Below are 115,343 nucleotides of genomic sequence, written 5' to 3'. Positions count from 1 at the left end.
GTACGCCGTGAGCGGCGAGGTGCGGGTCCGGCCCGCCGATCTCACCATCAACAGCGGGTACCGCATGCCGGGTGTCGTGCTCGTCGGCGACGCCTTCTGCACCACCTGCCCCGTCACCGGCACCGGTTCCGACAAGGTGTTCACCGATGTCGAGCGCCTCTGCAACGTCCACATTCCGCGCTGGCTGGCGACTGACGGCATGGGCGAGGCCAAGATCGCGGCCTTCTATGCGGACCCGGTCAAGACGGCCTGCGATGCGTGGTCGCTCGAGAAGGCATGGAATTTCCGATCGGTCTCGATCGGGGCCAGCCCCTATTGGCAGGCGCAACGCTGGGCGCGCTTTGCCGTCTCGCTCGGCCGCGGGGTTCGGCAGCGGCTGACGAAGACCAATGCGCCGCTCAACGTCTATTCCTCGTCATCATCCTCCTCGTCGTCGTCCTCCTCGTCATCGCTGTCGTCGTCGGCCTGATCCTGCCGGCTCGGCTGATGGCCCTGGTCATCCCAGAGCTTGCGATAGGTCCCATTCTTCGCCAAGAGCTCGGCGTGGCTGCCGCGCTCGATCGCCCGGCCGCCGGAGATGACGATGATCTCGTCCATCTCGACCACCGAGGTCAGGCGGTGGGTCGACCAGATCATGGTGCGGCCCTTGGCGACCTTGAGCAGGGTGCGGTTGATCGCGGCTTCCGTGGTCTGGTCCAGCGCCGAAGTGGCCTCGTCGAGCAGCAGCACGGACGGGTTGCGGATGATGGCGCGGGCGATCGCGATGCGCTGGCGCTGTCCACCGGACAGCGTGTCGCCGCGCTCGCCGACGATGGTGTCGTATTTCTGCGGCAGGCTCATGATGTAGCGGTGGATCTCGGCCTTCTTGGCCGCCTCCTCCACCTCCGCGTCGGTGGCGCCCTCCTTGCCGAGCCGGATGTTCTCCCGCAGCGACATGTTGAACAGCATGTTGTCCTGGAACACCACGGCCATGCTGCCGCGAAGCGAATCGCGCGTCACCTTGCGGATGTCGACGCCGTCGATGGTGACGCGGCCTTCATCGGGTACGTAGAGCCGCAGGATCAGGTTGAGCAGCGTGCTCTTGCCCGAGCCCGACGGACCGACGATCGCGATCCGCTTGCCGACGTCGAGCTTGAGGCTCAGATTGTCGAGCACCGGCGTCTCGCTGCCCTCGTACTGGAAGGTCACGCGCTCGAAGGTGATGTCGTGGCTGATGCGGGGCAGATCCGGCGCGCCCGGCCGGTCGGCGCCGCGGGTCGGCTCGTCCAACAGCTCCTGCATGTGCCGGATCGCGGCCGCCGAGGAGATCGACACCGGCACGAAATGCATGACATGGGCGATGTTGTAGGACACCTCCCAGAATGCGCTCTCGAAGGTGACGAAGGTGCCGATCGTGATCTGGCCCTTGGTGGCGAGATAGGCGCCGAGAGCGAGCACGACGAGATGCAGCAGCAGCACGGAGATCGTGACGGTGCGCTCGACCATGGTCGACAGGAACATCGCATCGGCCATCTTGCGCCGCGCCGCGTCGTTGCGGAAGCTGAACCAGCCGAATACCTTGCGGTGGAGGCTGAAGGCCTTGATGACGGCTTGCGCCGCGATGTTCTCCTGGATCACGCCGAGCAGCGACGCTTCGTTCAGTTTCTGCTCGTAATTGGCCTGAACCGCCTTCGGCGTCAGGATACGCGGGCCGATCAGGGTGATCGGAAACACCAGCAGCGCGATCGCAGCGAGCTGCCAGTTCAGGAACAGCATCAGAATGATGCCCGCAATCAGCTCGAGGAACGGCAGCACAGCGCTGTTGGCGAAACTCTTCACGACGTTCTCGAACGCCGACATGTCGACCGAGAAGCGCGACAGGATCTCGCCGCGCTTGGTACGCTGGAAATAGGCGGCCGGCAGGTTCTGCACGTGATCGAACAGACGGGTGCGAACGTCCGAGATGACGCAGGCCGCGAGCCGCGCATCCCAGCGCTCGTAGAGCACGGCAATGATCGAGGTGAAGATGCCCGCAGCGGCGAGCACGCCGAGGATGCGATAGAGCGCCTCGAAATCCTCTTCGCCGAGCGCATCGTCGATCAGGAACTTGAGGCTGAGCGGCATGATGACGTTGAACAGCGTCTCGATCAGGACGCCGATCGACACGAAAGCCAGCATCTTCTTGTATCTGGCGAGCAGCGGCGAGACGAAGCCGTAGATGGTTGCAAGCGCACCTGCGGCCTCGCGGGCCGTGTAGACGACGAGATCCTCGTCGTCGTCATCATCGTCGAGGTCGAGGCCGGCCTCTTCACCGTCCTCCTCGTCATCGTCCTCATCGTCGCCGACGACGTCAGCCGTCTCTGTCGCCGACGTCTTCGCTGTTCCGGGTTTTGGAACGGCAGGCACGGCCGCCGCCGGCCCCCGCTTGTCCAAATCATCGGCAGGATCAGCTGCCGTTGCGGACGTCTGATTTCGCGGCGGTGAAGATTTGGGCGCCATTCAACGAACCGATCCTGCACGGCCAGTATGACCGTAACGGATTAAAGCGGCTCGGCTTTACCACCTGTGTCCGCCTGCCGCCAGCATTCTCGCCATACGGTGCCGCACCCGCCGCGACCAAGACGCGGCCCTGTCACGCAACCAGCACGGTCACAAGCGCCGCGGACGCAAGACAGCATCGAGATGCCGGTCAACGCCCGCGGCCCTGCCTCGAAATGCCGGCGGCTGTGCCGCGAGCCTAGTCTTCGTCCTCGACCTTGTCGAAGAACGAATAGCGCAGGCTGTCGGCGTCGGCGTACCACTGGCCGGGCCCCTTGTTGGCCGCGAGTGTCGCTGCCCACACCTCGTCGGTGCAATCGCGGCGGTGCATGGCCAGATCGAACCCGTTGCCGAAGAACAGCTCCGACCACTCCCACCAGGTGCCGAGCTTCTTGACCCCACGCAGCAGGTCGTAGCGGTCGACCAGCGCCGGAGCCATGTCCGAGGTGATCGAGCCGAACACGAGGCCGGTCTTGACGACGCGGTTGAGCTCGCGGATCGCGCGCGCAACCTGCTTGTCACCGAGATGGCAGAGGCTGGTCTCGAACACGAAATCGAACTCACCGGTCTTGAATGGCATATCGGTGATCGAGCCGAGCTTGTTGTATTTCCTCAGCGCCTTCGGCGTCTTGCCATGGATGTAGCGGTTGTTCTCGATGCCCCAGGCATCGATGCCGCGCTCGCGGAGCGCTCCCACCAGTTCACCGCTCGCGGAGCCGGCGACCAAGAGCTTGTAGCCTTTGCCCTTGCCGGCCCGGTTCCAAACGATCTTGATCAGGCTGGTCAGATAGTCCGGATCGGTGAACTGCGACCACGCTTCGCTGTACGGCCCCTGCCCGCGATAATTGTCGAAATAGTCACGGTCGATCTTGTCGGACAGCGGCGTTTCGGCCTGCGAGCGGGCGCGGCGCAGCCGCATCATTTCGGTCAGGATGATGTCGGTGGCGGCGTCCGACGAATCGAGCAGCCCGTTCAGGGTCGAGTCGAACAGATAGTCACCGACCACGACGATGCCGGGGTGCTCCTTCGGCTCAGGCCGGTGATTGGTCATGACGTCGCGTACCGGCAGACCGCCGGGCAGCGCGTTGACGGACGACAGCCAGCGGTGGATCTTGCCTTCCATGAAGTGTGCGCGCGCGTCGCCGAGCGCAGCAGGGAGCGACTTCAGCGCGGCATCGATCAGCTCCTGGTCCGAGAGGTTGGCGAAGGCGAGCGCATCCGAGCCCGCGATCAGCCAGTTGAGCACGCCGTGCTTGCCGACATCGTGGCGCGAGCCCTCGTTGTAGATGCAGCAGCCGCCGAACGCCTCCGACATGAACCAGGAGCCCGGAATCTTCTCGCCCCAGAACGGCTCGTCGAACAGGATCGAGACGCGCAGATAATGCGCGGGACGATCGAAATAGGCGATGTGCTTGACCATGGACTGGCGCAGCTTCTCGCCCTCCCAGCCGACCGTCGACAGCCAGGAATGCGGCAGGCACACCAGGACGAGATCGAACTCGCGCGTCTCCGGCCCCTTGCCGTTCATCATGTTGAGCCGGTAGCGACCCGCCTCGGTCTTGCCGATGCGGAGCACGCGATGATTGAGCTGGATGTCGGCATCGACCTCGGAGCGCAGGCACTCGATCAGTTGCTCGTTGCCGTTCTGAATCGAGTACAGGCCGATATAGTCGTCGATATCCATCACGAAGTTCTTGAGCGCATTGAGGCCGTTGGTGTTGTGGGCCTCGGTCGCGAGGTCGGAGCGCGACATCACCTTGAAGAAGCGCTTGGCCGTGGGATCCTCGACCTCCTCGTCGAGCAGCTCTTCGCAGGTCTTGTAGGCCCAGGGGTGCTCGTTATCGTGGGCGCCGACGCCCTCGTAATATTCGACCGGCGACATCACGTCGGTACAACGCTTGCGGAACGCCTCGACCGCAGCGGCCGTCTTCGGGCCGTATTTGCGGCGCAGCCCCGGCACGTCGTCGAGCAGCTCGCCGTCGAGTTGGACCTGCAGCGCATCCATCGGAATCGTCTGCAGCCCGAAATGCTGGATCAGCTCGCGCAGCGGATCAGGGCCGGTCATCGAGTAGTCGTAGATTTCCGCGACACCAGCCTCATACATCGCCGGTGCGGTATCGAACTTGCGCGTCACGATCTTGCCGCCGAGCCGGTCGGATGCCTCGTAGATCGTCACCTTGCAGAGATCGCCGAGTTTGCGCCTCAGATACCAGGCGCTCATCAGGCCACCCGGACCGCCACCAACAATCGCAAGGTCAAGCATCGAAGTTCCGCCATCTCCGGCTGTCAGCGACGTTGCCGGTCGTCCATACAGGGGTCCTGCCACCCTCGGGGCTCGATCGGCCATAGCGTAACCGGCCCGCAAAAGATTTGCGCCGGAGCAAATCGGCGCATCGCCACGGGAATCGACGGAAATCAGCTCAGCGGATCTGATGCTTCCAAAAGCGCCTCTGTCCCTGAAGGGAAGATGAACAACGGGGCAGCAGCGCGGCAACAGGAGAAGAAAATGTCAAAAAAAGGCCGGCAAACGCCGGCCTTTTCTACACGCGATGAACGCACGGCAGACCCCGACACCGTCGGGGTCATGCCGCAACCGTCCGTTTACTCCGCCGGCGGCAGCGCGAGCGGCTGAGGCTCGGGCTGCGCCGGCACGATCGCCGCCTGCTTCTCGCGCTCGTCGAGAATCAGCTTGTCGCGCTTCAAAGCGACTTCGCGGATGCGGGCCATCGAGGCGCCGGTGCCGGCCGGGATCAGGCGTCCTACGATGACGTTCTCCTTGAGACCCTCGAGTGGATCGATCTTGCCGTTGACCGCCGCCTCGGTGAGAACGCGGGTGGTCTCCTGGAACGAGGCCGCCGAGAAGAACGACCGGGTCTGCAGGCTCGCCTTGGTGATGCCGAGCAGAACCGGAGTGCCCGTGGCCGGCTTCTTCGCCTCCTCCACGGCCTTCGCGTTCAGCAGGTCGAACTCGATCTTGTCGACCTGTTCGCCCGAGATCATGTCGGTATCGCCCTGGTCGGTGATCTCAACCTTCTGCAGCATCTGGCGGACAATCACCTCGATGTGCTTGTCGTTGATGAGCACGCCCTGCAGCCGGTAGACCTCCTGGATCTCGTTGACCAGATAGGCCGCGAGCTCCTCGATGCCCTTGATCGCCAGGATGTCGTGCGGCGCCGGGTTGCCTTCGACGATGAAGTCGCCCTTCTCGACGATGTCGCCATCCTGCAGATGGATGTGCTTGCCCTTCGGGATCAGGTACTCGCGCGGCTCCTCGGTCTTGTCGACCGGCTCGATCGAGATGCGACGCTTGTTCTTGTAGTCGCGACCGAACCGGATGGTGCCGGCGATCTCGGCGATGATCGCGGCATCCTTCGGCTTACGCGCTTCGAACAGCTCGGCCACCCGCGGCAGACCGCCGGTGATGTCGCGCGTCTTGGCGCTTTCCGTCGAGATACGCGCGAGGATGTCGCCCGGCTTCACCGTCGAGCCGACGTCGACCGACAGAATCGCGTCGACCGACAGCATGTAGCGGGCATCGCCGCCGCGGGCGAGCTTGAGCACCTTGCCGTCCTTGCCCTTGATCACGATGGCCGGACGCAGATCCGCGCCACCGCGCGTTCCACGCCAGTCGATGACCACGCGCTTGGCGATACCGGTGGACTCGTCGAGCGTTTCCGAGATCGACAGACCCTCGGTCAGATCCTCGAACCCGATCGTACCCTCGGCTTCCGTGAGGATCGGACGGGTGTAAGGGTCCCACTCGGCGATGCGCTGGCCGCGCTTGATCATGTCGCCGTCGTCGACATGCATGCGCGCGCCGTACTGGATGCGGTGCGTCGCACGCTCGGTGCCGTCGGGGTCGACGATCGTCACGACCATGTTGCGGACCATCGCGATCAGATGACCCTCGCTGTTGCGGGCGATCGCCTTGTTCTTGATGACCACCTTGCCTTCGAAGTTCGATTCCACGAAGGACTGCTCGTTCAGCTGCGCCGCACCACCGATGTGGAAGGTGCGCATCGTCAGCTGGGTGCCGGGCTCGCCGATCGACTGCGCGGCGATGACGCCGACGGCCTCACCGTGGTTGACCGGCGTGCCACGCGCCAGATCGCGGCCGTAGCACATCTTGCAGATGCCGTTGACCAGCTCGCAGGTCAGCGCCGAGCGGATCTTCACCTCCTGCACGCCAGCCTGCTGGATGGCGTCGATGTGGCTCTCCTCCATCAAGGTGCCGGCCTTGACCAGCACTGCGTTGGTCGCGGGATCGCGCACGTCGTCGCAGGGCACGCGGCCCAGGATGCGCGAGCCGAGCGAGGCCACGACCGTGCCGGCATCGACGATGGCGCGCATCTTGATGCCGAGATGGGTGCCGCAATCGTCCTGCGTGATGATGCAGTCCTGCGCGACGTCGACCAGACGACGGGTCAGGTAGCCCGAGTTCGCGGTCTTCAGCGCGGTGTCCGCGAGACCCTTGCGGGCGCCGTGGGTCGAGTTGAAGTACTCGAGAACCGAGAGACCTTCCTTGAAGTTCGAGATGATCGGCGTCTCGATGATCTCACCCGACGGCTTGGCCATCAGGCCGCGCATGCCGGCGAGCTGACGCATCTGGGCCGGCGAACCGCGGGCACCGGAATGCGACATCATGTAGATCGAGTTGATGTCGGCATCTGCCCCCGTCGCCGTCTTCTTGGTGACGGAGATCTCCTTCATCATCTCCTTGGCGATCTCTTCGCTGGCCTTCGACCAGGCGTCGACGACCTTGTTGTACTTCTCGCCGTGAGTGATCAGACCGTCATTGTACTGCTGCTCGAAATCCTTCGCCAGCGTACGGGTGGTGTCGACGATCTTCCACTTGCCCGCCGGCACGACCATGTCGTCCTTGCCGAACGAGATGCCCGCCTTGAAGGCATTGTAGAAGCCGAGCGCCATGATGCGGTCGCAGAAGATCACCGTCTCCTTCTGGCCGCAGTGACGATAGACCTGATCGATCACGCCCGAGATCTCGCGCTTGGTCATCAGCTTGTTGATGACCTCGAACGTGACGCGCGGATGCTTCGGCAGGAGATTGCCGAGCATGACGCGACCCGCGGTGGTTTCGATCCAGCGCTTGGCGATCTTGCCGGTCTCGTCCATGCCCTCCCAGCGATACTTGATCTTGCTGTGGAGATGGATGGCCTTGGCGTGCAGCGCATGCTCGAGCTCGGCCATGTTGCCGAACGCCATGCCCTGGCCGGGCATGCCCTCGCGCATGATCGAGACGTAGTAGAGGCCGAGCACGATGTCCTGCGACGGCACGATGATCGGCTGACCGTTGGCCGGATGCAGGATGTTGTTGGTCGACATCATCAGGACGCGCGCTTCCAGCTGCGCTTCGAGCGACAGCGGAACGTGCACGGCCATCTGGTCGCCGTCGAAGTCGGCGTTGAAGGCCGAGCAGACCAGCGGATGCAGCTGGATCGCCTTGCCCTCGATCAGCACCGGCTCGAACGCCTGAATGCCGAGGCGATGCAGCGTCGGCGCGCGGTTCAGGAGCACCGGATGCTCGCGGATGACCTCGTCCAGGATGTCCCAGACCTCCGGACGCTCCTTCTCGACCAGCTTCTTGGCCTGCTTGACCGTCGTCGACAGGCCCTTGGCGTCGAGCCGCGAATAGATGAACGGCTTGAACAGCTCGAGCGCCATCTTCTTCGGCAGGCCGCACTGGTGCAGGCGCAGCTCGGGACCGACCACGATGACCGAACGGCCGGAGTAGTCGACGCGCTTGCCGAGCAGGTTCTGACGGAAGCGACCCTGCTTGCCCTTGAGCATGTCGGCGAGCGACTTCAGCGGACGCTTGTTGGCGCCGGTGATGACGCGGCCGCGGCGGCCGTTGTCGAACAGCGCATCCACCGCCTCCTGAAGCATGCGCTTCTCGTTGCGGATGATGATGTCGGGCGCGCGCAGCTCCATCAGCCGCTTCAGGCGGTTGTTGCGGTTGATGACGCGGCGATAGAGGTCGTTGAGGTCGGAGGTCGCGAAACGGCCGCCGTCGAGCGGCACCAGCGGGCGGAGGTCCGGCGGGATCACCGGAACCACGGTCATGATCATCCATTCCGGCTTGTTGCCGGAGTGGCGGAACGCCTCGACGATCTTCAGGCGCTTCGCGAGCTTCTTGTGCTTGATGTCGGAGTCGGTCTCCTGCATCTCGGCACGCAGCGTCTGCTCGAGCTTCTCCAGCTCGAGGCCGCGCAAGAGCTCACGGATGGCCTCGGCGCCGATCATGGCGGTGAAGCTGTCCTGGCCGTATTCGTCCTGCGCCTTGAGGTACTCGTCCTCGGACAGCAGCTGACGGTCCTTGAGCGCGGTCAGACCCGGCTCGAGAACGACGTAGTATTCGAAGTACAGGATCCGCTCGAGATCCTTCAGCGTCATGTCGAGCAGCAGGCCGATGCGCGACGGCAGCGACTTCAGGAACCAGATGTGCGCGACGGGAGCGGCGAGCTCGATATGGCCCATGCGCTCGCGCCGGACGCGCGACAGGGTCACCTCGACCGAGCACTTCTCGCAGATGATGCCCTTGTACTTCATCCGCTTGTACTTGCCGCACAGGCACTCGTAGTCCTTGATCGGCCCGAAGATGCGGGCGCAGAACAGGCCGTCGCGCTCGGGCTTGAAGGTACGGTAGTTGATCGTTTCCGGCTTCTTGATCTCGCCGTAGGACCAGGACAGAATCTTCTCCGGAGACGCAATCGAGATCCGGATCTGGTCGAAGACCTGAGCCGGCGTCGTCGGATTGAAGAGATTCATAATTTCTTGGTTCATCGTATTCTCCTCGCGGGCCGATCGGGGGTCGGCCGCAAATTCGAAAATCTCTCAACGGGCGCCTTGTCCTGACCCGCGGGGGAAGGCGCCGGCACCCGGCCGTCCGAGACGGCCGGGCATGACCTCTTGAACTACTCGGCGGCTTCCGACGTCGGCGCCGGTCCGAGCTTGGAGTTGTGCAGGTCGACGTTGAGGCCGAGCGAGCGCATTTCCTTGACCAGCACGTTGAACGATTCCGGAATACCGGCCTCGAACGTGTCGTCGCCGCGCACGATCGCCTCGTAGACCTTGGTGCGGCCGGCGACGTCGTCCGACTTCACCGTCAGCATCTCCTGCAGCGTGTAGGCCGCGCCGTAGGCTTCGAGCGCCCACACCTCCATTTCGCCGAAACGCTGGCCGCCGAACTGGGCCTTGCCGCCCAGCGGCTGCTGGGTGACCAACGAGTACGGGCCGATCGAACGCGCATGGATCTTGTCGTCGACCAGATGGTGCAGCTTCAGCATGTAGATGTAGCCGACCGTCACCTTGCGATCGAACGCATCGCCGGTGCGGCCGTCATAGACCGTCGACTGACCGGATGCGTCGAGGCCGGCGAGCTTCAACATCTCCTCGATGTCGGCCTCCTTGGCGCCGTCGAACACCGGCGTGGCGATCGGCACGCCGCGGCTCAGATTGTGACCAAGCTCGATCAACTCGTTGTCGTTGAGCGACTTGATGGTCTCGTCATCGCCGTAGATCCGCTTCAAGGTCTCCTTCAGCGGCTTGACGTCCTGCTTCGACAGGTAGGCATCGACCGTCTGGGCGATGCGCTTGCCGAGGCCGGCGCAGGCCCAGCCGAGATGGGTCTCGAGGATCTGCCCGACGTTCATGCGCGAGGGCACGCCGAGCGGGTTCAGCACGATGTCCGCATGGGTGCCGTCCTCGAGGAACGGCATGTCCTCGATCGGCACGATCTTGGACACGACGCCCTTGTTGCCGTGACGGCCCGCCATCTTGTCGCCCGGCTGGATCTTGCGCTTCACGGCGACGAAGACCTTGACCATCTTCATCACGCCGGGCGGCAGCTCGTCGCCACGCTGCAGCTTCTCGACCTTGTCGAGGAAGCGCTGTTCCAGCCCCTTCTTCGACTCGTCGTACTGCTTCCGCATGGCCTCGATCTCGGCCATCAGCTTGTCGTTCGGCGAGGCGAACAGCCACCACTGCGACTTCGGATACTCGTCGAGCACCGCACGCGTGATCTTGGTATCCTTCTTGAAGCCCTTCGGCCCCGAGATGCCCTGGCGGCCGTCCAGCATGTCGGCGAGACGGCTGTAGACGTTGCGGTCCAGGATCGCCTGCTCGTCGTCACGGTCCTTGGCCAGACGCTCGATCTCTTCCCGCTCGATCGCCAGCGCACGCTCGTCCTTGTCGACGCCGTGACGGTTGAAGACGCGGACCTCGACGATCGTGCCCTGCACGCCCGGCGGCACCCGCAGCGAGGTGTCGCGAACGTCGGAGGCCTTCTCGCCGAAGATGGCGCGCAAGAGCTTTTCTTCCGGCGTCATCGGGCTCTCGCCCTTCGGCGTGATCTTGCCGACCAGGATGTCGCCGGCGCGCACCTCCGCGCCGATATAGACGATGCCGGCTTCGTCGAGGTTCTTCAGCGCCTCTTCCGACACGTTCGGAATGTCGCGCGTGATTTCCTCCGGACCCAGCTTGGTGTCGCGGGCCATCACCTCGAATTCCTCGATGTGGATCGAGGTGAAGACGTCCTCCTTCACGATCCGCTCGGAGAGCAGGATGGAGTCCTCGAAGTTGTAGCCGTTCCACGGCATGAACGCGACCAGCACGTTGCGGCCGAGCGCGAGCTCGCCGAGATCGGTCGACGGACCGTCAGCGATGATGTCGCCCTTCTTGACGATGTCGCCGACCTTCACCAGCGGACGCTGGTTGATACAGGTCGACTGGTTCGAGCGCTGGTACTTCATCAGGCGGTAGATATCGACGCCCGACTTGGTCGGATCGAGATCTTCCGTGGCGCGGATGACGACGCGGGTGGCGTCGATCTGGTCGATCACGCCCGAGCGGCGCGCCGCGATCGCGGCGCCCGAGTCACGGGCAACCACGCCTTCCATGCCGGTGCCGACGAACGGCGCCTCGGCGCGAACCAGCGGCACCGCCTGGCGCTGCATGTTCGAGCCCATCAGCGCGCGGTTGGCGTCGTCGTTCTCGAGGAACGGGATCAAGGCCGCGGCAACCGAAACCAGCTGCTTCGGCGACACGTCCATGTAGTCGACCTTGTCGGGCGTCATCGGCACGACTTCGCCGGCATGACGGCAGACCACGAGGTCCTCGGTGAAGCGGCCCTTGGCATCGAGCGGCACGTTGGCCTGCGCGACGCGGTAGCGCCCCTCCTCCATGGCGGACAGATACACTACCTCGTCGGTGACGCGGCCGTCCTTGACCTTGCGGTACGGCGTCTCGACGAAGCCATACTTGTTGACGCGGGCGAACGTCGCCAGCGAATTGATCAGGCCGATGTTCGGACCTTCCGGCGTCTCGATCGGGCAGATGCGGCCGTAATGCGTCGGATGCACGTCGCGCACCTCGAAGCCGGCGCGCTCGCGCGTCAGACCGCCCGGTCCGAGCGCCGACAGGCGGCGCTTGTGGGTGATCTCCGACAGCGGGTTGGTCTGGTCCATGAACTGCGACAGCTGCGACGAGCCGAAGAACTCGCGCACCGCGGCGGCGGCCGGCTTGGCGTTGATCAGGTCCTGCGGCATCACGGTGTCGATGTCGACGCTCGACATGCGCTCCTTGATGGCGCGCTCCATGCGCAAGAGACCGATGCGGTACTGGTTCTCCATCAGCTCGCCCACCGAGCGGACGCGGCGATTGCCGAGATGGTCGATGTCGTCGATCTCGCCCTTGCCGTCGCGCAGGTCGACCAGGGTCTTGATGACCGCCAGGATGTCTTCCTTGCGCAGAGTGCGCTGGGTGTCCGGCGCATCGAGCTCGAGGCGCATGTTCATCTTGACGCGGCCGACCGCGGAGAGGTCGTAGCGCTCGGCATCGAAGAACAGCGACTGGAACATCGCCTGCGCCGAATCGAGCGTCGGCGGCTCGCCCGGACGCATCACGCGGTAGATGTCGAACAGCGCGTCCTCACGCGTCATGTTCTTGTCGGCCGACAGCGTGTTGCGGATGTAGGGGCCGACATTGACGTGGTCGATGTCGAGCAGCGGCAGGTCCTTGTAGCCCTGCTCGTTCAGCACCTTGAACAGCTTGTCGGTGATCTCCTCGCCGGCCTCGGCATAGATCTCGCCGGTCTTCGGATTGACGAGATCCTCGGCGATGTAGTTGCCGAGCAGCTCCTCGTCCGACATGCGCAGCGCCTTCAGCCCCTTCTCCTGGAGCTGGCGGGCGGCGCGAACGGTGAGCTTCTTGCCGGCCTCGAGCACGACCTTGCCGGTGTCGGCGTCGATCAGGTCGTTGACGGTCGAATAGCCGCGGAAGCGGTTGGCGTCGAACGGAACGCGCCAGCCTTCCTTGATGCGCTTGTAGATCAGCTTCTTGTAGAAGGTCGACAGAATCTGCTCGCCATCGAGACCGAGCGCGAACATCAGCGACGTCACCGGCAGCTTGCGGCGACGGTCGATGCGCGCGAACACGATGTCCTTGGCGTCGAACTCGATGTCGAGCCAGGAGCCGCGATACGGGATGACGCGGGCGGCGAACAGCAGCTTGCCCGACGAGTGGGTCTTGCCCTTGTCGTGGTCGAAGAACACGCCCGGCGAACGGTGCATCTGCGAGACGATGACGCGCTCGGTGCCGTTGACGATGAAGGTGCCGTTCATGGTCATGAGCGGAATGTCGCCCATGTACACGTCCTGCTCCTTGATGTCCTTGACCGACTTCGCGCCGGTCTCCTCGTCGATATCGAACACGATGAGGCGCAAGGTCACCTTGAGCGGCGCAGCGAAGGTCATGCCGCGCTGACGGCACTCGTCGACGTCATATTTCGGCGGCTCGAACTCGTAGCGGACGAACTCCAGCATCGAGGTGCCGGAGAAGTCGGAGATCGGGAATACCGAGCGGAACACCGCCTGCAGGCCCTCATCCGGCCGGCCACCCGTGGGCTCGTCCACCATCAGGAACTGGTCGTAGGACGCCTTCTGAACCTCGATGAGGTTCGGCATCTCCGCGACTTCCTTGATGTGTCCAAAGAACTTGCGAACGCGTTTGCGACCGGTGAATGTCTGCTGCGCCATCGTGGCCTCTCATTTCGTCGCCCGGAGGGGCGAACCTTCCGAAACAGCGGTTGCCACCGCCCCTTCGGGTTGAATTTCGATCCATTTCGAGGATCTGAGGCCCAGAGCCGGAACGGAAATGTCCCAGATCTGTTCTTCAGACCAGCAAAACGCAAAACGACGCGCGAGGCGCGAGGACGCACCCGCTCGTCACAACCATCTCGTCACGGACTGCAAAAGCCCGAAATTGCCTATCTCCCAACGGCTTACGGACGGAGACGCCACTCCACCGATCAACCGGCTTTTCGTGCTGCCGACCCAATATGGGTTGACAATAATCGAGATTCGAGAGCGAAGCCCCTAAATCTCCACACTTTTCCGTGTTCGGCCCACAACGGACGGTTCCGTTGCACGCCTTTTGCAGTGATTCCGAGCCGCGCCCAATACCCCTGCAAAACTCCTTGTCCACATGATGACCGGGCGATGTTACCACCCGGTCATCATAATCTGTCGAAAGCCCCGGACCCGCCCATGGCAGCCCGGGGACTTCGTTCGCGCAATCGAAGCGATTACTTGAGCTCGATCTTGGCGCCGGCCTTCTCGAGCTGAGCCTTGATCTTCTCGGCCTCGTCCTTGTTGACGCCTTCCTTGACCGGCTTCGGAGCGCCCTCGACCAGGTCCTTGGCTTCCTTCAGGCCCAGGCCGGTGATGGCGCGGACTTCCTTGATGACCTCGATCTTCTTGTCGCCGGCCGAAGCCAGGACAACGGTGAACTCGGTCTTCTCTTCCGCCGGAGCGGCAGCGGCGCCACCAGCGCCCGGAGCGGCGACGGCCACGGCGGCCGCGGCGGACACGCCCCACTTCTCTTCCAGGAGCTTCGCGAGCTCAGCAGCCTCGAGAACGGTGAGGGCCGAGAGGTCGTCGACGATCTTCTGCAGGTCAGCCATTGATGTAGTCCTTTAGTGTGGTTCGGTTCGAAACCAGGTTGTGAGTGTTTGCGAAGGGCGTCAGGCCGCTTCGCCCTTTGAGGCATGAGCCTGAATGACGCGCGCGACCTTGGCCGCGGGAGCGTTGGCGAGCTGGGCCAGCTTGGTCGCCGGAGCCTGGATCAGGCCGACGAGCTTGCCGCGCAGTTCGTCCAGCGACGGCAGCGAGGCCAGAGCCTTCACGCTGTCGACATTCAGGACGGTTGAGCCCATCGAGCCGCCGAGAATGACGAACTTTTCGTTCGCCTTGGCGAATTCGATGGCAACCTTGGGCGCCGCGACAGGATCGTTCGAAGTTGCGATCACGGTCGGCCCCTTCAACAGGGGACCGATGCCGACGACGTCCGTGCCTTCAAGAGCAATTTTGGCGAGACGGTTCTTCGAGACCTTCACCGACGCACCAGCCTGCTTCATCTGCTTGCGCAGGTTCTGCATCTGAGCCACGGTGAGGCCGGAATAGTGAGCGACGACGGCAACGCCCGTGGTCTTGAAGACCTCGTGCAGCTGCTCGACCGCCTCTTTTTTTGCCGCTCGTTCCACAGCAAGCTCTCTCCGGTTGGCGGCCTTCGCCCGAAAGCGGGACCGCCGGGTTGCACCCGCCATCCCACCAAACCTGACCTCCGGACGGAAGAACCCGAGGACACGAAAGGCAAAACGGCGATGAATAGCCTGCCCTTCCGAAAGCCCTGAGAGCCCGCGGAGTGTCGAGGTTCGAACCAAACCTGCATGCCACCACGACAAAGGCAGTGGACATGCCGAAATCCGGTCTTCACCCGTCTATGCAGGCTGGATGATTAAGCCATTGAGGAAACTGGATTTCCGCGCCGGCGCCTGCAGTCTCGGACAGGATTCGGAGTGATCGGCGAACCGACCTCCCCTGCGGCATTCGAGAGCAGAAAGATCCTTCTTCCTTCCGAGAAATCCAAACGGATATCCTCAAAAGGAATGCTGGCTCCTCTCAACTTTCGGAATGCGCGCACAGGCGCGCCAGCAACAGCCGGCCCGCCTGGAAGCCGGTTCTTTAACGGGTCCATTGCGACTTGCCAAGACCCCAAGAGCAAAAATCGCACCAGTTGGGCCATGCCGTGGAGCCGGGTGGGAGCCCCGTCGCCCGGATGAGCGGCAGCCGGCGCGCGGGACGCGCGTCGGCGATAGCGACATGCGGGGTCTCACGTGCTCTGCCGGAAAACCCGGATGTCGCTGCGCTCATCAGGGCCGAGGGGCATTGCACGCGCAGGGGCGCAATCCCGCCTCAGCCCTTCGGACAGGCCGCTCCGGCGTCGGCCCAGGCCTTGATCAGCTCGCCGAACTGCTTCTGGGTTCCCGGGGCCGGGGTCCGCCCAGCTCCCGGATTCCAGCCCCAGCCGACCAGCTCATCCTCAGCCATATGGTGAATCAGCTGCGCCATGGTCTTGCCGCCGTTGCGATTTGGATCCTTGATCTGTGCGCAGATCTGGCCGAGCGACTTGCCCTGCCAAGCCATCTCGATCGGGGCCAGCTGCCACTTGGGATTACCGGGCACGCGCGCCGCGTCGAAATTGGCCTCGTGGTGGCAGGTCGTGCAGGCGAGCCCGCCGGGGGCACCCATGCCGGCCTCGCCGCGGACCACCAGCGGCTGATGCGGAATCATCCTGTCGGTCTGGGTCGGCCGGTCGCCGGCTGGGTGGCAGTTCATGCATCGCGGTGACTGCAGCACCTTGCCGGCCTCTTCGAACAGCGCCACGGCGCGCTCGTCCTTGCTCTTGATCCTGGCGAAGTCCGCCACCGGCTTGAGCCCGCCGGCGACGTGCGTGGCCTCGGGCGCCGCATCGGCGCGCCGCAGTGCCGGCAGGGCTACGATCGCAACCGCAGCCAGGCTGCCAGCGAGCAGCGCCATCGTCGCCGTTCTGAACAGGCTCATGCGGTGTCTCCCGGCCGGATCGGCAGTTGGGTCGGGCGCGGCAGACCCAGCCTGGCCATGGCGTTGGCGACGGCAGGTCCCAGCGGCGGCACGCCAGGCTCGCCGACTCCCGAGGGTTTCTCGGTCGACGGCACGATCGCAACCTCGATCTGCGGCATCTCGTGGATGCGCAGCGAGCGGTAGGTGTCGAAATTGCCCGACACCGGTCGTCCCTCGTCGAGCGGCTGCTGCGCATAGAGGATGTGGCCGAGCGCAAAGCCGATGCCGCCCTCCATCTGGGCGCGGATGATGTCGGGATTGACTGCGACGCCGCAGTCGACCGCGCACCACACCTTGTGCACGACCGGTCCGTCGGCCCCCATCGACAGCTCGACCACCTGGGCGACGTAGGTGTTGAAGCTCTCGACCACGGCAACGCCGCGGGCGCGGCCCGCCTCGAGCTTGGCGCCCTTCCAGTCCGCGAGCTCGGCGACCGCCTTGAGCACACCGGCGTGACGCGGCTTGTCGGCCATCATCGCCAGTCGTCCCTCCACAGGATCCTGGCCGGCGGCTTCGAGCAACTGATCGACGAACGCCTCGACGGCGTAGCCAGTATGGGTGTGGCCGACCGAGCGCCACCACAGCACGGGCACGCCGACATCGACCTGATGCAGGTCGCAGCGGAAATTCGGCACCTGGTAAGGGATCTCGTTGGAGCCCTCATAGGCCGTCGAATCGAGGCCGTTCTTCATGGTCATCGCCTCAAACGGCGAGCCCTTCATGATCGACTGCCCGACGATCGTATCCGACCACGCCACGATCTTGCCGTCGCGGACCACACCGCGCATTCGGTGCAGGCTGAACGGTCGGTAGTAACCGCCGCGCATGTCATCCTCGCGGGTCCACACCAGCTTGACCGGACGTCCCGGCCCGATCGCCTTGGCGACCTGCGCCAGCTCCATGGCGACGTGGGTCGACTGCTGCGCCCGCCGGCCGAAGCTGCCGCCGGCGAGAATCGTCTTGAGATCGACCTTGGCGATGTCGAGCCCAAGCACCTGCGCGATCACGGCGTGATCAGGCGTCGGAAACTGGCTGCCATAGCGCGCCGAGGCGGTATCGCCCTTCCAGTGAATGAAGGCGTTGATTGGCTCCATCGGCGCATGGGCCAGATAGGGAAAGACGAACTCGGTCTCGATCAGCTTGCCGCCCTTGGCGATCTCGGCGTCAACGTCGCCCTCCTGCTTCACCAGGGCGCCCTGCTTCTTCGCACGGGCGCGAAACTCCTCCAGCAGTTGCGCCGTGCCGCGCGTCTCCGCCTTGCTGTCGTCCCAGGTGATCTTGAGAAGGTCACGTGCCGTCTTCGCCGGCCAGAACCCCTCGGCATAGACGGCTACACCGTTCGGCACCTCCTTGACGTCGACCACTCCCGACACGGCCTTGGCCGCCGACGCGTCGAACGACGCCACCGTGCCGCCGAACCGCGGCGAGCGCGCCACCAGAACGGTCAACGTCCCCGGATCCTTGATGTCGAGCGTGTACTCGGCCGAGCCGTTCGACTTCGCCACGCTGTCGAGCCGGGTCACCGCGCCTTCCTTGCCGATCAGCTTGAAGGCGGAGGGATCCTTGAGCTGCGGGTTCGCCGGCACCGGCTGCTGCATCGCCTTGGCGGCCAGCGCGCCGAAGCCGCTCTGCTTGCCGGACGGATGCTTGATGAGGCCCTTCTCGACCGTGATCTCCTCGGCCGGGACCTTCCATTCGTCGGCGGCCGCGGCCACCAGCATCGCGCGCGCGGCGGCGCCGACCTTGCGCATCTGCTCGTAGGAATTGGCGATTGCGCTGGAGCCGCCGGTACCCTGCACCCCGAACAGCAGGTTTTTGTAGAGCACCGGATTCGAGGGCGCATGATCGGCGCGCATCTGCGACCAATCGGCATCGAGCTCCTCGGCCACCAGCGTGGCCATGCCGGTGAACGGGCCCTGCCCGAACTCGATGTGCTTGCAGAGAACGGTGACAGTGTCGTCCTGGCCGATCACAAGGAACGTGTTCGGCGCGATGTTGACGGACTTCGCCGCGTCTTGCGCGTAAGCGACACCATTGCGGGCGACATAGGTGGCGAGCGCCAGCCCCGCTCCCGCCTTCAGCAGCGAGCGGCGGGACAATGTCGGAGCGGACGTGGCGGGCTTCATATGCACATTCATGATCAGCCCTCCAACGTCTTGGCTGCGGTATGGATGGCAGCGCGGATGCGCACATAGGTGGCGCAGCGGCAGATGTTGCCGTTCATCGCGAGATCGATGTCCTCATCGGTCGGCTTGGGATTAAGGCCGAGCAGCGCGACCGCGCTCATGATCTGGCCGGACTGGCAGTAGCCGCATTGGGGCACGTCGAGTGCCGCCCAGGCCTTCTGCACGGCCGCACCTTCCTTGCCGCTCAGCCCTTCGATGGTGGTGATCTCGCTCTTGCCCACCGCCGACACCGGCAGCGAGCAGGAGCGAACGCTCTGGCCGTCGAGATGCACGGTGCAGGCACCGCACTGCGCCACGCCGCATCCGTATTTGGTGCCGGTCAGCCCGGCATTGTCCCGGATCGCCCATAACAAGGGCGTATTCGGGTCGACGTCGATCTGATGCTCGCGCCCGTTGATCTTGAGGGTGAACGCCGCCATGCCGCTCTCCTGAATTGCAGGAGAGGAACTTAGAAGCGTTTGAAAATCACTCGCAATTCACAGAGGCGTGCAGTGCGTCAGAATATTTCTGCACCACGCGTGGAACTTATCTGCGGTCTGCGCGTTTGGCGTTGCGGTGCTGGGGGAGCGCCATCTGCGCTTGCCTATCCGACCCGAAACGGCAGTGGCTCCCCTGCAAAGAACGCCGTGAGATTGGCCACCACGCATTCCTGCATCGCCACGTGAGACTCGCGGGTGTTGCCGCCGATATGCGGCGTGACCACCACGTTCTGCAACGACGTCAGCCCATCCGGGGCGTACGGCTCGGTTTCGAATACGTCGAGCCCGGCGCCAGCGATGATGCCGTCCTTCAGCGCTACCAGCAGCGCCCCTTCGTCGATCACGGAGCCACGCGAGATGTTGACGACATGGCCATCGGGCCCGATCTTCTTCAGGAGATCGGCATCGACGACGTGCGTGGTCTCCGCGCCGGCGCGGACCGCGATCATCAGCACGGTGCACCATTCGGCCAAGGCATCAAGGCTTGAAAAATACTGATACGGCAGATCGTCGTGGCACGTGCGGCTGAAATAGCCGACCTCGGTCTCGAAAGCGGCGACGCGCGCGGCGATCTTGCGGCCGATTTCGCCCATCCCGTAGACGCCGACCTTGCAGCCGGACAGACCAGGCGGCGGCTTCAACAGCGGCGACGGCCGGGCCTCCACCCAGCCACCGGTGCGCACATAGGAATCCGCCGCCGTCAACCGCCGCACGCTCGCCAGCATCAGCATGAGCGCGACATCGGCGACCGCTGCAGCGTTCGCGCCGGGACTGTGGCCGACCACGATATTGCGCGCCGCGGCCGCCTTCAGGTCGACGCCATCATAACCCGTGCCGTAACAGACGATGGCCCCGAGCGCCGGCAGCCGGTCCATGTCGTCGTCCCCCAGAGGCGTGCCGCCGGCTGTGATCAAAGCCCGGATCTGCGCAACCTCCTCCGCCGGAAACACCTCGTGCGCCGGCGTGCCGCCGCTGTCGAGCAGCTCGAAGCGATCGGCGAAGCGCTGGGTCAGCGACTTCGGCAGGCGGGAATAGATCAGGACCTTCTCGGGCATCGGGATTACCTATTCGGGCGGTCGCACGTCGCCACTCAGTGTCGCGTCAGCAGGCTCAGCAGAATGATGATGATGATGAATTGAAGCGCGCAGAGCATCCTCCAGAACAACAGCGGGTTGCGGTCGTGAAGCGAGCGACGCTTGGCGATCGCCGGACCCGCCCATGACGCACCGTTCTCCAACTCGTGGGCGAATTCGATGGCATCACCGTAACGCTGTGCAGGATCGACGTTCAACGCCTTTCCGATCACGGCGTCGAGCCAGGCCGGCAGTTCCGGTCGGTAGCGTGAAATCGGCACCGGTTTGCCGAAGCGCGGGCGCGAGAACGGCTCGATCTCGCCGAACGGATAAGAGCGCGTGAACATGCGGTAGACGGTGACGCCGAGGGCGAACAGGTCGGACGCTTCGTCACCCGGCTTACCGGCGAACAGCTCCGGCGCCATGTAGCTCGGGGTCCCCGGAATATCCTCGGCCGGAAAGTCCTCGAACCGCGGCACGCGCGCGACCCCGAGATCGATCAGGCGCAAGCCGCCGTTCTCGAGCAGGATCACGTTGTCCGGCTTGATGTCGCGATGGATGATGCCGGCCCGGTGCAACGCCACCACCGCGCGCACGAGCTTGGTCGCGATCGCGGTGCCCTCCGCAAGCGACAATCGGGGCGGCCGGTTCAGACGCTGCTCGAGCGTCTCCCCCGCGTAGAATGGCATTGCCGAATAGAGCCGGGTCTGGCGCTCGACGGGAAGCTCGATGATCTCGCCGATCCAGATGCTGCGCACACGCGCGGCGACCCAGGCTTCGCGAATGAACGCCAGGCGGAACGAACCTTCGCTCGCGACGCGCGGATGCGGAAATTTCAGGACGACCTCCCTGTCACCCTGCCCCGCGTCGATCGCCTTGAACAGCCGGGAGTAGCGGCCATCGGACAGGAGTTCGCCAAGCCGGAATCCGTCGATCACGTCACCGGGCGAAGGCAGCTCGCCGATCGGCAGGGACGAGATCGAACCGGTGAGCTCGTCGCGGTCAGCGGGCGGAAGATCGACGACGTCGAGCACCAGCGCCGTCGAATTGTCATTGCTGCCGGCCGCGAGCGCGGCGGCGACGATCCCGCGCGCGGAATCGTCCGGGGGCGTGCGCTCGGCGAGGATCTCCTGAAGGCGCGAATCCGGCAGGATGCCGTGGATGCCGTCGCTGCAGATCAGAAACCGGTCGTGCTGACGCATGCCGAGCGTCGTGTAGTCGAAGCGGGCGAACTGCTCGAAACCGATGCCCCGGTTGAGGACGTGGGCAAGGTCAGCGCGGCCCGCGACATGGTCGGTCGTCAGACGCTCGAGGCGCCCTTCGCTCAGGCGGTAGACGCGCGTGTCCCCGACGTGGACGACGTGGCAGGTTCGCCGCGACAGCACCACCGCGGAGAAGGCGCAGCTCATTCCATGCAACTCGGGGTCGACGCGGCCCTGCGCATGGATCCAGCTATTGATGGCTTCCAGCGCACGCGCGGCTCGGCTTCGCACGCCCGCCGTCTCGGGCAGAGAATGATAGGCATCGATGAAGCCGCGGACGGCGAGCTCCGCCGCCTCGCGCCCACCCTTGTGGCCGCCGACGCCGTCGGCGACGGCGGCGACGATATCGCGATCCGTCGCCCCCTGCAGGCCAAGGCGGGCGCCGACGTAATCCTCATTGTTCGGTCGCTTGCCGGTCTCGCTAGCGAAGCCGACGCGAACCTGAAGATTGCGATGCGCGCCGGCCACGCCTGAACACCTTGCCTATGGAGCGACGGCGCGTCGGGTCAGACGCGCGCGCCGGAAACGGCGCCCCACGTGGTGCGCCAACGGACCTTGACCATGGCAAGTCCGACGAAGCCGAGCAATGCCAGCAAACCAAAGAACAGGAAGCCGGCGCCGAATCCGCCGGTCATTCCCTTGGCCGTGCCGAGCGCCTGGGCGAGGAAGAATCCGCCGATGCCGCCTGCGCAGCCGACGAGACCGGTCATCAGGCCGATCTCGTGGCGGAAGCGCAGCGGAATGAGCTGGAACACCGCGCCGTTGCCCATCCCGAGCGCGAGCACGCCGACCGAGAACAACAGCACCGAAATCCACGCAATGCGTGGCATGTTCATGAGCTCCCAGCCCGCCTGGGTCGGCGCAGCCGGCCCTTCCGGCATGAAGGCGATCACGACATAGGCGGCGACCACAATGCCAAACAGGATCGAGAGCGACCGGATGCCACCGATCCGGTCCGCAATGAGACCGCCCACCGGACGGAAGCCGGAGCCGAAAGCGACGATCAGCGCCACCAGCAATCCGGCCGCCACTCCGGAGACATGATACTGCACCGAGAAGTACAGCGGCAGGGCGTTGGCGAGGCCGACGAAGCCGCCGAAGGTGATGAAGTAGAAGAACATGAACCAGCGGCTGTCGGGATCGCGCAGCAGGCCGCCATAGGCCTTGAGCGAGACCGGCTTGCGTTCACCGGGCGCATCCTTCGCGGCGACGATGTAGTAGATCAGGACCATGACCATCGGGATGAGCAGCACCCCGAAAACGGCCTGCCAGCCCCAATGTTCGGCGATGGTCGGCGCGAGCAGCGTGTCGAGCACGACGCCCATGTTTCCGGCCCCTGCGATCCCCATCACGATGCCCTGATACTGCGGCGGATACCAGCGGCTGGCCTGAGGCAGCGCGACGGCGAACGAGGCGCCGCCGATGCCGAGCACGACGCCGAACAGCTCGACGGCCAGCTTGCTGGGGAGTCCGAAATAGGCAACGCAGGCGGTCGCCGTCATGACCACCAGCTGCGCGATCACGCCCGTGCGCTTGGCGCCGATGATGTCGGCCAGAATGCCCATGGGAACACGCAGCAGCGCGCCTGCCAGCACGGGGATCGCGACCAGCGTGAACTTTTCGTTGACCGCAAGATTCATGTCGCGGGCGACATAGACGATCAGCGGTCCGAGTGCGACCCAGGCCATGAAGCTGATGTCGAAATAGAGGAAAGCAGCCAGCAGTGTCGGCCAATGACCGGCCTTCTTGAAGTCGTCGAGCTTCATGGTCTCAAACCTCGTGACGCAGGCGCGCGCGAGCAGGCTCGGCAGGAGCTGCGTAAAGGGGACAAATTGTCGGGTGAGTTGAGCGGCGGTCTCGTCGTTGAGATACGCCCGGTCCTGCCCGCCTTTCAGCAAGTTTCGCACCAACTTTGGTGATTCACGTTTTTCTCAACCCGTACCGGCGCTTGGGACTTCGAAGCCGCAGTTCTACGGATCGCTGATGCTCAACATGAACGCAGAGCCCGCCTGCACCGCGCGCACACTGATGGCTTTTTGAGCGCCCGCCGAAGCCGACGCGATCGGTACTCGAACGGAAGGGCCTCCATCGAGGATGCACATAATCTGATCTGCCGCGGCTACTATTTGAGCGCAGGTGTCGCCAGCGGCGCGCGCAAGCGGCGGCTCAACCCTTGAATTACCGCGATTTCCGGCGACGACCCGAATGGCACGAGATTTGAATTAGTTGGCTCGCGACCGTCATTGGCGACGATCAGCTCTGCCCGCAGTTGGGCCTCCCCCAAAATTCAAACATGACCACAGCGACCGATGGGCCGATGCCCGTTCGCGTCGCCGCTGGATGTCGCTGGCATTCGAAAGGCAGACCATGCTCGACAAGACGATCAAGCAGAAACTGGTGGTGATCGGCAACGGCATGGCCGGCATTCGCACGGTGGAGGCACTGCTGGAACGGGCGCCTGATCTCTACGACATCAGCGTCTTCGGCGCCGAGCCCTACGGCAACTACAACCGCATCCTGCTGTCGCCGGTGCTCGCGGGCGAGAAGACCGTCGACGACATCATGCTGAACACGGAGCAGTGGTACGAGGACAACCAGATCACCCTGCGCAAGGGCGAGACGGTCACGATGATCGACCGCCGGAGCTGCGAGGTGGTCACCGAAACTGGCGAACGCTATCCTTATGATCGGTTGCTGATCGCGACCGGCTCGAGCCCGATCGTTCTTCCGGTCCCCGGCGCCGCCCTGCCCGGCGTCATCGGCTTCCGCGACATCAAGGACGTCGAGCACATGGTCGAAGCCTCGACGCGACATCGCCACGCGGTCGTGATCGGCGGCGGCCTGCTCGGCCTCGAAGCCGCCAATGGTCTGATGAAGCGCGGCATGAAGGTCACGGTCGTGCATCTTCTCGACACGTTGATGGAGCGCCAGCTCGACCCGGTCGCCGGCGGCATGCTGCGCAAATCGCTGGAGGAGCGCGGGCTGGAGTTCAAGATGCCGGCGCAGACGCAGGCCATCCTCGGCGAAACGCACGTCACCGGCGTCCGCTTCACCGACGGCACCGAGGTCGCGGCCGATCTCGTGGTGATGGCCGTGGGCATCCGTCCCAATATCGAACTGGCAAAGAAGGCCGGGCTGTACTGCGAGCGAGGCATCGTGGTCTCCGATACGATGCAGACCTATGACGGTCGCATCTACGCCGTCGGCGAATGCGTGCAGCACCGCCGTCAGACCTATGGTCTGGTGGCGCCGCTGTTCGACCAGGCGAAGGTCTGCGCCAATCATCTGGCGATGAAGGGATTCGCCACCTACGACGGGTCAGTGGTCTCGACCAAGCTGAAAGTCACGGGCATCGACCTGTTCTCTGCCGGCGACTTCGCGCCGGGACCCGACAAGGAGGAGATCGTCCTGCAGGATGCCAATCGCGGCGTCTACAAGCGGATCATCCTGCGCGACAAGAAGATCGTGGGCACCGTGCTGTACGGCGACACCATCGACGGGCCCTGGTATTTCCAGCACATGCGCGACGGCACCGATGTCTCCCACATGCGCGAACGTCTGGTGTTCGGCTCGGCGCATCTCGGCGACGGTGGCCACGGCGGACAGAACTCGGTTGCCGCCATGAGCGACGAGGCCGAAATCTGCGGCTGCAACGGAGTCTGCAAGGGCGCGATCGTCAAGGCGATCAGCGAAAAGAAGCTGTTCACGCTCGACGACGTGCGCGCCCATACCAAGGCGTCGTCCTCATGCGGCTCGTGCACCGGCCTGGTCGAGCAGGTGCTGGCGTTCACGCTCGGCGGCGACTACTCGGCGGCGCCCAAGGTGAAGCCGGTCTGCACCTGCACCGACCACAGCCATGACGACGTCCGGCGCGTCATCATCGAACAGCAACTGAAGTCGATCCCCGCTGTCATGCGATTCATGGACTGGAAGACGCCGAACGGCTGCCATTCCTGCCGACCCGCCTTGAACTACTATCTGCTCGCGACCTGGCCCGGCGAGTATCGCGACGACCAGCAATCCCGCTTCATCAACGAGCGCGTTCACGCCAACATCCAGAAGGACGGCACCTACTCCGTGGTGCCGCGGATGTGGGGCGGCGTGACCACGCCCGGCGAATTGCGCGCGATCGCCGACGTCGCCGACAAGTTCAACATCCCGACCGTCAAGGTGACCGGCGGACAGCGTATCGATCTGCTCGGCGTCAAGAAGGAAGATTTGCCGGCGGTATGGGCCGATCTCAACGATGCGGGTATGGTCTCCGGCCACGCCTACGCCAAGGGTCTGCGCACCGTGAAGACCTGCGTCGGGTCGGAATGGTGCCGCTTCGGCACCCAGGACTCCACCGGCCTCGGCATCAAGATCGAGAAGTTCATGTGGGGATCATGGACGCCCGCGAAGGTGAAGCTCGCCGTCTCCGGTTGCCCGCGCAACTGCGCGGAATCGACCTGCAAAGATGTCGGAGTGATCTGCGTCGATTCAGGCTACGAGATCCATTTTGCGGGCGCCGCCGGCCTGCACATCAAGGGCACGGAATTCCTGACCAAGACGGCGACCGAGGACGAGGCGCTCGAGATCATCGTCGCGCTGACCCAGCTCTATCGTGAACAGGGCTGGTACCTGGAACGGATGTACAAATGGTGCGACCGCGTCGGCTTCGACAACATCCACAAGCAGGTGGTCGAGGACGTCAAGAACCGCAAGGCGCTGTTTGAACGCTTCGCCTATTCGCAGCAATTCTCGCAGAGCGATCCATGGGCGGCGCGCGCCCGTCGCGGCGTCGATCGCAACGAGTTTACGCCGATGGCTGAATTGGAGCTCGCATGACCACCTGGTTTCAAGTCGGCCCGCTCGACGACATTCCCCCGCTCGGCTCGCGCGTCGTGCGCACGCCGCGCGGCAACATCGCGGTCTTCCGCACCGATGGTGACGAGGTGTTCGCGCTGGACGATCGCTGCCCGCACAAGGCAGGCCCGTTGTCGCAGGGCATCGTCCACAACCGCCGCGTGACATGCCCGCTGCACAATTTCGTCATCGAGCTCGCGACCGGACAGGCCGTGGCACCCGACCAGGGCTGTACGCCGTCCTATCCCGCGAAGGTCGAGGATGGCGTGGTGTGGCTGTCCCTGCAGCAGACGGCCGCGGCCTGAACGGTATCGCATGAGCGTCAGGACGACATGCCCCTATTGCGGCGTCGGTTGCGGCGTCGTCGCCGATCGGGACGATTCAGGGACCATCAGCGTCCGCGGCGATCCGCAGCATCCCGCCAATCTCGGCCGGCTGTGCGGCAAGGGATCGGCGCTGGCGGAGACGATCGATCTCGGGGGACGTCTGCTCGAGCCGATCGTGAACGGGCGGGCAGCCGGCTGGGATGAGGCGCTCGACCTCGTCGCGAGCCGTTTCACCGAAATCATCCGCGACCATGGACCGGATGCCGTCGCATTCTATGTTTCGGGGCAGTTGCTGACCGAGGACTATTACGTCGTCAACAAGCTCGCCAAGGGCTTCGTCGGGACCGCGAACATCGACACCAATTCGCGCCTGTGCATGGCGTCGAGCGTCGCGGGCCACAAGCGCGCGTTCGGCAGCGACACCGTTCCGGGCTGCTACGAGGACCTTGAGCAGGCCGGCCTGCTGGTCCTGGTCGGCTCCAACGCCGCGTGGTGCCATCCGGTGCTGCACCAGCGCATGCTGGCGGCCAAGGAGCACAATCCCGGCTGCCGTATCGTCGTTGTCGATCCGCGGAGGACCGCGACCTGCGAAGGCGCCGACCTGCATTTGCCGCTGCGTTCCGGAAGTGACGCGGTGTTGTTCAACGGCCTGCTCGCCTATCTCGCACGCGGCGGCTATGCGGACGACGGCTTTGTCAGTGAGGTCACCAGCGGCGCGGAAGCGGCGCTGCAGGCCGCCGGCCGGCAGACAGTCGCCGAGACGGCGGCGGCCTGCGGGCTGAGCGAGGGCGCGGTCGAGCTGTTCTTTTCATGGTTCGCGAAGACGGAGCGCGTTGTCACGCTCTATTCCCAGGGCGTCAATCAGTCGAGCAGCGGGGTCGACAAGGTCAATGCGATCATCAACTGCCATCTCCTGACTGGCCGTATCGGCCGTCCCGGCATGGGACCGTTCTCGCTGACCGGCCAGCCCAACGCGATGGGAGGCCGCGAGGTGGGCGGCCTCGCCAACCAGCTCGCCGCGCATCTCGAGATCGAGAATGCCGAGCACCGCGAGCTGGTGAAGCGATTCTGGCGGTCACCGGTGGTCGCGCCAAAAGCGGGGCTGAAGGCGGTCGAAATGTTCGATGCGATTGCCGATGGCCGCATCAAGGCAGTCTGGATCATGTCGACCAACCCCGTGGTCAGCCTTCCCGACGCCGATCGGGTTCGTGCCGCGCTGGATCGCTGCGCGTTCGTGGTGGCGTCCGATTGCATGCGCGACACCGACACCAACCGGCATGCCGATGTCCTGCTGCCCGCGCTCGCCTGGGGCGAGAAGGACGGCACGGTGACCAATTCGGAGCGCCGGATCTCGCGGCAGCGGGCGTTCCTGCCCGCACCCGGCGCGGCGCGCGCGGATTGGCGCATCATTTGCGACGTCGCCCAGCGGATGGGGTTCGCCGGTTTCGAGTATGGCAGCGCGGCCGAGATCTTTCGCGAGCACGCCGCGCTGTCCGGCTTCGAGAACAATAACACGCGCGACTTCGACATCTCGGCCCTGAGCACGCTCGACGGCCGCGCCTATGAGGCGCTGGCGCCGATCCAGTGGCCCGTGACGCGGGACTTTCCGACCGGCACGGCGCGGATGTTCGAGAACCGGCAATTCTTCACCGGGGATCGCAGAGCCCGTTTCGTGGCCGTCACGCCGCGACCGGCGCGGAACGCCACCAGCCGGGACTATCCGCTGGTCCTGAACACCGGGCGCATTCGCGATCAGTGGCACACCATGACGCGGACGGGAAAATCCGCGCGGCTGCTCGCGCACATCTTCGAGCCTTGCGCCGAATTCCACCCGGAGGATGCGCGCCTGGCCGGTCTGGAGAACGAGGCGCTGGTGCGGCTTACGAGCCCCTGGGGCAAGATGGTGGCGCGCGTCGCGATCTCGACCGAGCAGCGGCGGGGCTGCGTGTTCGTTCCGATGCATTGGAACGAGGAGTTCGCCGGCGCTGGCCGTGTCAACGCGCTGGTCAATCCCGCGACTGATCCGCTGTCGGGTCAGCCCGAGTCCAAGCATACGCCGGTGAAGGCGGAGCCCTATGCGCCGAACTGGCACGTCTTCATCCTGAGCCGGCGGGAGATCCGCCGTCCGCCATGCGAGTACTGGGTGCAGGGCAAGGTCGGAGCGTGTTTCCGGCTCGAGCTTGCCTTCGATCAGCGGCCTGCGAGTTGGCGCGAGTGGGCCGCCGAACAGCTTGGGATCGCCGGAACGGAGATCGATTGGATTGCGTATCGCGACCCGGCCGCCGGCCGGTTCCGCTACGCAGGCGTATCGGATGGCCGGCTGCAGGGCTGCGTCTTCGTCGCGCCCGACCAGCGGCTGGGATCGCGGTCGTGGCTGATCGGCCTGTTTGCCGAGCAGCGGCTGCCACCGAACGCCCGCAACGCCCTGCTCGCGGGCCAGCCATTGGCGGCCGCCGACGACATCGGTGCGGTCATCTGCTCCTGTTTCGGCATTGGTCGTAACCAGATCTCGTCGGCGATCCAGAACGGCGCAGGGAGCGTCGAGGCCGTCGGCCAACGTCTGAAGGCCGGGACCAATTGCGGCGCCTGCAAGCCCGAGATCGGCAAGCTGCTGGCGGCTGCGAGGCCCAGCATGCGATCCGAGGCCCGGACATCCGAAGGCGCCCGGGGCTGAGCCTCGTTGTGTTTGCGCCAGCCCGGCTGCAATTTTGCAGCGGGCGTGCCGCTCACTTGGGGTGCGGAAATGCGAAGGGCGGGATCGATTGCCGATCCCGCCCCACTGAATGCTGACGATGTCCGAAGGTGTTACGCGAGCAAGGTGCCCGGCTCGACCTTGACGCCCGGGCCCATGGTCGACGACACCGCGACGCGCTGGACGTAGGTGCCCTTGGCGCCGGCCGGCTTGGCCTTCACCACCGCATCCGCCAGCGCCTTGATGTTCTCGACCAGCTTGTCCTCGGCGAACGAGGCCTTGCCGACGCCGGCCTGGATGATGCCGGCCTTCTCGACGCGGAACTCGACCGAGCCGCCCTTGGCGCCCTTGACGGCGCCAGTGACGTCCATGGTCACGGTGCCGATCTTCGGATTCGGCATCATGCCGCGCGGACCGAGCACCTTACCGAGACGGCCGACCAGCGGCATCATGTCGGGGGTGGCGATACAGCGGTCGAAGTCGATATTGCCGTTCTGCACCTTCTCGACCAGGTCCTCCGCGCCGACCACGTCGGCGCCGGCGGCCTTGGCTTCCTCGGCCTTCGCGCCGCGGGCGAACACGCCGACGCGGAGCGTACGGCCGGTGCCGTTCGGCAGCGTGACGACGCCACGGACCATCTGGTCGGCGTGGCGCGGATCGACGCCGAGGTTGATCGAGACCTCGATGGTCTCGTCGAACTTCGACACGGCCCGCTCCTTGATCATCTTGATCGCGTCAGCAAGCGGGTAGAGCTTGGTGCGATCGATGCCCTCGCGGGCCTTCTTCAAACGCTTTCCGAGTGCCATGGCGCCTTACCCCGCAACTTCCAGACCCATCGAGCGGGCGGAGCCCTCGACCATCTTCATGGCCGACTCGATCGAGTCGCAATTCAGGTCCTTCATCTTCTTCTCGGCGATCTCGCGCACCTGCGCCTTGGTCACCTTGCCGGCCTTGTCGCGACCCGGGGCCTTGGAGCCCGACTGGATCTTGGCGGCCTGCTTGAGGAAGTAGGACATCGGCGGGGTCTTCATCTCGAAGGTGAAGGACCGGTCCGCATAGATGGTGATGACCACCGGGATCGGGGTGTTCTTCTCTTCCTTCTGGGTCTGGGCGTTGAACGCCTTGCAGAACTCCATGATGTTGAGACCGCGCTGACCGAGCGCCGGACCGATCGGCGGCGACGGATTGGCCGCGCCGGCCGGAACCTGAAGCTTCAGGTAACCGGTTACTTTCTTTGCCATTATGACTCTCCAATGCGTTCGCGATTCTGCCTGATGCGAACGCAACGCCTTGGGCGACAAAACCCGTCAGGCGAGGTTTGGGACCGTGGTCCGGCGCGCTTGGCCCGGCTGGCAAAGCCGGTCACGCCTCCCACGAACGAAATCGCCCCCCGTTCGGGGAGCGAAGCGCGCCCGATACACGAGATCGGACGAAAAGGAAAGCCCGGGACGCCGAGAGAGCCGGCAGCCCGGCCCTTAACCGACGATCTTCTCGACCTGGTTGAATTCCAGTTCGACCGGCGTCGCACGGCCGAAGATCGACACCGCGACCTTGACGCGCGAGCGGGCCTCGTCGATTTCCTCGACCACGCCGGAGAACGAGGCGAACGGGCCGTCGGCGACGCGGACGTTCTCGCCGATCTCGAACGACACCGAGGATTTCGGCCGCTCCACGCCTTCCTGCATCTGGTTCAGGATGCGCATCGCCTCGCCTTCGGAGATCGGCATCGGCTTGTTCTCGGCGCCGAGGAAGCCGGTCACCTTGGGCGTGTTCTTGATCAGGTGGAACGCCTCGTCGGTCAGCTTCATCTTCACCAGCACGTAGCCGGGGAAGAACTTGCGCTCGGCGTCGATCTTGCGGCCGCGGCGCACCTCGGTGACCTTCTCGATCGGCACCAGCACCTGCTCGAACAGGTCCTCGAGATTGCGCTGCTTGGCCTGCTCGCGGATCGACTCCGCGACCTTCTTCTCGAAGTTCGAATAGGCGTGGACGATGTACCAGCGCTTGTCGGAGCTTTGCGTTGCGGTTGCCATCAGTGGATGCCCAGCACGAGGGTGATGAGATAACGGATGATCTGATCGGCGGCGAAGAAGAACACCGAGGCCAGCGCCACCATCACGAACACCATGATCGTGGTGATGGTGACCTCGCGACGGCTCGGCCACGAGACCTTGGCGGTCTCCGAGCGCACTTCCTGCAGGAATTTGAACGGGCTGGTAGCCATCGTCAGGGGTCCGCGTCCGTCATCGGACGATTGAAGAGTTGACTGGGAAAACCGAACAGCCGTCCTTGGCCCACCCTCTTGTCGGAGAGATGAGCCGAATCCACGGGCTCGCTTGTTCGGGGAGTGAAAAGCCGCGCCGGATATCCGCTTTTGTCGCGGGCCGGCTGCAGGTTGCCAAGATATCTACTGTCCGGCCGGCCAAAGGTCAAGATATGGGCATGCCGGGCGTCGGCGGTCATTCCCGTGGCAGGCCCCCGCCAGGCTCGCAACAACGCGGTTTTTCGTGTCGCGGCAGGCCATTTCCGCACCACGGCAGGTTGAGCAGTTGCCGCGACGAAATGCCCGCGGTGGAGCGGTTCCTGCTCTTGCCGGGCCTGCGGCGCCCGCTCATTCTCGTCCGCACGAGAACAATCCGGAGGAAACCCATGACCTTTGCCCCGCGCAAGGGACGGACGCGCCTTGCCGCCGTCAGCCTTGCTGCTCTCGGTCTTGCCGCTCTCGCCCTCACCGCCATCCCGGCCCGGGCACAAGCCCCGCTCAAGATCGGCGTGCTCAGCGACTTCTCGTCGGTCTATTCGGACATCGGCGGCCAGGGCAATCTCGAGGCGACCAAGCTCGCGGTCGAGGCGTTCGGCGGCAGCATGTTCGGCAAGCCGATCGAGGTGATCAGCGCCGATCCGCAGAACAAGGCCGACATCGCCGCCGCGATCGTGCGCAAATGGTACGAGAACGAGGCCGTCGACATGGTGATCGACATGCCGACCTCGGCCACCGCGCTGGCCGGCATGGAGATGTCGAAGCAGTTCGAGAAGCTGATGATCGTGACGGATGCCGCGAGCTCCGACATCACCGGCAAGTCCTGCTCGCCCTACACCGTGCACTGGACCTACGACACTTATGGAAACGCGCACACGGTCGGCAGCGCGATCGTCAAGAACGGTGGCAATACTTGGTTCTTCATCACCGCCGACTATCTGTTCGGCCATTCGATCGAACGCGACACCGGCGACGTCGTGCGCGCCGCCGGCGGCACGGTGGTCGGCAGCGCCCGGCATCCTCTCAACAACCAGGACTTCTCGTCCTTCCTGCTGCAGGCGCAGGCCAGTAAGGCCAAGATCATCGGCATGGCCAACGGCGGTGGCGACACCATCAACACCATCAAGCAGGCCGCCGAGTTCGGCATCGTCGCCGGCGGCCAGAACCTCGCCGGCATCGTGATGTTCATCTCCGACATCCACAGCCTCGGCCTGAAGCTGGCGCAGGGGCTGATCATCACCGAGGCCTATTACTGGGACCTCAACGACCGCACCCGCGCCTTCGGCAAGAAGTTCTTCGAGCGCATGAAGCGGATGCCGACCATGAACCAGGCCGCGACCTACAGCGCCACCCTGCACTATCTTAATGCCGTCAAGGCCGCCGGCACCCGCGACACCAAGCCGGTGCTCGCGAAGATGCGCGAGACCCCGGTGCGTGACGCCTTCACCGACAACGGCATCCTGCGCGAGGACGGCCGCATGGTGCACTCGATGTTCCTGTTCGAGGTGAAGAAGCCCGAGGAGTCGAAGGGCCCGTGGGACTATTACAAGGTGCTGGCGGAGGTGCCCGGCGACCAGGTGTTCCGGCCGCTGAAGGACGGAAACTGCCCATATGTGAAACAATAAGAGGTCGCCGAAATGCATTCGGGGCTCGCGCGCTGCGGGCCCCGACCTCACCTGTCTCGTCCATTTTTGGCTTAAGTGCTTGATCTCGCTGGCAGGAGTGGAGAGGCTCGAACTCCCAACCCCCGGTTTTGGAGACCGGTGCTCTACCAATTGAGCTACACTCCTAGCGAGCCGGGACAGTGTCGCCGGTTCGCGCGCTTTGAAGCATAGACCTCCCCCCGAATGCAAGGGTGCAATGGGGCAAATCGACTGGTCAGACCACAACTTCCGCGCCAGACTTGATGCAAACCGACAACAAGACTTCAGGGAGAGCCCATGACCCCGCCGACTGCCGCATCCAGCGCGCACCTTTCCGCGCTCCGCTCGCTGACGCCGCCGCTGCCGGATGACCGCCCCGAGGCGCTGGGCCTGTCCCAGGCTCGGCTGCAGCGAGCTTCGGATGCGTTCAAGCGCGAGGCCGACAAGGGAACCATCCCCGGAGCCACCCTGCTGGTCGGCCGCCGCGGCCGGATCGGCTGGTTCGACGCCATCGGCCGGCAAGCGCCCGACGCCGACACGCCGATGCGGCCGGATTCGATCTTCCGCATCTTCTCGATGACCAAGCCGATCGTCTCGCTCGGGATCATGATGCTGGTCGAGGACGGCGAGCTGTTGCTGTCCGACCCGGTCGCCAAGTTCATCCCGGAATTCGGCGAGCAGAAAGTGGGCGTCGTGACCGGCGGCAAGCTGGAGCTGGTCCCGGTCGCCCAGCCGATGACGGTCCAGGACCTGCTGCGCCACACCTCGGGCTTGGCGTATGAGCACACCGGCACCGGGCCGGTGCACCAGCTCTACCAGCAATCGCGGGTGCGCAGCCGCAAGATCACCAATGCCGAGCACGCGGCCATCGTCGCCGGCCTGCCGCTGATCTGCCAGCCCGGCGCCGAGTTCAACTACAGCCGCTCGACCGACATCCTCGGACGGATCATCGAGGTTGTCTCGGGCCGGACGCTCGGCCCCTTCCTTTCCGAGCGCATCCTCGAGCCGCTCGGCATGAAGGAGACCGGCTTCTCCACCGCCGAGGCGAATGCTGGCCGGCTGGCCGAGCCGTTCGCCAAGGACCCGTGGACCGGCGAGGCGGTCAACCTGTTCAAGATGACCGAGCAGCCGCTGATGGAATCCGGCGGCGGCGGGTTGGTGGCGACCACGATGGACTACGCCCGGTTCTGCGCGATGCTGCTCGGCAAGGGCAGCCTCGACGGCACCCGGCTGGTCGGCCGCAAGACGCTGGAGCTGATGGCGTCGGACCACCTCGGTCCCCATGTGAAGACGCAGGGCACGCTGCTGTCGCCCGGTCACGGCTTCGGCCTCGGCTTCGCCGTGCGTCGCGAGGCTGGCATCGCCCCCTTCCCCGGCTCGCCCGGCACCTTCTTCTGGAGCGGCATCGCCGGCACGTTCTTCTGGATCGATCCGAAGGAGGAGCTGTTCTGCGTGTTCATGGCGCAGGCCCCCGGACAACGCGACTATCTGCGCACGCTGGTGCGCGACGTGGTGTACGCGGCGGTGGAATGAGGGCGGCGCGCAGCAAATGCTGTCGTCCCGGCGGACGACAGTTGAGAGTGTGGCGGCATCATCGCGCACCACACCCGTATGTCCCCCTCAACTGATCGTCGCGCCGCCGTCGATCACCATGGTCTGGCCGGTCATGAAGTCGCCCGCGGCGGAGCCCAGGAAGACCGCGGCGCCGGCGATCTCGTCGGGGATGCCGATGCGGAGCAGCGGCGAGCGCGCGGTCGAGGCCTTGAGGTTCTCCGGATTGTCCCACAGCGCTTTGGCGAAATCGGTCTTGATCAGGCCGGGCGCGATGCAGTTCACGCGCACATTGTGCGGGCCGTATTCGCAGGCGAGGTTGCGCGCGAGCTGCATGTCGGCAGCCTTGGAGATCGCGTAGGCACCGAGGATGGTCGAGCCCTTCAGGCCGCCGATCGACGACACGATGATGATCGAGCCGTCCTTGCGCGCGATCATCTGCGGCACGACCATGCTGATCAGCCAGTTGTTGGCGACGATGTTGTTGTCGAGGATCTTGCGGAACTGATCGTCGGAGATGCCGGCAAGCGGCCCGTAGTAAGGATTCGACGCCGCGTTGCAGACCAGCACGTCGATCTTGCCGTAGATGCGGTTGGCCTCGTCGACGAGGTTCTGCAGGTTCTCCTTGCTGGAGATGTTGGCGGCGACTGCCGCCGCCGTGCCTGCACCGAAGCGGTCATTGATCTCGCGCGCCACCTGGTCGCAGACATCGGCCTTGCGCGAGGAGATCACCACCTTGGCGCCGTGCTCGGCCATGCGCTCGGCAATGGCGAGCCCGATGCCACGCGTGGATCCGGTGATGACGGCGACCTTGCCGGTCATGTCGAACAGGGTCATGGGGAGTTCCTCCTACTTATTTGGCTGTTGTCGGTTTCGAAATTGGCACGGCGACGTCCACGAGACTTTTCCGCGGTGCCAGTGACTGCGCCCTCTCCCACAAGGGAAGAGGGTGCACTGCCCGTTTGGCGGGCGAGATTTTTGAACGACGCGCATAGCAACTCACTATCTCGTTTCACGCCAGCTTGCTCGTCGTCACCTCCGGCCCGGCCGGCTGGTGCATCGCGCGGTGCGCGGCGTCCGCGATCCAGGGCTGCTGATTGACCATCGGCAGCCGCCATGTACTCGTCTCGCCGGCCACGATGTGGTCGAGCCGGGTCACCGAGCAATTGTCGATGTCGAAGGCGAGCCCCTTCTCGACCAGGCCGCCGAGCGCCAGGCCAAGAGCCGCCTTGATGGTGCCGCCATGGCCGACGGCGACGACGTCGCGGCCGGCTTCCGAAACCGTGATGCGCGCAATCGCCGCTGTCACGCGGGTGTACAGATCCATGTAGCTCTCGCCGCCCGGCGCCGGCTCATCGATGTCGGCGAACCAGTGGCTGCCCGCGGGACGGCTGGCCAGGAACGCGGCGCGGTTCATGCCCTGCCATTGCCCGAGATGCTGCTCGGCAAAAGCGGCCTCCCTGATCATAGCTGCGGGACGCGGGAATCCGGCGGCCCAGATCGCCTCCGCCGTCTGATGCGTACGCATCAGATTGCTCGCATACCACACCGCGCTGCGCGGCAGGATTTTCGCGACCGCCTCGAACACCTCGCGATCGGAGGTATCGCAGGCGATGTCCGACTGGCCGTAGATGTTGCCGCCGTCGCTGCGCACCGGCGCGTGACGCACCCACCACCAGCGCGTGGTGACGACAGAAGGTTTCGTTCCATCAGCCGACATCGCTCAGACCCTTCCCTCCGCTCGTCTCCCGCTGTACGTGAAGGCCCAGATCGTCTCAAGCCGCTTGGCGATCTCAGCACGTTTGAAACGGCGTTTGAATTCCGTTGCGCGGCACGCAACTGATCACAATTGAAGCAGGAGGAAACATGGGCCGCCTCGAAGGCAAATCCGTCATCATCACCGGCGCCGGCAGCGGCATCGGCCGCGCCGCATCCTTGATGTTCACGAAAGAAGGCGCGCGACTGATCGCGGTCGATCGCAGCGAGGCCGTCAAGGAGACGGTCGAGATGGTCAAGCAGCAGGGCGGCATTGCCGAAGCCGTGCTCGCCGACGCCGGCTCCGAGGCCGATGTCTCGGGCTTCATCGACCGCGCCGTGGCGACCTACGGCAAGCTCGACGTGATCTGGGCCAATGCCGGCATCTCCGGCGGCTTGATCCCGATCGCCGAGCAGACCGTCGAGCACTGGCAGGAGATCCTGCGCATCAACCTGATCGGCCCGTTCCTCGCGGTGAAATACGCGATGCCGCACATGGTGCGGCAGCAGCGCGGCGCCATCGTCTGCACGGCCTCCGTCGCGGGCCTGAAATCCGGCGCCTCGGGCCATCCCTACGCGGCGAGCAAGGCCGGCGTCATCAGCCTGGTGCAGACCACGGCGTACTCCCTCTCCGGCACTGGCGTGCGCATCAACGCGGTGTGTCCCGGCCTGATCGAGACCGGCATGACCAAGCCGATCTTCGACGGCGCCAAGGAGCGCGGCACCGAGGGCAAGATCGGCCAGCTCAATCCGCTGAAGCGCGCCGGCCAGCCGCATGAGATCGCCGCCATGGCCCTGTTCCTCGCCAGCGACGAGGCCTCCTACGTCAACGGCCAGGCTTTCCCGGTCGACGGCGGCCTCACGGCGTCGATGCCGTACGCGGGAAAACCGATCTAGCGCTGTCGCCCCTCGCACTGGTGTCGACATCGCCTCTCCTCTGTCATCCGTCATGGCCGGGCCTGTCCCGGCCATCCACGTCGGTCGGCACGCGAGGAGCGACGGGATGCCCGGGCCTTCGCCGCGCCGAAGCGGCTTCGGCCGCGCAGGCGGGACAAGCCCGGGCATGACGAGCTTGGGACTGCCGGCATCGCGCCCCACAAATCGCTCGCTGTCGAACTCATCGACATGCGTGAGCGATCTCGCGACGCCCCCGCGCCCGAGTGATCCTGAATTTCACCGCCCTTCCATCGAAGGGCGCAGGGAAGGCCAGGCGTCGGCTGACGCCTGCGGCCCGCCTGCGTAAAAAAATGCAGGCGGCAGGTACCACAGGTGCAGCCGGAAAACGCCCGGCCTTCCCTGCGCGATGGTCTTCACGCTTATACGCAGTCTGCCTGGTGCGCCGGGCTTTCTGGCCACCATTGCCCGCGCGGCGCGCAAGCGCCGTCGCGACGTAGCACCAGCATCGGGGTGCCAGCACGCTGCGACTTCACGTCCGCGCCATGCCGTTCGTCCGCGCATCCCTCCGGACACGCTGCGACATGATCGCGGCCACCGCTCCCCGCCCCGCGTGTCGTGACGATCGCGCGCAACGCCCCTTCGGTGGGACGGGATGAGCGCATCAGATCACAAATTCCGAAAAAGCGAAAGCAAAATCTTTTGGCCTTCCGGACTGGACGAGACGATCACATTGACCGCGCTCGCGAACTTTCTTCACCGGCGACGATGATTGCAGTCATAACCGCAGCCTGCGCGGGGCCGACAACGCCACGCTCGCACATGCCGATTTGCCCGACGGGCAAGCGTTGGCCGAACGGACCTGGATCACGATGCGCTTCCAAGGAAACGCATCATGATCTCATCTCTTTTTGTTTGAGCATGATCCTTTCGGAAAACCGGTTTCCACTTTTCCGGATCATGCTCTAGCCGCTCACAAGGCGGTCGAGGTCCTCGATGAGCGGCGCGAGCTTTTCGGCCGCCCCAAACTGCCGATACCAGCACCACAGCTCCAGCGAGAACAGCAGACGATAGATCGCGAGCGTCGGCTCGATCTTCGTTCGGCTCATCGGACCATAGCCGCCCAGAAACGCCTCGCGCTGCTCCGGCGAGAGATAGTAGATCGCCTTGGCGACATCCTTGAGCGGGTCGCCGGCCAGCGCGCCCTCGAAATCGACCACACCGGTGAGCTCGACCCGGCCCCCGGTGACGCGCGCAAGCACGTTCCCGGGATGAAGATCATTGTGACACAGCACCGGCGCGCCGCAGGCGGCGAACAGATCACTCGCGTCGGCCACCTGGCGCGCGATGCGCGCGGCGAGATCAGCCGGCCCGCCGCGGCTGCGGAATTCGCCCAGTTTGCGTTCGAACTGGGAGGTGAGATAGCTACGATTGTCGGCATGGCCCGACATGATGCCGTCGGCGCCGATGTAGCCAAACGCATCCATCGCAATGTCGTGAAAGGCACGCGACAATCGACCGACCTGCTCGAAAGCCTCACGCCGCTCCGGCGCGGACAGCGCTTGTTCGAGAGGACCGAGCGGATCGCCGTCGAGCCGGCTCATGACCACGTAGTCCAGGCCGATCAGCTCGCGCGAGGCGTCCGCCGCGCGCAGCCGCGGCGCCGGCACCGGCAGGCGGTCCCGGACCAGATCGAGCAGGCGCGCCTCCTTGCGCATCTTCCAGCTCATGCTGTCAGGATAGATCTTCAGCACCAGCGACGGCTGGCCGCCTTGCAGAGCCAGCGCATACACGGCACTGATCTCCCCACCATGCAACAGCGACACCGAAGCGACCCGCGCGTCGATCTCCGCGCGCGCAAGCATCGCATCGGCGGTTGCGGGATCGACCTCGAGATCCGGGCGAATCGAAACCGGCGACATGGCAGCAAAGCTCCGCTCGCGGGACCTTCTTGCGAGATGGCCTGCGACGACCGTTTCCTAACTGCGCGCGCCCGTCGTGGTCAAGCTCCCGGCAGTCAGGTCAATGCGCCGCGCGGACCAACCCGTGTCGATGGAGCGTGGCGGCAAGACCATCGCGTCGCCATGAGCCACGCTCGGGTTCAAGCATGCCCCCCTAATGACCGGCGATTTTTTACGCCCACGTCCTCGAACCCCCTTCTCCGAGCCGCCGTCGAACCTCGCAAGCGGACCATTCCGGCCTCGCCGAAACGAAGGATGGTTAACATGTCGAGACTATCGAAACTCGCGCTGCTCACCCTGATGGCCGCCACGGCGGCTGGCTCGCTGGTGACGAACGCAAGCGCCCGTGAATTCCCGTGGCCGGGCTGTGAGCTCGTCTCCTGGACAGCCTGCGGCACCGAGGTCCCGGTGCAGCAAGCCATGCGCCGTCAGAGCCGCGACACCTCGCCGATCTACATGAAGCAGACCGATCCGCGCTACAGCGGCGCGATGACCACGGCCGGTGGCGGCGGTGGAGGTGGTGGTGGTGGTGGTGGCGGCGGTGGCGGCGGTGGGCGGTGATTGGCCGAGTCGGCGCGCGGAATTCGTAGCCCGGATGGGCGGAAACGACATCCGGGTTCATCGCCGCAGCGCGTGGGACCCCGGATGTCGCTTCGCTCATCCGGGGCTACAGGAGACTACACCGCCCCCGCCTTCTGCGCATAGGACCAGGCCTGCTTGGTCATGGGCACCATGCGCTTGACCGACTCGATCGCCTTGTCGTTGGCGGCGGTGCCGTCGCGGATGCGGCCGATGATGCCCTGCAGGATGCCGGCGAGCCGGAACAGATTGTAGGCGAAGTACCAGTTGAGATCGGGCAGCTCGGTGCCGGTGACCCCACGATAGATCTCCGCCGCCTCTTCCATGGTCGGGATGTTCAGCGCTTTCAGGTCGACGCCGTCGAGGCCCGGCATGATCCACTGCATCAGCAAATAGGTGAAGTCCGCCATGGGATCACCGAGCGTCGACAGTTCCCAGTCGAGCACCGCGATGACGCGCGGCTCGGTCGCGTGGAAGATCATGTTGTCGAGCCGGTAGTCGCCATGCACGATCGAGACGCGCTGCTGCGCCGGCAAGGTCCGCGGCAGCCACTCGATCAGCTTCTCCATTTCCGGCAGATGCTCGGTCTCGGAGGCGCGATATTGCTTGGTCCAGCGGTCGACCTGGCGGGCAAAGTAGTTGCCGGGCTTGCCGAAGTCGGCGAGGCCGATCGCCGCCGGATCATAGCTGTGCAGCCTGGCCAAGGTCTCGATCTTGCTGGTGAAGATCGCGCGCCGCTCGGGCGCTGCGACATGCGGCAGGGTCGGATCCCAGAACACCCGGCCCTCCTCCATCGACATGATGTAGAAGGCAGCGCCGATGACGCTGTCGTCGTTGCACAGCGCATAGGCCTTGGCGACCGGAAAGCCCTGCTTGCCGAGCGCGGCGATGACGCGGAATTCGCGATCGACTGCGTGCGCCGACGGCAGCAGCTTGCCGAACGGCTTTCGCCTGAGCACGTAGGAACGCGCCGGCGTGTTCAGACGATAGGTCGGGTTCGACTGGCCGCCCTTGAACTGCAGCACGGTCAGCGGGCCCTGATAGCCTTCGACATGCTCGGCCATCCAGGCCGCGAGCTTGGCCTCGTCGAAACGATGCCGCTCCTCGACCGGCTTGGTGCCGGAGAATTCTTCGTCCTTCTTGACGCCGTCGGCCACGACGAGGCTCCCTTCTCACGTGTTCGTCATTCCGGGGCAGCCCGCAGGGCTGAACCCGGAATCTCTATCTTGGCGGACCCATCTCTGGATTCCGGGTTCGACGCTGCGCGTCGCCCCGGAATGACGCAAGTGGTGAGTCACCGCTCGGCATTAGAATTCGTAGGGTGGGCAAAGCGAAGCGTGCCCACCATGTTGGCTTGAACTCGAAAGTGGGTGGGCACGCATCCGCCCCCGCGCTCTGCGCGGCGACGGACGCTTTGCCCACCCTAGAAGTCGACGCTCAATGCCGCGGCTCGTTGGCGTATTTCTTCATCTCGAGCCGGGCAATGGCACGGTTGTGCACCTCGTCCGGGCCGTCGGCAAGACGGAGCGTGCGAATGTTGGCGTAGTCCTTGGCGAGACCCGCATCATCCGACACGCCGGCGCCGCCGAACGCCTGGATGGCGTCGTCGATGATCTTCAGCGCCATGTTGGGGGCAGCGACCTTGATCATCGCGATCTCGCCCTGTGCGGTCTTGTTGCCGACCTTGTCCATCATGTCGGCCGCCTTGAGGCACAATAGCCGGCACATCTCGATGTTGGTCCGGGCCTCGCCGATGCGCTGCTCCCACACCGAATGCTCGATGATCTTCTTGCCGAAGGCCTGGCGCGTCATCAGCCGGCGCACCATCTTCTCCAGCGACTCCTCGGCCTTGCCGATGGTGCGCATGCAGTGATGGATGCGGCCCGGACCGAGACGGCCCTGCGCGATCTCGAAGCCGCGGCCCTCGCCGAGCAGAATGTTTTCCGCAGGAACGCGGACGTTCTCGAGCAGCACCTGGGCGTGGCCGTGCGGCGCGTCGTCGAAGCCGAACACCGGCAGCATCTTCTCGACCTTGATGCCGGGGGTGTCGAGCGGCACCAGGATCTGCGACTGCTGCTGATGCTTGGCGGCCGACGGATCGGTCTTGCCCATCAGGATCGCAATCTTGCAGCGGGGATCGCCGACGCCCGACGACCACCATTTGCGGCCGTTGATGACGTAATGATCGCCGTCACGCACGATCCGCGTCTCGATGTTGGTGGCATCCGACGAGGCCACCGCCGGCTCCGTCATCAGGAAGGCCGAGCGGATCTCGCCGTCCATCAGCGGGCGCAGCCATTTGCGCTTCTGCTCCTTGGTGCCGTAGCGGATGAACACTTCCATGTTGCCGGTGTCGGGCGCCGAGCAGTTGAACACCTCGGACGCCCAGGAGATGCGGCCCATTTCCTCGGACAGCAGCGCATATTCGAGATTGGTGAGGCCGGCGCCGCGGAACTCGTCGTCCTCATGCGGCGACGGCGGCATGAACATGTTCCAGAGGCCTTCCGCCTTCGCCTTGGCCTTGAGGTCCTCCAGGATCGGGATCACCTTCCAGCGGTCGCCCTCGGCGTCCTGCTGCTTGTAGATCGGCACCGCCGGGCGGACATGCTTGGTCATGAAGCTGCGCACGCGCTCCAGCCATTCCTGCTGCTTCGCCGACATCGTGAAGTCCATGGGACTCTCCTTGGGTGTTTCCTCTGAAACTTTGGCCGCAGTGTCGGCCCGCCCACGGCGTCCGTGCAAGTGTGATCTTGCGCGACACGACCGCGCGAACCGTCGCTGCAGCGCCGAAATGTCGCCCCACGGAAGAACCGTGATTGACATTGCGGCCGTCTCAAACAATAGTTTCATACAATTGTTTGAAACGCAACTCCCACCCCGCTTCATCGTTCGGGAGAACGAGCATGGCGACCGACCAGACCCGGACTGCGATCCTGATCGCCGCCGAGCGGCTCTATGCCGAACGCGGCTTCTCCGACGTGACCTTGCGCGACATCGTGGCGGAGGCGAACGTCAATCTCGCCGCGGTGAACTATCATTTCGGCTCCAAGGACGAGCTGATCGCCGAACTGTTCGTGACCCGCTCGATCGCGCTCAACCGCGAGCGCCTGCGCGAATTGCGTGAAGCCGAGGATGCGGGCGGCGGTCGCGCCGACATCTCCGACATCCTGCGCGCCCTCGTGGGCCCGATCCTGCGCGGCTGCCTTGGCCCTGAGAACCAACGCTCGGCGGTGGCGCAGTTCATGATCCGCGCCTCGATCGAATCGGTGCCGCCAATTCGCCGCATCAAGACCAAGGAAATCGACCATTTGCGCAAATTCGCCGGCGCAATGCAGCGCGCCCTGCCCGACAGCTCCGAGGTCGATCTGTTCTGGGGCCTGCATTTTGCGCTCGCCATGGCGCATCACACCATCCGCGAGAGCGAGCGCCTCACCAAGCTCTCCGACGGCCGATGCGACCTCGACGATGTCGAGGATGTGATCGCGCGGGTGGTGCGCGGCGCCGTGCTCGGCTTGACCACGCGCGATCAGGCGGCAAAGTCGAAGGCCAGGATTGCAGCGCGCAGCCCGTAGCCCGGATGAGCGCAGCGACATCCGGGTTCATCGCGGCAGCTTGTGGAACCCCGGATATCGCTGCGCTCATCCGGGCGACGAGATCCCACCATCCACCACGGAGTCCACTCGTGACGCACCGACCGAACCTGCTGCTCGCCTTCGTCACGTCGGCGCTCGTGATGGTGACCGCCAGCGAGCCGGTGCTGGCCCGCGGCGCCGCCGCCAGCATCATGAATTCACCCGGCTATCAGCGCCGCCTGCAGGAATCGCGGCAGCAGCTTGGCGCGCCGACGGCGCAAGCGCCCACCCCCGTCAAGCCTCGTGTGAAGCACCGACGGCATCATCACGTCCATTGAGACCGTGAACTCGCCGCGAACGTAACGCCCGTAGCCCAATTGAGCGCAGCGGCATCCGGGTTCTTCACCGGCGGTCCTGGCGATCCCGGATGCCGCTGCGCTCGGCCGAGCTACGGCGCGTTGGCCCCGGTTACACCACGCCCCGTTGCTTGAGCGCCGCGATCTTCGCTTCATCATAGCCGAGCCCCGACAGCACGTCCTGCGTATGCTCGCCGAGCAGCGGCGGCGCGCGATACTCGGTGATCGGGGTACCGGAGAAGGTCAGCGCGTTGCGGATCAGGGACAGATGCGGCTCGAACGGGTGTTCGACCTTCACCTCCATGCCGCGCGAGCGGACATGCGGATCGGCGAACACGTGGGCGAAGTCGTTGACCGGCCCGCACGGCACGCCCGCCTTCTCCAGTTCCTCCAGCCAATGCGCGACCGAGTTCTTCAGGAACAGGCCGGCAAAGATCGCCATGATCTCCTTGCCGTTGACGACGCGGTCGTTGTTCCTGACGAATTTCGGGTCGGTCGCCAGTTCTGGCGCCCCTAACACCGCGCAGGTGCGCGCGAACTGCGCGTCGTTGCCGACCACCAGCATCAATTCGCCGTCGGTGCAGCGGAACACGCCGGCCGGCATGCCGCCATTGCCCCAGGTGCCGCGGCGCGGCGGCGACTTGCCGTTGATCAGGAAGATCTGGGCATAGTGCGACAGCGAGGCGATCACGGTGTCGAACAGGCAGACGTCGATGTGCTGGCCGCCGCCGCCATTGACGTCGCGGTGATACAGCGCGGAGAGGATGCCGATCGAGGTGTTCATGCCGGTCATGTAGTCGACGATTGAGGGACCGACCTTCATCGGCCCCGCCCCCGGTTCGCCGTCCATGTGGCCGGTCACGCTCATCAGCCCGCCCATGGCCTGGAAGACCGCATCGTAGCCCGCCCGCGGTGCATACGGCCCGGTCTGGCCGAAGCCGGTGACCGAGCAATAGATCACCTCGGGATTGACGGCGCGGATCGCCTCATAGTCCAGGCCATAGCGCTTGAGATCGCCGACCTTGTAGTTCTCCATGAACACGTCGCAGTCCTTGGCGAGCGCGCGGATGATCTCCTGCCCCTCCGGCGAGGCGATGTTGACCGTGACGGACTTCTTGTTGCGGTTGGCGCAGATGTAGAAGGAATTGTTGTTGTTGGCCTTGCCATCGGGGTCCCTGAGGTAGGGCGGACCGAACGCGCGCGCATCGTCGCCGGTGCCGGGCCGCTCGATCTTGATCACCTCGGCGCCGAGATCGGCCAGCATCTGCGCGGACAGCGGTCCGGCCAGCACGCGGGTCAGATCGAGAATCTTGATGCCAGAAAGCGGCAGGGCCGACATGGAGTTCCTCCGGGAGCTTTATTCCTTGTGGCGGACATCCCGAGCGAGAGCCCCGCCTGTCACCCGCGGATACACCATTTCCCGCGCCGGAGCATTGCGCTGGCGGCATGCCGCCTTGCCGCGGACCGTCGCCCGCATGAGCGCAGCGACATCCGGGGTCGCCACCGGCGCTCGTGCCGAACCCGGATGTCGCTGCGCTCATCCGGGCTACGCAGCCATGCTGACTTTCTTGCTTCGTTTTGTGTGCAGCCTGCGGCGGGACACATCCAGAAACACGGAACAAGGAGCTGTTAAGCGTTCCGGTCGCACCTGGGCGCAGGTTTGATGTCGCACCCCGGAGCACGCCATGACGTCGATCTCTGCATCCTCCATGAGCGGATATTCGCCGCTCGACCTGCTCAAGCAGGAACTCACCAAGGAAGTCTCGGCCGGCAAGGTCAGCTCCGCCGACCAGACTGCGCTGTCCTCGGCGCTCGACGACATCGATTCCGCGTTGCAGAGCGGCAGCTCGTCTTCATCGTCGAGCTCCAGCGCGCCGCCGTCGCCCAAGGAGATGCAGTCGAAGATCGACGATCTCATCCAGAGCGAGGTCGACAGCGGCAAGCTGACCTCGGACCAGGCGACCGAGCTGAAGAACGTATTTGCCAACGCCTTCTCCGGCGGTCCGGGCGGCGCGGGTGGCGCCGGCGGTCCGCCGCCGGCGCCACCGAGCGATGAGTCCAGCACCGACACCACGTCGAGCACCTCCTCCTCGTCGTCTTCATCGTCCTCGTCCCAGGTCGAGGAGCTGTTGAAGAAGCTGCTCGAGGCGCTGCAGAGCTCGAACAACAGCAAGACCTCATCCTACAGCGCCAGCGGCACCAGCTCGTCGAGCTCGACCAGCAAGTCGCTGGTGGTGGATTTCTCGGCCTGACCGGCGAGAGATGGAGCCGTTTGGCCCGGATGAGCGCAGCGACATCCGGGTTCTCCGAGACTCCGCGTGAGACCCGCATGTTGCTTCGCTCATGCGGGGCTGGAAGAGGCGACCACGCCGTCAATCCGGCGCGTTGAACGTTCTGGCGAAATACACCGGCGCCGCCGCCGCCTTCAGCCGATAGAGCTGCGCCGGACGGTTCGGCCCCTTGCGCATCTTGGCGATCGGCTCGATGAGGTCGGCCGAGAGCATGCGGGTGCGAAAGGCGCTCTTTTCCAGCGGACGATCGAGCACGATCTCGTAAGTCCGCTGCAGCTCGGGCAGTGTGAACTCCTCCGGCATCAGATAGGCCGGCAGCGAGGTGTACTCGACCTTGTTGCGCAGCCGCTGCACGGCGGCCTGCAGGATCTCGGCATGATCGAACGCGAGATTCGGCTTCACGCTCATGCCCACGAGCGGAAACCATTGCGCATCGGCCGCGAGCGCGGCCTCCGCCGCTGACGCCGGGATCAGCGCAAAATACGCGTGCGTCGCCGACCAGCCGCGCGGATCACGGTGCGCACTGCCCCAGCTGCCGAGCTGCTCCAGATAGGTGCTGATCACGCCGGTCTTCTCGGCAAGCTTGCGCCGCGCGCAGGCTTCGAGATCGCGATCCTTGTCGACATCGACGAAGCCGCCCGGGAGCGCAAACGCGTCCGGGAACGGCTCTCCCTCGCCGTGGCCGCGCCGCACCAGCAGCACGTGCAGCGCCTCCAGCCGGATCGCGAAGATGACGATGTCCACCGTGGTCAGCGGCCGCGGAAAATCCAGTCCGCCCGCCCTCGCAGCCGCTCCGCCGCCCTGCCCCTGCCGTGCTGCCATACCGTCCGCCCCCGAATTTGTCCCTTGACACTAGCATACTTAGTTGTACTGTCCAACTTAGTAAGTTGGTGTGACACACTTATCCATTGAACGTCAGGAGGCCGCCATGTTCGGCTTACGCTTCATCAAGGCCCAACCCACCACCTATCTCCTCAAGTACCGCGCCGGCAGCGTGGTCGAGGAGGGTGCCGGGCTCTCCACCTTCTATTACGGGCCCGCCACTTCCCTGGTCGCGATGCCCATCGGCAGCCGCGACGCCGCCTTCATCTTCCAGCAGATCGCCCGCGACTTTCAGACGCTGACGATCCAGGGCCAGGTGACCTACCGCATCGGCGAGCCGAGGAAGGCGGCGGCGATGCTCAACTTCACGCTCAAGCGCGACGGCAAGACCTACGAGTCTGATGACCCGGAGGAGCTGCCGCAGCGCGTGCTCGGCGCGGTCGAGGTGCTGGCTCAGCAGGCCGTCAAGGACATGACCCTGAAGGAAGCGCTGCGCGCCTCCGACCGCATCGCCGAGACGATTGCGGCCGGACTGAAGCGGCGCGCCGACATCGAGGCGCTGGGCCTGGAGATCCTCGGCGTCGCCGTGCGCGCGGTGAAGCCGACGCCGGAGACCGCCAAGGCGCTGGAGGCCGAGGCGCGCGAGGCGATCCTGAGGACCGCGGACGAAGCCATCTTCGCGCGGCGCAATTTCGCCGTCGAGCGCGAGCGGGCGATCCGCGAGAGCGAGCTCGACACGGAGATCGCGGTCGAGCAGAAGAAGCGCTCGATCCGCGAGACGCAGATGGATGCGGAGGCCAGCGTCGCCGCGAAGAAGAACGAGCTGCGCGAGGCCGGCATGGTCGCCGATATCGGGCTCGAGGCCAGGCGGAAGGATTTCGTGTCGCTGAATGCGGCGAACACCCGCACTTTGGCGGATGCCGAAGCCTATCGCGTCGGCGCGCTGATGAAGATCTTCGAGGGCGTCGACACCCGCGTGATCCAGGCGCTGGCCGCCACCGGCATGCAACCCGGCCAGTTGATCGCGCAGGCGTTTTCGGGCCTCGCCGAAAAGGCCGAGAAGATCGGGCAGCTGAACGTCTCGCCGGAGCTCCTGAACAGCCTGATGCAGAAGCCCGCGGAGGCCGCCCGTGTCCGGCAATGACCGCAAGGTGGTGCTGGTTGTCAGGAGAACGCGGCTCGAGGAGCTGATCACCAGATTCCTCACCGCGGACCAGGCCCGCTTCTATGTCGAGCATCTCGGCGCCGACTTCTCCGACTACGAACGCGAGCACGCGGCCTACCAGGCCGCGCGCTTGACCAGCGTCCAGACGCTGGAGCGCTGGGGCCGCTACCAGATCGTCGACCGCGGCTTCCTGCCGAACTTCATCTTCGGCCCCGCCGACATCGTCGCGGCGCTCGGCCCCGACGGGCTCGTCGCCAACACCATGAAATATCTCGACGGCCAGCCGCTGCTCGGCCTGAACCCGGACGCGGCCCGGCATGACGGTGTGCTGCTGCCGTTCGCGCCGGCCGATCTCGCGAGCTTGCTGCCGGAGGTTGCTGCCGACCGGCGCGCGGCCAAGGCGGTGACCATGGCGCGCGCGAGCCTCGCCGACGGCCAGGTGCTCCATGCGGTCAACGACCTCTTCATCGGCGCGCGCACGCATGTCTCGGCCCGCTACGAGATCGCGACCCGCGAGCATCAGGAGCGGCAGTCCTCCAGCGGCCTGATCGTCGCGACCGGACTCGGCTCGACTGCGTGGTTCAAGAGCATCGTCACCGGCGCGCTGGCGATCGCCGGCAACTTCGGCAGCCCCACGACGGGCGGCGACTACACCGCCCTGCCCTGGGACGCCCGGAGCTTGCGCTTTGCCGTGCGCGAGCCGTTCCCGAGCAAGACGTCACAGACATCCCTGGTCTGCGGAGGGCTGAATGGCGCCGAAACACTGCGCCTGCGCTCGCTGATGCCCGAGAACGGCGTCATTTTCTCCGACGGCATCGAGGCGGATCACCTCGATTTCAATGCGGGGACAGAAGCGGTGATCGGGATCGCGGAGCGACAGGGCCGGCTGATCGTGTAGTCCGATTCAGCAGGTAGATCTGCTCATGACACGCCCCGCTCTCACCACGTCATTGCGAGCGCAGCGATGCAATCCAGAGTCCCTCCGCAGAGAAAGTCTGGATTGCTTCGCCGCGCTCGCAATGACGGAGGAAAGACCAGCGTTCATCTTCCACAGGTCGTCGCTGCGGGCGCGCTGCCGTAGGGTGGGCAAAGCGGCCGCCGAAGGCGGCGGCGTGCCCACCTTCCATCCGCGAACGCATCAGCAAAGATGGTGGGCACGGCGCCATGACGATCTCGATCGTGGACAGAGTGCGGATGCGCCTTGGCCCACCCTACGGCCGTCACGCCCGCGCAAACACCAGTACGCCATTCGCGGGGATCGTCACCATCGCCGAGCACGGCTGGCCGTGCAGCGGCGGGCCGCCTGCGCTGACCGCGCCATTGTTGCCGACCACATCCGGATTGACCCAGTTGTCATAGACGTCGCTGTTGAATACCTCCTTCCACTGCCCCGCTGCCGGAAAGCCGATCGCGTAGTCGCGCCATGGCGTCTCGCTGAGGCTGACGATCACCATCACGTCGTCGCCCTGGCCGTCCCAGCGGTGGAAGGCGAGCACGCGGTTGCCGTCATGGACGTGGACGATGGCGCATCCCTCCGCGGTCAGCGCCGGATGGGTGCGGCGGATCGCGATCAGCTCGCGCGTGAAGCGCATCGCATCAGCGGTGATCTTGTCCTCGCCGTCGAGCAGCCCCCAACTGATCGTCGTGTCGGGGTTCGGCGTGTCGCTCCATGGTTTGTCCTCGAACAGTTCCTGGCCCATGAACAGCATCGGGATGCCCGGCGCGGTCAGCAACAGGCCCGTGGCGACGCGGCTGCGGCTGCGCGCATACCAGCAGCGGCTGTCGACGGGATCGGCGAGGCGCGGGATGCGCGGCTCGCGGCCGGCATAGACGATGTCGTGGTTCTCGATCGAGTTGACCGCGCGCCAGCGCTTGTCGAGGCTGAGATCGGCGATCGCCGCGGCGATCGGCTGCATCGGGACGACGGCGCCCGCGCCGCCGGCCGCGCTCGCGACGGCGCCGCGCACCGCGAGCCGCAATCCGTCGCTCCAGGTCGCATCGAAGCCGGCGCCGCCATGCGCGATGTCCCTCACCACCCACGGGTTCACCGGCCAGTATTCCGCGATCTGGATCGCATCCGGCTTCTCCGCGCGCAGCGCTTCGGTGAGCTGCTGGCAGGTCGCCCAGCCGCCGAAGCGGTCCATCACGCTGACCTCGTCGAAACGCAGGCCGTCGGCGTGATACTCGCGATAGAACATCACGGCGTTGTCGACGAGATACCGCCGCACGTCGGCGTTCCAGTAGGCGAACACCTGGCCGCCCGCCCAGCCCTGATCGGTGAAATACAGGCTGCGATTGGGATCGCCATAGGCCTGACGGTCGAAGAACCAGATGCTGCTCTCGTCAAAACCGCCGCCGGCGTGGTTGTAGACGACGTCGAACAGCACGGCGATGCCATGGACATGACAGACGTCGATCAGCGCGCGGAGCTGGTCGTCGCAGTGACGCACCACGCCGATATCGGCGTAAGGTGTCGCGCCGGCTGCGACGAGGATCTCGTTGGTGCGTTTGAAGTAGGCTGCGAGATGCGCGTCTTCTGCCTCCCCGTACTCGGTCTCCGGGCTGAACAGGTCGGTGCCGTTGTAACCCATGCTGAACATGGTCGGGAATTCCTGCACCGGCAGCAGCTCGATCGCGTTGACGCCGAGCTTCGCCAGATGCGGCACGCGCTCGATCACGTCGAAGAAGCAGCCGTCGGGATTGCCCGCCTTCATGTCGAAGGTGCCGACATGGAGCTGATAGATCACGAGCTCGTTGTTGGGCGGCGGCGTGTAGTCGGTGTCGTGCCAGGGAAAGGCGTGCGGATTGCGCAGCACCGAATGCGCCTGCGGAAACGGTGGATCGACCGTGAGCAGCCGTGCATGCGGGTCGCGCTTGTAGCCGGAGCTGCCTTCGCCCTCGACGAAGTACATATAGGCGTCGCCGTCCTTCAGAGACGGCACGAAGATTGCCCAATGGCCGTTGCCGATCGGCGCCAGCCGGCAGCTCGCATCCTGCGCCCAGTCGTTGAACGGGCCGGAGACGTAGACCGCCTTGGCATGCGGCGCGAACACGCGGAAGGTGGCGCCGCCGGTCACCAGGGTGCCGCCCATGGGAGCCTTGAGAAGATGCATCTGCCTGAGCGAAATCCTGAGGCCTTCGGGGAACGGCGGCAGCGTAACAGGTTCGAGCAGCATATCCATGACGGTCCGCTCTCCGCGCGTCAGAACAGCCGCGCGCCGTTCGGCACGCGCTTGTCGGGCTGGAACAGCACGACGTTGCCCTGTTCATCGGGAAAGCCGAGCGTCAGCACCTCGGACATGAACTTGCCGATCTGGCGCGGCGGGAAGTTGACGACGCCGGCCACCTGGCAGCCGACCAGGGTGGCCGGATCGTAGAGCGTGGCGATCTGGGCGCTGGAGCGCCTGGTGCCGATGCCGGGCCCGAAATCGATGGTCAGCTTCAGCGACGGTTTGCGCGCCTCCGGATAGGGCTCGGCCGCGACGATGGTGCCGATGCGGATGTCGACGGCCAGGAACTGGTCGAAGCTGATCCCTGCCGCCACCGGCGCTGTGGGATCATGGGCAAGATGCATGGCGGCCTCATCGAATGCGCGACCGCGCGGGAAGGCTAGCGGTGCCGACGCGGTCTGGGTCGGAATCTTTAATCGCCATAAGGGCTCCTGACAATGCACGCGCCCGGCGACGGCACGGCATATGGACGATTGGCTGTATTGGTGTGGCAGGCCGGTCGCAGCCTGCGGAGCCTTCAATCGCAGGCCAGGCAAGCGGGGGTGCAGCTGCCCCCCATCGCCGAGCGGGAGGTGCGTGAATCGCCATGGCATGTCGCTAGCGGCGAATGGCCGCGTGCACGCCTTGACCCGCCCTGCAGCATGTCCGCCGCCGAGCGCATGACTATGACACGTCGCCCGTAATGTCGCAGTTCGGTCGCTTTGCCTCCAGACCCAGCACGGTGGCCCAGCCTGGCTGCGAATACTGGACATCATCAGCAAGCTTCGCCGGGCACAACCTGCCCACCGCGCGTTGCTGGCCCCGGCGCTCTTTGGAATGGTCCTGCCCGGCGCCTCTGTCAGGCGAGCTAGGCGGCTCGCCGCCCGCGCGACAGAGTGTCGGATGGAAGCTCACCGAACATCTCGCGATAGTCTCTTGCGAAGTGTCCGAGATTTCCGAAGCCGCAATTGAAGGCGACTGCAGAGACGGAGGTGCGCTGATCCGCCCCCGAGAGCATCTGTTTTGCCTGTCGCAATCGCACCGTTTTTGCAAACGTCGTCGGAGAGTATCCGCGGCTTTTTTTAAACGCCGCATACAGCGCGCGGATGCTGACGCCTGTCTGCGATGCCAGCTCCTCGATCGTGATGGCGCGCCCACAAGAGGCCTCGATATACTCTTCGGTCAGCCGAACGATCCGCGGCGCGACGTCCTTTTCGTCTCTCTCCAACAGCTCGCTGAAATTGTGGCGGTGAGCCGACAGGAAGGAAACGATGAGAGCCTGCTCCAGTTCGGCCAGCACCGCGCGTGGCAGCTCTGTAGCCGTCGCATCCAGCTGATGAGCGAGGAACATCGTCAGATCGCGCAAAACCAGAGCGTTCGGCTGCACCGCAGCCGCCATGGGATCAAACCTGAGGACGCCAGCCGGCTTTGCGCCCAGGAGCGTCGTCAACGACCTTTCCAGCGCCCCCGTACTTATTCGAAGAATGAGCTGCGCATAACCTGGCTCGAACACAATCCTGATCGGTTCACCCGGCGGAATTATACAGGCCTGCCGCTCAGTTATCGCGATCGCCGTGCGATTTAGAACGGTCAAAGCTCTGCCTTTGAGGCCAATTTGCAGGCGCGCGAAGTCGCCCTCCGGGAACTTAACGACCGACGTTCCCCCGTCATATGAACAAAAGCCAAGGCCGATATTCGCAAGCCGAAGGTAGTTGCCCACCCCCAGGAAGCCATCTGGCTTGGTGACTGTGAAGCCAGTTGCCCCGTAGACGGTACGCAACGCGTGCTCCATCGCCTCCGGATCGTCTGTACGAATGACGGGAGCGCGGCTCAGCAGGCTTACGGATTGATCTAGGTTCATCGGAAGATGGTACCTCGGTTTGACCGAACTGATACTCCGGGAAAACACCGGTCAGCGGCGAGGTGTCGCAGTTCCATCTTCTTCATCGACGCGCTTCAATTTCCTTCCAGATTACTACTTTGCCTCATCTCATGAGGTCTGCGCTGGACGACGCGGCAACCCTCCCGCCTACCCCCGAGAGAATATCCGCCATGAAGTTGAAGCTCGCTACGCGTATATCCAGCAGCGACGTCAGGTGAACGTGACCCGAACAAGTTGAAAAGCGCGGCGCTTTCTACGAGACGAGAATATTCGAAAGACCTGACCCGCTTCTTGGCGCCTCGCCGCAGTCGGACGGCGTCATCATGATTGGCTCTCAGCTTGAGTTGGCGACCCGCGCTTTGCTTCGCCGCTGCCCAAGCGCTATTGGGACTGGCCTGACCGACGCTTCTGTAAGGCGAGCTAGGCGGCTCGTCGCGAGCGCAACAGAGTTTCGGATGGAAGCTCACCGAACATCTCGCGATAGTCTCTTGCGAAGTGTCCGAGATTTCCGAAGCCGCAATTGTAGGCGACTGCAGAGACGGAGGTGCGCTGATCTGCCCCCGAGAGCATCTGCTTTGCCCGTCGCAATCGCACCGTTTTCGCAAACGCCATCGGCGAGTATCCGCGGCTCTTCTTGAACGCAGTATAGAGCGCGCGGATGCTGACGCCTGTCTGCGAAGCCAGCGCCTCGATCGTGATGGCGCGGTCCCAAGAGGCCTCGATATACTCCTCGGCCAGCCGGACGATCCGCGGCACGACATCCTTTTCGGCTCTCTCCAACAGCTCGCTGAAATTGTGGCGGTGAGCCGACAGGAAGGAAACGATGAGAGCCTGCTCCAGTTCGGCCAGCACCGCGCGCGGCAGCTCTGTCGCCGTCGCATCCAGCTGATGAGCGAGGAACATCGCCAGATCGCGCAAGACCAGAGCGTTCGGCTGCACCGCAGCCGCTATGGGATCAAACTTGAGGACACCGGCTGGCTTTGCACCGAGCAGCGTCGTCAATGTCTGCTCCAACGCCCTCGCGCTTATTCGAAGAATGAGCTGCTCATAACCTGGCTCGAACACAATCCTGTTGGGTTCGCCAGGCGCAACTATGCAGGACTGCCGCTCGGTTATCGCGATCGCCGTGCGATTCAGAACGGTCAAAGCGCTGCCTTTGAGGCCAATTTGCAGGCGCGCGTAGTCGCTTTCCGGGAACTTGACGACCGCCCTCGCCCCGCCATAGGCACAAAAGCCAAGGCCGATATTCGCAAGCTGAAGGTAGTTGCCCACCCCCTGGAAGCCATCTGCCTTGGTGACTGCGAAGCCAGTTGCCCCGTAGACCGTACGCAACGCGTGCTCCATCGCCTCCGGATCGTCCGTACGAATGACGGGAGCCCGGCTCAATAGGCTCACGGATCGGTCCAAGTTCATCGGTCTGTCCTCGCTCACGGCTCGCTTGAATACTGAAGAGTACGTCCTCCGGACTGATCCAAGTCAACTCCGAGAAACTCCCGTCACGCGGGAGGCGGCCAGGCGCCGCAGCTCGATCATGTTCCCGACTTCTCACATGTTAACTTGAGCAGGTAACTGGCTAGTGTTGCGGCTAATTCTGAGCAACGTTTGCAGAGTTTGGACTTGAGAATAACTTCAAAATCGCCGCGCGACGCGCTTCAATCTCGTTGAGATGAGCAGGCAGCAGGTTCTGTAGAGTGCGACCGTAAGAGAGGAGATGAACGTGGCGGCACGGGAACCGGCATCCCGGCGAAGTGGAACTCATGAGTTCCGTGCTGGACGAGGCGGTGATCCCCTGCCCAAGGCCGGGCAAAACTCCACCACGAAATCAAGACTCGCTAAGCGCATCCTCGCAGCGACAGACAGGGTTGAACGTGACCGAGCGAGCCGAGACCCGCGGCATTTTGGGGAGACGATAATGTTCGGAACACCAACACACCTAACCGGCGACGCTCGGCGCTTGAGATTCTCGATCTTGCGAAGCAGGTCACCGAAGCGATGAACTTATGCCCTTGTCACAACGCGAACCTGGCAACGTCCACACGCCTGTCGATATGAGGCGAGATGAAGTGAGTCCAATCATGCTGATCAAGACGGTCACGTTGCATTCTCTTAGTTATCTTGTAGGCATTACCAGTTCAGTGGCGGTGCACCAGGTCATCCCCTCGCCGGGCACAGCGAGCGTCTTCCAGTCTGGCACGGCTGCAATAGGTCATCAGCAGGTCGCCAATCGCTCGACCAAGAGCGATAAGTTGCCAATCAGGCAGGCAAAGCGTCAACTCAACGTGCCAAGTTTCAATTTCGGAACCAACTGTAAACCGCCGATTGATGTCCGTGGGCGCTGCTTTGCAGACGCCGGAGGGACCCGCAAGGTCGCGCTGTCCGTTCGCGGCCCCCTTCGCGGCATACCGATTGCTTTGAACCAAATTGGTCCTGATGCGACAGATCTCGTGTAGTGGTGGTGCAGGCAAAATGACCGATATTCGAGGCGGCGACCTGTCCAATCATTCGGTATTGAAATCGCTCAGCAGAATCCGCACAGCAAAGCTGCACCTCGATCGGCCGACGTCGCACCAATCGACAGAGGCCGCCCTGCTGTCGCAGATCGCGCTTTGCGACGTTCTGTTGGACGAAATTAAATCGGTCGCTTGCAGTCTGAAGCGGGCGAGAGCCGTACCCAGTGAGCCGACGTCTGGTCGCAACCGCGCGCGGCTGCGGTACCATTCCTCAAGACATGATCTGCAGCGACGACGCGCGGCGCAGCGATGCCGCGTGCCGTCGAAGTTTCGTTCGGTCGCCACCTAGCCCGGACGAGCGCAGCGACATCCGGGTTCGCCGACACGGCACGTAAGACCCCGCATGTCGCTGGCGCCGACGCGCGTCCCGCGCGCCGGCTGTCGCTCATGCGGGCTACGCGCTGCGCCCATATCCGCGCGAGAAACGCACCATCTCTCCTCCCTCATTGCGAGCTGCGCTCGCAATGAGGATTGGCGCGGCGGTCTCGTGCGTCAAGCTGTCATTCGCACCGGGCGCAGTGGGCAGGTCGCTTCGCGGCTTTCGCCGCGTAGCGCCTTTGCCCACCCTACGCTACTACAACTACGCATTCTCCAGATGGCACGCCACCCACTGGTCCTCGCCCTTCAGACGCAGCTCGGGCGCCTCCATTCGGCAGCGTTCGAATGCGAGCGGGCAGCGGGTGTTGAAGCGGCAGCCCTTGGGCGGGTTGACGGGGCTGGGAACGTCGCCCTTGAGAATGATCGGGGTGCGCTCGGCGCCGGGTTCGGGAATTGGGACGGCTGAGAGAAGCGCCCTGGTGTAGGGATGGCCGGGAGACGCAAAGATCTGCCGTCTGGGGGCGAGCTCGACGATGCGGCCGAGATACATCACGGCGACGCGGTGCGTCATGTGCTCGACGATGGCGAGGTCGTGGCTGATGAACAGCAGCGCGAGGCCGAATTCGCGCTGCAGGTCCTGCAGGAGGTTGACGATCTGCGCCTTGACGGAGACGTCGAGCGCGGAGACCGCCTCGTCGCAGACGATCAGGTCGGGCTTGGCGGCGAGCGCCCGCGCAATGCCGATGCGCTGGCGCTGGCCGCCGGAGAATTCGTGCGGACGGCGGTTCACGGCGTCGCGCGGCAGCCGGACGATCTCCATCAGCTCGGCAATGCGCGCATCGCGCTCGGCCGCAGTCTTGGCGAGGCCGAAATTGTTGATCGGCTCGGCCAGGATGTCGCGGATCCGCATCCGCGGATTGAGGCTCGAGAACGGGTCCTGGAACACGACCTGGACGCGGCGGCGCATGTCGCGCAGGCTGCCCGGGCCGAGATCGTCGATCCGCGTGCCGTCGAGCACGATCTGGCCGGCCGTGATGTCGAACAGGCGCAGGATGGCGCGGCCGACGGTGGACTTGCCGCAGCCGGATTCGCCGACCAGCGACAACGTCTCGCCGCGCGCGATCTCGAACGACACGCCGTCGACGGCGTGCACCCGGCTCTTGGCTCGCCCAAACAGGCCGCTGCGGATCGGGAAATGCTTCTTGAGGTCGTTGATCTGGAGCAGCGGCATGGTCATGCGGCGGCCTGCTCCTTGGCAGCGAAATGGCAGGCGGCGATGTGATGCTTGGCCTTCTGCTCCAGCCCCGGCGCATATTGGCGGCAGACGTCGGTGGCAAGCGCGCAGCGGCCGGCGAACACGCAGCCCTCGATGCGCTGCTTGAGGTCCGGCACCTGGCCGGGAATTTCCGCGAGACGCCTGGTCTCGCCCGACAGCGACGAGCCGAGCTTGGGCAGCGCGCCGAGCAGGCCCTGCGTATAGGGATGGCGCGGCGAGCGGAACAGCTCCCTGACCGGCGCTTCCTCGACCTTGCGGCCGGCATACATCACCATCACGCGCTCGGCGACCTCGGCCACGACGCCGAGATCGTGGGTAATCAGGATGATCGCGGCGCCGACGCGCTGCTTCAGCTCCAGCATCAGCTTGAGGATCTGCGCCTGGATGGTGACGTCGAGCGCGGTGGTCGGCTCGTCCGCGATCAGGAGCTTCGGGTTGCAGGCCAGCGCCATCGCGATCATCACGCGCTGGCGCATACCGCCGGAGAGCTGGTGCGGATATTCGCGCACGCGGCGTGCCGGCTCAGGGATGCCGACCAGCGTCAACATCTCCACCGCGCGCGCCTCGGCCTGCGCCTGATCGAGCCCCTGATGCAACCGCAGGGTCTCGCCGATCTGGCGGCCGACCGTCAGCACCGGGTTGAGGCTCGTCATCGGCTCCTGGAAGATCATCGAGATGTCGTTGCCGCGGAGCTGACGCATCTCGCGGTCGGAGAGCTTAAGAATGTCCCTGCCCTCGAGCTTGATCGAGCCCGCGATCTTGCCCGGCGGCTCCGGGATCAGCCGCATCATCGACATTGACGTCACCGACTTGCCGCAGCCGGATTCGCCGACGATGGCGAGCGTCTCGCCGGGGTTGACGTGGAAGGAGACGCCATCGACGGCACGGTTGATGCCGGTCGGTGTGCGGAAATGGACCTGGAGATTCTCGACCTCGAGCAGCGGCATCATTTGAGCTCCCGGCGATCTCTGACTGCGCTGCTCATGGGCTCTTCGCCATGCGCGGGTCGAGCGCGTCGCGGAGGCCGTCGCCGACAAGGTTGACGGCGAGCACGGTCACCGAGAGGAACGCGGCGGGGAAGAACACGATGAAGGGCTTGACCTGCCACAGCGCGCGGCCTTCGGCCATGATGTTGCCCCAGGACGGGATGGTCGGCGGCGTGCCGGCGCCGATGAAGGACAGGATCGCCTCGGTGATCATCGCGCTGGCGCAGATGTAGGTCGCCTGCACCAGCATCGGCGCCATGGTGTTGGGCAGGATGTGGCGCAGGATCACCATCGGCGTGCGCGTGCCCGAGGCGACCGCGCCATCGACATAGGGCTGCTCTCGCAAGCTCAGGACGACACCGCGCACCAGCCGCGCCACGCGCGGGATCTCGGCAATGGTGATGGCGAGGATGACGTTGCCGACGCTGCCACGCGTCAGCGCCATCAGCGCCACCGCGAGCAGGATCGGCGGTATCGACATCAGCCCGTCCATGCAGCGCATCAGGACGCCATCGGCCCAGCGCAGGAAGCCGGCGACAAGACCGATGGTGAGGCCGATCAGGGAGGCGCCGAGCGCCACCGCGAGGCCGACCGTCAGCGAGACGCGGGTGCCATAGAGCACGCGGGAATAAATGTCGCGGCCGAGCGCATCGGTGCCGAACCAGAAATCCGCCGACGGCAGCCGCGTGCGCTTGGCCGGCGCGATCGCGGTGGGATCGACGGTGAAGAGGAATGGCGCGAACACGCCGATGATGACGAGCAGCAGCAGGAGCGCGCCGCCGATCGCAACCGTCGGATGGTTGCGCAGGAAGCCGATGGCGCCGCGCCGGATCTTCGGCGCGACCATCAGGTCGGGCAGAACAGGCGCGAGGACGAGGCCTGGCGGCGGCGATATGGAGGTCGTGGCGGTCAATAGCGGATCCTCGGGTCGACCAGGGTGTAGGTGACGTCGATCAGGAGATTGACGAGCACGTAGACGAAGCTGAACAAGAGCACGATGCCCTGGATGACCGGATAGTCACGGCGCAGGATGGCATCGATGGTGAGCCGGCCAAGGCCCGGAATGGCGAACACGCTCTCGGTGACGACGGCGCCGCCGATCAGGAGCGCGATGCCGATGCCGACGACGGTGACGATCGGCACCGCGGCATTCTTCAGCGCATGAATGAACAGGATGCCGCCCTGCCCCAGGCCCTTGGCGCGCGCGGTGCGGATGTAATCCTGCTGCAGCACCTCGAGCATCGCGGCGCGGGTGATGCGCGCGATCAGCGCGATGTAGACGCAGCCGAGCGCGACCGCCGGCAGGATCAGGTTCTGCAGCCACGGCCAGAACCCTTGGGCCAGCGGCGTGTAGCCCTGCACCGGAAGCCAATCGAACTTCAGCGCGAAGACGTAGGCCAGGATGTAGCCGACCACGAACACCGGGACCGAGAAACCGAACACGGCGAAGGCCATGATGATCCGATCGATCCAGGTGCCCGCCTTCCAGGCCGCGATGACACCGAGCGGCACGGCGATGATGATCGTGAGGACCAGGGTGACCATCATCAGCGACAGCGTCGGCTCGATACGCTGGGCAATCAATGCCGACACCGGCAGGTTGGTGAAGATCGAGGTGCCCAGATCGAAGTGCAGCAGGCGCCAAACCCAGCTGCCGAACTGGACCAGGAATGGCTGGTCCAGTCCGAGATTGGCTCTGATACGCTCGACGTCGGCCGGGCTCGCCTGGTCGCCTGCGATCACAACGGCCGGATCACCCGGCGCGATGTAGAGCAGGCTGAAGACGAACAGCGCGACGATCGCCATCACCGGCAGCGTCGACAGGACTCGGCGGAGCGCATAGGTGAGCATGGGAGGTCTTTCGCCCTATGCGGTCTTCGACACGCCCCAGAACAAGGGGATCGGCCCTTTGGTCACGCCCGAGACGTTCTTGCGCCAAGCGGTATAGCCGAGGAAGAACCCGGTGGGTGCGAACACCACGTCGTCGATGGCCGCCTTGTTGATGCGGCCGGCGACCGCCTTCTCCTCGTCGAGCGACTTGGCGTTGAACCAGTTGGTGATCTCCTTCTCCACCGGCTCGCTGGTCGGCCAGCCGAACCAAGCCTTGTCACCATTGGCCCGCAGCGCGGTGTAGGCGGCCGGGTTGATGCAGTCGGCACCTGCGTGCCAGGTGTGGAACATGTGCCAGCCGCCTTGCGAAGGCGGCGTCTTCTGCGCGCGGCGGGCGCCGACGGTGCCCCAATCGGTGGCGACGAAGTCGACGGTCATGCCGAGCTTCTTGAGGAGATCGGCGGTAACGTCGCCGAATGCCTTGGTGATCGGCTGGTCCTGCGCGACGACGCAGGTGATCGGCTCACCCTTATAGCCGGCCTCCTCAAGCAGCTTCTTGGCCGCCGCGAAATCGCGTTTGCCTTTGAGGATGTCGCCGCCCGCCTCGGTATAGAGCGGCGTGTCCGGCGTGAAGAAGCCGGGCAGCGGCTTCCACAGCGCGTTGTCGTCGCCGACCAGCGCGCGCATATAATCTTCCTGGCTCATCGCCATGAGGATCGCCTGGCGCGCCTTCACGTTGTTGAACGGCGCATGCAGGTGGTTCATGCGGAACGAGCCGACATTGCCGAGGGGATCGCCGATGTCGACGCCGATGTTCTTGTTGCCCTTCAGCACCGGCACGAGATCGGTGATCGGGTTCTCCCACCAGTCGACCTCACCATTCTGCAGCGCGGCAGCCGCGGTCGCAGGATCCGGCATGATCACCCATTCGACGCGATCGACCAGCACCTGCTTGCCGCCGGCGAGCCACACCGGCTTCTCCTGGCGCGGCACGTAGTCGGTGAACTTCTCGAACACGGCCTTGGCGCCCGGCACCCACTCGCCCTTGACGAATTTGAACGGGCCAGAGCCGACATATTCCGACATCTGCTTGAACGGGTCGGTCTGCGCAATGCGCTCGGGCATGATGAAGGCGCAGGGCGCATTGCCCTTGCCGAGCGCGAACAGCATCTTCGGATAGGGCTGCTTCAACACCCATTTGAAGGTCTTGTCGTCGACGGCCGTCAGTTCGTTCTGCAGCGCCTTCAGCATCAGGCCCATCGGATCGCGCGCCGACCAGCGCGTGAGGCTGGCGACGACGTCCTTGGCGAGCACCGGCTCGCCGTCATGGAATTTCAGTCCCGGGCGCAGCTTGAAGGTCCAGGTCAGGCCGTCGTCGGACACCTGCTCGGATTCCACCATCTGGCGCTGCGGCACGAACTGGTCGTCGATGCCGTACAGCGTGTCCCACACCATCGCGGCCGCGTTGCGCACGACATATTGCGTGCCCCAGATCGGATCGAAATTGGCGAGATTGGCCTGTGGCACAAAACGCAAGGTGCGTGCGGCAGCGCCTTGTGCGATCGCCGGTGCCGCAATCCCCGTCAGCGCCAGACCACCCGCGCCCGCCAATCCCTTCAATACCGTCCTGCGATCCATGTTCTCTCCTGATGCAACATGCCAAGTTCAATTGCCGAAATTATAAGCAAGGCCCATGCCATGCGCGTGGAGTGCATTTATTTGAACGCAAATGAGGCACGGAGCGCAAGCTTTTGCGTAGCCCGGGCGAGCGCAGCGCCCCCGGGTTCTCCCGCACAGTTCATGCGAACCCGCATGTTGCTTTCGCTCATGCGGGCTACGGAAAGTGCCGTGCAGCAACATCGTGCGTCACGCCTGCTTTCTGACGGGCGAGCCGTCGGCCATCAGCGTCTCGCCCTTGCGCTCGACGATCATGCCGTAAGCTTGCGGCTGGCGATGGGCGTCGAAGTTGAAGACCGTCTGCTTGTAGGATCTGCACAAATCGAGGTCACAGCGCGCCAGCGCGATCTCATCGCCCTTGGTGGCACAGGCCGCGACGATCTCGCCGGAGGGTGCGATGATGCAGCTGCCGGCGATGTGGTCGATGCCCTCCTCGATGCCTCCCTTGGCGACGCCGATGACCCAGGTGCCGTTCTGATAGGCACCGGACTGCATCACGAGGCGGTTGTGGAACAGCGAGAGATCGTCATGCTCCGGCGCGGGCGGATTGTGCACCGGCGTGTTGTAGCCGATCAGCACCATCTCGACGCCCTGCAGCCCCATCACGCGATAGGTCTCCGGCCAGCGGCGGTCGTTGCAGATCGCCATGCCGATGACGCCACCGAAGGCGCTCGCGACGCCGAAGCGCTTGCCGGGCTCGAAATAGCGCTTTTCCAGGTGCTGGAACTTGCGCCACGGCTCGTGCTCGGCATGTCCCGGCAGATGCACCTTGCGGTATTTCGAGACGATCGCGCCGGTCTTGTCGACGAGAATGGCGGTGTTGTAGCGGTGCACGATGCCGTCCTCGAGCGCCAATTCGGCATAGCCCAGGCAGAAGCCGATGCGCAGCTCCTTCGCGAGCGCGAACAGGGCCTGCGTTTCCGGCCCCGGCATTTCGCGCTCGAAATAGAGGTCGATCTCGGCCTGATCGGCCATGTACCAGCGCGGGAAGAACGTCGTCAGCGCGAGCTCGGGATAAACGATCAGGTCGCAGCCATTGGCGTGCGCCTGCCGCATCAACGCCATCAGTCGCGCAACCACCGCGGTCCGTGTTTCGCTCTTGGCAATCGGGCCGAGCTGACCAATGGCGACGTTGACGAAGCGCGGCATGTTTCCGTTCCTTATTTCGGAACTAAGTGGTCGTTCCGTGGCGCGCAGCTCTTGCACCGATCATGCCATGCCCGCTCAGTCGCGCAAGCCCGGCGCGTAGCCGAACGCCACGGCCGGCTCGGCCGCGGTCTCGACCCACACGCTCTTCACCTGCGTGTATTCGTACAGCGCCTCGATGCCGGAGGAGCGGCCATGGCCGCTGTTGTTGTAGCCGCCGAACGGCGAGGCGACGTTGATGGTCTTGTAGGCGTTGATCCAGAACGTCCCGGCCTTGACCTGTGCTGCGACGCGATGCGCGCGCACGACATCCCTGGTCCACACCGCGCCCGCGAGGCCGAACTCGCTGTCATTGGCGATCGCGATCGCCTCCGCCTCGGTGTCGAAGCGGATCGCGGCGACGACCGGACCAAACACCTCCTTGCGCGCGATACCCATGGCGTTGGTGACGTTCTTGAGCACGGTCGGCTTGACGAAATATCCGCCGTCCTGCGCCACGCCATTTGCGCCAGCGGCGATCTCCGCCCCCTCCGCCGCGCCTTCCCGGATCAACGACAGCACGTGATCATATTGCCTGGCGTTGTTGATCGGACCGATCTCGGTGTCCGCCGACAGCGGATCGCCGCATTTGATCTTCACTGCACCTTTTGCAACCAGATCGACGAAGCGGTCATAGACCGCGCTCTGCACCAGCAGCCTGGAGCCGGCGACGCAGCTCTGTCCGGCGCCGCCGAAGATCGCGGCCTGCGCGCCGACGGCGGCGCGTTCGAGATCGGCATCGGCAAACACGATGTTGGCGGACTTGCCGCCGAGCTCGAGCACCGACGGCAACAGCCTGCGCGCCGCAGCCTCGCCGATCAGCCGCCCGGTCGGTACCGAGCCGACGAACACCACCTTCCTGACCGCGGGCTGCACCAGCGCCGCCTGCCCCGTGGTGTGGCCGAAACCGGCGAGCACGTTGACGACGCCCTTCGGCAAGCCCGCGCGTTCGGCGATGCCTGCCAGCGCCAGCGAGGTCAGCGGCGTCAGCTCCGAGGGCTTGAGCAGCACGGCGTTGCCCATGCTGATCGCTGGCGCGATCTGCCAGCCCGCGGTGAAGATCGGCGCATTCCACGGCGTGATCTGCAGCACCACGCCCATCGGCTCGCGACGCGTGTAGTTGAGATGGCTTGAGGGCACCGGGATGACGTCGCCGTGGAATTTGTCGGCCCAGCCGGCATAGTACTCGAACATCTCCGCGACCTTGGCGACCTCGCCCCTGGTGTCGCGGATCGGCTTGCCGGCGGACAGCGCTTCCAGATGCGCCAGCGGCTCGGCCGCGGCGAGGATCGCCCGCGCCACCGCCTGCATCACGCGGCCGCGGCCCGCGGCGGTCAGCTTCACCCATTCCGCCTGCCCCGCCCCCGCAGCAGCAGCCGCCTTGGCCGCCACGTCGGCACCGGCATCGGCATAGGTGAACAGCAATCTGCCGGTGGCGGGATCATTCACCGAGACCGTCGCGCCATCGCCGACGATCAGGTCACCGCCGACATGGGAACCAACGGCCTCCAAGTCAGGCCAGAACGGCAGCGTGGCGGCGCGCAGGCGGGGATCGATGAAATGGGTCATGGCGGCACGCTCACGGCTTCGGCATCGGACCGAGCTGCAGCTCGACGATGCGGTTGAAATCATCGGTGTCGGCGATGCTGGCGGCGCTGTCCGCCCAGATGCGCGCGGTGTCGGCGGCCATCGGCAGCGACAGTCCGAGCTCGCCGATGAACTGCGCCGCGAGCCTGACGTCCTTGCGCATCAGCTGCATGGTGAAGCCGGAGTCGAAGGCGCCGTTGAGAATCCAGTTGGGCACGTTGACGAGCGTGACGCCGGAGCGGCCGGAGCCGGCATTGAGCCCTTCGAGCAGCCGCACTGCGTCGACGCCCGCCGCATCGGCGATGCGCAGCGCCTCCGCGGCGGTCAGCAGATGCGCGGCGCAGAGAAGATTGTTGACGATCTTGGCGACGTTGCCGGCGCCGACGCCGCCGACATGGACGCGCTTGGCGCTCATGCGCTCCAGCACCGGCAGCACGCGCGCGAGATCATCGCCGTCGGCGCCGATCACCATCGTCATGGTGCCGGTCGCCGCGCCCTTCGGCCCGCCGCTGACCGGCGCATCGACGAAGCCCATGCCGCGCGCCTTGAGAAGGGCTGCGAGCCGGCGCGAGGTCTCGGGATGCGAGGTCGAGGTGTCGACGATGACGACGCCGGCCCTGGCCTGCGCGAGGATACCGCCGGCGCCTTCCACGACATCGGCGACGATGCCGGCGGTCGGCAGCGACAGGATCACGATGTCGGCGGCGGCGATCACGCCGCCGATGCCGTCGGCAATCGCGATGCCCTCGGCCGCGAGCGCCGCGCGCGTCGCGGCTAGCGTGTCGTAGCCGGTGACGGCGAAGCCCGCGCCCTTCAGCGTCAGCGCCATACCGCGCCCCATGTTGCCAAGTCCGATGATGCCGACCGCGGTCACGAGGCCTCCTGCCAGATTTGCCTCGCCAGCGTAGCCGCGCAATTCCGGAGCAGACATCAGCGCCGTCCGCCGCTAGTGTTGACCTCAGGTCAACACGTTCCGAAGCCATGTCCGCCCTGCTCGATCACCACCGCCTGCACTATCTGCACGAGGCGATCCGCCTCGGCTCGGTGCGCGCCGCCGCCGAAGCGCTCGACGTCAACGCGTCGGTGATCAGCCGGCAGATCGCGCTGCTGGAAAAGGAGCTGGGCCTCACCTTGCTCGAGCGCCTCAGCCGCGGCATCCGCGCCACCGCGGCCGGCGCGCTGCTGGTCGAGCGCTTCCGGCAATGGCAGGCCGACCAGGCCGACACCGTCGCCAAGCTGCGCGAATTGCAGGGGCTCAAACGCGGCCATGTCGACATCGTGCTCGGCGAGGGTTTCGTCAGCGACCTGATGTCCGGCCCGCTCGGCCGGTTCTGGCAACGCCATCCCGACCTCACCATGGCGTTCGATCTGGCCGGCACCAACGAGGTCGTCAATGCCGTCGCCGAAGACCGCCATCACATCGGCCTGGTGTTCAACCCATCAGCCGATCCGCGCATCCGGATCGCGACCGCGAGCCGGCAGCCGCTCTGCGCGATCATGCCGCCGGATCATGCGCTCGCGCGGCTCGGCCGTCCCTTGCGCTTGCGCGAGCTCGCCGATCACCCCCTCGGACTGATGCATCCGAGCTACGGCACGCGTCAGGTCGTGGCAATGGCGGAGGCCGCCGAGCGCATCGCCCTGTCGCCGAAGCTCACCACCAGCTCGATCAACGTGCTCCGCCACTTCGTCAGGAGCGGCCTCGGCCTGACGCTGCTGCCGGCCTTCGCGATCGCCGCCGATCTTGCCGACGGCTCCCTTGCCGCCGTGCCGGTGGACAACCGCCTGCTGGCCTCGAGCGAAGCCTGCGTCATCACCCGGCGCGGCCGCGAGCTGCCGCATGCCGCCAGCCATCTGCTGCGCTTTCTCAGCGGCCAGATGCGGGCGTTCCGGGTCGGAGGACCCGCCGGCAAGACCAGGACGCGCGGCGCCGGACGTTGATCCGCACAGATCATCACGGATCGTTTTCCGTTGCGCTCGCGCGTGGGTTGCGATTGGATGTTGTAATTTAGGGAATCGACCTCATGCGCCACGCTCTCGCGATCGCGTTCGGCCTGTGGGCGGCGACAGCAGCTCAGGCCGAGACCTGCCAGCTCATCGGCAACCAGATCCTGTGCGACGACGGGAGGTCGGGGCAGCGGATCGGCAACAACACTTACTGGAATGACGGCTCCTCGTCACAGCAGATCGGGCGCTTCACCTACAACAACGACGGCAGCAGCTCGCAGCAGATCGGCAACCACACCTACTACAGCGATGGCACGTCGTCGCACACGGTCGGAAGCACGACCTACTTCAGTGATGGCAGGACGTGCCGGCGGATGGGCAAACAGATTCATTGCGACTAGTCAGCCGCCCCGACCGGACCGCTGCAGCAGATTTTCGGCAGGAGGGCGCTGGAGCGGGTGAAGGGAATCGAACCCTCCTATTCAGCTTGGAAGGGTTTCGGCGCCTGAATGTTTTCAGGGCCCATGACCTTGCACCCAAGTTTTATCCAGATCTGAGTTCGTTCGGGCGGTTTGATGTGCCCATCTGGGCGGTCGTAGCGGCGGGAGCTGGCGCGGAGCTCTCGGCATAGCGCAGCTCCAGATCCCGACGCGGATTGCAGGTGGCGGCGAACTCGGATGGCGTCTTCCATCCGAGCTGGGAGTGCGGCCGAGCGTCGTTATAGTCGGTCCGCCAGCATCGGAGCGCGACGCGGGCCTGAGCAAGCGAGGTGAACAGCGTCTCGTTCAGCTGTTCATCCGCAGGCGACCGTTGAAGCTCTCGATGAAGGCGTTCTGCATGGGTTTGCCCGGCGCGATGTAGTGCCAGGCGACACGGCTCTGATCGGTCCATGTCAGGATGGCATTGCTCGTGAGCTCGCTGCCGTTGTCGCTCACCACCATCTTGGGCTTGCCGCGCTCGGCGACCGGCCGGTCCAGCTCCCGGGCGACCGGGGCGCCCGAGAGTGAAGTGTCGGCCACCAGCGCCATTCTCGTCCTCCAGCGTCTTCACAGCCGCTTGGCCTCCGAGACGTCCATTCCGCCGAACTTGGCCTTCCACTTGTAAATGCTGGCGTCGCTCACGCCATGCTTGCGGCAGAGATCGGCGACCGGAACGCCAGCCCCGTGCTCCTTCAAAATCCCAATGATCTGCTCTTCCGTAAAGCGGCTGCGCTTCATGCTCTGGTCCTCGTTGGGCCAGAACGAACTTCAAACTGGATTAAGCCCCAGGGGCAAGGTCAGCGAATACCAACAAAATCAGAAAGTTGAGAACTCGTTTGGGGGGAAAAGGCATCATTGTTCTGCAACGCCTTCCAAGAGCAGGCCCCAAACGGACTGGACGAAGTCAGCCGCAGACCGAAGGGCCGCAGAGCGGAACCGGTGAATTCGGCGAACCGAACGGTCTGGCGCAGTCGGGGGCTTAACGTCCCGGAGACGCAACCTTCAGAAGTCTGCGACCGTCTTGGACTCATGCCGGGCGAAACGCGCGGGCGCGTAGGGCCTGGGATCGACGATCGGTTTGGCGGAGGTCACGAGATCGGCGATGAGATGGCCCGCACCTGGCCCGATGCCGAAGCCGTGGCCACTGAAGCCGGCGGCGACGATCAGGCCGGGCAGCGCGGCGAGCTCGTCGATCGCAGGCACGCCGTCGGGCGTGGAATCGATGTAGCTCGCCCACGCCGCCGTGACGCGGCTCTGCTTCAAGGCCGGCAGCAGCTCGACCGCGCGCGCCCGGGTCAGGCGGATGGTGGCCTGGTCCGGCCGGGGATCGAGGATGCGGGTCAGCTCCATCGGCGTCGGCGCGTCGAGCCGCCAGCGGCCGACCGTCTCGTGGCCGGCGCGCAGGCCTTCGAGCCCGCCGGGCAGCAGGCTGCGCCAGCGCCTGGCGAACATCGGCAGGAAGTGCGACGCGAAGCGCAGCTGCTGAAGTGTAGGATCGACGCGGCCGCGGCCGCTGATCGCGAGCGTATGGCCGCCGTCGCCGCGCCGGGTGATCGAGACGGCGGCGGTGTGCAGCGCCGGGGGCAGCGGCTCCGCCGACGGCGACAGAGCGAGCGCCGAGGCGCGGATCGAGGCCATCGGCAGTGCGACACCGAGCTGATGGCAGAACGACGAAGCCCAGGCGCCGGCGGCGAGCACCGCGACCGGCGTGCGGATGGTGCCGCGCTCGGTGATCACGGCCGACAGCCGGCCGCCGCTGGTCTCGACGCCGCGCACGGCGCACATCTGGTGCACCGAGCCGCCCTGCTTCAGGATCGCGCGCGCCACCGCGGGCGCGGCATCGGCGGGGCTGGCGGTGCCGTCGGTCGGCGAGAACACGCCGCCCTTCCAGCTGCGCCCGGTGGCAGCGCCGCGCTCCGTGGCCTGACGGCTATCGAGCATGTGCGTGGTGACGCCGGCGGTTTTGGCGAACTCGCCCCAGCGCGCCCAGCCGGCGAGCTCCGCCTCGTCATTGCTGAGATAGAACAGGCCGCAGCGCGAGAAGCCGGTCGCCTCGCCGCTCTCGGCCGCGAAGCGCTCCCACAGATCGAGGCTCAGCGTCGCCATCGGCAGCTCGCGCGCATCGCGGTTCTGCTGCCGGCACCAGCCCCAATTGCGGCTGGACTGCTCGGCGCCGATGCGGCCCTTCTCGATCAGCGCCACCGCGAGCCCGCGCCGCGCGAGGTAATAGGCCGTGAACACGCCGACGATGCCGCCGCCGATGACCACGGCATCTGCACGCGCGGGCAGCGTTGGCGATGTCTCGACGTGCACCAGCGGTGCGGGCATGCGGTCTCTCCGGCTGTAGGCTTGGACAGGTTAGAGCGGTATCAGGCCGCACGGGCGCCGGATTCGCGGCCGGGACGGCATATCATTCTGCCAGCCGGCGCAGCGCCGGCGTATTGTTTTGCATCGCATAATCCCGGCGGATACGGCCCCATTCTTGCTTTACGGACATTTCGTTGGGCCAAGCGCAGAATTTTCTGCTGTAATGGGGACCCGACCTCGCGCCACACGGGACCACGGCTTCATGAAGCTCGATCGCATCGACATCAAGATCCTGCATGAACTGCAGAAGAACGGCCGCGTCACCAATGTGGAGCTGGCCGAGCTGGTCAATCTGTCACCGAGCCCCTGCCTGATGCGGGTGAAGAAGCTGCAGGCGGAAGGCTATATCGAGGGCTACTCGGCGCAGATCTGCGTCTCCAAGCTCGGCCAGACATTGACCGTGTTCACCGAGGTCACCCTGAAGAACCACCGCCAGATCGACTTCGCCCGCTTTCTCGCCGCGGTCGAGAAGATCGACCAGCTGATCGAGTGCCACCTCGTCTCCGGCGGCTACGACTACATGATGAAGTTCGTCACCGCGGGGATCGGCGAGTACCAGACCATCATGGAGCGGCTGACCGACATGGACATCGGAATCGAGAAGTACTTCAGCTTCGTCGTGCTGAAGTCGCCGATCGTCAAGCCCTATCTGCCGCTGACCAGCCTGTTCCAGATGTAGCCGCGCGGTCAGCGCTGGCAGTATTCGCGGACCTGCTCGGGATCCTGGCGCAGATTGTCGAGCCAGGCGGGATCGAGCTTCGGCACCGACGACAGCAGGAGCTTCGTGTAGGGATGCTCCGGCCGCGCCATGGCCTCGGGCGTGATTTGCTCGATCTTGCGGCCGCGATACATCACGACGATATCGTCGCAGATCGCCTCGACCACCGACAGATCGTGGCTGATGAAGACATAAGCGAGATCGAGCTCGCGCTGCAGCTCCTTGAGCAGATCGATGACCGCCGCGGCGACGACGGTGTCGAGCGCGGAGGTGATCTCGTCGCAGATGATGAGCTTGGGATCGGCGGCCAGCGCGCGGGCGAAGTTGACGCGCTGCTTCTGTCCCCCCGAGAGCTCGCCCGGACGGCGCAGCCGCAGGCTGCGGGGCAGCTTCACCATGTCGAGCAGCTGATCGATGCGGGCGCTGCGGTGCTGGCGCGGCATGCCGTGATAGAATGTCAGCGGCCGCCCCAGAATGTCCTCGACCGTATGCGCCGGGTTCAGCGCCGTGTCGGCATGCTGGAACACGATCTGCACCTGGCGGAGCTGGTCCGCATCGCGGCTGCGCGCGCTGCGCCCGAGCTCGCGGCCGTCGAACACGACGCCGCCCGCAAACGGCGGCAGGATGCCGGCGATGGCGCGGGCGAGCGTCGACTTGCCGCAGCCGGATTCGCCGATGATGCCGAGATTGCGTCCGCGCGCGACGCGCAGGCTGACGTTCTCGACGGCCACGATCGCGGGCAGGCCGTCCGAGCGCAGCGGACCGTAGCCGACCGACACCTCGTGCACTTCGAGCAATGCCTCGGCCGCCACGGACGCCTCCGCTCGCGGTTCATGATGCGGCGCGATGGCGGCGAGCAGCTGGCGCGTATAGGGGTGCTGCGCGCGCTCGAGAATGTCGGCGGTCGTCCCGCTCTCCTGCACCTCGCCATTGCGCAGCACGACGATGCGGTCGGCGATCTGGGCGACGACGGCGAGATCATGCGACACGTAGATGCCGGCGATGCGATGCGCCGAGATCACCGACTTGAACGCGCGCAGCACCTCGACCTGGGTGGTGACGTCGAGCGCCGTGGTCGGCTCGTCGAAGATCAGCACCTTCGGGCTCGCGATCAGCGCCATCGCCGCGGCGAGCCGCTGCAGCTGGCCGCCCGACACCTGGTGCGGATAGCGCTCGCCGATCGTGTCGGGGTTGGGCAGCGACAGCGCACGGAACAGCGCCGCGGCCTTGCTGCGCGCCTCCTCCACCGGCATCACGCCGTGGATGCGCACGACCTCGATGACCTGATCCATGATGCGGATTGCCGGATTGAACGCCGCGGCGGCGCTCTGCGGCACATAGGCGATCTTGGCGCCGCGCACGGCCGCCTTGTCCTTCTCCGAGAGTGTCACCATGTCGACGCCATCGACCGTGACCGAGCCGCCGACGATCTGGCAGCCGGCCCGCGCATAGCCCATCAGGCTCATCGCGATGGTGGTCTTGCCGGAGCCGCTCTCGCCGATCAGCGCGACGATCTCGCCTTCGGCGATGTCGAGATCGACGCCCCTGATGATCTCGATAGTGCGGCCGGAATCGGTGGTCGCCTCGACGCGAAGATCGCGGATCTGCACCAGGCTCGTCATCTACGACGCCTCCCGGTCGCGGATCTTGGTCGGCAGATTGTCGATCAGGAGATTGACGGCGATGGTGAGGCTTGCGATCGCCAGCGACGGGAAGATCACGGCCGGCGCGGCATAGGGCAGCCCGCCGATGTTCTCGCGCACCAGCGCGCCCCAATCGGCATAAGGCGGCCGCACGCCCAGGCCGAGAAAGGACATTCCGGACAGCAGCAGCACGATGAACACGAAGCGCAGGCCAAGATCGACCAGCACCGGGCCGATGATGTTGGGCAGGATCTCGGCGCGGATCAAATAGAACAGGCTCTCGCCGCGGATCCGAGCCACCGTGACGAAATCCATGGTGTTGATGTTGACCGCGAGCGCGCGGGCGAAGCGGTAGGCGCCGGGAATGTAGATCACCGCCATGGTCACGATCAGCACCGGGATCGACGAGCCGACCGCGGCGACGACGACGAGGCTGAACAGCTTGCTCGGAATCGAGCTCAACGCGTCGAGCAGCCGGCTCAGCACCATGTCGACGACCCCGCCGGTGATCGCCGCAATCATGCCGAGCGTGACGCCCGACACGCCGGCGATGATCACGGAGGCCACCGAAATGCCGAGCGTATAGCGCGCGCCCATCAGGATGCGCGAGGTCATGTCGCGTCCGAGATAGTCGGAGCCCAGCCACAGCTCGCGGCTCATGGGGCCGAAATAATCGGTGTCGACGATGTCGCCGATCGGATGCGGAATGATGGAGGGCGCGACGAACGCCACGACGATCCAGAACGCCACGATCAGCGCCCCGGCAACCCCGACAGCGTTGATGCGGTAACCGAAGCGCGGGGTTCGCGAGGCGGATTTCGCGGCGCTCGTCATCGCAGCCTCGGATTGGACAGGATGGCGATGATGTCGGCCGTGGTGGTCAGCAGCAGGAAGCCGAAGCAGAAGATGATGGCGCAGCTCTGGATCAGCGGCAGGTCGCGGGTCGACACCGCGTCGACCATCAGCTTGGCGATGCCGGGATAGTTGAAGACGGTCTCGATGATGATGACGCCACCCAGGAGATAGGACAATGACAAGGCCACCGCATTCACGATCGGGCCGAGCGCATTGGGCAGCGCATGGCGGAGCACCAGACGGCTGCGCGAGGCGCCCTTCAAGAGCGCCATCTCGACATAGGGCGTGTTCAAGGTCTCGATCACGGCCGCCCGGCTCATCCGGATCATCTGCGCCGAGATCACGATGGTTAGCGTCACGACCGGCATCGCATAGGCGCGGGCGAAATCATACGCGGTGCGGATCTCGCTGATGAAGGACACCGCCGGCAGCCAATTAAGATAGACAGCGAACACAAGCACAGCGAGGGTCGCGATCATGAACTCCGGCACCGACACGATGCCGATGACGGCGATGGTCAGACAGCGATCATACAGCGTGTTGCGCAGCATCGCCGCGGTGATGCCGAGAGTCAGCGCCAGCGGCACCGCGACGGTCGCGGTGAGGCCGGCGAGCTTGAGGGTGTTGACGAGGCGCCCGCCGATCAGCTTCGCGACTGGCATGTTGTTGGCATATGACACGCCGAGATCGCCCTGCACGACGCCGGGCAGCCAGCGCAGGAAACGGAAAATGGCGGGATCATCGAGATGCATCGCCTTGCGCAGCCCCTCGACCGCCTCGGGGGTCGCGGCCTGGCCGAGCAAGATCGTCGCGGTGTCGCCCGGCAGCATCGCGGTGGCGAAGAAGACGGCGAATGAGACAATGATCGCGGTGACCAGCGCGATCGCCAGCCGGGCCAGGATGAGGGATGCGATCCGATGTTTCAAACTTTGGGTCCGCGAGCCTGATCAGATCATGGTCATCGCGGCGCCGCCCCGAGTGACCGGCGCCACGCGACTCAGACAACATTCACGAATCGAGCCAGACATACTCGGCGAAGGCATATCCCATCATGCCGCCGAGCGGGCTGGGCTCCAAGCCCTTCAGTCTCGACGAGGTGGCATCGATATTGGAGATGTACGCCGGAATGATGGTGCCCGCCTCCTCCGCGATCATCGCCTGCATCTCGGCATACATCTGCTTGCGCTTGGCCTGGTCGAGCAGGCCGCGCGCCTCGAGCATCATCTTGTCGAACCTCTCGGACTTGAAGCGGCTCTCGTTCCACGGCGCCTCGGAGGCATAGAGCAGCGAGAACAGGATGTCCGGCGTCGGGCGCGGATTGATGTTGCCGAAATGGACCGGCGCCTTCAGCCAGTAATTGTCCCAATAGCCGTCCGAGGGAACGCGCTGCACGTCCAGCGTCAGGCCGATCGCCGCCGCCGAGGCCTGGATCACCATGGCCATCTCGATCGCCGAGTTCGCCGCTTCCGAGGTCACGACCGGGATCGACGTGCCGAGCACGCCGGCCTTCTGGAACAGCGATTTTGCCTTGTCCGGATCGAACGGCTTGGGCTTGAGGTCGGGGTTGTGGAAGAAATTCGCCGGCGAGACCGGCTGGTCGTTGCCGACGACGCCGAAGCCACGCAGCACCGACTTGACGATCTGCTCGCGGTTCACCAGGTGCTTCATGCCGTCGATGAAGTCCTTCTTGTTGCCCGGCGCCATGTCGAGACGGATGTTGAGGTCGGTGTAGTTGCCGGTCGTCGATTTCGACAGCGCGATCCCCTCCTTGCCCTCGATCAGCCGGAGCGAGCGCGGGTTGATGCTGGCGGCGAGCTGGATGTCGCCGGAGAGCAGCGCGTTGACGCGCGCATTCTCCTCCGTGATCGCGATGAACTCGATCTGATCGAGATAGGGGCCGTCCTTGAAATAGTTCTTGTTGCGTACGCCGATGGAGCGGACGCCCGGCTCGAACGCCTCGCGGACGAAAGCGCCGGTGCCGTTGCCCTTGGAGAAATCGGTGGTGCCGTCAGCGACGATCATGAAGTGATGCAGCGCCAGGATCATCGGCAGGTCGGCGTTGGGGCTCGCCAGCGCGATCTCGACGGTGGTCTTGTCGACCGCCTTGAAGCCGGTCATCTGCGCCGCGATCTTGGCGACCTTGGAGCCTGTCGCCTTGTCGAGATGCCGCTTCAGCGAGAACACGACGTCGTCGGCCGTCAGCGGCTTGCCGTCGTGGAAGGTGACGCCCTTCTTGAGCTTCACGGTCCAGGTCTGCGCATCCTGGGACTCGACGGATTCGGCGAGCTCCATCTGCGCCGCGCCGCTCTTATCGAGCGTGGTGAGCCGATTGTAGAACGAGCAGCAGCGCACATAGTCGGTCGAGAAAGACGCCTTGGCCGGATCGAGCGTGTCGGCCGTCGAGGTGGACCAGCCAGCCGCCTTGATCGAGCCGCCCTTCTTCGGCGTGGCCGCGAATGCGCGCTCGGCGCGACCGAGGATGGTGCTGCCGGAAGCGAGCGCGACGCCATTGGCGAGCATCATCTTCAGGAGATCCCGGCGCGAGGCGCCGCGCCGGATTGCCGCCTCGACCAGCACATCGTCACTCGGAGTCCAGTTGGTGATCCCTTTGCTCATGTCATCCGTCCCCTGTTCGATCCGGCAGAATGAAAATCGTCAGTCGCACATCATTTGGCAGGCACCTGGTCCACCGCGTCGGCCAGCTCGGCCATCGAATGGAAGTGGAAATCCGGCTTGGTGAAGGACGCCGGCGCGATGGTGCCGCCATAGCCCTGCTTGTCGTGGCGCCGCTCGATCCAGCAATTGATGACGCCGAGCTGCCGGGAGATGCCGATGTCGTGATACTGGCTCTGCGCCACATGCAGGATCTGTGACGTCGAGCCGCCGTCACGTTCGATGAAATCGAACACCTGAGTGAAGAAGGCGGGATCCGGCTTCTCCGTCCCGGTGTCGTCGACCGTGAAGCTCGCGTAGAACGGCGAGCCCAGCTCGCGCTCGAAATGATCCAGTGCCCAGCGCCGCGCATTGGTCATCGCGATCAGCTTGTAGCGCCGGGCGAGACGCGCCATGGCGGCGGCGCTGTCCGGGAAGGCCTTCCAGCGTGCGGCGGAGTCGCGGAAGCGCTCGCCGAGCGCGGTCTGCCTGGGCAGATCGAGTTGTGGTGCGATGATGTCATAGACCCGGACGAGATCATCCGGAAAGCGGTCGGCGTCCGCCGCGTAGCGTGCCGCGCGGTACAGGCTCAGCGCCTGCTCACCGTCGATTGCCTTGTTTGCTTCCGCCGCGATCTCGCCGAGGCTCGAGACGATCCCGCTTTCGAAGTCGATCAGCGTGCCGACCACGTCGAAGGTCAGGTACCTGAATTGAGCAAGATCGAGCTTGGTCATTCTGTGAGGCCCTTCCGCGTCATCGGTCCTAGTGTGAAGCCGGGTTCCGGCGAAAACTTCCGAATTGCGAGGACCCGACGGCAGAAAATTGCGAATAGGAGGAGCCGCCGACATATCGGCCCTGCTGCACACGCACCGATATGCCCGTGCCCACCTTCACGCCATGGCCTCGCGGACGTCCGGATCGGCCAGGGTCTGATCCAGCGTCCGTGCGGTGCGTTCGAGGATGGCATCGATGTCCGCGTCGCTGCAGCACAGCGGCGGCGCGTAGCCGAGCACCCCTGTCGGGAAGGCACGGATGACGAGGCCGTTGGCCCAGGCGCGATCGAAGATGCGGCGCGACGGCTCGGCGCTCGCCGGCAGCGGCGTCTTCTTCTCCTTGTCGGTCACGAGCTCGATGGCCGCCAGCAGGCCACGGCCGCGCACCTCGCCCACCAACGGATGGTCCTGCAGCGCGCGCAGGCCCGCCATCAGCCGCGCACCCGCCCGCCGGCCATTCTCCAGCAAGCCATTCTCATAGAGATCAAGCACGGCAAGGCCGACCGCCGCGCTCACCGGATGCGCCGAATAGGTATAGCCGTGCCCAACGGCCGAAGAACCTGCGCCATCGGCAATAACGCCATAGACATGATCGGACATCAGCACCGCGCCCATTGGGACGTAGCCGGAGGTCAGACCCTTCGCGACGGTCATGAAGTCCGGGACGATGTCGTCATCTGTGCAGGCGAACAGCGGTCCGGTACGACCGAAGCCGGTGATCACCTCGTCGGCGACGAACAGGATGCCGTGCCGCCGGCAGCGCTCGCGCATCGCCTTCATCCAGCCGTCCGGCGGCACCAGCACGCCGCCCGAGCCCTGGATCGGCTCGGCATAGAACGCGGCCACCCGTTCGGGACCGCCGACCTCGGCAATCTTGGCTTCGAGGGCCGCGAGCGAGGCCACGATGACGGCGTCGGGATCGCTGCCAACGGGGTTGCGGTACGAATAGTGCGACGGGATCTTGTGCTGCCAGTTCAGTGGCACGCCGAAATTGGCGTGGAAGGCCGGCAGCGCCGTGAGTCCTGCACCGACCGTCGACGAGCCGTGATAGCCCTGCTGCAGCGTGATGAACTGATCGCGCTGCGGCTGCCCCCTCGCGTGCCAATAGTAATGGATGAAGCGGACCGTGCTGTCGACGGCGTCCGAGCCGCCAAGCGTGAAATAGACGTGGTTGAGATCACCCGGCGCGCGCTCGGCGAGCGCGGCCGCGAGCCGGATGGCCGGCTCCGAGGCGAGGCTAAAATAGCCGGTGGCATAAGGCAGCTCGCGCATCTGCCTCGCCGCCGCCTCGACGATGCTCTCATGGCCATAGCCGGCATTGACGCACCACAGCCCGGCGAAGCCGTCGACCAGTTGATGGCCCGAGGCATCGGTCACGATCGCACCCTTGGCGGATTTCAGGACCCGCGCGCCGGCGGCCTCGTGTCCGCGATAGGACGCGACCGGATGCACCAGATGGGCGCGATCGAGTTCGATGAGCGAGTTGCTGAGCATGATGATCTCCGGTTCAGCCGAACGCCTGGCTGGCCAAGGCAAATGATGTCGGGGCGCGCCGCCTCGTGTGACCAGCGGCCGGCCCATGCATGACGATGCCGCCGCCGACATGATCGAGGCCCAAGCTGCCCAGCCATGGTGCGAGTCCCGTCTCGCTGCCGGTGTCGACGCGGATGAACTTGCCCTGTCGCCCAGCGAGGAAATGCGCGACGAGCGACTTGGCGTCCTCGCTACTGAAAGCGACCACGGGGCCAATCACGAGACCGCGGCCGAAGTGACGCAGCGCGGCGAACCCCGCCGCACGGCCCTGGCGCTCCAACACCGCGAACTCTCCGATGGATGCGATATGGGCTATCAGGTCGCGGCGATCCGCGCCAAAGGCCGCGATGTCGAGTGCCGTGATGACGGCGATGTCGTCGGGCGTGGCCGCACGCACGGCGTCGGGCTGTGCGACAGCTTCCGCGAGATGTCCCTGATGCTGCACGATCTCACCGCTGCGGCGGAAGCCGAGCTTCTCATAGAGCTGCAGTCCATCTTCTGTCGCGACGAGCTGCAACCGCCGCTCACCGGCGAGCGCCATCGCCTGCTGCATCAGGCACCGTCCGAGCCCCTTCCCCCGCTCCGCCTCGTCGACAATGACCATGTTGATGGTCCCGGCATCCTGGCCATACGGCGTCATCAGCACGGTGCCGATCACGCGACCGTCCGCCGCGACCGCCACGCAGCCCTTGCTCAGCGCAAGCGCCATCTGCCAGTCCTCGCGACGATGCGGCCAGCGGACCTGCTGCGACAGCCGCGTCGCTGCATCCAGGTGCTCCCCGCTGAAAGCTCTGAAGCTCGCGGCGTCGGACGTCATGTCATGCACTCCCATCTGCACCGGAGTCTGGGCGAGCGGCCCCCGGCAGATCGTCTGAAGGCGATGATGCCGACAACATCTTCCGCCGCCGAACCGGGGCAAAGCCGCATCTTATGCTGGCGGGGCGGCCTATCATCGGACGTCGAGACCACGACCGGCATGAGGATCCATGAGCCGCTTTCGCCCGAAATACGTGACCTTCGACTGCCACGGCACGCTGATCAATTTCGAGATGGCCGAGGCCGCACGCGATCTCTACAGCGCACAGCTCTCCGAGTCGGCGATGACGGAGTTCGTGAAGGTCTTCTCGGCCTACCGCCTCGATGAAGTCCTCGGCGCGTGGAAGCCCTATGCCGAGGTCGTCAGCAACGCCCTGGCGCGCAGCTGCCGCAAGATCGGCATCCCCTTCAAGCCCGAGGATGCCGAGATGGTGTATCAGCGCGTGCCGACCTGGGGTCCACATCCGGACGTACCGGCGGGTCTCGCCAAGGTGGCCAAGGAGATCCCGCTGGTCATCCTCTCCAACGCCATGAACGTGCAGATCCCCTCGAACGTCGTCAGGCTCGGCGCGCCGTTCCATGCCGTGTTCACGGCGGAACAGGCGCAGGCCTACAAACCGCGGATGCGCGCCTTCGAATACATGTTCGACATGCTCGGCTGCGGCCCCGAGGACATCACGCACTGCTCCTCCTCATTCCGCTACGACCTGATGACCGCGCACGATCTCGGCATCACCAACAAGGTCTGGGTCAACCGCGGCCACGAGCCGGCCAATCCCTATTACGGCTACACCGAGATCAAGACCATTTCCGAGCTGCCCGGCGTGTTCGGCCTGTAAGCAGAGTGCCCGCGATGAAATATGTCTCCTACTGGCGCGACACGGCGACCGCATTTTCCGGCGGCCATAGCGGGCCCGTGGAGGGGCATTACGACGTCGCGGTGATCGGCGGCGGCTTCACCGGGCTCGGCGCGGCACTGCAGCTCGCCAAGGCCGGGGCCAAGGTGATCGTGCTCGAAGCCGATCAGGTCGGCTCGGGCGCGTCGGGACGCAATGGCGGGCATCTCAACAACGGGCTGGCGCACAGCTATCCGGCCGCGAAGGCCGAGCTCGGCACCCTGCGCGCGATCGCGCTCTACAAAGCGTTCGACGAGTCGATCGACACGCTCGAGCGCCTGATCGCGGAAGAAAACATCGCTTGCGGTTTCCGCCGCTCCGGCAAGCTCAAGCTGGCATCCAAGCCTGGCCATTTCGCGGGGATCGCGACGAACTTCGAGGCGATCCACCGCGAGGTCGATCCCGACACGGCGCTGCTCTCGCCGGCCGAGCTGAAATCCGAGATCGGCTCGCCCTTTCACGGCGGCATGCTGTTCAAGAAGAGCGCGATGATGCACATGGGCTGCTTCGCCGCGGGCCTCGCCTCTGCCGCGAGTCGCCGCGGCGCCGTCATTGTCGAGCAAGCCGCCGTCACTGAACGGGTGCAGGACACCAAGCACTTTCGCCTCACCACGGCCAAGGGGACGGTGAGCGCCGAGCAGGTGCTGCTCGCCACCGGCGCCACCACGCCGGCGAGCTTCAGCTATTTCCGCCGCCGCATCATTGCCGTCGGCAGCTTCATCATCGCGACGCGGCCGCTGACGGAGGCCGAGGCGGCCTCGGTGCTGCCGGGCCACCGCACCTACGTCACCTCCATGAACATCGGCAACTACTTCCGCCTGTCGCCGGACAATCGCCTGATCTTCGGCGGCCGCGCGCGCTTCTCGGCGACATCGGATCAGCAGTCCGATGCGAGGAGCGGCGCGATCCTGCGCGCGGCGATGGAGCGGATGTTCCCGCAGCTTGCCGGCATCGACATCGACTATTGCTGGGGCGGCCTCGTCGACATGACCGCCGACCGTTATCCGCGCGCCGGTCGCCAGGGCGGGCTGTGGTACGCGATGGGCTATTCGGGTCACGGCGCGCAGCTCTCGACCCATCTCGGCATGATCATGGCCGATGCGATGCTCGGCCGGCCCGACCGCAATCCGATGAAGGACGCCGGCTGGCCGGTCGTGCCAGGCCATTACGGCAAGCCCTGGTTCCTGCCGTTCGTCGGCGCGTATTACAAGACCCTGGACTGGATCCGCTGAGCCGTGACGGCGCGACCGCGATCAGTAGCCGCGGCTGCGGTCGACGAGGCCGACCGGATCGAGCCCGGCGCGGTGTCGCTTGATGTTCGCGGCGACCGCGAGCGCCGCTGCTTCCGGCTGCGTGACGCTGGCGACATGCGGCGTGATCAGGACGCGCGGATGCCGCCACAACGGGTGATCCGTCGGCAGCGGCTCGGGATCGGTCACATCAAGCACGGCGTCCGCGAGATGCCCGGAGTCAAGTGCTCCGAGCAACGCCGCCTGGTCGAGCTGCGCGCCGCGGCCGGTCTGCACCAGCGAAGCGCCTCGCGGGAGCTTGGCGAGCAGTTCGGCATTGAGCAGGCCGCGCGTCTCCTCCGTCAGCGGCAGCAGGCAGACCAAGATGTCTGTCACCGCGAGCAGCGCATCGAGGCCGTCGGCGCCATGGTACGTAGTCACGCCGTCGATCGCGTGCCGGCTGCGGCTCCAGCCCGAGAGCGGAAAGCCGAACGGCTTGAGCCGCTCCAGCACCGCGCGGCCGAGCAGCCCGAGGCCGAGCACGCCGATGCGCCGCACATGTGCCTGCGGCTGCGGGATAGCGCGCCAGAGCTGCTGCCGCTGCTGATCGAAATAGACGGTCCAATTCCGGTGCAGCGCCAGCACGGCCAGTGTCACGTATTCCTGCATCATCCTCACGATGCCGTCCTCGACCATGCGGACGATCTTGACGCTCGCCGGCACCGACGCGGCGCTGAACTGATCGATGCCGGCGCCGATCGAGAACAGGATCTCGATATTGCGATAGGCGCCGAGGTCCGGCGGCACCAGCCAGGTGATCATGTAGCGGACTTCATCGGCATCGACCTGCGCCGGATCGATTTCGAACGGAAGATCCGGAATCTCACGCGCAAGCACCTCGCGAAAGATCGCGCCGCGCGTGCCATCGGAGTTGAACAGGAAGGTCATGCGGTCATCCCAGCGGCCGATCTGGCTCGTCGCGCCTCCGATCATGGCGGTCGCGGCCTGCGTTACGTGCCGAATACAGGGCAGGATTGAGAAGAATGTTGCGAAGTTCGCCCGCAGGCGCCTCAATATGCGGAGGTGACGACAGCATGGTCGCTCTCGACCTCATCGAGGCTGGGTGACGCGTGGCGGGCGGAACGAAGACAGGGACAGCGTGCATGGACAATCCGGACGTCGAATCGCGAATCGTCGACGTGTTCGAGATGCGCCTCGCCGACATCGACAGCGTCGACCTCGCGCAGTTGCTCGCCTTGTCGATCGCCGTCCAATGGCCCCATCGGGAGGAGGATTGGCAATTCATGCGCAGCATCGGCCGCGGCGTCGTCGCGCTCGATGAGATCGGTCGGGCCCTCGGATCCGCCATGTGGTTTCCCTACAGCGACGGCTTTGCTGCGGTTGGGATGGTCATCACCTCGCCGCGGCTGCAGGCCCTTGGCACCGGGCAATGGCTGATGCATCGGGTGATGGCCGAATGCGGCGGTCGGACGCTGCGCCTCAACGCCACGCGCGCCGCCTATCGCCTCTACCGATCTCTCGATTTCAAGCGTGAGCAGACTCTGTTTCAGTGTCAGGGTGAGGCGATTGCCTCGGACGCGGCGCCGGCCGAAGCGGGAAATATTCGCGTGCTGATGGAGGCAGACCTGCCGGCGCTGATCGAACTCGACGCGGCTGCTTATGGCGTCCGGCGAGCCGGGCTGATGACCGGACTGTTTCACCAGTCGCGCAGCTTTGGGCTGTTTCGCGCGGGGCGGCTGGAGACGTTCGCGATGTGCCGGCGGTTCGGACGCGGACATGTCGCGGGGCCGGTGGTCGCATCCTGCGACAGCGACGCGATCGCCGTGTTGGCGCCGCACGTGGCAGCTCACGAAGGCCAGTTCCTCAGGCTCGACACTCATCGAGCGACAGGAGAGTTCCGCGACTTTCTCGCGCGGTCGGGGCTCGCTCTCTTCGATGCCGTCACCACGATGTCGCTGCGGAACGACGTGAAGGGTGCCTTCCTGCGCGGCAACGACCAGCCGAAGATCTACGGCGTCGTCAGTCAGGCCTTCGGCTAGCCCCTGCGTCCCGGAACAGAGCGCGGACCAAGCCCTCAGTCTCCAACTATCAAAACTGCGGAGCCCTCCCGATCTGTCGCCGGCGGCACCCTTGCTACACTGATCCGTTTCCTCGCTATGATTCGCTACACTGCGTTCGACGATGTCCCTCTCAGTGATCTGCTATTCGATGAACGTGGCGGCGCTGGCGACGCGACGTCCTGCCACGCAGCTGATGCTGATGGGCGGGCTCTATCATCCCTCGTCGCAATCCTTCTCATCGGAGGAAGGCCTGTCCTATTTGCGCAAGCTCGGCATCAACAAGGCCTTCATCTCGGCGGGCGGCGTACATGCGAATAGGGGCGCGAGCTGCTCGAACTTTCATGAGACGGCGGTCAAGCAGGCGGCCATCGCAACGGCGATCGAAAGCATTCTGGTCGCCGATGCGAGCAAGCTCGACAGCCTGAAGCCGGCCTTCTTCGCCGACCTCCATGCGTTTTCCAGGATCATCATTGGCGGGGCCGTATCGCGTGAGCACCGCAAGCCGTTCAAGCATCTCCCGGTCGAGTATGTAACCAGGACCGACTGAGGAAGCCGCTTCGCGCCCTGCAAATTGGCGCGCTTCTGAGGTCGCCGCGACCGAGACGCGTGGGGCGGGGCGGGGTTCGCGGTGTAGCGGCACGCCATCGCCATGCGCAACTGAGATACATGGTCAATGACGGCCCCGTCGCCATGTATCCGGCGCAAACGCTTTCCGCCAGGCGCTGCGGGCTGCTTAAGGGGAACGACTGCTCAAGCGGTCGCGAGGCGCGCCTTACCAACTCGCAAATTTGAAAAGATGCCTCCAAAGAACTGCTGGTTATTGGGAAGCATTTCCACGGTGCAGAAAATCGGTGCCATAAAATTGCGCCCGAGATCGCCGACACGAGGATCGGGTTGACGGTCTTCTGAGTTTTGCGTGGCGTCTACGTCGATATCGATCGCGGACTTTACAGTTTCAAGCATAACTCCGACTTTTAACTTCGGCGGATGGCTCGTCGTGACTTCCGGAATACTCATGGTGGACAAAAGCCGACCATCCACGTTTTGGATGGGCTGTTTGCCGGCGATGCTTGGCCATAAAACACCAGCGCGCGCAAATATTACATCATGGTACGGCTACCCGGACTGCAATCGCGGATCGGGCTGAAGGAACGCACAAAATCGCTCGAGAAGGACGGTGTCCGAGCTCAATTGAGGCCGACCGAACCCAATTGGGTACGGCTATCGAGCGAATTTACTGGTACGCCTGAGCCGCTCGGCTCTTCATCGAAGCGGCGTGTAAGGCAAGCGGCTTGCCGTTGCCCTTCCCCCTATCGAACCGCCTTGCCTTAAAGGGCGATGCCTCCGAACGCGGCCGCACCAGTTTCGCACCAGAAACGAACTGAACAAACCGCGACAGGCGCTATCAACATTGGGCAAAAATGCTGCAAAATCAATAAACCTATTCAATCTCCTCCCGCTCATAACGGTCTGGTTACAGGTTCGACCTTTGGTGAACAAGCAACAATAAATTCGGCAGCCAAACGGCACCGCCCCGCGGGGCTCTTGCTGAAGGTTCTGCAAATTCGGCAGGGTGAAAATCGACAAGATTGCCGAATGCGAAAAATGTCGGTGATCCTTCCTTTTTGCTTGCCGCAGCATCCAATTGTACGATGTGCCTTCGACGACTATTTTGCTTAGGCATCGCAAATTGCAGTATTTCCAGATGAACAAGTCCTCCGACCTGCTTTGATTGGCGGGTACGCGAAGACCACAGACTGAAGCCCGCAAATTGCCCTTGTAGATGAGTCCAGAAGAAGCGAATCTACGGGTGGCGCGCGTGGCGGACCGGCGGCAAGGCCTTGGCAGCGTCGCCTCCCAATGCGGTCGGAACGCTCGATTGGATGTTTGCCGAATACCGCTCTGATCGCCGCTACGCCAAGCTCGATCCTAAGTCCAAGCGTAATCACGAGGTCGGATTCAAGCTTGTCGGCGGCTACGTCCTGAAAGATGGCAAGCGACTGGGCGAGAAGCGCCTCACCGCAATCGATACGGCACTGACCGACGACCGCTGCCCTGATCGGCTGGGAATGGCTCCAGCGCGAGACAGACGTCTTTGCGACTTTCGACGTGTCGCATTATCGCCCGAAAGGGCGCCCGAATATGGTCCGCATCATCGATGAGAAGACTAGGCAGAAGGGCTGGATATCGCTGTTCGACGATGCAGGTGCACCGGTTTATCCCAAGTTGATGGCGGAGCTCGACGCCATCAAACGCGACCGCATCGGCGGCCTAATGCTGTGCCGGGATTGGGGCGAGCGCGGACCATGGCCGACATGGCCGAAGCCGGATCAGCCGGATTTCACGCACGTGAGCCGCAAGGTCAAAGAAGTCATCCGTGCTGCTGGCCTTCGCGATGAATTGTCGTTCACATCGGTCCGGCATGGCGGCTTTACTGAAGGTGGCGACGCCGAACTGACTGACCGCGAGATGCTGGCACAGGGCCGGCACACGACGGTGAAGGTGCTGCCAAAGTACACCACGCGCACGACGCGGCAGATCGTCAACGGCGCCAAAAAGCGGCGGGCAGCTCGAACAAAAGAAGGACATTTGTCCGAATGAGCATCAGCCTGCTTGTCCGAATGGAAAGCTGACGGCGCGACAAGTGCCTGAAATCGTTGGAGCGGGTGAAGGGAATCGAACCCTCGTATTCAGCTTGGAAGGCTGCTGCTCTACCATTGAGCTACACCCGCATTGGGCGTTCCCTAACATGGTCCGCGGCGGGTCTCAACCTCTTCGGGGCGAGGTTTCGAAGCGGATGGGTGCCGGATCCGGCCTGACGGAACGGCCCGAAGCGATCGCAGCGCGCGACATCGAGACTGCGGCGCGGCACGCCCGCGGCGGCCCGGTTCCGTAATCGGCCCCCCTACCCTCGCCGCCCGGACCGTCCTATATTGGCGTTACCATCAACAACGAAAGGAGGTGATCCAGTGTCTTTCACCAAGCGCTGTCACCTCGCTGGGATCGCCCGCTGAGCGGCTCTTCATGAGCGACGTTTGAGGGCGTGATTCGTCAGCGGATTGCGCCATCGCGGCTCGGCAACGGGGCGGTCTCGGCCCTGGACCAGCGAGTTCAAGAACGGAAGCGCGGCGGGTCTCACGGCCCGCCGCGTCTTTTTTTATGGCAACTCCGCCTGCTCGCCGGCCGACGGCGCCGGGCTGCGGACGAACCGCCGCGCCAGGAAGCCGCCGAAGCCGAGCATCCAGAAATACTGCACATACTCCGGTGCAAGCGCTGCGATCACGATGCCCGGCACGAACACGGTGACGGGAAAGATCGCGCCGGCGATCTCGGCATGGCGGCCGCTTGGAAGCGCGAGCCACCACAGCGCGGCGTTCAGCGACGCAATGATCGTCAGATGCAGGCCATAGAGGACGGCCACCGCGCTGCTCAGCCTGTAGCCGCCGTAGAGCCCGTTGGTCACCGGCAGCAGCACGATCGACAACAGGAAGAACAGATTCAGGATGACCACGGGCCGGCCCGCGAACGGCTGCCGGGCCAGCCGCCGGTGGTGGCTGATCCAGAACACGCCGGCGATGATGAAGCTGAGGACCAGCCCGGCAAGCCGCCCGGAATAGGTATGCACCAGGTCGATCCAACCCGGCATATGCGCGAAATTGGGCTTCGGCAGGTCGTAGGCGAGAAGCGTCATCGCAACACCGAAGATGGTGTTGGAGAGCGATTCCAGCCGGCGCATCTCGAACAGGTCGGACTGAGGCTCTGCCATGTCGAATCGGAAGCAACCGCGGCGAGGAACAGAGATGAGGACTCACCTTCTATAGCAGCTCCGGCGCCGCGCCGCCCGACTTCGCTGCCGCCCTTGGGCGGCAGGCTGTCACGTCACTCGCCACCCTCCAGACTAAACCGGCCCTCGAGCGTCAGCCCTCACCGGCAGGCATAGATGTGGCCATCGAAGCCGCGATAGCTGTGCGTCGCCGGATTATAGCTGCGGAATTGGACGCAGGCCGGCAGTCCCGCGGTGCGCAGTCGCGGCCTGCCCTCCGCCTGCAGCCGGGCCGAGGCCGTGGTTGCGGTGGCGGGCCTCGCGATCACGATCATCGGCCGGCTGGCGACCATGCGCGATGTCCTCCCGGCATCCTTGACCGCTGCATCCCTGGCGGCGACCACAACGGCCTGCGCCTGGGCCGCCTTGCCGGACGACGGCTTGCCCGATGAGGCGCCGGCTGGCGATGGCGTCGTCCCAGGCGGATTGGCCGCGGCCGTCTTGGCAGAGGACGGCTTGGCAGAGGGCGGCTTGTTCGCTGGCGCCAGCGCCGATGGCGATTTCACGGACGGCTTGGTCAGGGAGGGCTTGCCGGCGACTGGCTCTGCTACGGCGACCTTCTGAGCCGCATCCTGCGTGTCCGCAACTGCGGCCTGCTTCGGCTCAGCCGACGCGGCGGGTGTCGTCGCAACCGCCTCCGCAGCCGCGGCAGGCTTGACCTCGGGACCGGCCGAAATGTCGGCGCTGGCCGCCTGGCTCGGAACGGACGGCGCGGGATTGACCGACGCGGTCTTGTCGTCGGCTGGGGTCTTGTCCTCGGCGACCGGCGCCTCAGCCGGCTTCTTGATCAGCTTCTTGCATTCCAGCGGGAACACCAGCTCGCCCGATGCCGTCAACCCGATCGGCTCGCATCCGCCGAACGGCCCGCTCTCCTTGCCCTGATCCTTGGCCACCTCGCCTGCGGATGGTGAGGAGCCGCCCGGCTCGGCGCTTCGCGCAAGCGAAACGCCAACCGCAACCTGAAATAGAACAACGCCGCACAACAATCCGGCCCGGCCGGCCTTCCGCCCCAATGTACGCATGACACGCTCGCTCGACGCATGAACTCCGACAAGGCCATCACGCCATTGAGGCAAGTCTGTGAAGGCAAGCCGCGGATTCCCGCTGCGGTGTCAATTCGATGGCATTGTGTCCTGTCTGCACGACCAACGGTGCCGCAGGAATCCCTCAATACGGTTGCAATCGGAGCCTACCAGGGTCGCCTGCGTGCAGTGACCGTCGGGGATTGACGGCCGCCGCCAGATGCGAGCGTCCGGACAGCCCCCTTGAGCGCAACCGACTATCGTCCCGACATCGACTGCCTGCGCGGCTTCGCAGTGATCTCTGTGATCGCGTTCCACTACGACATCTCGCCGTTTCGCAGCGGCTATGTCGGCGTCGACATGTTCTTCGTCATCTCGGGCTTCCTGATCACGCGGATCATTCATGCGGAGGTGCGGAGCGGAACATTCTCGTTCGCCGCATTCTACCGGCGCCGTGCCCGGCGCATCCTGCCCGCCGCCTTCGCGATGCTGTGCGTCACCCTGCTCGGCGCCAGCGTGATCCTGTTGCCGCGGGATGCGGTCTCCGTGGCGCAACAGGCGCTGGCCGTCCTCGTCTTCTGCTCCAATATCCTGCTGTGGTCGCAGCAGGGCTATTTCGACGCCGCCGCCATCACCAAGCCGCTGCTGCACACCTGGTCGCTCGGAGTAGAGGAGCAGTATTATCTGCTGTTTCCCACACTGGCGCTCGCCGCCTTCACGCTGCGGCGGTCGCTGATGCTTGCGAGCTTCGCCACGGTCTGCGCGACCTCGTTCCTGCTCTGCGTGATCCAGACCCGGCTGCAGCCCGCCGCCGCGTTCTTTCTGTTGCCGGCCCGGGTCTGGGAGCTCGCGCTCGGCGCGCTGCTGGCCGTGGAAGCCCTGCCGGCGCCGCAAAGCCAATGGCTCAGGATCACGGTGGCCGCGCTGGGCTGGATCGCGCTCGGCGCCGCCGTCAACCTGTTCTCGCCGCACACGCCCTATCCCGGCACGGCCGCGCTGCTGCCGTGCCTCGGCGCCGCCGCCGTGATCTGGGCCAATCCGCCCCCGAGCAAGGCCGTGCTGACCGCGGTCAAACCGATGATCACAATCGGGCTGTGGTCCTACTCGCTCTATCTCTGGCACTGGCCCGTCGTCTCGCTGGCGACGGCGGTCTGGGGTCCGCCGAGCTCGATCGCGGACAAGCTGGCGCTGCTCGGAGCCTGCACCGTGCTGGCGCTGACGAGCTTCCATCTGATCGAGCAGCCGGCGAGGCGTGCGCAGTCGCCGATCGCGGCGCGCGCGCTGGTCGCGAGCGCATCGGTCGTGCTGCTGGCCTCGCTCTCGATCATCGGACTTGCCGGCTTTCCCGCCCGCTTCTCGCCGCAGGAGCGGGCGCTGGCGGAATTCATCAGCTACGATCATAAGTCCGCCTACGAGAGCGGCACCTGCTTCCTCGATCCGGGCCAGACGTTCGCGGCGTTGCAGCCGTCATGCCTTGCCAAAGGGCAGCGCCCGCGCATCCTGGTGTGGGGCGACAGCCACGCCGCTCACCTCATCCATGGCCTGACGCGAGCCATGCCCCAGGCCTCGCTGCTGCGCGCCAGCCTTGCGCAATGCATCCCTCACGCCGAAGCGGGCCAGTCCGCCGCCTGCATGGATTTCAACCGCCGGCTGCCTCGGCTGGTGCGCGAGCTCACGCCCGACATCGTCGTGCTGTCGGGCAATTGGACACGCACCGCGATGACGCCGGCCGCACAGGCCAGCCTGCTCGCCACGATCAACGCGATTGCGGACACCGGCAGCAGGGTGGTGGTGGTCGGGCCGAGCCCGCAATTCGATCGTCCGCTGCCGCATTTGCTCATCGCGGCGAAGCGCTTTGGCGTCGGGACCGACGGGCACATGCTGGATCTGCTCGGCGAGGTCGACGACTTCATGCGCACGCTGCTGGCGAACGTGGCGCAGACCGAATACGTGTCGCCGCTCGCGCTGCTGTGTCCGGCGGGAGATTGCGTGCTCCAGACCTCCGACGGCGCGCCGCTCGCCTGGGACGATGGTCACCTCACGGCGCAGGGCTCGGAGCTCGCAGGCGCACGGATCGTCGCGGCGTCGCCGGCATTGGCCGCAGCCGCAAGCGCCGCAGCCGACAGCGAATAGCGCCACCTAATCATCCGACAGGAAACTCGCGAACACCGGCGCAGCGCGCTCGCCCATCCGCTGGGCCCCTGCCACGGTGAAGTGACCGGCATCCTGGAACAACCACACGCCTCCCTCCACGACCGGGCAATCCCGGTCGCAATAGACCTCCGAGGGCCTGAGCAGCGTCACCTTGGCGAGCGGCCTGATCGCCTCCGACAGGACGGCGTCGATGACACGGTTGGTCGCGATCGCCTCGCTCTTCGGCACGGCATCGCACGGCTTGGCGGGCGCGTGCCAGCGCGGCCCCGGCAGCATGCGCAACTGATCGAAGGCGCAATTCACCGGACGAACCTGGCCGCCGACGACGAGGAAATGCCGGCCGGGCCGGTCGAGCAGACGGATGGTCTCGGCGAGATGACCGGCGACCGCGGCGTTGCGGGCCCGCGCTGCCGGCCCTTCGCCGAGGTCGAGATAATGCTGCCACGCCTGCCCGATCACGACGAAATCGGCCTGCGACTGCCGGATCCGCGGCAGCTCGCTGTCGCGCAGCTCGGCGCAGACCTGGGCGCGAGGTCCCTCGGCGGTGAGCCCCGCGAGGGTGGGACATCCGCTCATGGTGGACACGTGCCCGATCATGCCGCGCGCCTTCAGCGTCGCATCGAGCGCGGCGACATATTGCTGGACATAGGAATCGCCGAGCAGCTCGACGCCGCGCGTGCCCTCGAGATCGCCGAACGCGCACAGACGGCCGACGGTGCGACCGCATTTGTTGAGGCCGAAGCCCTGCAGCTGGAACAGCGCGAGCTGATCGTCGGGCAGCCGCGACACGACGCCATTGGCGCGGAACGTCACATGGGTGAGCGCGGCACCGACGATGAGCACGGTCGCAAAGCTCGCCACCTGCGCGCCCCTCGGCCACGGCAGCCGCCGCAGCGGCCGCTCGACGATGACGAACATCAGCGTGGTCAGCACCGCCATCAGCGCGAGCTGCGCCGCCAGTCCCGCCGCGGTCTGCGCCGCATCGCCGAAGATGAAGCGGACGAAGAAGATCACGGGCCAGTGCACGAGATAGAGCGAATAGGACGCAGCGCCGACGGCGCGAACCGGGCGAGCCATCACCAGCGACGTCGGGGCATTGGCCGCGATGATGACGGCTGTGGCGATGCAGGGCAGCAGCGCGGCGACGCCTGCCTGGAATTGATAGCAGCCGATGAGGAGAAGGCTGCCGAACAACAGAACGTCGCCGCAGGCGGCGGCGAGAGAGCGTGCGCGCGGCGACGCTGCCAGCCGGGCCTCGAGCGGAATGGCGAGCGCGCCGAGGGCGAATTCGAACACCCGGAACGGCGTCAGGAAGAACACGGCGTCCGGATCGCGCGATGACCAGAGTGTGGCCGCGGCAAGGGACAACAACCCGATCGCGGCAATGGCACCGAACACATGCCGGCGCGTGCCGAGCCACATCAGCAGCAGCGGCGCCAGCGCGTAGAATTGAACCTCCGCCGACAGCGACCACAGGTGCAGCAGCGGCAACTGATCCGCGCTCGGCGCGAAATAGGCGCTGGCCTCGCGCCAATATTGGATGTTTGCGATCGAGAGCAGGCCGTGTGTCGCCTCCTTGGCGAGCTGGCGCAGGGCTTCCGGCGACAGGAAGAGCCAGCCGACCGCGAACGTGGCCGCAATGGTCACAACCAGCGCCGGCAGGATGCGCCGTGCCCGCCGCAGATAGAAGTCCGACAGCGAGAAGCGCCGCGCGGCGACATCGCGCAGGATCTGCCCAGTGATGAGATAGCCGGAGATGACTAAGAAGATGTCGACGCCGGCATAGCCGGCCTCGAAGCCGGTGATCCTCAGATGGAAGAGAATGACGATGACGACGGCGATTGCCCGAAGGGCATCGATGTCAGCCCGATGACTGCGTTCCAATGTCGTCCACTCCGCGCATTCCTCGAGGCGGACGAGTTGCGCAGACACGGATGGCAACAGCGGGAAACAGTCATGACGTCATCGGACCCATCCGATGACACCGCGCGGGCGATGCTATGGCGGACGTGAAGGAAGTTTGCTGAAGTCGGCCGCAAGTTCGGCAATCCGTTGAACGATCGGCTCGAATACGGCAATCTGGCGACGCTGAGGGACAATGCGGGGCTGAGGACGGTGATGAACCTGTTGCGAGGAGAATGGCGGGGAGCGTTCGTGGGAATAGCCGTCGCGGCGCTGCTGGCGGCGGCCACCGCAGCCTCGGCGCAAGCCCAGACGCCTGCTCCCGCGCCCGGTCCCGCTCAGACCACGGTCGAGCGCAACGCCAAGGGCGTCGCCGGCAAGCCGATCCAGGTCGGCATCTATCTCAACGTCCAGCCCGACTGCTCATCCGGGCCCCTTCCCGCCATCCGCCTTGTGTCGCCGCCCGGCAACGGCACCGTCACGATCAAGCGCGGCAAGGTCAGCGCCACCAACTACAAGCAGTGCCTCGCCCTGGAAGTGCCGGGCTTCATCGCCTTCTATCAGTCGAAGGCCGACTTCGCCGGCACCGACACGGTGACGCTCGAGGTCAAGTTCCCGCAGGGCCGCACCGAAGTGCAGCGGATCATGATCAACGTCGGCGTCGGGCCGGCAGGGCAGAAGATCTGAGCCGCAGCGCATCGGCGCGCCGCCGCCTCCAGCCATGAAAAAGGGCCGCCTCATGGGCGGCCCTTTGCTTCTGCTGTCCCAAGCCGACCGGATCAGACGTGGACCTGCGTCTGGGCGTGGCTGTTGTCGATGATCATCTTGATCACGTCGTCGCCGGCCGTGAGGTTGCCGCCGGTGTCCTTGATCGTCGCGACGTTGGTCCAGCCGGAGCCGGCGTTGATCTGCAGCGTCAGGTCGCCGTTGTTCAGCACGCCGCTGCCGTTGGCCGAGGCCAGGCTGGTGTGCCCGCCGCTGTCGACGAAGCGCACCGCGTCGGCATGGTTGCCGGACACGCTGGCCAAGAGGCCCGAGAGGTCGATGACGTCGCCGGACGTGCCGGTCTGGAAGTCCAGGATGGTGTCGAGCCCGCCGCCGGCGAGATCACCGGCGTTCCACTTGAACGTGTCGGAGCCGCCGTTGCCGGTCAGCTTATCCGAGCCGGCGCCGCCGATCAGGACGTCGTTGCTCGAGGAACCGTTGATGACGTCGTCATAGGCCGAGCCGATGACGCCTTCCATGTTCTTGTAGGTGTCCTGGCCGATCCCGGACAAGGTCGGGCCGGTAGTGTTGCTGCTGCTCTGCGTCAGCGTGAAGGTGATGCCGGCCGTCGCATCCGAGAAGTCGAGCAGGTCGATCCCTGCCCCGCCATCGATGGTGTCGTTGCCGCCGCCGCCGCGGATGATGTCGTCGCCATCGCCGCCATTGATCGCGTTGGCAGCACTGCTGCCGATAAGGATGTCGTCGCCCGAGCCGCCGGTCACGCGCTCGATATTGGCGATCGAGCTGAAGCCGGTGGCCGTGCCGGCACCGAGATTGACCGTCACGTCCTCGCTGGTGATGTAGGTCAGCGTATCGCTGCTGCTGCCGCCGAGATCGGCGGTCACGGCCTCGATATTGCTGAGCTTGGTTCCGTTGACGTCGGTGATAACGCCGCCGGCAACCGTGACATAGATCAGATCCTGCGACGACGTCCCCTCGATGACGAACGTGTCGGTGCCGATGCCGCCGTCGACGGTGTCGACGCCGTCGTTGACGCCCCAATAGAAGGTGTCGTTGCCGGAGCCGCCGATGGTGACGTCGTTGCCGCTGCCGCCCCGGATGGAGTCGTTGCCGGCGCCGCCGTTGATGTAGTCGTTGCCGGCGCCGCCGAGCAGCGTGTCGTTGCCGCCGAGGCCGTAGATGCCGTCGTCGTCGGCACCGCCGTTGAAGTTGTTGCCGCCGCTCGACCCGATCATCACGTCGTAGCCGTTGTTGGCATTGGCCTCGAGCGGGTTGTCGACCGTGGCGGTGATCGCGTCGCCGTCGTTGGCGCTGTAGCCGGACAGCCACGGGGCCGAACCGACCACCCACGACTTGTCCGACAGCGAGTTGATGGTGAGGTTGAGCGCACCATTGTCGAGCGCATTGAAGGCCAGATAGGTCGATACGGACGATACCGAGTCGGTGGCCGTGACCTTGTAGACATACAGGCCCGCGTCGTTGTTGCTCGGATCTCCGGTGAACTGATTGCCGGTCCGGTGGATCCAGCTGTCGTCGCCGGTCGAGCTGTAGACGAGGCTGTAGGTGTAGGTGACCGTCCCCATTCCGCCCGAGAACAGCGTCGCCGCGTCCAGGCTGACCACGTTCGGCGAGTCGCTGTTCTTCGACAGCGCATAGCGTCCGTCGGCGCTCGTGGTGTCCACCACGGCCAGCGGCGCGGGCTCATTCGTGCCGCTGATGGTCACGTCGATGACCTGGCTGGCCGTGCCGTCGACCGACTTCACCGTCAGCGTGTCATGCTTGACGTCGCCATTGTTGAGCGCCTGCACGTTGGCAGCCGAATTGTTCAGCGTATAGCCCCAGTCGCCTGTCACCGCATTGAAGATGAAGGTGCCATACGTCCCCGCCAGCGAAGCCGGCGTCTGGAACTGGGCTTCTCCGCTATCGACGTCGGTGACCGTCAGGGTCCCGCCTGCCGTCAGCGTGCCGTCCTCCTTGACCGCACCGCTTGCCATGCCCGCGATCGACGCCGCATCGTTGACGCCGTTCACCGTAACGGTGACGGTCTGCATCGTCGTCCCGCCGTGACCGTCATCGATCTTCACCGTATAGGTCTGATCGATATGGTCGCTGGCGCGCAGCGACTGGATGTCGGCGTCATTGACGGCGAACGTCCAGTTCACCTTGTGGCCGGTATTGTCGACCGTGGCGCTGAACGAGCCGTAGTAGTTGCTGCCGGCCGGTGTCGTGTAGGTCACGGTCTGGGCATCGCCGTCCACGTCGGTGAAGGCGATCGCGCCGGACGCCTGCTCCACTCCCGGTGTCACGACCGTGCTGGGCTGCACCGAGATGTCGTCGATGACGGCGCCGCCGCCGCTCGCGAACTTGATGGTGGTCGACGTCGAGGTCGCGGTGAACTGGTAGGTCTGCTCCGTCCAGCCAAAGTTCCAGGCGCTCGTCGTCAGAAGGGTTGTTCCATCAACGGCTGATGTCACGGCCGTGCCGTAGGTCATCACGTAGAAGTCGACGGTATAGGTCACGCCGACGACGGTGCTGATGGTCTGGCTCATCGAGCTCGATGCGCCGTAGAAATCGGCCGAGCCGCCGTCCGTGCGGCCGCCCACGACGGTGACGGCATGGGCGCCCCCGACCGTCCACGCATCCAGCGTGTAGAAGTTGCCGTTGTAGTAGCCGAACGAGCCGTTCTGGATCAGGTTGCCGCTCGGCGCCGCATAGGAGGCGTCCTCCGTGACGCTTGCCGTGGTCGTTCCCGCCCCGAAGGTCGGCGCGTGGTTCGGCGCCGTGACCGAGCCGGTCTGGCCGCTGGTCACGTTCTCGGCAAAGCCCTGGCCGTCGGTGTAGGTGACGTTGGCCGAGATCTTGTGGCCGACGTCGTTGGAGCCCAGCGTGTAGGTCGAGCCCGTCGCGCCGTTGATGACGGCGCCGTCGCGCAGCCAGTGATAGACGACGTTCGACGCGGCACCATCCGGATCGCTGCCGAGATTGGCGGTCAGCGTCTGACCTTGCGTCGCCGTGCCCGACACCGTCACGCTCGCAGCGCCGTCATTGACCGGCGTGATGGTCAGCGTGAAGGCGTCCGAGACGGCAGATTCGCCGTCGCTGGCGTAGACCGTGACGTTGACCGTGCCTGCGAAATTGGCCGGCGGGGTGCCGCTGAAGGTGCCGGTGGTGGCGTCGAAGTGCAACCACGCCGGCAGGTTGCTGCCGTCGCTGAGGTTCGCCGACAGCGTCAGCGGGTTCGCGGTGCCATCGAAGCGGCCATCGACATCGGCAAACGTGTTCGACGGGATGGTGAAGCTGAACGGCTGATCTTCCGCCGAGCTGCGGTCGGTCAGCGCGTTCTGCAGGACCGGCGCGTCATTGTTGCCGAGGATCTGGATCGTCACCGTCTTGGCGGTGCCGTCCTCCGTGTAGACCGTGAAGCTGTCGGTCAGCGTGGTCTCGCCTTCCTTCAGCGCCTGGATTCTCGGGTCGTTGTTATAGATGCCGTAGGTCCATCTGCCATCGCTGCCGATGTCGTACCAGCCGTAGCCGTTGGCCGTGTTCGAGGACGTCGCCTGCCACACATCGTTGTGCCCGTCGACGTCGGTCGCATTGAGGTCGCCGCGGGCGATGCCGTAGAGCGGGCTGCTCTGGCTGTTCGCGATGCCGCCCTCCTCGGCGACGGTGCCGGTGGCGTCACCGCTGATCACGGCCGCGTCGTTGACGCCGGTGACCGTGATCTTGAGCGTCGCGGTGTTCGACACCGCGCCCGACGGATCCTTGTCGGTATAGGTGAAGGTGTCCACCGCGGGCACGCCCGCCGCCAGCGCATCGGCCTTGTCGGCGACATAGGTGTAGGAGCCGTCCGAATTCAGCGTCAGATGGCCGTAGGCGCCCTCGATCGAGGTGCCGACGCCCGCCCCCTGCGTCACGCTGCCGGTGCCAGCCACGACGCCCGACACGACGAGCGAGCTGACGGGGTTGTCGACGTCGCTGTCGGCCACCGAGCCGCCGGTCGAGCCGCGGATCACGCCGTTCGCCGCCGAGATGTTGAGGCTGCCATCCTCCAGCACCGCATGGGTGTCGGAGTTCGCCACCGGCGGGTGGTTGGCGGGGATGACCTCGACGCTGACGGTCTGGGTGGCACTCAGATTGCCGCCGCCGACATTGCCGTTGTCGTTGATGGTGATCGTGACCGACCCCGGATGGTCGCTGTTCGGGGTGAAGACGGCAGAGGCCAGATAGGTGTTCAGATCGCTGATCTTGAACCCGCTCATCGAGAGCGTCTGTTCAGCGTTGAAGACGCCGAGCGACGGAATGGACAACGTGCCGCCGGAGATGTCGAACCTCACGGACTCGACGACATCGCCGTCCGCGTCGGAGAAGGTGATCGCGTTCGCTCCGGTGAAGGCGAACGAGGCGCCTTCATTGGCCGTCACATGCGTCGGGGCATGGATCTCCGGCGCATCGTTGACCGGCGCCACGTTGATCGTCAGCGTGCCGGTGTCCGTCTGTCCGGCCGCATCACGCACCGTGTAATCCACGGTATCCGCGCCATAGAAGTCGGCCTTGGGCTTGTAGACATAGGTGCCGTCGGCATTGAAATGGATCGTGCCGCCCTTGGCCGTCGTGAAGTCGCCTGCCACCACGCTCAGCGTGTCGCCGGTGTCCGGGTCGTGGTCGTTGTGCAGAACGCCCTGCACCGCATTGGACACGGTCAGCGTCGTGTCCTCGTTCACGCTGGCCGTGTCATCCACGGCCGTGGGAGCATCCTCGATCGGGTTGATGTTGATCGTGATCGTCTGCGTCGCGCTCAGATTGCCGCCGCCGACATTGCCGTTGTCGTTGATGGTGATCGTGACCGATCCCGTCGCGTCGTTGTCGGCTGATGGCGTGAACACCGCCGACGCCAGATAGGTGTTCAGGTCGCTGATCTTGAACCCGCTCATCGAGAGCGTCTGGCTGGCGTTGTAGACGCCGAGAGACGGTATCGCGAACGTGCCGCCGGAGATGTCGAACCTCACGGACTCGACGACATCGCCGTCCGCATCGGAGAAGGAGAACGCGTTCGCGCCGGTGAAGGCGAATGGCGTATCCTCGTTCGTCGTCACCTGCGCCGGCGCATGGATCTGCGGCGCGTCGTTGACCGGGGTCACCGTGACATCGATCGTCTGCAGTGCGGTGTTGACGACGTCGGTGTGGACGTTGCCGTCCGACAACGTAGCCTGGTCGGTAACCTCCGCGACCACCGACAGCGAGAACGTGCCGTTGTAATTCGCGGGCGGCGTGATCTGCAGCGGACGGCTGTCGAACGCGGCGATCGCGGCGGCGCTATCGATCACCCACTTGCCGGCGTCAGCGCCGGTTCCGGCATGGCCGACCGAGAAGGTCGCGCCGGCCGGATAACCTGTAATAAGCAGCCGCAGGCTTTCGGAGCCGTCGGTGTCGGTGACGGCGGCACTGATGAGCTTCAGGTTGATCGTGGTGTCCTCGGCACCCGAGGCCGGGCCGAGATCCATGAAGCCCAGCGTCAGCGCGTCCGCCTTCGGTGCGACGTCGACCGTGACATGCGCGGTCGCGGTCCCGCCATCGCCGTCGCTGACCGTGTAATCGAAGCCGGCAACGCCCGAGAAGTTCTTGTCCGGCGTGAACACCGGATTGCCGTTGGAGAGCGAAACGGTGCCGTGCGTCGCGTTCGACACGCCGCTGACGGTCAAGGTGTTGTTGTCGACGTCGGTGTCGTTGTTGAGCAGGCTGAGCAGCGCGTTGACCGTGAGCGGGCTGTCCTCGCTCGCTTGCACCGCGTCGTCATGAGCCACCGGCGGCGTGTTGAAGACGCCGGTCAGCGTGCGCGTGCCGTCGGTGAAGGCAAAGCTCTCATAGTTCGTGAACGTATCGGTCAGGCCGTTGTGGGTGACCTGCACGCCGATCAGCGTCACGCCGTCGGTGGCGAACACCTTGGTGTAGGTCGCCTCGGCGAACTTGAAGCCGAACTTCACCGTGTCGGTGTCAGAGCCGCCGTCGGACACAACGCTGGTGTTGCCGGCAAACCGGAAGAGATCCAGCGTGTCGTTGCCGGAGCCACCGTTGAACACGATGGTCGACGGCGCGATCGCGGTGCCGCTGATATCGGTGATCGTCACCGTGTCGCTGGCAGTGCCGCCGGTGATCGTGATGCGCTCGATCTCGTCGGCGCGGATGGTCGCTCCGTTCGGACCGTCATAGCGCACCAGAATGTCGGTGGCGTTGCTGGCGGAGGGATCATTCAGCGTCGGATTGATCTCGGTGCCGGTCGAGGTCTTGCCGATGGTGAAATTGCGCGCATTTCCATCGCCCGTGATCGCGAGCACGTCGTAGTTCGGAAAGGTCGTGCCAGACTCCGAGCCGCCGTCGATGACGTCGCTGCCGTCGCCCACCGTGTAGAGGAAGGTGTCGTTGCCGGCGCCGCCGAACAGCCGGTCGCCACCTCCTCCGCCGATGATGATGTCGTTGCCGGCGCCGCCATACAGGACATCGCCGCCCACGCCGTTGCCGCCGACCAGAATGTCGTCGCCATTTGAGCCGTGGGCCTCGGTCACGCCGCCGAGCTTGTCGGTGCCGACCACCTTGTCGGTCACCGCGGCGCGGTCGGTCACGCTGTGAGCCCCGACCGTCTCGCCGAGGACCGTCGCCGAGGTATCGCCGAGATTGACGAACACCGGCGAGTTCGGCGCGTCATAGCGAGTCGTCGTCACCGTGCCGGCAGCATCGACCCGGACGGTGAAATTGTTGGTGAAGACGTCATGGTCGCGATCCTCGACCGCGAAGGCGAAATTGATGTCGAGATACTGGTCGGCCGCGCTCGAGGTCCCGATCGGCGCGGGGTGATCGAGCGGCTGCAGCAAGGTGAAGTTGTAGGAGCCGGTGCCGGTCTCCGACAGCGTCACCGTGAACACGGCCGCATCAGCCGCGTTGCCGGTCACCAGACCATTCTGCCCGATATAGCTGCCACCGCTCATGCGATAGGCGGTCAGCGTCGTGTGATCCGCCGACATCACATAGGTCAGGCCGAAGCCGAGCGAGGTCAGCCCGGAGAGCTGGTGGTCGGCCGCATCGTAGACGCGCACCGGCGACGCGCCGAGGAAGGTCACCGACGGACCGGAGCTGTCGCCATCGGCCCCATAGGTGATGCGCAGATCGACCGCGCCGGTCGAGACGCTGCCGGCTGCCTCCGAGATCGCGACGGTGTCGACGTCCTGCGACTGCGGGCTGTCGTCGTTGACGGTGATGATGATCTGATCGTGCAGCGCGACGGAATCGCCGTCGGAATCGGTGGCGGTCACCGCCGTCGACAGATCGAGCGTCAGCGTGTTGTCATGGCCGGTGCCGACATGGTCCAGCGCGCCCTTCAGACGGAACGAATACTGGCCGGTGTTGGCATCGACCTGGAATTCGAAGATCGTGACGCTGCCAGCCTTGGCGATCAGCGTGTTGTCGACCCCGATGCTGTAGGTCAGCGCCACGCCGCCCGACGTCAGCGACAGCAGCTCCGGCGCGAGGTTGGTCTTCTCGACCGTATAGGTGCCGGGCCTGTCGGCGCCGAACGACACCAGCGAGCTCAGATTGCCGGTGAAGTAGGAATCGTTGCCGTTGCCGTCGCCGTTGAGGTCGCCGCCATGGTTGCCGGTCGCGGTCACTACCGTTCCGTTCGGCAGCTCGCTCTCGTAGACTGCCGCTCTCAACACCGTCGCGGTCGCGACGGGGGTGTCGTCGTCGATCGTCACGGCGAATGACGAGCTGGCGCTGTCGCCATCCGCATCGGTGGCGGTGAAGCCGAAGGTCAGCTTGACGTCGTTCTCGTTCTGGCCGGCCGGATGATCGACGTGCTTCAGCAGCGTGAAGCTGTAGCTGCCTGCACCGGAATCATCGAGCGAGACCTTGAACACCTGGCTGGCCACCGACGGCGGGTTGCCGTTGGTCGGATTGCTGCCGGTGTAGCCATAGACCGTATTGCCGACGACCCAGAGCTTGACCTGGACGCCCTCGACCGTCAGCGAGCCCGCGTCCGAAGTGGCGTTCTGGCCGTTGGTGATGCCGCTGAACGCGACCGCGCGGTTCACGCTGCCGCTGTTGTTGTCGTCGGCGCCCCAGGAGATCGCCAGCGAGCCGTTGGCCGTGGCATTGGCACCGGCGACGTCGCCGGTGGCCGCTCCGGTGTTGCCGCCGGAAAGCCCATCCTCGTCGACGGTCCCGGCATCAGCCGTGCCGATCGCGGGCCGGCCGTTGTCGTCATTGATGGTGACGGTGAAGTTGCCGCCGGAGGCGGTATCGCCATCGGCATCGGTCGCGGTGAAGCCGAGCTTCAGCGACAGTGCATTGGTCTGGCCCGAGCCGACGTGATCGACATTGTCCAGGAGCTCGAAGGTGTAGCTGCCGGAGCCGTCGTCGGACAGCGTGATGTGGAACACCTTGCGGTCGTTCGTCGTGAGCTGGCCGCCATTGTCGTTGGCGACGCCCCAGATCTCGGTGTCCGACACGCGGATGAACTGCACCGCCGTGCCGTTCGACGTCAGCGTCGGGCTGCCTGCGCCGGTGGTCTTGACCACGTCGCCGGTATGGATCGCGCTATCGAACGCGACGCTGCGATTGGCCGCGCCCGAATTGTTGTCGTCCGCGCCCCAATTGATGTTGAGCGCGACATTGGCCGCGGTCTGGGTCTGGAACACCTCCGCCCCGGCGGATCCGGTGGTGTTCTCGGTCACCGTCGCTGCGGTCGGCGAACCGAGCACCGGCACGTCGTCCTTGACCGAGACGGTGAAGCTGTTGCTGGACGTGTCGCCGTCGCCATCGGTCGCCGTGAAGCTGAAGGACAGCTTGACGATGTTCTCGCCGCTGCCGGCGGGATGATCGAGGGTGCCGAGCAGCTTGAAGCTGTAGGAGCCGTCGTTCTGGTCGCTCAGCGACACTTCGAACACGCGGGTGCCGTGGGCGAGATCGCTGCCGGTGTAGCCGACCAGCACGCCATTCTCGAAGCTGTACTTCACCGTCTGGCCGTCCGACGTCAGCGCCAGGTTGCGGCCCGCGCTGTCCTCGGCGTCGACATTCGCGCCTGCGCTCGTGTAGCGGAAGCTGACCGAGCGGTCGCCGAGCCCGCCGCCCGAGGTCTTGTTGCTGTCGTCGGAGCCCCAGCTGATGTTGAGGTCGCCGCTGACCGCGGTCGGCTCCTTGGAGACATCGGTGCCGCCCGGCAGATCGTCCTCGTCAACGGTCCTGGCATCGCCGGCCGCCGCCACCGGCGCGGTGTCGAGCACCGTGACCTTGAAGCTGCTGGTGACGCTGTCGCCGTCGGAATCGGTGGCCTTGAAGCCGAACGTCAGCGGCAGGCTGTCATCGTTCTGGCCGGACGCCGGGTGGTCGATGTTGTCGTACAGCGTGAACTTGTAGCTTCCATCGCCGCTGTCGGACAACTGGATCGTGAAGACGGTGCGGTGATCCGCGGTGACCGCCGTCAGCAAGGTGCCGTCGCCGGAGATCGTGTAGCTGATCGCCGAGCCGTCGGAGGTCAGGCCCGCGGCGCCGGCGGCGGTCGTGAAGGCCACCGCGCGGTTGTGCCCGACACCCGTATTGTTGTCGTCGGCGCCCCAGGAGATGTCGAGGCTGCCGGTCTGGACCGTCGAGTTCGATGCATCCGGATGGCTGGTGTCGTAGCCGTCGGTCGGCAGGCTGGCCTCGCTGACGGTCTCGTCCTCGGGGCAGCCGACGGTCGGGACGTCGTCCGTCACCGCCACCGTGAAGCTGCTCGCGGCGCTGTCGCCGTCGGAATCGGTGGCCTTGAAGCCGAAGCTCAGCGCCAGGCTGTCGGTGCCCGACTTGCCATGATCGAGGTTGTCGAGCAGCGTGAACTTGTAGCTGCCGTCGCCGTCATCGCTCAGCGTGACGGTGAAAACGGTGCGGTGATCGGTGGTGACCGCGCTCAGCGTGGTGCCGTCGGACGAGACCACATAGCTGACCGCATAGCCGTTCGACGTGAGCCCGTCCGGTGCGGTCGTGTTGAAGAACGCCACCGAGCGGTTGTTGGTCGCGCCGGAATCATTGTCGTCGGCGCCCCAGGAAATCGCGAGACGGCCGGTCTGCACCGTCGAGTACGGCGAATCCGGGAACAGGACGTCATAGAGATCGGTCGGCAGGTTGGCTTCGCTGACGGTCTCGCTCTCGGCGTGTCCGATCGTCGGGACGTCGTCGACCACGGTGACGGTGAACGTGCTGCTGCTCGAATCGCCGTCGGAATCGGTCGCGGTGTAATCGAAGGTCAGCTTGACGACGTTGCTCTCCTGCCCGGCCGGATGATCGAGATTGCCGAGCAGCTTGAAGGTGTAGGTGCCGGTGCCGTCGTCATCGAGCGAGACCTCGAACACGCGCTGACCGGAATTGAGGCTGTTGCCGGTGTAGCCGACCAGCGCGCCATGATCGAAGGCGTATTTCACCTGCTGACCGTCCGACGTCAGGCCACTGAGGCCGACGTCGCTGCCGTTGGTCACATGGACGTCGTCGGCGGCGTTGGACGTATTGGCGAAGCGAACCGAGCGATCGGCGGCGCCGCTGTCGTTGTTGTCGGCACCCCATTTGATGTTGAGCGCGCCGGTCACCTGGGGATCGCGGCTGCCGCCATCGTGACCGCCGAAATCGTGACCGCCGAAATCGGGGCCGCAATCGCCACCGCCAGCGTTGAGATCAGCTTCGCTGATGCTCTTGGCCGTCCCGGTATGCGCCTCCGGGCTGTCGTCGTTGACGCTGACCTTGAACGTGCCGCTGACCTGGTCGCCGTCGGAATCCGTGGCGACGTATTTCAATGTCAGCGCGATGCTGTCCTCGGTGTTGGGCACCGGGTGGTCGAGATTGTCGAGCAGCGTGAAGCTGTAGGATCCGGAATCGAGGTCGGACAGCTTCACCGTGAACACGGCGGCATTGGCCTTGTTGCCGGTCCAGTTGCCGTTGCCGTCGATGTAATGCTGTCCATCGAAGCGGTAGGCCGTGATCAACGTGCCGCCTTCGCTGACGTCGTAGGTCAACGCGACGCCGTTCGAGGTCAGGTGCTGCGCGGCGAGCGTGGTGGTGGCGTCGGACGCGAAGGTGACGGCGCGGTCGCCGTTCACCGGGGACGCACCGGTGATCCCGACATTGCCGAGATTGTTGGCGCTGTCGCTGCCCCAGGAGATGCCGAGATCGCCCGTTGCGACGGTGTTCTGGCCGGGGACGTCGCCAGACCCGCCCGCGAGCCCGGTCGGGAGTCCGTCCTCATCGACCACGCCGGTCGCAATCTCCCGGTTCAGCACCGGCGCGTCGTCGTTGATCTTGACCGTGAAGGTGTCGGAGACCGCATCGCCATCCGAATCCGTGGCGACGAAGCCGAGGGTGAGCGTGACGTCGTCCTCGGTGTTGTGGGCCGGATGATCGATATTGTCGATCAGCGTGAAGCTGTAGGACCCCTGCCCCTGGTCGGACAGCGACACCGTGAACACCGCAGCCTTGGCCGGATCACCGGTGGCATGGCCCTCGCCGTCGACGTAGGTGTGATGCGCTTCATCGTAGCGGTAAGCGGTCAGCAGCGTGCCGTCGGGGGACACGGTGTAGGTCAGCGCGACGCCGTTCGACGTCAGATGCTGGCCGGTGAGCGTCGAGATCACGTCGGAGGCAAAGGTGACGGCGCGGTCGCCATTGACCGGCGTACCGTTGATGCCGCCGTCGACATGGCTGTTGGCACTGTCGGCGCCCCAACGGATGCCGAGGAAATCGGTCACCGTCAGATTGGCGCCGGCTGCGTCCTTGCCGTCCGAATAGGAGTTGCCGGGATTGCCGAGACCATCCTCGTCGACCACGGAGTAGCTGACGCGCTCTCCAAACACCGGAGCGTCGTCGTTGACCTCGACATTGAAGCTGCCGTGGATTGCGTCGCCGTCGGAATCGGTGGCGACGAAGCCGAAATACAGCCCTTGATTATCCTCGCTGCCGTGGACCGAATGATCGAGATTGCCGGTGAGATTGAACGTGTAGGAGCCCTGGTCCTGATCCGACAGCGAGACGGTGAACACCGTGGCGCTGGCGAGGTCCTCCGTCGGCTTGCCGTTCGCGTCGACATAGGTCTCGTGGGCGGCGTCGTAGCGATAGGCGGTCAGCAGCGTGCCGTTCTCGGAGACCTGATAGCTCAGCGCAATCCCGTTCGACGTCAGCCCCAGTTCCTCGAGCGAGGGAACGGTGTCGGCGGCGAAAGTGACGGCGCGATCACCCTTGACCGGGGCGCCATCGATGCCGCCGTCGACATGGCTGTTGGCGCTGTCGGCACCCCACAGGATCGCGAGCGTCTTGGTTACCGTGAGATCGGCGCCGGCGACGTCGCTGCCTTGCGCATAGCTGTCGCCGGCATTGCCGAGGCCGTCCTCGTCGACCACGCCGGCGCTCGGCGCATCGCCGAACACCGGCGCGTCGTCGTTGACTTTCAGGGTGAAGCTGTCGGTGACTGCGTCGCCGTCGGAATCGGTGGCGACGAAGCCGATGTTGAGCGTGATGTCGTCCTCGGTGCCGTGCACCGGGTGATCGAGATTGCCTTTCAGCTCGAACGTGTAGGAGCCGTGATCCTGATCGGACAGCGCCACGGTGAACACCGTCGCGTGGGCCGAATCCGTCGGCTTGCCGTCTGCGCCGACATAGGTCTCGTGCTCGGCGTCATAGCGATAGGCGGTCAGCAGCGTGCCGTTCTCGGACACGACGTAGGTGAGACCGAAGCCGTTCGAGGTGAGATTCTGGGCGTCGAGCGTCGCGACCACGTCGGCCGCGAAGGTCACGGCGCGGTCGCCATTGACCGGCGTGCCATCGATGCCGCCATCGACATGGCTGTTGGCGCTGTCGGCGCCCCAGCGGATGCCGAGCGTATCGGTGACCTTCAGGTCTTCGCCATAGGCGTCGCCGTCGTCCTTGTAGCTGTTGCCGGCGTTGCCGAGGCCGTCCTCGTCGACCACCGAATAGCTCGGCTTCTCGCCGAAGCTCGGTGCGTCGTCATTGACCTTCACCGTGAAGGTATCAGTGATGGCATCGCCATCGGAATCGGTCGCGACGAAGCCGATGTTGAGGGTGATGTCGTCCTCGGTGCCGTGCACCGGGTGATCCAGGTTGCCCGACAGCGCGAAGGTATAGGAGCCATGGCCCTGGTCTGACAGCGACACCGTGAACACCACGGCGCCCGACAGGCCCTCGCCTTCCAGCGGCTTGCCGTTGGCGTCGACATAGGTCTCGTGCGCGGCATCATAGCGATAGGCGGTCAGCACGGTGCCGTTCCCCGACACCTCGTAGCGCAGGGCAAAGCCGTCTGAGGTCAGATCCTTTGCCTCGAGCGAGGCCGCCACGTTCGCGGCGAAGGTGACGGCGCGGTCGCCATTGACCGGCGTTCCGTTGATGCCGCCGTCGACATTGTTGTTGGCGTCGTCGGAGCCCCAGCGGATTCCGAGCGTATCCGTGACCGTCAGGTCTTCGCCATAGGCATCATGGCCGTCGGCGTAGCTGTTGCCGGCATTGCCGAGCCCGTCTTCGTCGACCACCGAATAGCTCGGCTTCTCGCCGAAGCTCGGGCCGTCATCCGCGACGTTGACGGTGAAGGCGCTGTTGACGGGGTCGCCGTCGGCGTCGGTCGCAACCACCTTGAAGGTCAGCGGCAGCGAGGCGTCGTTGGCGCCGTTGTGGTCGATATTGTCGGACAGCGTGAAGGTGGCGCTGCCGGAGCCGGTGTCGGACAGCGACACGGTGAAGATGGTGCGTGCGCCCTCACCCTCGCCTGCGGTCGCGATGATCTCGGTGCCGTTGGCCGACAGCGTGTAGGAGATGGCCTCGCCGTTCGAGGTCAGGCCCAGCGCCTGCAAGGTCGCGATCTCGGACGCATCGAACACCAGCGAGCGGTCGCCGTCGACCACGGTGCCGTTGGAGCCGCCATCGACCTTGCTGTTGCCGTTGTCGGCGCCCCAGCCGATGTTGAGGTCCACGCTCGCGGTGGTCGGCTCGAAGCCGTCGCCGCCCACGACCTTGCCGAAGAGCTCGCTCTCGCCGCCGCCTTCGCTGCCGCCGCCGGTGTGCTCGGCGACATTGATCGCCTCGACGGTGCCGGCGACCGGCGAATCGTCGTTGACGCCGATCACGATCGTCACCGGCGCGGTGTCGCCGCTGCCGTCGATGGCGATGACGTTGATGGTGAGATTCAGCGTGTCTTCGGTGCCGAAGACCGGATGATCGAGCGGCTGCAGCAGCGTGACCGTGTAGGTCCCCGCGATCGTCGAGTTGGCGTCGAGCGTGACGGTGAAGACCTGGTTGGCGACGATCGAGGGATCGCTGCCGATATAACCGATCAGCTCCGGCTGGCCGTTGACGGTGGTGATCGCAAAATGCACCTCCTGGCCGCCGGACGTCAGCCCGGCAAGACCAGGCTGTGACGCCGCGAACGCAAAGGCGCGGCCGATCACGTCGGTGCCGAAGTCGACGTTCAGCGAACCGGTGAAGCTCGTCACCGCGCCGCCAATGTCGCCGCTGCCGCCGGGCCGGCCTTCGGACAGGCCGTCCTCGTTGAGCACCACGCTGTCGGCAACGCCGGCGATTGGCGTCGGATTCGGCGTGACCGGGTTGTCGCCGAATTTGGTGGTGGAGTCCTCGGGTCCCAGCAGCCCGAGCGGCGTGCCGACGGTCAGCGGGTCGACCTTGAACGTCCCGAAGTTCGCGCCGGCAGGCACGCCGGGCGCACCGGGCGTACCCGCGGCGGGCAGCACCGACTGGTCGGTGGTGATCGGAAACAACTCGGCGAACTGATCGCCATTGATGATTCGGTCGGGGCCGACTTCGAAGCTGACGTCCTTCAGCGGGGCGCCGTTGGCGTCGAAAACCGGGTCGATCGAGACCGTCGACTGATTGTCGAACAGGATGATCAGGCGGTCGCCGATCTTGACGAAGGTCAGCCGCTCGCTGGCGATATCGCTGAAATCGATCTGGCTCTGGCCGTCGAGATGAACCGTAACGGCTTGGTTGCCCGGCGGTTTCCCGATCTTGAGGTGCTTGGCCGAGGCGCTGGATGGCTGCGTGGACGTGCCGGTCAACTGGGCCAGCAGGACAGGAGCATTCATGCGCCAAAACCTCCAAATATGGGGCGCTTTGGTGGCGCTCCATTTCTATCGTTAAACTATTATTAAACGAGAATACGGGTCAATATTACCGGTTCTTGTTAATCGGATTTTAGGGACTTTGGGTAAATGCAGTCAAGTGCAGCGGCATTTATGAAGGGAAACAAGGCTGTGCCTATGCTTCCGTCCCCCGCGAGGCAGGGGCGGAACGACAAGAATAAATGGAGACAGAGCCCGGAGAATTACTGCTAATTGGCAGTTATTCGATCACACAATACTTGGGGAACAACACGCACGCTGTTGGGAATAAAAGCTTGCCGCCATGAAACGGCCGAAATGGAACCGGCCTCTCGCGAATTATTTGCGAAAGGCAGGAACTATTCTTGAGGAGCGTCGAAGTCGCGGCAGATTGCCTCAGATGCGACTGACCACGCAGGCCACCGGTTCGTATTTGCGGAAATACAACAATGCCTGGTCACCGATGCCATCGAGCCACACGCCGCGGCCCGCATAGCGATAGCCGTCGCCCATCGGGACGAGACGGACCGGAATCGCACGGTGAGGATGGAGGTAGAGTTGCGCGGTAACGATCTCGCCCGGCGCGAGCACGGGACGAGAGCGCAGCACGTAGCTGCCGCCATTCTCGCAGGCGATCGAAAACGCAGCGCCCGGCAGCATCACCGCGTGAGCCTGTGCACCGCCGATGAATCCACCGATCGCCGACAAGGCCAATGCCCCGCAAACCATGACTTGCTTGATATTCACCGCAGCCCCCTGCTCGCCAGCTTCCCTGCGCGCATTAAGACCGCAAATGACCTCGGCTACAAGCCGTTCACCTGCGACATTCAGAGCAGCAGCGGCCGCCCCGGATTCCCGCCGCCGATGTCGGCCTCCGCCGCCGGCGTGACGTCGCTCTCGCTTTCGTGGTGCAGCCGCTCGGCATAGGGCGCAGCGAACAGGCTGACGCCGCGGTGATCGATGGCAAACAACGGCATGAAGGACTGCAGATCGCGGCCTTCCATCAGAGCGGCCCGCCGGTTGTCGAGCACGGACCATTTGCCGTCGAGCCGCACGGCGACGACGGCGTGATCCTGCCGCACGGCGAGGTCTCGGACCAGCAGCAGCTTGAGATCCGATTCGGGCGTCCCCGCCGCCAGCAGCAGCGCGTATTTGGCAATCGAGTAGTCTTCGCAGTCACCGAGTCCACTGCGCAAGGTCTGCAGTGGCGAACTCCAGACGTCCGGCAGGCCGTGTTGCTGATCGTCGCTGACGTAGCGCACCGCCTGGTTGACGCCGCGATTGATCATTTCCGCGCGCGTGCGGCCGTCGCTCACCGCAGACGCCGACCGGGTCAGCGCGACGAAGAGGCGCTCCGAGGCCGAGCAGCGCGCGTCATCGCGGTTGCAACGTTCGACCGAGATCCGCTCGCTCGCCATCGCCCCCTGAATGCCGCGCCACTTCACCCACAGCACACCCTCGGGTGCGCGGAACGTCATCAGGCCGAACGGCTCGTCGCTGGGAGTCGCGACCGCGGGTCCCTGCGGAGCGTCGCTGACTGATCCCGCAGGCCCGGCCGGGTCGGTCGATGCGACTTCCACAGCAGCGGAGGCGGAGCGACGCAGGCCGTCATGCTTGGCAAGCACGGCATTGATGGTGAAGAAACGGACGGGCGGCGGTACCGGCAGCGCGCCATCCGCAGTGCCTTGCGGAGATCTACGATTTGAAGTCTCGGCGAACGCAGCGCCGGCACAACCGGCCACGACCGACAACACCAGCGCAAGTCCCAGCGCGCGCGGGAGAACCCGCGGCCGATCGATCCGCAACATCAGTGACGCCCCGTATGCTCCGGGGCATCGGCCGACGTCATCGCGTCGATCCCTGTCCCGGTTGTTATCGGATCAGGGATAGGGCCGGCGCTGCTGCGGGCCGGTTAAACCGCGGTGATGTTCGCCGCCAAGCTGCGAACGCGACTAATCACGGCCGACCAAATCGCGTCGCATTTGAACGATTCAGATTTTGGCAACGCTGTCCGCCGCACGGGGCGCCCCGGATGAGCGCAGCGGCATTCTGGGTCACACGCGCTTTCGTGGAGAACCCCGGTTTCGGTGCGCTCGCGCGGACGCCTGCTCAGCGCTCGCGCAGCGCCTCGTCACGCAGCATGCGGGCAGGCTTGACCAGATAGTCCAGCACCGATTTCTTGCCCGTCAGGATCTCCACGGTCGCGACCATGCCTGGGAGGATCGGAAGCGGCTGCTGGGCGGTGCCGAGATGGTTCTTCTCGGTGCGCACCATCACGCGATAGAAGGTCTCGCCGCGCTCGTTCTTGTCGCCCTTCTCATCGGTGATCGTGTCGGCACTGATGCGCTCGACGCGCCCGTGCAACGAGCCGTACACAGATGAATCATAGGCGCTGAGCTTGACCACCGCCTCGTGGTTGGGACGGATGAAGGCGATGTCCTGCGGACGGATGCGGCCCTCGACCAGCAGCGTGTCGTCGAGCGGCGTGATCTCCATCAGGCTGGCGCCCGGCGCGACCACCGCGCCGATGGTGGTGACGTTGAGCTTGTTGACGATGCCGCGCACCGGCGAGCGCAGCTCGGTGCGCCGCACCCGGTCCTGGGCCGACTTGATGTTCTCGTCGAGCACTGCGAGATCGCCGCGGGACTTGGCGAGATCGTCTTCGGCCTGCGCGCGGAAGGCGGTGACGATGTTGAGCCGGCGCGAGCGCGCCTCCTGCACCGCCGCCTCGGTCTTCACGATGCTCGCCTGCACCACCGCGAGCTGGCCGCGCATGTCGGTCGCCTGGCGGTCGGCGCGCAGCATCTCGATCTCCGGCACCACCTTCTGGTCGAACAGCTTGCGGGTCAGTCCCAGCTCGCGATTGAGCAGCGCCAGCGTCTCCGAGAAGCGCTTCTCGGTGGCCCTGAGCTCGTCGATCTCCTTGCTCTTCTGCTGTTCCTGCTGCTGCACCACGTCGATGTCCTGCGCGAGCTTGCGTGCATGGGCGTCGAACACCGCGCGCTCGGTCTGCACCGCGCGCGGGGCGTCGGCGACGAGGTCGTCGGGAAACTCGACCGGGCTGCGGCCCTCGGTCTCCGCCGCGAGCCGGATCACCCGGGCCGCCATCGCGCCGCGGCGCTCGCGGATCTCGCCGAACTGCGAGGCGAAATTGGTGTCCTCGATGCGCGCCAGCGGCTGATCCTTCTCGACGATCGCGCCTTCCTGCACCAGGAGGTCGGCGATGATGCCGCCTTCCAGCGACTGCACCACCTGGGTCTGGCGCGACGGCACGACCTTGCCGTTGCCGCGCTTGACCTCGTCGAGCACGGCGAAATGCGCCCAGATCAGGAAGGTGAAGAACAGGCCGAGCGAGGCGAGCAGCAGCATCCGCGCCGTCTTCGGCGTGCGCAGCTCGACGGCAGCCCTGATGTCGTTGGAGAACGCGAAATCGCTGTGCGCCATGTCACCTCGTCCCCTGGACCGGCTTCACCGCGTGGCTCGCGGCCGGCGCCGCCGCGGGCTGCTGCGGACGCAGCATGGTGAGGATCTGCGCGGTCGGCCCGTCGGCGACGATCTTGCCGGAGTCGAATACCAGGATGCGGTCGACCAGCGACAACAACGACGGTCGGTGGGTCGAGACGATGATGGACATCTCGCCTTTGGCCAGAGACTTCAGGCGCTCGAGGAATTCGCCCTCGCTGCGGACGTCGAAATGCGCGGTCGGCTCGTCGAGGAACAGCACGCGCGGCTTGCGGATCAGGACGCGCGCGAGCCCGATCGCCTGCTTCTGCCCGCCCGACAGGCTGCGGCCGCCTTCGGCGATCATCATCTCGTAGCCCTGCGGATGACCGGCGATGAAGGTCTCGACGCCGGCGAGCCGCGCGGCCTCCAGCACCTCCTCATCGGTCGCCGCCGGACGGCCGAGCGTGATGTTGTCGCGCAGCTTGCCGTAGAACAGGTCGGTATCCTGCAGCACGAAGCCGATGCCGGCGCGCAGATCGGCCGGGTCGTATTGCTGGATGTCGATCCCATCGATCAGGATGCTGCCTTCGGTCGGCGGATAGAACGCGGTGGCGAGGCGACCGACCGTGGTCTTGCCCGAGCCGACGCGACCGATGATGCCGATCTTCTCGCCGGGCTTGATGTCGAAGGAGACGTTGTCGAGCGCCTTGGTCTGGCTTCCCGGATAGGAGAAGCTGACATTCTTGAACTGGATGCGGCCCTGGTTGATCTCGCGCGCGACGTAGATCTTCTCCGGCGGACGCTCACGGTCCAGCGACATCAGCCGGTCGATCGAGCGCAACGCCGACGTCGTCTGGGTGAAGCGCGTCATCAGGCCGGCGATGCCTGCGATCGGACCGAGCACGCGACCCGACAGCATGTTGGCCGCCACCAGCGCGCCGACCGAGAGCTTGCCGTCGAGGATCAGGAACACGCCGACGACGACCAGCAGCAGGCTGCAGAACTGGCTCGCGACGCTCGCCGCTGTCATCGCCATCGAGGCCCAGAACTGGACGTCCTCGCTGGAGCGCGCCTGCGCCGCCACCGAACGCTCCCACACCGTCTGCACCCGGCTCTCGCCGGCCACCGCGCGGACCGTCTCCATCCCGTTGAGCGATTCCACGAGAATGCCGTGACGCGCGGCGGATTGCGCCTGCATCTGCCGCATCGCGCGTTCGAGCGGCCGCTGGATCAGCAGCCCGACGGCGATCATCACCGGCAGCATCAGCAGCGGAATCCAGGCGATGGGACCGGCGATGATGAACAGCACGATGATGAACACGACCGCGAACAGCATGTCGGTCGCCGACACCACGGTGCCGGAGGTAAAGAACTCGCGCACCGAATCGAAGTCGCGGAGCTGATTGGCGAGGATGCCGACCGATGGCGGCCGCTTGTCCATCTTCAGCGACATCACGTGCTCGAAGATGTTCGCGGCGAGCACCACGTCGATCTTCTTTCCGGTCATGTCGATGATGCGGCTGCGCACCACCTTGAGCAGGAAGTCGAATCCGATGGCCAACATGAGGCCAACGCCGAGTGCGACCAGCGAGGGGATCGCGCCGTTCGGGATCACGCGGTCGTAGACGCTCATCGTGAACAGGGGCGCGGCCAGCGCCAGGATGTTGACGATGAACGCGGCGATCGCGACATGGCCGTAATTGGCGCCGAAGCGGCTGACCACCGACCAGAACCAGTGCGTCTTCGGCACTTCACCGGCTGCCGCCACGCGCGGATCGGCAATTGTGGCGGGCCGCACCAGATAGGCGAAGCCGACATACCGCGCCGCGACCGCCTCGAAGCGCTCGATCGCCGGCTGTTCGCGGCGCGAAGGATCGATGATGGTGAGACGGCCGGCGGCCTCGTCGATCGTCAGCAGGATGCGCGTGGTGCCGTCGTGAAACATCAGCACGCAGGGCAGCACCAGCGCGGGAATATCGCTCAGCGGCCGTTCGACCAGTTGCGCCTCGAGCCCGGCCCGCTGCGCGGCGCGCTCGTAGAGCGCGATGCTGAGCACGCCGCTGTCGAGCGGCAATCCGGACAGCAGCGCGCTGCGGCTCAGGGCGCGGCCGTGATGAGCAGCGAGGTAAAGCAGACTGTCACTGAGAGGATCAGCTGCTGGTGCGGCTGCGCTCATCTGGGGCATCACGTGCGCCGTCTCTTCGAGCTCGAACCTTGTCGGACGAATGTTCAACGACGCCTCGGAAATCCATCTGGCCCACCGAGCAACGCGGACCGGCACCCATTGCTTCTTGCTAATAATTTGCCTTAGCCTAATTCTTTGGCCCGCACTTGGCTTTTCTGAGATTTTTACAGGTGTTTCGCGACAAACTCAGCGCAAAGTAAATGCGTATGGTGAAAAGCCGGCGCGACATGCACCGGCTCTTGTTAGTCTCACCTATTTCGGCGCGTGCCCGTTGGGGCTCTGAGCGTATCCGCCGTATTTTCCGGACGCGACGAACAGCGTCGTATCCTCGGGATCGCTCGAGGCCCACCGATCGCCAAAGGTAATCGGCGCGGGATGCTTCGGCGTACCGTCATGCAGGCCGAACATCGGCACCGGACCGGCGGAGCTCAGCGGCTGCGGTCCGGGCGCCGGCGCACTCAGCCGAATGGGCGCCAGGCTGTAGCCGATGAAGCCACTCGGCGTGTCCACCGGCTCGGTCTCCGGCGGATGCCCGGTCTTCAGGTAGTTCAGCATCTGGCCCATCGCGGCGAGCAGCTGATAGTCGGCAAACACCACCACACCGCGCGCCGACACCAGCGACACGTTGGCGTTGAAGTACTGGTTCTGGGAGTTCAAGAGATCGATCAGCGTGCGCTGGCCGAGCTCATACTCCTTGTTGTAGGCGACGAACGTGCGGCGGGCCGCTTCGACATCGCGGACAAGAGCTGAGACGCGATCGGCGGTGATGATCCGGGCCGCCCAGGCCTTGTCGATCGACTCCAGCGCATCGCGCTGCAGACGAGCATGCTTCTGCTGCTCCTGGATCATCCGCTGCGCGGCTTCTTCGCGGCGCCAGCTGTTCTGGCCGCCGTTGAAGATATCCCAGGATGCAACGACCTTGCCGCTGACCTCGTCGTAACGATTGTTGTAGGTGATCGATTCCTTGCCGGTCGTCGCGCGGCCTTCGAGCGAAAGCGTCGGCAGGAAGGTGCCGGTGGTGGCATCGAATCCCCGCTTGGCGGCCGTCACATCCGCCGCGGCAGCGCGCAGGGTCGGATTGAACTTGTAGGCGATGTCGAGCGATTCCGCCTTGTCCCGCGGCATGTCGGACAGCCGGCCGGGGAAACGCAGGTTATAAGGCTCGACGCCGACGACCTTGCGGTACTTCGCGCGCGCCACTTCGAGGCTGAGACGGAATTCCTCGAGCACGGCCTGCGCTGCCGCAACCCGTTCCTCGGCCTGCTGCGTGTCGCCCTCGCCGGCCCGGCCGCCCTGGAAACGGGCCAGCACGTTCTTGCGCAGTTCGAGATGAACCTTGAGGTTCTTCTCGGCCAGAGCGACCAGCCTGGAGTAGCGCACCACGTCGACATAGGCTTCGGCGGCATCGAGACCAATCAGTTCGGTTCGCTCCAGCACGCGGTACGCGGCGGCATCGACCCGCGCGGCCTGTCGCCACACTTCATTGATCGAGGAAAAGCCATCGAACAGCAATTGACGGACCACCACGCCGGCCTCGCGGCCGCGCAGGTAGCGGCCATTGTTGCTCGGCGCCGGCGAGACATACTGCTTGAGCATCTCCGGTCCGGCGCTCGCATCGAGCCGGACCTGCGGCAGCAGCGTCCCCTGGGACTGGCGAAGCTCGGCTTCGGTGGCCCGCCGATTGGCGGCGGCCTCTCCGACACCGGGATTGGTCTTCACCGCCTGGTTGATGGCGTCCTGGATGGTGAACGGCTCAGCGCCCAATGCCGGGCTAAAGCTCATTCCCACAACACATATGAAAATGGGTGTATATACGATCTTCAACATAGGGAACCGATAACAAACCCGAGATCGGCTCGCAATGTGACTCGCCACATTTGCGGCGAAAAGCCGCCCGGTTGTGGCAGAATAGCTACGCTCCGCCATATTCCTCAGGGCAAAGATTTCAGAATCTGAAGCGAAATCAAGGTCGTGGGGATGACGTGAGGCTGAGGCGGTGATTTAAAGTCAGCTATTTATTTCATAAAGAAAAATCTCGCGTCAGAGAATGTCGAGTTTTTCGTGTTTATCTTCAATATGGACCGCTTCCGCGGCATTAACTGAGATGTCGCAGCCGGGGCCCTCAACCCGAGACGGCGGAACGGCAACAGGCGATCAGTCGCCCGCCATTGCCACGTCGGCCCCGCAGATGTCGGAAGCCTGGGTTCTGGCGCGTCGTCACGACAGCCGTGAGCGATCGCCGCCCAGGGATCGCGGTCGTGTCCCCGGAGGTGGTGTAGCTCGGTGGAGCAAAGCCGCCCGGACGCGCGCTCCCAAATAGCGCCGTAGC

83 protein-coding genes and 2 tRNA genes (1 of these 85 running past the window's edge) are annotated in these 115,343 nt (G+C 65.2%); 26 read left to right on the top strand and 59 right to left on the bottom strand.

Going from position 1 to position 115,343, the window contains the following annotated elements; genetic code table 11:
- Positions 1–469, top strand: partial view of an NAD(P)/FAD-dependent oxidoreductase gene (locus tag QX048_RS27595; protein ID WP_315714565.1) — the 3' portion only. Its footprint begins 755 nt before the window's first position; 469 of the gene's 1,224 nt are visible here — the last part of the coding sequence; its start codon lies beyond the left edge, outside the window; its stop codon occupies positions 467–469.
- On the opposite strand, the gene QX048_RS27590 is transcribed toward QX048_RS27595, so the two are convergent.
- From QX048_RS27590 to QX048_RS27535, 12 genes are all read right to left on the bottom strand, one after another.
- Positions 406–2,478, bottom strand: a complete 2,073-nt coding sequence (locus QX048_RS27590) for an ABC transporter ATP-binding protein (protein ID WP_315714566.1) — start codon at positions 2,476–2,478, stop codon at positions 406–408. The genes QX048_RS27595 and QX048_RS27590 overlap by 64 nt on opposite strands.
- Before the next feature lie 238 nt (positions 2,479–2,716).
- Positions 2,717–4,780, bottom strand: coding sequence for an FAD-dependent oxidoreductase (locus tag QX048_RS27585; RefSeq protein ID WP_315714567.1), 2,064 nt, complete (start codon positions 4,778–4,780; stop codon positions 2,717–2,719).
- A gap of 338 nt (positions 4,781–5,118) precedes the next feature.
- Positions 5,119–9,318 (bottom strand): DNA-directed RNA polymerase subunit beta', encoded by a 4,200-nt coding sequence (rpoC, locus tag QX048_RS27580; RefSeq protein ID WP_315714568.1) that lies wholly within the window; start codon positions 9,316–9,318, stop codon positions 5,119–5,121.
- 131 nt (positions 9,319–9,449) lie between these two features.
- Complete coding sequence (gene rpoB, locus QX048_RS27575; protein WP_315714569.1) at positions 9,450–13,568, bottom strand: DNA-directed RNA polymerase subunit beta; 4,119 nt, start codon at positions 13,566–13,568, stop codon at positions 9,450–9,452.
- A gap of 548 nt (positions 13,569–14,116) precedes the next feature.
- On the bottom strand, positions 14,117–14,494 hold the full coding sequence (rplL, locus tag QX048_RS27570) for a 50S ribosomal protein L7/L12 (RefSeq protein ID WP_172108050.1): 378 nt from the start codon (positions 14,492–14,494) through the stop codon (positions 14,117–14,119).
- Between the two features lie 60 nt (positions 14,495–14,554).
- A complete protein-coding gene (gene rplJ / locus QX048_RS27565) occupies positions 14,555–15,073 on the bottom strand; it encodes a 50S ribosomal protein L10 (RefSeq protein ID WP_008963452.1) in 519 nt (172 codons plus the stop codon).
- 712 nt (positions 15,074–15,785) lie between these two features.
- Positions 15,786–16,433: an Isoquinoline 1-oxidoreductase subunit gene (locus tag QX048_RS27560; RefSeq protein ID WP_315749613.1), complete on the bottom strand. Its 648-nt coding sequence runs from the start codon at positions 16,431–16,433 to the stop codon at positions 15,786–15,788.
- Entirely contained in the window at positions 16,430–18,610 is a 2,181-nt protein-coding gene (locus tag QX048_RS27555; RefSeq protein ID WP_315749611.1) for a xanthine dehydrogenase family protein molybdopterin-binding subunit, read from the bottom strand. The genes QX048_RS27560 and QX048_RS27555 overlap by 4 nt, the downstream gene beginning before the upstream one ends.
- A 2-nt stretch (positions 18,611–18,612) precedes the next feature.
- On the bottom strand, positions 18,613–19,077 hold the full coding sequence (locus QX048_RS27550) for a (2Fe-2S)-binding protein (RefSeq protein WP_315714572.1): 465 nt from the start codon (positions 19,075–19,077) through the stop codon (positions 18,613–18,615).
- A gap of 164 nt (positions 19,078–19,241) precedes the next feature.
- Complete coding sequence (locus tag QX048_RS27545; protein WP_315749610.1) at positions 19,242–20,192, bottom strand: 2-hydroxyacid dehydrogenase; 951 nt, start codon at positions 20,190–20,192, stop codon at positions 19,242–19,244.
- A 35-nt stretch (positions 20,193–20,227) separates the two neighbouring features.
- The gene (locus QX048_RS27540; RefSeq protein WP_315714574.1) at positions 20,228–21,940 is read right to left on the bottom strand and encodes a bifunctional protein-serine/threonine kinase/phosphatase; all 1,713 of its coding nucleotides are present in this window, start codon (positions 21,938–21,940) and stop codon (positions 20,228–20,230) included.
- 38 nt (positions 21,941–21,978) lie between these two features.
- Positions 21,979–23,238, bottom strand: a complete 1,260-nt coding sequence (locus tag QX048_RS27535) for an MFS transporter (protein ID WP_315714575.1) — start codon at positions 23,236–23,238, stop codon at positions 21,979–21,981.
- A 601-nt stretch (positions 23,239–23,839) separates the two neighbouring features.
- Here QX048_RS27535 and nirB point away from each other — a divergent pair.
- The 3 genes from nirB to QX048_RS27520 are packed head-to-tail and all read left to right on the top strand — an operon-like array spanning position 23,840 to position 29,317.
- Positions 23,840–26,299 carry a nitrite reductase large subunit NirB gene (gene nirB / locus QX048_RS27530; RefSeq protein WP_315827329.1) on the top strand — a complete coding sequence of 820 codons (2,460 nt, stop codon included), beginning with the start codon at positions 23,840–23,842 and terminating at the stop codon, positions 26,297–26,299.
- Positions 26,296–26,622, top strand: coding sequence for a nitrite reductase small subunit NirD (gene nirD / locus QX048_RS27525; protein WP_315714577.1), 327 nt, complete (start codon positions 26,296–26,298; stop codon positions 26,620–26,622). The genes nirB and nirD overlap by 4 nt, the downstream gene beginning before the upstream one ends.
- 10 nt (positions 26,623–26,632) lie before the next feature.
- Entirely contained in the window at positions 26,633–29,317 is a 2,685-nt protein-coding gene (locus QX048_RS27520) for a molybdopterin-dependent oxidoreductase (RefSeq protein WP_316200777.1), read from the top strand.
- A 131-nt stretch (positions 29,318–29,448) separates the two neighbouring features.
- On the opposite strand, the gene rplA is transcribed toward QX048_RS27520, so the two are convergent.
- The 4 genes from rplA to secE all read right to left on the bottom strand — a co-directional run bounded on the left by rplA (position 29,449) and on the right by secE (position 31,559).
- Positions 29,449–30,141 (bottom strand): 50S ribosomal protein L1, encoded by a 693-nt coding sequence (gene rplA / locus QX048_RS27515; RefSeq protein WP_315714579.1) that lies wholly within the window; start codon positions 30,139–30,141, stop codon positions 29,449–29,451.
- A gap of 6 nt (positions 30,142–30,147) precedes the next feature.
- The gene (gene rplK, locus QX048_RS27510; protein ID WP_012045056.1) at positions 30,148–30,576 is read right to left on the bottom strand and encodes a 50S ribosomal protein L11; all 429 of its coding nucleotides are present in this window, start codon (positions 30,574–30,576) and stop codon (positions 30,148–30,150) included.
- A gap of 234 nt (positions 30,577–30,810) precedes the next feature.
- Positions 30,811–31,368 (bottom strand): transcription termination/antitermination protein NusG, encoded by a 558-nt coding sequence (nusG, locus tag QX048_RS27505; protein WP_284423110.1) that lies wholly within the window; start codon positions 31,366–31,368, stop codon positions 30,811–30,813.
- Positions 31,368–31,559: a preprotein translocase subunit SecE gene (gene secE / locus QX048_RS27500; RefSeq protein ID WP_006611822.1), complete on the bottom strand. Its 192-nt coding sequence runs from the start codon at positions 31,557–31,559 to the stop codon at positions 31,368–31,370. Before secE ends, nusG begins: the two co-directional genes overlap by 1 nt.
- Before the next feature lie 425 nt (positions 31,560–31,984).
- On the opposite strand from secE, the gene QX048_RS27495 reads away from it, so the two are divergent.
- Positions 31,985–33,220: an ABC transporter substrate-binding protein gene (locus QX048_RS27495; RefSeq protein ID WP_315827327.1), complete on the top strand. Its 1,236-nt coding sequence runs from the start codon at positions 31,985–31,987 to the stop codon at positions 33,218–33,220.
- A gap of 89 nt (positions 33,221–33,309) precedes the next feature.
- On the opposite strand, the gene QX048_RS27490 is transcribed toward QX048_RS27495, so the two are convergent.
- Positions 33,310–33,385, bottom strand: a tRNA-Trp gene (locus tag QX048_RS27490).
- Positions 33,386–33,535: 150 nt separating this feature from the next.
- Here QX048_RS27490 and QX048_RS27485 point away from each other — a divergent pair.
- Complete coding sequence (locus QX048_RS27485) at positions 33,536–34,771, top strand: serine hydrolase domain-containing protein (protein WP_315827326.1); 1,236 nt, start codon at positions 33,536–33,538, stop codon at positions 34,769–34,771.
- 87 nt (positions 34,772–34,858) lie between these two features.
- On the opposite strand, the gene QX048_RS27480 is transcribed toward QX048_RS27485, so the two are convergent.
- On the bottom strand, positions 34,859–35,626 hold the full coding sequence (locus QX048_RS27480; RefSeq protein ID WP_315749569.1) for an SDR family oxidoreductase: 768 nt from the start codon (positions 35,624–35,626) through the stop codon (positions 34,859–34,861).
- 175 nt (positions 35,627–35,801) lie between these two features.
- Positions 35,802–36,509 carry a histidine phosphatase family protein gene (locus tag QX048_RS27475; protein WP_315749567.1) on the bottom strand — a complete coding sequence of 236 codons (708 nt, stop codon included), beginning with the start codon at positions 36,507–36,509 and terminating at the stop codon, positions 35,802–35,804.
- Positions 36,510–36,655: 146 nt separating this feature from the next.
- On the opposite strand from QX048_RS27475, the gene QX048_RS27470 reads away from it, so the two are divergent.
- Positions 36,656–37,441: an SDR family oxidoreductase gene (locus QX048_RS27470; RefSeq protein WP_315827325.1), complete on the top strand. Its 786-nt coding sequence runs from the start codon at positions 36,656–36,658 to the stop codon at positions 37,439–37,441.
- A gap of 962 nt (positions 37,442–38,403) precedes the next feature.
- Here the strand turns inward: QX048_RS27470 and QX048_RS27465 are convergent.
- Positions 38,404–39,360 (bottom strand): aminoglycoside phosphotransferase family protein, encoded by a 957-nt coding sequence (locus QX048_RS27465; protein WP_315827324.1) that lies wholly within the window; start codon positions 39,358–39,360, stop codon positions 38,404–38,406.
- 303 nt (positions 39,361–39,663) lie between these two features.
- Here QX048_RS27465 and QX048_RS27460 point away from each other — a divergent pair, with 303 nt between their 5' ends.
- Positions 39,664–39,960 (top strand): hypothetical protein, encoded by a 297-nt coding sequence (locus tag QX048_RS27460; RefSeq protein WP_315827323.1) that lies wholly within the window; start codon positions 39,664–39,666, stop codon positions 39,958–39,960.
- Between the two features lie 116 nt (positions 39,961–40,076).
- Here the strand turns inward: QX048_RS27460 and QX048_RS27455 are convergent, their stop codons facing one another.
- Both QX048_RS27455 and QX048_RS27450 read right to left on the bottom strand, forming a co-directional pair.
- Positions 40,077–41,135, bottom strand: coding sequence for a phosphotransferase family protein (locus QX048_RS27455; protein ID WP_315714587.1), 1,059 nt, complete (start codon positions 41,133–41,135; stop codon positions 40,077–40,079).
- A gap of 280 nt (positions 41,136–41,415) precedes the next feature.
- Positions 41,416–42,651 (bottom strand): acyl-CoA dehydrogenase family protein, encoded by a 1,236-nt coding sequence (locus QX048_RS27450; RefSeq protein WP_315749560.1) that lies wholly within the window; start codon positions 42,649–42,651, stop codon positions 41,416–41,418.
- Positions 42,652–42,881: 230 nt separating this feature from the next.
- Between QX048_RS27450 and QX048_RS27445 the strand changes: the two genes are divergently transcribed.
- Both QX048_RS27445 and QX048_RS27440 read left to right on the top strand, forming a co-directional pair.
- A complete protein-coding gene (locus tag QX048_RS27445) occupies positions 42,882–43,550 on the top strand; it encodes a TetR/AcrR family transcriptional regulator (RefSeq protein WP_315827322.1) in 669 nt (222 codons plus the stop codon).
- 110 nt (positions 43,551–43,660) lie between these two features.
- Positions 43,661–43,888 (top strand): hypothetical protein, encoded by a 228-nt coding sequence (locus tag QX048_RS27440; protein WP_315827321.1) that lies wholly within the window; start codon positions 43,661–43,663, stop codon positions 43,886–43,888.
- 130 nt (positions 43,889–44,018) lie between these two features.
- Here the strand turns inward: QX048_RS27440 and QX048_RS27435 are convergent, their stop codons facing one another.
- Positions 44,019–45,245 (bottom strand): CaiB/BaiF CoA-transferase family protein, encoded by a 1,227-nt coding sequence (locus QX048_RS27435; RefSeq protein WP_315827320.1) that lies wholly within the window; start codon positions 45,243–45,245, stop codon positions 44,019–44,021.
- Positions 45,246–45,591: 346 nt separating this feature from the next.
- Here QX048_RS27435 and QX048_RS27430 point away from each other — a divergent pair, with 346 nt between their 5' ends.
- Positions 45,592–46,158, top strand: coding sequence for a hypothetical protein (locus QX048_RS27430; protein ID WP_315714592.1), 567 nt, complete (start codon positions 45,592–45,594; stop codon positions 46,156–46,158).
- 120 nt (positions 46,159–46,278) lie between these two features.
- Here QX048_RS27430 and QX048_RS27425 read toward each other — a convergent pair whose 3' ends face one another.
- Positions 46,279–47,019 (bottom strand): NUDIX hydrolase, encoded by a 741-nt coding sequence (locus QX048_RS27425; RefSeq protein WP_315714593.1) that lies wholly within the window; start codon positions 47,017–47,019, stop codon positions 46,279–46,281.
- 106 nt (positions 47,020–47,125) lie between these two features.
- Between QX048_RS27425 and QX048_RS27420 the strand changes: the two genes are divergently transcribed.
- Together QX048_RS27420 and QX048_RS27415 are read left to right on the top strand one after the other, a co-directional pair.
- Entirely contained in the window at positions 47,126–48,163 is a 1,038-nt protein-coding gene (locus QX048_RS27420) for an SPFH domain-containing protein (protein ID WP_315827319.1), read from the top strand.
- The gene (locus QX048_RS27415) at positions 48,150–49,082 is read left to right on the top strand and encodes a sugar kinase (protein WP_315714595.1); all 933 of its coding nucleotides are present in this window, start codon (positions 48,150–48,152) and stop codon (positions 49,080–49,082) included. The genes QX048_RS27420 and QX048_RS27415 overlap by 14 nt, the downstream gene beginning before the upstream one ends.
- A gap of 322 nt (positions 49,083–49,404) precedes the next feature.
- Here QX048_RS27415 and QX048_RS27410 read toward each other — a convergent pair whose 3' ends face one another.
- The 4 genes from QX048_RS27410 to QX048_RS27395 all read right to left on the bottom strand — a co-directional run bounded on the left by QX048_RS27410 (position 49,405) and on the right by QX048_RS27395 (position 54,688).
- Complete coding sequence (locus tag QX048_RS27410) at positions 49,405–51,366, bottom strand: alpha amylase C-terminal domain-containing protein (RefSeq protein WP_315714596.1); 1,962 nt, start codon at positions 51,364–51,366, stop codon at positions 49,405–49,407.
- 20 nt (positions 51,367–51,386) lie between these two features.
- Entirely contained in the window at positions 51,387–51,758 is a 372-nt protein-coding gene (locus tag QX048_RS27405; protein WP_315827318.1) for a tRNA-binding protein, read from the bottom strand.
- 503 nt (positions 51,759–52,261) lie between these two features.
- On the bottom strand, positions 52,262–53,254 hold the full coding sequence (locus QX048_RS27400; RefSeq protein ID WP_315714598.1) for an AraC family transcriptional regulator: 993 nt from the start codon (positions 53,252–53,254) through the stop codon (positions 52,262–52,264).
- 441 nt (positions 53,255–53,695) lie between these two features.
- A complete protein-coding gene (locus QX048_RS27395; RefSeq protein ID WP_315714599.1) occupies positions 53,696–54,688 on the bottom strand; it encodes an AraC family transcriptional regulator in 993 nt (330 codons plus the stop codon).
- 662 nt (positions 54,689–55,350) lie between these two features.
- Between QX048_RS27395 and QX048_RS27390 the strand changes: the two genes are divergently transcribed.
- Together QX048_RS27390 and QX048_RS27385 are read left to right on the top strand one after the other, a co-directional pair.
- Positions 55,351–55,725: a hypothetical protein gene (locus QX048_RS27390; protein ID WP_315714600.1), complete on the top strand. Its 375-nt coding sequence runs from the start codon at positions 55,351–55,353 to the stop codon at positions 55,723–55,725.
- A 16-nt stretch (positions 55,726–55,741) separates the two neighbouring features.
- A complete protein-coding gene (locus QX048_RS27385) occupies positions 55,742–56,074 on the top strand; it encodes a hypothetical protein (protein ID WP_315714601.1) in 333 nt (110 codons plus the stop codon).
- 291 nt (positions 56,075–56,365) lie between these two features.
- Here QX048_RS27385 and QX048_RS27380 read toward each other — a convergent pair whose 3' ends face one another.
- The 8 genes from QX048_RS27380 to QX048_RS27345 all read right to left on the bottom strand — a co-directional run bounded on the left by QX048_RS27380 (position 56,366) and on the right by QX048_RS27345 (position 65,518).
- The gene (locus QX048_RS27380) at positions 56,366–57,340 is read right to left on the bottom strand and encodes an oligopeptide/dipeptide ABC transporter ATP-binding protein (protein WP_316200776.1); all 975 of its coding nucleotides are present in this window, start codon (positions 57,338–57,340) and stop codon (positions 56,366–56,368) included.
- Complete coding sequence (locus QX048_RS27375) at positions 57,337–58,326, bottom strand: ABC transporter ATP-binding protein (RefSeq protein ID WP_315714968.1); 990 nt, start codon at positions 58,324–58,326, stop codon at positions 57,337–57,339. The genes QX048_RS27380 and QX048_RS27375 overlap by 4 nt, the downstream gene beginning before the upstream one ends.
- A gap of 34 nt (positions 58,327–58,360) precedes the next feature.
- A complete protein-coding gene (locus QX048_RS27370) occupies positions 58,361–59,278 on the bottom strand; it encodes an ABC transporter permease (RefSeq protein WP_315714603.1) in 918 nt (305 codons plus the stop codon).
- Positions 59,275–60,216, bottom strand: a complete 942-nt coding sequence (locus QX048_RS27365) for an ABC transporter permease (protein WP_315714604.1) — start codon at positions 60,214–60,216, stop codon at positions 59,275–59,277. Before QX048_RS27365 ends, QX048_RS27370 begins: the two co-directional genes overlap by 4 nt.
- A gap of 15 nt (positions 60,217–60,231) precedes the next feature.
- Positions 60,232–61,833: an ABC transporter substrate-binding protein gene (locus QX048_RS27360; RefSeq protein ID WP_315827317.1), complete on the bottom strand. Its 1,602-nt coding sequence runs from the start codon at positions 61,831–61,833 to the stop codon at positions 60,232–60,234.
- A 228-nt stretch (positions 61,834–62,061) separates the two neighbouring features.
- Positions 62,062–63,021, bottom strand: coding sequence for an N-carbamoyl-D-amino-acid hydrolase (locus tag QX048_RS27355; protein WP_315827316.1), 960 nt, complete (start codon positions 63,019–63,021; stop codon positions 62,062–62,064).
- Between the two features lie 75 nt (positions 63,022–63,096).
- Positions 63,097–64,626, bottom strand: coding sequence for an aldehyde dehydrogenase family protein (locus QX048_RS27350; RefSeq protein WP_315827315.1), 1,530 nt, complete (start codon positions 64,624–64,626; stop codon positions 63,097–63,099).
- Positions 64,627–64,636: 10 nt separating this feature from the next.
- Positions 64,637–65,518 carry an NAD(P)-dependent oxidoreductase gene (locus QX048_RS27345; protein ID WP_315827465.1) on the bottom strand — a complete coding sequence of 294 codons (882 nt, stop codon included), beginning with the start codon at positions 65,516–65,518 and terminating at the stop codon, positions 64,637–64,639.
- Positions 65,519–65,625: 107 nt separating this feature from the next.
- Between QX048_RS27345 and QX048_RS27340 the strand changes: the two genes are divergently transcribed.
- Together QX048_RS27340 and QX048_RS27335 are read left to right on the top strand one after the other, a co-directional pair.
- Positions 65,626–66,582, top strand: a complete 957-nt coding sequence (locus tag QX048_RS27340; RefSeq protein ID WP_315827314.1) for a LysR family transcriptional regulator — start codon at positions 65,626–65,628, stop codon at positions 66,580–66,582.
- 83 nt (positions 66,583–66,665) lie between these two features.
- On the top strand, positions 66,666–66,989 hold the full coding sequence (locus QX048_RS27335) for a hypothetical protein (RefSeq protein ID WP_315827313.1): 324 nt from the start codon (positions 66,666–66,668) through the stop codon (positions 66,987–66,989).
- A 142-nt stretch (positions 66,990–67,131) separates the two neighbouring features.
- Here QX048_RS27335 and QX048_RS35305 read toward each other — a convergent pair whose 3' ends face one another.
- The 4 genes from QX048_RS35305 to QX048_RS27325 form a co-directional block, all read right to left on the bottom strand.
- A complete protein-coding gene (locus QX048_RS35305; protein WP_409999259.1) occupies positions 67,132–67,479 on the bottom strand; it encodes an integrase core domain-containing protein in 348 nt (115 codons plus the stop codon).
- On the bottom strand, positions 67,374–67,616 hold the full coding sequence (locus QX048_RS35300; protein WP_409999258.1) for an integrase core domain-containing protein: 243 nt from the start codon (positions 67,614–67,616) through the stop codon (positions 67,374–67,376). Before QX048_RS35300 ends, QX048_RS35305 begins: the two co-directional genes overlap by 106 nt.
- An 18-nt stretch (positions 67,617–67,634) precedes the next feature.
- Positions 67,635–67,805: a transposase gene (locus QX048_RS35295; RefSeq protein ID WP_410052183.1), complete on the bottom strand. Its 171-nt coding sequence runs from the start codon at positions 67,803–67,805 to the stop codon at positions 67,635–67,637.
- Positions 67,806–68,069: 264 nt separating this feature from the next.
- Positions 68,070–69,395 carry an FAD-binding oxidoreductase gene (locus tag QX048_RS27325; protein WP_315714612.1) on the bottom strand — a complete coding sequence of 442 codons (1,326 nt, stop codon included), beginning with the start codon at positions 69,393–69,395 and terminating at the stop codon, positions 68,070–68,072.
- 241 nt (positions 69,396–69,636) lie between these two features.
- Here QX048_RS27325 and QX048_RS27320 point away from each other — a divergent pair, with 241 nt between their 5' ends.
- A complete protein-coding gene (locus tag QX048_RS27320) occupies positions 69,637–70,113 on the top strand; it encodes an Lrp/AsnC family transcriptional regulator (protein ID WP_008962239.1) in 477 nt (158 codons plus the stop codon).
- 8 nt (positions 70,114–70,121) lie between these two features.
- On the opposite strand, the gene QX048_RS27315 is transcribed toward QX048_RS27320, so the two are convergent.
- The 7 genes from QX048_RS27315 to QX048_RS27285 form a co-directional block, all read right to left on the bottom strand.
- A complete protein-coding gene (locus QX048_RS27315; protein WP_315827312.1) occupies positions 70,122–71,774 on the bottom strand; it encodes an ABC transporter ATP-binding protein in 1,653 nt (550 codons plus the stop codon).
- Positions 71,775–72,629, bottom strand: a complete 855-nt coding sequence (locus QX048_RS27310) for an ABC transporter permease (protein ID WP_315714614.1) — start codon at positions 72,627–72,629, stop codon at positions 71,775–71,777. It abuts the gene before it with no gap.
- Positions 72,626–73,576, bottom strand: coding sequence for an ABC transporter permease (locus tag QX048_RS27305; protein ID WP_315827311.1), 951 nt, complete (start codon positions 73,574–73,576; stop codon positions 72,626–72,628). Before QX048_RS27305 ends, QX048_RS27310 begins: the two co-directional genes overlap by 4 nt.
- An 82-nt stretch (positions 73,577–73,658) precedes the next feature.
- The gene (locus QX048_RS27300) at positions 73,659–75,266 is read right to left on the bottom strand and encodes an ABC transporter substrate-binding protein (RefSeq protein ID WP_315827310.1); all 1,608 of its coding nucleotides are present in this window, start codon (positions 75,264–75,266) and stop codon (positions 73,659–73,661) included.
- 50 nt (positions 75,267–75,316) lie between these two features.
- Positions 75,317–76,036 (bottom strand): HAD-IA family hydrolase, encoded by a 720-nt coding sequence (locus tag QX048_RS27295; protein ID WP_315714617.1) that lies wholly within the window; start codon positions 76,034–76,036, stop codon positions 75,317–75,319.
- 156 nt (positions 76,037–76,192) lie between these two features.
- Positions 76,193–77,569, bottom strand: a complete 1,377-nt coding sequence (locus QX048_RS27290; protein ID WP_315749522.1) for an aspartate aminotransferase family protein — start codon at positions 77,567–77,569, stop codon at positions 76,193–76,195.
- Between the two features lie 13 nt (positions 77,570–77,582).
- Positions 77,583–78,425: a GNAT family N-acetyltransferase gene (locus QX048_RS27285; protein WP_315749520.1), complete on the bottom strand. Its 843-nt coding sequence runs from the start codon at positions 78,423–78,425 to the stop codon at positions 77,583–77,585.
- A gap of 169 nt (positions 78,426–78,594) precedes the next feature.
- On the opposite strand from QX048_RS27285, the gene QX048_RS27280 reads away from it, so the two are divergent.
- Positions 78,595–79,263, top strand: a complete 669-nt coding sequence (locus QX048_RS27280; RefSeq protein WP_315749518.1) for a haloacid dehalogenase type II — start codon at positions 78,595–78,597, stop codon at positions 79,261–79,263.
- 14 nt (positions 79,264–79,277) lie between these two features.
- Positions 79,278–80,552 carry an FAD-binding oxidoreductase gene (locus tag QX048_RS27275; protein ID WP_315749516.1) on the top strand — a complete coding sequence of 425 codons (1,275 nt, stop codon included), beginning with the start codon at positions 79,278–79,280 and terminating at the stop codon, positions 80,550–80,552.
- Between the two features lie 21 nt (positions 80,553–80,573).
- Here the strand turns inward: QX048_RS27275 and QX048_RS27270 are convergent, their stop codons facing one another.
- A complete protein-coding gene (locus tag QX048_RS27270; protein ID WP_315749515.1) occupies positions 80,574–81,497 on the bottom strand; it encodes a glyoxylate/hydroxypyruvate reductase A in 924 nt (307 codons plus the stop codon).
- 215 nt (positions 81,498–81,712) lie between these two features.
- On the opposite strand from QX048_RS27270, the gene QX048_RS27265 reads away from it, so the two are divergent.
- Together QX048_RS27265 and QX048_RS27260 are read left to right on the top strand one after the other, a co-directional pair.
- A complete protein-coding gene (locus QX048_RS27265; RefSeq protein WP_315749513.1) occupies positions 81,713–82,609 on the top strand; it encodes a GNAT family N-acetyltransferase in 897 nt (298 codons plus the stop codon).
- A gap of 130 nt (positions 82,610–82,739) precedes the next feature.
- On the top strand, positions 82,740–83,177 hold the full coding sequence (locus QX048_RS27260; RefSeq protein ID WP_315714970.1) for a DeoR/GlpR family DNA-binding transcription regulator: 438 nt from the start codon (positions 82,740–82,742) through the stop codon (positions 83,175–83,177).
- 203 nt (positions 83,178–83,380) lie between these two features.
- Here the strand turns inward: QX048_RS27260 and QX048_RS27255 are convergent, their stop codons facing one another.
- Complete coding sequence (locus QX048_RS27255) at positions 83,381–83,647, bottom strand: hypothetical protein (RefSeq protein ID WP_315827309.1); 267 nt, start codon at positions 83,645–83,647, stop codon at positions 83,381–83,383.
- A gap of 866 nt (positions 83,648–84,513) precedes the next feature.
- Here QX048_RS27255 and QX048_RS27250 point away from each other — a divergent pair.
- Both QX048_RS27250 and QX048_RS27245 read left to right on the top strand, forming a co-directional pair.
- Positions 84,514–84,792, top strand: a complete 279-nt coding sequence (locus QX048_RS27250; protein WP_315827308.1) for a hypothetical protein — start codon at positions 84,514–84,516, stop codon at positions 84,790–84,792.
- Complete coding sequence (locus QX048_RS27245; RefSeq protein ID WP_315827307.1) at positions 84,773–85,231, top strand: hypothetical protein; 459 nt, start codon at positions 84,773–84,775, stop codon at positions 85,229–85,231. Before QX048_RS27250 ends, QX048_RS27245 begins: the two co-directional genes overlap by 20 nt.
- Before the next feature lie 57 nt (positions 85,232–85,288).
- Here the strand turns inward: QX048_RS27245 and QX048_RS27240 are convergent.
- The 3 genes from QX048_RS27240 to QX048_RS27230 form a co-directional block, all read right to left on the bottom strand.
- A tRNA-Gly gene (locus QX048_RS27240) sits at positions 85,289–85,362 on the bottom strand.
- 425 nt (positions 85,363–85,787) lie between these two features.
- On the bottom strand, positions 85,788–86,396 hold the full coding sequence (locus tag QX048_RS27235) for a TMEM175 family protein (protein ID WP_315828402.1): 609 nt from the start codon (positions 86,394–86,396) through the stop codon (positions 85,788–85,790).
- 158 nt (positions 86,397–86,554) lie between these two features.
- Positions 86,555–87,346 carry a hypothetical protein gene (locus QX048_RS27230; protein ID WP_315828403.1) on the bottom strand — a complete coding sequence of 264 codons (792 nt, stop codon included), beginning with the start codon at positions 87,344–87,346 and terminating at the stop codon, positions 86,555–86,557.
- A gap of 372 nt (positions 87,347–87,718) precedes the next feature.
- Between QX048_RS27230 and QX048_RS27225 the strand changes: the two genes are divergently transcribed.
- Positions 87,719–89,608, top strand: coding sequence for an acyltransferase family protein (locus tag QX048_RS27225; RefSeq protein WP_315828404.1), 1,890 nt, complete (start codon positions 87,719–87,721; stop codon positions 89,606–89,608).
- A gap of 6 nt (positions 89,609–89,614) precedes the next feature.
- Here QX048_RS27225 and QX048_RS27220 read toward each other — a convergent pair whose 3' ends face one another.
- Positions 89,615–91,513, bottom strand: coding sequence for an acyltransferase family protein (locus QX048_RS27220; protein ID WP_315828405.1), 1,899 nt, complete (start codon positions 91,511–91,513; stop codon positions 89,615–89,617).
- Positions 91,514–91,747: 234 nt separating this feature from the next.
- Here QX048_RS27220 and QX048_RS27215 point away from each other — a divergent pair, with 234 nt between their 5' ends.
- Positions 91,748–92,218 carry a hypothetical protein gene (locus QX048_RS27215; RefSeq protein WP_409999290.1) on the top strand — a complete coding sequence of 157 codons (471 nt, stop codon included), beginning with the start codon at positions 91,748–91,750 and terminating at the stop codon, positions 92,216–92,218.
- A gap of 92 nt (positions 92,219–92,310) precedes the next feature.
- Here QX048_RS27215 and QX048_RS27210 read toward each other — a convergent pair whose 3' ends face one another.
- From QX048_RS27210 to QX048_RS27185, 6 genes are all read right to left on the bottom strand, one after another.
- Entirely contained in the window at positions 92,311–107,370 is a 15,060-nt protein-coding gene (locus QX048_RS27210) for a VCBS domain-containing protein (protein WP_315828407.1), read from the bottom strand.
- A 411-nt stretch (positions 107,371–107,781) separates the two neighbouring features.
- Positions 107,782–108,093: a hypothetical protein gene (locus QX048_RS27205; RefSeq protein ID WP_315749503.1), complete on the bottom strand. Its 312-nt coding sequence runs from the start codon at positions 108,091–108,093 to the stop codon at positions 107,782–107,784.
- A 119-nt stretch (positions 108,094–108,212) separates the two neighbouring features.
- Entirely contained in the window at positions 108,213–109,193 is a 981-nt protein-coding gene (locus QX048_RS27200) for a transglutaminase-like cysteine peptidase (protein ID WP_315749501.1), read from the bottom strand.
- Positions 109,194–109,494: 301 nt separating this feature from the next.
- Positions 109,495–110,829, bottom strand: a complete 1,335-nt coding sequence (locus QX048_RS27195; RefSeq protein ID WP_315749499.1) for an HlyD family type I secretion periplasmic adaptor subunit — start codon at positions 110,827–110,829, stop codon at positions 109,495–109,497.
- A gap of 1 nt (position 110,830) precedes the next feature.
- Positions 110,831–113,014: a type I secretion system permease/ATPase gene (locus QX048_RS27190; protein WP_315749497.1), complete on the bottom strand. Its 2,184-nt coding sequence runs from the start codon at positions 113,012–113,014 to the stop codon at positions 110,831–110,833.
- 252 nt (positions 113,015–113,266) lie between these two features.
- Positions 113,267–114,796 carry a TolC family outer membrane protein gene (locus tag QX048_RS27185; protein ID WP_315729346.1) on the bottom strand — a complete coding sequence of 510 codons (1,530 nt, stop codon included), beginning with the start codon at positions 114,794–114,796 and terminating at the stop codon, positions 113,267–113,269.
- Between the last annotated feature and the right edge of the window lie 547 nt (positions 114,797–115,343).

The organism is Bradyrhizobium sp. SZCCHNS30572 (assembly GCF_032484415.1).
Lineage (GTDB): Bacteria > Pseudomonadota > Alphaproteobacteria > Rhizobiales > Xanthobacteraceae > Bradyrhizobium.
The sequence above is the reverse complement of the archived record's forward strand: the minus strand, read 5'-3'. Positions and strand labels throughout refer to the sequence as shown.

Coding starts and splice junctions, on each gene's coding strand:
- QX048_RS27285 (WP_315749520.1), bottom strand. CDS start 78,425: ATGACGTCCGACGCCGCGAGCTTCAGAGCTTTCAGCGGGGAGCACCTG.
- QX048_RS27450 (WP_315749560.1), bottom strand. CDS start 42,651: ATGGACTTCACGATGTCGGCGAAGCAGCAGGAATGGCTGGAGCGCGTG.
- QX048_RS27315 (WP_315827312.1), bottom strand. CDS start 71,774: ATGACGAGCCTGGTGCAGATCCGCGATCTTCGCGTCGAGGCGACCACC.
- QX048_RS27350 (WP_315827315.1), bottom strand. CDS start 64,626: ATGACCCATTTCATCGATCCCCGCCTGCGCGCCGCCACGCTGCCGTTC.
- QX048_RS27465 (WP_315827324.1), bottom strand. CDS start 39,360: ATGTCGCCGGTTTCGATTCGCCCGGATCTCGAGGTCGATCCCGCAACC.
- QX048_RS27475 (WP_315749567.1), bottom strand. CDS start 36,509: ATGTCGGCTGATGGAACGAAACCTTCTGTCGTCACCACGCGCTGGTGG.
- QX048_RS35300 (WP_409999258.1), bottom strand. CDS start 67,616: ATGGCGCTGGTGGCCGACACTTCACTCTCGGGCGCCCCGGTCGCCCGG.
- rpoB (WP_315714569.1), bottom strand. CDS start 13,568: ATGGCGCAGCAGACATTCACCGGTCGCAAACGCGTTCGCAAGTTCTTT.
- rplL (WP_172108050.1), bottom strand. CDS start 14,494: ATGGCTGACCTGCAGAAGATCGTCGACGACCTCTCGGCCCTCACCGTT.
- QX048_RS27245 (WP_315827307.1), top strand. CDS start 84,773: ATGGTCCGCATCATCGATGAGAAGACTAGGCAGAAGGGCTGGATATCG.
- QX048_RS27190 (WP_315749497.1), bottom strand. CDS start 113,014: ATGCCCCAGATGAGCGCAGCCGCACCAGCAGCTGATCCTCTCAGTGAC.
- QX048_RS27210 (WP_315828407.1), bottom strand. CDS start 107,370: ATGAATGCTCCTGTCCTGCTGGCCCAGTTGACCGGCACGTCCACGCAG.
- QX048_RS27590 (WP_315714566.1), bottom strand. CDS start 2,478: ATGGCGCCCAAATCTTCACCGCCGCGAAATCAGACGTCCGCAACGGCA.
- QX048_RS27430 (WP_315714592.1), top strand. CDS start 45,592: ATGACGTCGATCTCTGCATCCTCCATGAGCGGATATTCGCCGCTCGAC.
- QX048_RS27270 (WP_315749515.1), bottom strand. CDS start 81,497: ATGACCTTCCTGTTCAACTCCGATGGCACGCGCGGCGCGATCTTTCGC.
- QX048_RS27200 (WP_315749501.1), bottom strand. CDS start 109,193: ATGTTGCGGATCGATCGGCCGCGGGTTCTCCCGCGCGCGCTGGGACTT.
- QX048_RS35295 (WP_410052183.1), bottom strand. CDS start 67,805: ATGAAGCGCAGCCGCTTTACGGAAGAGCAGATCATTGGGATTTTGAAG.
- QX048_RS27385 (WP_315714601.1), top strand. CDS start 55,742: ATGACCGATATTCGAGGCGGCGACCTGTCCAATCATTCGGTATTGAAA.
- QX048_RS27290 (WP_315749522.1), bottom strand. CDS start 77,569: ATGCTCAGCAACTCGCTCATCGAACTCGATCGCGCCCATCTGGTGCAT.
- secE (WP_006611822.1), bottom strand. CDS start 31,559: ATGGCTACCAGCCCGTTCAAATTCCTGCAGGAAGTGCGCTCGGAGACC.
- QX048_RS27295 (WP_315714617.1), bottom strand. CDS start 76,036: ATGACCAAGCTCGATCTTGCTCAATTCAGGTACCTGACCTTCGACGTG.
- rpoC (WP_315714568.1), bottom strand. CDS start 9,318: ATGAACCAAGAAATTATGAATCTCTTCAATCCGACGACGCCGGCTCAG.
- QX048_RS27335 (WP_315827313.1), top strand. CDS start 66,666: ATGCGCCACGCTCTCGCGATCGCGTTCGGCCTGTGGGCGGCGACAGCA.
- QX048_RS27410 (WP_315714596.1), bottom strand. CDS start 51,366: ATGGATATGCTGCTCGAACCTGTTACGCTGCCGCCGTTCCCCGAAGGC.
- QX048_RS27485 (WP_315827326.1), top strand. CDS start 33,536: ATGACCCCGCCGACTGCCGCATCCAGCGCGCACCTTTCCGCGCTCCGC.
- QX048_RS27375 (WP_315714968.1), bottom strand. CDS start 58,326: ATGCCGCTGCTCGAGGTCGAGAATCTCCAGGTCCATTTCCGCACACCG.
- QX048_RS27535 (WP_315714575.1), bottom strand. CDS start 23,238: ATGAAGCTCGACGACTTCAAGAAGGCCGGTCATTGGCCGACACTGCTG.
- rplA (WP_315714579.1), bottom strand. CDS start 30,141: ATGGCACTCGGAAAGCGTTTGAAGAAGGCCCGCGAGGGCATCGATCGC.
- QX048_RS27275 (WP_315749516.1), top strand. CDS start 79,278: ATGAAATATGTCTCCTACTGGCGCGACACGGCGACCGCATTTTCCGGC.
- QX048_RS27365 (WP_315714604.1), bottom strand. CDS start 60,216: ATGCTCACCTATGCGCTCCGCCGAGTCCTGTCGACGCTGCCGGTGATG.
- QX048_RS27380 (WP_316200776.1), bottom strand. CDS start 57,340: ATGACCATGCCGCTGCTCCAGATCAACGACCTCAAGAAGCATTTCCCG.
- QX048_RS27185 (WP_315729346.1), bottom strand. CDS start 114,796: ATGAGCTTTAGCCCGGCATTGGGCGCTGAGCCGTTCACCATCCAGGAC.
- QX048_RS27420 (WP_315827319.1), top strand. CDS start 47,126: ATGTTCGGCTTACGCTTCATCAAGGCCCAACCCACCACCTATCTCCTC.
- QX048_RS27550 (WP_315714572.1), bottom strand. CDS start 19,077: ATGGCGGCGTTCACCCTCAAGATCAACGGGCGCGAGCATCAGATCGAC.
- QX048_RS27405 (WP_315827318.1), bottom strand. CDS start 51,758: ATGCATCTTGCCCATGATCCCACAGCGCCGGTGGCGGCAGGGATCAGC.
- nirB (WP_315827329.1), top strand. CDS start 23,840: ATGCTCGACAAGACGATCAAGCAGAAACTGGTGGTGATCGGCAACGGC.
- QX048_RS27545 (WP_315749610.1), bottom strand. CDS start 20,192: ATGCCCGAGAAGGTCCTGATCTATTCCCGCCTGCCGAAGTCGCTGACC.
- QX048_RS27520 (WP_316200777.1), top strand. CDS start 26,633: ATGAGCGTCAGGACGACATGCCCCTATTGCGGCGTCGGTTGCGGCGTC.
- QX048_RS35305 (WP_409999259.1), bottom strand. CDS start 67,479: ATGGACCGATCAGAGCCGTGTCGCCTGGCACTACATCGCGCCGGGCAA.
- QX048_RS27390 (WP_315714600.1), top strand. CDS start 55,351: ATGCTGATCAAGACGGTCACGTTGCATTCTCTTAGTTATCTTGTAGGC.
- QX048_RS27355 (WP_315827316.1), bottom strand. CDS start 63,021: ATGCCGCGCTTCGTCAACGTCGCCATTGGTCAGCTCGGCCCGATTGCC.
- QX048_RS27555 (WP_315749611.1), bottom strand. CDS start 18,610: ATGAATGTGCATATGAAGCCCGCCACGTCCGCTCCGACATTGTCCCGC.
- QX048_RS27560 (WP_315749613.1), bottom strand. CDS start 16,433: ATGAGCCTGTTCAGAACGGCGACGATGGCGCTGCTCGCTGGCAGCCTG.
- QX048_RS27195 (WP_315749499.1), bottom strand. CDS start 110,829: ATGGCGCACAGCGATTTCGCGTTCTCCAACGACATCAGGGCTGCCGTC.
- rplK (WP_012045056.1), bottom strand. CDS start 30,576: ATGGCAAAGAAAGTAACCGGTTACCTGAAGCTTCAGGTTCCGGCCGGC.
- QX048_RS27360 (WP_315827317.1), bottom strand. CDS start 61,833: ATGGATCGCAGGACGGTATTGAAGGGATTGGCGGGCGCGGGTGGTCTG.
- QX048_RS27255 (WP_315827309.1), bottom strand. CDS start 83,647: ATGAGTATTCCGGAAGTCACGACGAGCCATCCGCCGAAGTTAAAAGTC.
- QX048_RS27310 (WP_315714614.1), bottom strand. CDS start 72,629: ATGACGAGCGCCGCGAAATCCGCCTCGCGAACCCCGCGCTTCGGTTAC.
- QX048_RS27460 (WP_315827323.1), top strand. CDS start 39,664: ATGTCGAGACTATCGAAACTCGCGCTGCTCACCCTGATGGCCGCCACG.
- QX048_RS27235 (WP_315828402.1), bottom strand. CDS start 86,396: ATGGCAGAGCCTCAGTCCGACCTGTTCGAGATGCGCCGGCTGGAATCG.
- QX048_RS27480 (WP_315749569.1), bottom strand. CDS start 35,626: ATGACCCTGTTCGACATGACCGGCAAGGTCGCCGTCATCACCGGATCC.
- QX048_RS27495 (WP_315827327.1), top strand. CDS start 31,985: ATGACCTTTGCCCCGCGCAAGGGACGGACGCGCCTTGCCGCCGTCAGC.
- QX048_RS27435 (WP_315827320.1), bottom strand. CDS start 45,245: ATGTCGGCCCTGCCGCTTTCTGGCATCAAGATTCTCGATCTGACCCGC.
- QX048_RS27280 (WP_315749518.1), top strand. CDS start 78,595: ATGAGCCGCTTTCGCCCGAAATACGTGACCTTCGACTGCCACGGCACG.
- QX048_RS27470 (WP_315827325.1), top strand. CDS start 36,656: ATGGGCCGCCTCGAAGGCAAATCCGTCATCATCACCGGCGCCGGCAGC.
- QX048_RS27585 (WP_315714567.1), bottom strand. CDS start 4,780: ATGCTTGACCTTGCGATTGTTGGTGGCGGTCCGGGTGGCCTGATGAGC.
- QX048_RS27400 (WP_315714598.1), bottom strand. CDS start 53,254: ATGAACCTAGATCAATCCGTAAGCCTGCTGAGCCGCGCTCCCGTCATT.
- QX048_RS27320 (WP_008962239.1), top strand. CDS start 69,637: ATGAAGCTCGATCGCATCGACATCAAGATCCTGCATGAACTGCAGAAG.
- nirD (WP_315714577.1), top strand. CDS start 26,296: ATGACCACCTGGTTTCAAGTCGGCCCGCTCGACGACATTCCCCCGCTC.
- QX048_RS27265 (WP_315749513.1), top strand. CDS start 81,713: ATGGACAATCCGGACGTCGAATCGCGAATCGTCGACGTGTTCGAGATG.
- nusG (WP_284423110.1), bottom strand. CDS start 31,368: ATGGCAACCGCAACGCAAAGCTCCGACAAGCGCTGGTACATCGTCCAC.
- QX048_RS27300 (WP_315827310.1), bottom strand. CDS start 75,266: ATGAGCAAAGGGATCACCAACTGGACTCCGAGTGACGATGTGCTGGTC.
- QX048_RS27340 (WP_315827314.1), top strand. CDS start 65,626: ATGTCCGCCCTGCTCGATCACCACCGCCTGCACTATCTGCACGAGGCG.
- QX048_RS27215 (WP_409999290.1), top strand. CDS start 91,748: ATGAACCTGTTGCGAGGAGAATGGCGGGGAGCGTTCGTGGGAATAGCC.
- QX048_RS27325 (WP_315714612.1), bottom strand. CDS start 69,395: ATGCCCGCACCGCTGGTGCACGTCGAGACATCGCCAACGCTGCCCGCG.
- QX048_RS27445 (WP_315827322.1), top strand. CDS start 42,882: ATGGCGACCGACCAGACCCGGACTGCGATCCTGATCGCCGCCGAGCGG.
- QX048_RS27395 (WP_315714599.1), bottom strand. CDS start 54,688: ATGAACTTGGACCGATCCGTGAGCCTATTGAGCCGGGCTCCCGTCATT.
- QX048_RS27425 (WP_315714593.1), bottom strand. CDS start 47,019: ATGGCAGCACGGCAGGGGCAGGGCGGCGGAGCGGCTGCGAGGGCGGGC.
- QX048_RS27250 (WP_315827308.1), top strand. CDS start 84,514: ATGTTTGCCGAATACCGCTCTGATCGCCGCTACGCCAAGCTCGATCCT.